Annotated in this window: 86 protein-coding genes (1 of these 86 running past the window's edge); 41 read left to right on the forward strand and 45 right to left on the reverse strand. The window is 68.0% G+C overall.

Going from position 1 to position 94,396, the window contains the following annotated elements; genetic code table 11:
- From CDO81_RS16820 to CDO81_RS16845, 6 genes are all read left to right on the forward strand, one after another.
- On the forward strand, nucleotides 1-909 hold the 3' portion of the coding sequence (locus CDO81_RS16820) for a hypothetical protein (protein WP_088484373.1). It extends 342 nt beyond the left edge of the window; the window shows 909 of its 1,251 coding nt (coding positions 343-1,251); its start codon lies off the left edge, out of view; the stop codon is at nucleotides 907-909.
- A gap of 94 nt (nucleotides 910-1,003) precedes the next feature.
- On the forward strand, nucleotides 1,004-3,967 hold the full coding sequence (locus tag CDO81_RS16825; RefSeq protein ID WP_088484374.1) for an ATP-binding protein: 2,964 nt from the start codon (nucleotides 1,004-1,006) through the stop codon (nucleotides 3,965-3,967).
- A 24-nt stretch (nucleotides 3,968-3,991) separates the two neighbouring features.
- Nucleotides 3,992-4,417, forward strand: coding sequence for a hypothetical protein (locus CDO81_RS16830; RefSeq protein WP_088484375.1), 426 nt, complete (start codon nucleotides 3,992-3,994; stop codon nucleotides 4,415-4,417).
- Nucleotides 4,418-4,514: 97 nt separating this feature from the next.
- Complete coding sequence (locus CDO81_RS16835) at nucleotides 4,515-5,636, forward strand: sensor histidine kinase (RefSeq protein ID WP_088484376.1); 1,122 nt, start codon at nucleotides 4,515-4,517, stop codon at nucleotides 5,634-5,636.
- Complete coding sequence (locus CDO81_RS16840; protein ID WP_088484377.1) at nucleotides 5,633-6,373, forward strand: LytR/AlgR family response regulator transcription factor; 741 nt, start codon at nucleotides 5,633-5,635, stop codon at nucleotides 6,371-6,373. The genes CDO81_RS16835 and CDO81_RS16840 overlap by 4 nt, the downstream gene beginning before the upstream one ends.
- A gap of 774 nt (nucleotides 6,374-7,147) precedes the next feature.
- Nucleotides 7,148-8,146, forward strand: a complete 999-nt coding sequence (locus CDO81_RS16845) for a catalase family peroxidase (RefSeq protein WP_088484378.1) — start codon at nucleotides 7,148-7,150, stop codon at nucleotides 8,144-8,146.
- A 46-nt stretch (nucleotides 8,147-8,192) separates the two neighbouring features.
- On the opposite strand, the gene CDO81_RS16850 is transcribed toward CDO81_RS16845, so the two are convergent.
- Together CDO81_RS16850 and CDO81_RS16855 are read right to left on the reverse strand one after the other, a co-directional pair.
- The gene (locus tag CDO81_RS16850) at nucleotides 8,193-8,669 is read right to left on the reverse strand and encodes a YcxB family protein (protein ID WP_158218322.1); all 477 of its coding nucleotides are present in this window, start codon (nucleotides 8,667-8,669) and stop codon (nucleotides 8,193-8,195) included.
- Between the two features lie 64 nt (nucleotides 8,670-8,733).
- A complete protein-coding gene (locus tag CDO81_RS16855) occupies nucleotides 8,734-12,264 on the reverse strand; it encodes a Dyp-type peroxidase domain-containing protein (protein ID WP_088484380.1) in 3,531 nt (1,176 codons plus the stop codon).
- A gap of 203 nt (nucleotides 12,265-12,467) precedes the next feature.
- Between CDO81_RS16855 and CDO81_RS16860 the strand changes: the two genes are divergently transcribed.
- Nucleotides 12,468-12,752, forward strand: coding sequence for a hypothetical protein (locus CDO81_RS16860; protein ID WP_088484381.1), 285 nt, complete (start codon nucleotides 12,468-12,470; stop codon nucleotides 12,750-12,752).
- On the opposite strand, the gene recQ is transcribed toward CDO81_RS16860, so the two are convergent.
- Nucleotides 12,749-14,632, reverse strand: coding sequence for a DNA helicase RecQ (gene recQ, locus CDO81_RS16865; protein WP_088484382.1), 1,884 nt, complete (start codon nucleotides 14,630-14,632; stop codon nucleotides 12,749-12,751). The two genes, CDO81_RS16860 and recQ, sit on opposite strands and share 4 nt — an antisense overlap.
- A gap of 37 nt (nucleotides 14,633-14,669) precedes the next feature.
- Between recQ and CDO81_RS16870 the strand changes: the two genes are divergently transcribed.
- Nucleotides 14,670-15,155 (forward strand): cupin domain-containing protein, encoded by a 486-nt coding sequence (locus CDO81_RS16870; protein WP_088484383.1) that lies wholly within the window; start codon nucleotides 14,670-14,672, stop codon nucleotides 15,153-15,155.
- 4 nt (nucleotides 15,156-15,159) lie between these two features.
- On the opposite strand, the gene CDO81_RS16875 is transcribed toward CDO81_RS16870, so the two are convergent.
- Genes CDO81_RS16875 through CDO81_RS16885 form a run of 3 tightly spaced genes read right to left on the reverse strand, consistent with a single transcriptional unit; the run spans nucleotide 15,160 to nucleotide 19,522 of the window.
- Nucleotides 15,160-15,381: a SlyX family protein gene (locus CDO81_RS16875; protein WP_088484384.1), complete on the reverse strand. Its 222-nt coding sequence runs from the start codon at nucleotides 15,379-15,381 to the stop codon at nucleotides 15,160-15,162.
- Nucleotides 15,382-15,419: 38 nt separating this feature from the next.
- Nucleotides 15,420-17,966 carry a YbcC family protein gene (locus CDO81_RS16880; RefSeq protein ID WP_420893095.1) on the reverse strand — a complete coding sequence of 849 codons (2,547 nt, stop codon included), beginning with the start codon at nucleotides 17,964-17,966 and terminating at the stop codon, nucleotides 15,420-15,422.
- A gap of 14 nt (nucleotides 17,967-17,980) precedes the next feature.
- Nucleotides 17,981-19,522 carry an NADH-quinone oxidoreductase subunit L gene (locus CDO81_RS16885; RefSeq protein WP_088484385.1) on the reverse strand — a complete coding sequence of 514 codons (1,542 nt, stop codon included), beginning with the start codon at nucleotides 19,520-19,522 and terminating at the stop codon, nucleotides 17,981-17,983.
- 93 nt (nucleotides 19,523-19,615) lie between these two features.
- Here CDO81_RS16885 and CDO81_RS16890 point away from each other — a divergent pair, with 93 nt between their 5' ends.
- Complete coding sequence (locus CDO81_RS16890; protein ID WP_088484386.1) at nucleotides 19,616-20,575, forward strand: LysR family transcriptional regulator; 960 nt, start codon at nucleotides 19,616-19,618, stop codon at nucleotides 20,573-20,575.
- On the opposite strand, the gene pbpC is transcribed toward CDO81_RS16890, so the two are convergent.
- Entirely contained in the window at nucleotides 20,523-22,880 is a 2,358-nt protein-coding gene (pbpC, locus tag CDO81_RS16895) for a penicillin-binding protein 1C (protein WP_088484387.1), read from the reverse strand. The two genes, CDO81_RS16890 and pbpC, sit on opposite strands and share 53 nt — an antisense overlap.
- Nucleotides 22,881-22,927: 47 nt before the next feature.
- On the opposite strand from pbpC, the gene CDO81_RS16900 reads away from it, so the two are divergent.
- Complete coding sequence (locus CDO81_RS16900) at nucleotides 22,928-23,518, forward strand: putative 2OG-Fe(II) oxygenase (RefSeq protein ID WP_088484388.1); 591 nt, start codon at nucleotides 22,928-22,930, stop codon at nucleotides 23,516-23,518.
- 15 nt (nucleotides 23,519-23,533) lie between these two features.
- Here CDO81_RS16900 and CDO81_RS16905 read toward each other — a convergent pair whose 3' ends face one another.
- The 6 genes from CDO81_RS16905 to CDO81_RS16930 are packed head-to-tail and all read right to left on the reverse strand — an operon-like array spanning nucleotide 23,534 to nucleotide 32,401.
- A complete protein-coding gene (locus CDO81_RS16905) occupies nucleotides 23,534-23,920 on the reverse strand; it encodes a YfeK family protein (RefSeq protein ID WP_088484389.1) in 387 nt (128 codons plus the stop codon).
- 55 nt (nucleotides 23,921-23,975) lie between these two features.
- A complete protein-coding gene (locus CDO81_RS16910) occupies nucleotides 23,976-24,590 on the reverse strand; it encodes an SEL1-like repeat protein (protein WP_144397285.1) in 615 nt (204 codons plus the stop codon).
- Nucleotides 24,591-24,628: 38 nt separating this feature from the next.
- Nucleotides 24,629-29,701 carry an alpha-2-macroglobulin family protein gene (locus CDO81_RS16915; protein ID WP_088484391.1) on the reverse strand — a complete coding sequence of 1,691 codons (5,073 nt, stop codon included), beginning with the start codon at nucleotides 29,699-29,701 and terminating at the stop codon, nucleotides 24,629-24,631.
- A gap of 41 nt (nucleotides 29,702-29,742) precedes the next feature.
- A complete protein-coding gene (locus tag CDO81_RS16920; protein ID WP_088484392.1) occupies nucleotides 29,743-30,549 on the reverse strand; it encodes a head GIN domain-containing protein in 807 nt (268 codons plus the stop codon).
- Nucleotides 30,546-31,295: a LytR/AlgR family response regulator transcription factor gene (locus tag CDO81_RS16925; RefSeq protein ID WP_241517039.1), complete on the reverse strand. Its 750-nt coding sequence runs from the start codon at nucleotides 31,293-31,295 to the stop codon at nucleotides 30,546-30,548. The genes CDO81_RS16920 and CDO81_RS16925 overlap by 4 nt, the downstream gene beginning before the upstream one ends.
- A 2-nt stretch (nucleotides 31,296-31,297) precedes the next feature.
- Nucleotides 31,298-32,401 carry a sensor histidine kinase gene (locus CDO81_RS16930; protein WP_088484394.1) on the reverse strand — a complete coding sequence of 368 codons (1,104 nt, stop codon included), beginning with the start codon at nucleotides 32,399-32,401 and terminating at the stop codon, nucleotides 31,298-31,300.
- Nucleotides 32,402-32,546: 145 nt separating this feature from the next.
- Between CDO81_RS16930 and ssb the strand changes: the two genes are divergently transcribed.
- The 3 genes from ssb (at nucleotide 32,547) to CDO81_RS16945 (ending at nucleotide 34,987) form a co-directional block, all read left to right on the forward strand.
- Nucleotides 32,547-33,071, forward strand: a complete 525-nt coding sequence (gene ssb / locus CDO81_RS16935; RefSeq protein ID WP_088484395.1) for a single-stranded DNA-binding protein — start codon at nucleotides 32,547-32,549, stop codon at nucleotides 33,069-33,071.
- Nucleotides 33,072-33,296: 225 nt separating this feature from the next.
- Complete coding sequence (locus CDO81_RS16940) at nucleotides 33,297-33,665, forward strand: helix-turn-helix domain-containing protein (protein WP_088484396.1); 369 nt, start codon at nucleotides 33,297-33,299, stop codon at nucleotides 33,663-33,665.
- The gene (locus tag CDO81_RS16945; RefSeq protein WP_088484397.1) at nucleotides 33,665-34,987 is read left to right on the forward strand and encodes a type II toxin-antitoxin system HipA family toxin; all 1,323 of its coding nucleotides are present in this window, start codon (nucleotides 33,665-33,667) and stop codon (nucleotides 34,985-34,987) included. Before CDO81_RS16940 ends, CDO81_RS16945 begins: the two co-directional genes overlap by 1 nt.
- A gap of 3 nt (nucleotides 34,988-34,990) precedes the next feature.
- Here the strand turns inward: CDO81_RS16945 and CDO81_RS16950 are convergent, their stop codons facing one another.
- The 6 genes from CDO81_RS16950 to CDO81_RS16975 all read right to left on the reverse strand — a co-directional run bounded on the left by CDO81_RS16950 (nucleotide 34,991) and on the right by CDO81_RS16975 (nucleotide 44,617).
- Nucleotides 34,991-35,557 carry a YdeI/OmpD-associated family protein gene (locus CDO81_RS16950; RefSeq protein WP_088484398.1) on the reverse strand — a complete coding sequence of 189 codons (567 nt, stop codon included), beginning with the start codon at nucleotides 35,555-35,557 and terminating at the stop codon, nucleotides 34,991-34,993.
- Between the two features lie 12 nt (nucleotides 35,558-35,569).
- A complete protein-coding gene (locus tag CDO81_RS16955) occupies nucleotides 35,570-36,889 on the reverse strand; it encodes a M20/M25/M40 family metallo-hydrolase (protein WP_088484399.1) in 1,320 nt (439 codons plus the stop codon).
- Between the two features lie 64 nt (nucleotides 36,890-36,953).
- On the reverse strand, nucleotides 36,954-40,046 hold the full coding sequence (locus CDO81_RS16960) for a ligand-binding sensor domain-containing diguanylate cyclase (protein ID WP_158218323.1): 3,093 nt from the start codon (nucleotides 40,044-40,046) through the stop codon (nucleotides 36,954-36,956).
- 151 nt (nucleotides 40,047-40,197) lie between these two features.
- The gene (locus CDO81_RS16965) at nucleotides 40,198-40,881 is read right to left on the reverse strand and encodes an ABC transporter ATP-binding protein (RefSeq protein WP_088484401.1); all 684 of its coding nucleotides are present in this window, start codon (nucleotides 40,879-40,881) and stop codon (nucleotides 40,198-40,200) included.
- Between the two features lie 3 nt (nucleotides 40,882-40,884).
- On the reverse strand, nucleotides 40,885-42,150 hold the full coding sequence (locus CDO81_RS16970; RefSeq protein ID WP_088484402.1) for an efflux RND transporter periplasmic adaptor subunit: 1,266 nt from the start codon (nucleotides 42,148-42,150) through the stop codon (nucleotides 40,885-40,887).
- Nucleotides 42,143-44,617, reverse strand: coding sequence for an ABC transporter permease (locus CDO81_RS16975; protein ID WP_158218324.1), 2,475 nt, complete (start codon nucleotides 44,615-44,617; stop codon nucleotides 42,143-42,145). The genes CDO81_RS16970 and CDO81_RS16975 overlap by 8 nt, the downstream gene beginning before the upstream one ends.
- Nucleotides 44,618-44,770: 153 nt before the next feature.
- Between CDO81_RS16975 and CDO81_RS16980 the strand changes: the two genes are divergently transcribed.
- From CDO81_RS16980 to CDO81_RS16990, 3 genes are all read left to right on the forward strand, one after another.
- On the forward strand, nucleotides 44,771-46,069 hold the full coding sequence (locus CDO81_RS16980) for a sigma-54-dependent transcriptional regulator (protein WP_088484404.1): 1,299 nt from the start codon (nucleotides 44,771-44,773) through the stop codon (nucleotides 46,067-46,069).
- Nucleotides 46,059-47,246 (forward strand): sensor histidine kinase, encoded by a 1,188-nt coding sequence (locus tag CDO81_RS16985; protein ID WP_088484405.1) that lies wholly within the window; start codon nucleotides 46,059-46,061, stop codon nucleotides 47,244-47,246. The genes CDO81_RS16980 and CDO81_RS16985 overlap by 11 nt, the downstream gene beginning before the upstream one ends.
- Nucleotides 47,247-47,379: 133 nt before the next feature.
- The gene (locus CDO81_RS16990) at nucleotides 47,380-48,096 is read left to right on the forward strand and encodes a response regulator (protein ID WP_158218325.1); all 717 of its coding nucleotides are present in this window, start codon (nucleotides 47,380-47,382) and stop codon (nucleotides 48,094-48,096) included.
- Between the two features lie 23 nt (nucleotides 48,097-48,119).
- On the opposite strand, the gene CDO81_RS16995 is transcribed toward CDO81_RS16990, so the two are convergent.
- Nucleotides 48,120-49,187, reverse strand: coding sequence for a hypothetical protein (locus tag CDO81_RS16995; protein WP_088484407.1), 1,068 nt, complete (start codon nucleotides 49,185-49,187; stop codon nucleotides 48,120-48,122).
- Nucleotides 49,188-49,422: 235 nt separating this feature from the next.
- Between CDO81_RS16995 and CDO81_RS17000 the strand changes: the two genes are divergently transcribed.
- Nucleotides 49,423-49,995, forward strand: a complete 573-nt coding sequence (locus CDO81_RS17000) for a GAF domain-containing protein (protein WP_158218326.1) — start codon at nucleotides 49,423-49,425, stop codon at nucleotides 49,993-49,995.
- Here CDO81_RS17000 and CDO81_RS17005 read toward each other — a convergent pair.
- A complete protein-coding gene (locus CDO81_RS17005; protein ID WP_088484409.1) occupies nucleotides 49,979-51,349 on the reverse strand; it encodes an MFS transporter in 1,371 nt (456 codons plus the stop codon). The two genes, CDO81_RS17000 and CDO81_RS17005, sit on opposite strands and share 17 nt — an antisense overlap.
- A gap of 83 nt (nucleotides 51,350-51,432) precedes the next feature.
- Here CDO81_RS17005 and CDO81_RS17010 point away from each other — a divergent pair, with 83 nt between their 5' ends.
- Together CDO81_RS17010 and queE are read left to right on the forward strand one after the other, a co-directional pair.
- Nucleotides 51,433-52,545, forward strand: coding sequence for a 6-pyruvoyl trahydropterin synthase family protein (locus CDO81_RS17010; protein ID WP_088484410.1), 1,113 nt, complete (start codon nucleotides 51,433-51,435; stop codon nucleotides 52,543-52,545).
- A gap of 51 nt (nucleotides 52,546-52,596) precedes the next feature.
- Nucleotides 52,597-53,241: a 7-carboxy-7-deazaguanine synthase gene (queE, locus tag CDO81_RS17015; RefSeq protein ID WP_088484411.1), complete on the forward strand. Its 645-nt coding sequence runs from the start codon at nucleotides 52,597-52,599 to the stop codon at nucleotides 53,239-53,241.
- 76 nt (nucleotides 53,242-53,317) lie between these two features.
- On the opposite strand, the gene CDO81_RS28495 is transcribed toward queE, so the two are convergent.
- From CDO81_RS28495 to CDO81_RS17030, 3 genes are all read right to left on the reverse strand, one after another.
- Nucleotides 53,318-53,890, reverse strand: coding sequence for a PEP-CTERM sorting domain-containing protein (locus CDO81_RS28495; RefSeq protein WP_088484412.1), 573 nt, complete (start codon nucleotides 53,888-53,890; stop codon nucleotides 53,318-53,320).
- Between the two features lie 170 nt (nucleotides 53,891-54,060).
- The gene (locus tag CDO81_RS17025) at nucleotides 54,061-54,738 is read right to left on the reverse strand and encodes an OmpW/AlkL family protein (protein ID WP_088484413.1); all 678 of its coding nucleotides are present in this window, start codon (nucleotides 54,736-54,738) and stop codon (nucleotides 54,061-54,063) included.
- A gap of 30 nt (nucleotides 54,739-54,768) precedes the next feature.
- Nucleotides 54,769-55,938: an SGNH/GDSL hydrolase family protein gene (locus CDO81_RS17030; protein WP_088484414.1), complete on the reverse strand. Its 1,170-nt coding sequence runs from the start codon at nucleotides 55,936-55,938 to the stop codon at nucleotides 54,769-54,771.
- Between the two features lie 415 nt (nucleotides 55,939-56,353).
- Here CDO81_RS17030 and CDO81_RS17035 point away from each other — a divergent pair, with 415 nt between their 5' ends.
- The 3 genes from CDO81_RS17035 to CDO81_RS17045 all read left to right on the forward strand — a co-directional run bounded on the left by CDO81_RS17035 (nucleotide 56,354) and on the right by CDO81_RS17045 (nucleotide 57,942).
- Nucleotides 56,354-56,665 carry a nucleotide pyrophosphohydrolase gene (locus CDO81_RS17035; RefSeq protein ID WP_088484415.1) on the forward strand — a complete coding sequence of 104 codons (312 nt, stop codon included), beginning with the start codon at nucleotides 56,354-56,356 and terminating at the stop codon, nucleotides 56,663-56,665.
- A gap of 2 nt (nucleotides 56,666-56,667) precedes the next feature.
- Entirely contained in the window at nucleotides 56,668-57,324 is a 657-nt protein-coding gene (locus CDO81_RS17040) for a 3'-5' exonuclease (protein ID WP_088484416.1), read from the forward strand.
- Between the two features lie 99 nt (nucleotides 57,325-57,423).
- Nucleotides 57,424-57,942 (forward strand): GNAT family N-acetyltransferase, encoded by a 519-nt coding sequence (locus CDO81_RS17045; RefSeq protein ID WP_088484471.1) that lies wholly within the window; start codon nucleotides 57,424-57,426, stop codon nucleotides 57,940-57,942.
- A 366-nt stretch (nucleotides 57,943-58,308) separates the two neighbouring features.
- On the opposite strand, the gene CDO81_RS17050 is transcribed toward CDO81_RS17045, so the two are convergent.
- Nucleotides 58,309-58,560, reverse strand: a complete 252-nt coding sequence (locus tag CDO81_RS17050) for a helix-turn-helix domain-containing protein (RefSeq protein ID WP_088484472.1) — start codon at nucleotides 58,558-58,560, stop codon at nucleotides 58,309-58,311.
- A 130-nt stretch (nucleotides 58,561-58,690) separates the two neighbouring features.
- On the opposite strand from CDO81_RS17050, the gene CDO81_RS17055 reads away from it, so the two are divergent.
- Entirely contained in the window at nucleotides 58,691-60,079 is a 1,389-nt protein-coding gene (locus CDO81_RS17055; RefSeq protein WP_158218327.1) for an SEL1-like repeat protein, read from the forward strand.
- Nucleotides 60,080-60,086: 7 nt separating this feature from the next.
- A complete protein-coding gene (locus CDO81_RS17060; RefSeq protein ID WP_088484418.1) occupies nucleotides 60,087-60,287 on the forward strand; it encodes a DUF5397 domain-containing protein in 201 nt (66 codons plus the stop codon).
- 89 nt (nucleotides 60,288-60,376) lie between these two features.
- Here the strand turns inward: CDO81_RS17060 and CDO81_RS17065 are convergent, their stop codons facing one another.
- Nucleotides 60,377-60,700: a hypothetical protein gene (locus CDO81_RS17065; protein WP_158218328.1), complete on the reverse strand. Its 324-nt coding sequence runs from the start codon at nucleotides 60,698-60,700 to the stop codon at nucleotides 60,377-60,379.
- A 282-nt stretch (nucleotides 60,701-60,982) separates the two neighbouring features.
- Between CDO81_RS17065 and CDO81_RS17070 the strand changes: the two genes are divergently transcribed.
- The 7 genes from CDO81_RS17070 (at nucleotide 60,983) to CDO81_RS17100 (ending at nucleotide 71,154) form a co-directional block, all read left to right on the forward strand.
- Nucleotides 60,983-65,278 carry an RHS repeat-associated core domain-containing protein gene (locus CDO81_RS17070; RefSeq protein WP_158218329.1) on the forward strand — a complete coding sequence of 1,432 codons (4,296 nt, stop codon included), beginning with the start codon at nucleotides 60,983-60,985 and terminating at the stop codon, nucleotides 65,276-65,278.
- 17 nt (nucleotides 65,279-65,295) lie between these two features.
- Complete coding sequence (locus CDO81_RS17075; protein WP_088484421.1) at nucleotides 65,296-65,676, forward strand: hypothetical protein; 381 nt, start codon at nucleotides 65,296-65,298, stop codon at nucleotides 65,674-65,676.
- Nucleotides 65,673-66,005, forward strand: a complete 333-nt coding sequence (locus CDO81_RS17080; RefSeq protein ID WP_088484422.1) for an ankyrin repeat domain-containing protein — start codon at nucleotides 65,673-65,675, stop codon at nucleotides 66,003-66,005. Before CDO81_RS17075 ends, CDO81_RS17080 begins: the two co-directional genes overlap by 4 nt.
- Before the next feature lie 361 nt (nucleotides 66,006-66,366).
- Nucleotides 66,367-68,187 carry an ATP-dependent nuclease gene (locus CDO81_RS17085; protein WP_088484423.1) on the forward strand — a complete coding sequence of 607 codons (1,821 nt, stop codon included), beginning with the start codon at nucleotides 66,367-66,369 and terminating at the stop codon, nucleotides 68,185-68,187.
- Nucleotides 68,188-68,191: 4 nt separating this feature from the next.
- Nucleotides 68,192-69,949: a UvrD-helicase domain-containing protein gene (locus CDO81_RS17090; RefSeq protein WP_241517041.1), complete on the forward strand. Its 1,758-nt coding sequence runs from the start codon at nucleotides 68,192-68,194 to the stop codon at nucleotides 69,947-69,949.
- Nucleotides 69,950-70,060: 111 nt separating this feature from the next.
- Entirely contained in the window at nucleotides 70,061-70,654 is a 594-nt protein-coding gene (locus tag CDO81_RS17095) for an MbcA/ParS/Xre antitoxin family protein (protein ID WP_088484424.1), read from the forward strand.
- An 8-nt stretch (nucleotides 70,655-70,662) separates the two neighbouring features.
- A complete protein-coding gene (locus CDO81_RS17100) occupies nucleotides 70,663-71,154 on the forward strand; it encodes an RES family NAD+ phosphorylase (RefSeq protein ID WP_144397286.1) in 492 nt (163 codons plus the stop codon).
- Nucleotides 71,155-71,180: 26 nt separating this feature from the next.
- Here CDO81_RS17100 and CDO81_RS17105 read toward each other — a convergent pair whose 3' ends face one another.
- Both CDO81_RS17105 and CDO81_RS17110 read right to left on the reverse strand, forming a co-directional pair.
- Nucleotides 71,181-71,579: a hypothetical protein gene (locus CDO81_RS17105; protein WP_088484426.1), complete on the reverse strand. Its 399-nt coding sequence runs from the start codon at nucleotides 71,577-71,579 to the stop codon at nucleotides 71,181-71,183.
- 2 nt (nucleotides 71,580-71,581) lie between these two features.
- A complete protein-coding gene (locus tag CDO81_RS17110; RefSeq protein ID WP_088484427.1) occupies nucleotides 71,582-71,983 on the reverse strand; it encodes a hypothetical protein in 402 nt (133 codons plus the stop codon).
- 279 nt (nucleotides 71,984-72,262) lie between these two features.
- Here CDO81_RS17110 and CDO81_RS17115 point away from each other — a divergent pair, with 279 nt between their 5' ends.
- Genes CDO81_RS17115 through CDO81_RS17140 form a run of 6 tightly spaced genes read left to right on the forward strand, consistent with a single transcriptional unit; the run spans nucleotide 72,263 to nucleotide 76,782 of the window.
- The gene (locus CDO81_RS17115) at nucleotides 72,263-72,853 is read left to right on the forward strand and encodes a LexA family protein (protein ID WP_088484428.1); all 591 of its coding nucleotides are present in this window, start codon (nucleotides 72,263-72,265) and stop codon (nucleotides 72,851-72,853) included.
- Nucleotides 72,854-72,888: 35 nt separating this feature from the next.
- Nucleotides 72,889-73,635 carry a DUF5131 family protein gene (locus tag CDO81_RS17120; RefSeq protein WP_088484429.1) on the forward strand — a complete coding sequence of 249 codons (747 nt, stop codon included), beginning with the start codon at nucleotides 72,889-72,891 and terminating at the stop codon, nucleotides 73,633-73,635.
- 8 nt (nucleotides 73,636-73,643) lie between these two features.
- Nucleotides 73,644-74,918: a three-Cys-motif partner protein TcmP gene (locus tag CDO81_RS17125; RefSeq protein ID WP_088484430.1), complete on the forward strand. Its 1,275-nt coding sequence runs from the start codon at nucleotides 73,644-73,646 to the stop codon at nucleotides 74,916-74,918.
- A gap of 31 nt (nucleotides 74,919-74,949) precedes the next feature.
- Nucleotides 74,950-76,143: a three-Cys-motif partner protein TcmP gene (gene tcmP, locus CDO81_RS17130; protein ID WP_088484431.1), complete on the forward strand. Its 1,194-nt coding sequence runs from the start codon at nucleotides 74,950-74,952 to the stop codon at nucleotides 76,141-76,143.
- Nucleotides 76,140-76,379, forward strand: coding sequence for a hypothetical protein (locus CDO81_RS17135; protein WP_088484432.1), 240 nt, complete (start codon nucleotides 76,140-76,142; stop codon nucleotides 76,377-76,379). The genes tcmP and CDO81_RS17135 overlap by 4 nt, the downstream gene beginning before the upstream one ends.
- The gene (locus CDO81_RS17140; protein ID WP_241517042.1) at nucleotides 76,324-76,782 is read left to right on the forward strand and encodes a TIGR02391 family protein; all 459 of its coding nucleotides are present in this window, start codon (nucleotides 76,324-76,326) and stop codon (nucleotides 76,780-76,782) included. Before CDO81_RS17135 ends, CDO81_RS17140 begins: the two co-directional genes overlap by 56 nt.
- Here the strand turns inward: CDO81_RS17140 and CDO81_RS17145 are convergent.
- From CDO81_RS17145 to CDO81_RS17190, 10 genes are all read right to left on the reverse strand, one after another.
- Complete coding sequence (locus CDO81_RS17145; protein WP_005797778.1) at nucleotides 76,726-77,796, reverse strand: phosphotransferase family protein; 1,071 nt, start codon at nucleotides 77,794-77,796, stop codon at nucleotides 76,726-76,728. The genes CDO81_RS17140 and CDO81_RS17145 overlap by 57 nt on opposite strands.
- Nucleotides 77,797-77,811: 15 nt before the next feature.
- Nucleotides 77,812-79,614 carry an ABC transporter ATP-binding protein gene (locus tag CDO81_RS17150; protein ID WP_026063012.1) on the reverse strand — a complete coding sequence of 601 codons (1,803 nt, stop codon included), beginning with the start codon at nucleotides 79,612-79,614 and terminating at the stop codon, nucleotides 77,812-77,814.
- Nucleotides 79,611-81,437 carry an ABC transporter ATP-binding protein gene (locus tag CDO81_RS17155; protein WP_005797782.1) on the reverse strand — a complete coding sequence of 609 codons (1,827 nt, stop codon included), beginning with the start codon at nucleotides 81,435-81,437 and terminating at the stop codon, nucleotides 79,611-79,613. The genes CDO81_RS17150 and CDO81_RS17155 overlap by 4 nt, the downstream gene beginning before the upstream one ends.
- Nucleotides 81,438-81,483: 46 nt before the next feature.
- The gene (locus CDO81_RS17160; protein ID WP_239009612.1) at nucleotides 81,484-81,906 is read right to left on the reverse strand and encodes a hypothetical protein; all 423 of its coding nucleotides are present in this window, start codon (nucleotides 81,904-81,906) and stop codon (nucleotides 81,484-81,486) included.
- Nucleotides 81,903-82,805 carry a DUF1259 domain-containing protein gene (locus tag CDO81_RS17165; protein WP_088484433.1) on the reverse strand — a complete coding sequence of 301 codons (903 nt, stop codon included), beginning with the start codon at nucleotides 82,803-82,805 and terminating at the stop codon, nucleotides 81,903-81,905. The genes CDO81_RS17160 and CDO81_RS17165 overlap by 4 nt, the downstream gene beginning before the upstream one ends.
- A 72-nt stretch (nucleotides 82,806-82,877) precedes the next feature.
- Nucleotides 82,878-83,258 carry a hypothetical protein gene (locus tag CDO81_RS17170; protein WP_013722014.1) on the reverse strand — a complete coding sequence of 127 codons (381 nt, stop codon included), beginning with the start codon at nucleotides 83,256-83,258 and terminating at the stop codon, nucleotides 82,878-82,880.
- A 24-nt stretch (nucleotides 83,259-83,282) separates the two neighbouring features.
- Nucleotides 83,283-83,741 (reverse strand): chromate resistance protein ChrB domain-containing protein, encoded by a 459-nt coding sequence (locus tag CDO81_RS17175; protein WP_005797792.1) that lies wholly within the window; start codon nucleotides 83,739-83,741, stop codon nucleotides 83,283-83,285.
- A 4-nt stretch (nucleotides 83,742-83,745) separates the two neighbouring features.
- Nucleotides 83,746-84,654, reverse strand: coding sequence for a Fe-Mn family superoxide dismutase (locus CDO81_RS17180; protein ID WP_005797796.1), 909 nt, complete (start codon nucleotides 84,652-84,654; stop codon nucleotides 83,746-83,748).
- A gap of 61 nt (nucleotides 84,655-84,715) precedes the next feature.
- Complete coding sequence (locus CDO81_RS17185) at nucleotides 84,716-85,912, reverse strand: chromate transporter (protein ID WP_088484434.1); 1,197 nt, start codon at nucleotides 85,910-85,912, stop codon at nucleotides 84,716-84,718.
- A 39-nt stretch (nucleotides 85,913-85,951) separates the two neighbouring features.
- Nucleotides 85,952-86,914: a chromate resistance protein ChrB domain-containing protein gene (locus CDO81_RS17190; RefSeq protein WP_017406218.1), complete on the reverse strand. Its 963-nt coding sequence runs from the start codon at nucleotides 86,912-86,914 to the stop codon at nucleotides 85,952-85,954.
- A gap of 1,324 nt (nucleotides 86,915-88,238) precedes the next feature.
- Between CDO81_RS17190 and CDO81_RS17195 the strand changes: the two genes are divergently transcribed.
- Entirely contained in the window at nucleotides 88,239-88,670 is a 432-nt protein-coding gene (locus CDO81_RS17195; protein WP_071038015.1) for a recombinase family protein, read from the forward strand.
- A gap of 38 nt (nucleotides 88,671-88,708) precedes the next feature.
- On the opposite strand, the gene CDO81_RS28500 is transcribed toward CDO81_RS17195, so the two are convergent.
- The 7 genes from CDO81_RS28500 to merT form a co-directional block, all read right to left on the reverse strand.
- Nucleotides 88,709-88,912: a DUF3330 domain-containing protein gene (locus CDO81_RS28500; protein WP_005413391.1), complete on the reverse strand. Its 204-nt coding sequence runs from the start codon at nucleotides 88,910-88,912 to the stop codon at nucleotides 88,709-88,711.
- A gap of 132 nt (nucleotides 88,913-89,044) precedes the next feature.
- Nucleotides 89,045-89,281: a broad-spectrum mercury transporter MerE gene (gene merE, locus CDO81_RS17205; RefSeq protein WP_005413392.1), complete on the reverse strand. Its 237-nt coding sequence runs from the start codon at nucleotides 89,279-89,281 to the stop codon at nucleotides 89,045-89,047.
- Nucleotides 89,278-89,643 (reverse strand): mercury resistance co-regulator MerD, encoded by a 366-nt coding sequence (gene merD / locus CDO81_RS17210; protein WP_005798827.1) that lies wholly within the window; start codon nucleotides 89,641-89,643, stop codon nucleotides 89,278-89,280. The genes merE and merD overlap by 4 nt, the downstream gene beginning before the upstream one ends.
- A gap of 17 nt (nucleotides 89,644-89,660) precedes the next feature.
- The gene (merA, locus tag CDO81_RS17215; protein ID WP_005798829.1) at nucleotides 89,661-91,346 is read right to left on the reverse strand and encodes a mercury(II) reductase; all 1,686 of its coding nucleotides are present in this window, start codon (nucleotides 91,344-91,346) and stop codon (nucleotides 89,661-89,663) included.
- Between the two features lie 38 nt (nucleotides 91,347-91,384).
- Nucleotides 91,385-91,810 carry an organomercurial transporter MerC gene (merC, locus tag CDO81_RS17220; RefSeq protein ID WP_000522996.1) on the reverse strand — a complete coding sequence of 142 codons (426 nt, stop codon included), beginning with the start codon at nucleotides 91,808-91,810 and terminating at the stop codon, nucleotides 91,385-91,387.
- Between the two features lie 27 nt (nucleotides 91,811-91,837).
- Nucleotides 91,838-92,113, reverse strand: a complete 276-nt coding sequence (gene merP, locus CDO81_RS17225; RefSeq protein ID WP_004178136.1) for a mercury resistance system periplasmic binding protein MerP — start codon at nucleotides 92,111-92,113, stop codon at nucleotides 91,838-91,840.
- 13 nt (nucleotides 92,114-92,126) lie between these two features.
- Complete coding sequence (gene merT, locus CDO81_RS17230) at nucleotides 92,127-92,477, reverse strand: mercuric ion transporter MerT (RefSeq protein WP_005798838.1); 351 nt, start codon at nucleotides 92,475-92,477, stop codon at nucleotides 92,127-92,129.
- A 71-nt stretch (nucleotides 92,478-92,548) separates the two neighbouring features.
- Here merT and merR point away from each other — a divergent pair, with 71 nt between their 5' ends.
- From merR to CDO81_RS17245, 3 genes are all read left to right on the forward strand, one after another.
- On the forward strand, nucleotides 92,549-92,983 hold the full coding sequence (gene merR / locus CDO81_RS17235) for an Hg(II)-responsive transcriptional regulator (RefSeq protein WP_005798840.1): 435 nt from the start codon (nucleotides 92,549-92,551) through the stop codon (nucleotides 92,981-92,983).
- 193 nt (nucleotides 92,984-93,176) lie between these two features.
- The gene (locus CDO81_RS17240) at nucleotides 93,177-93,770 is read left to right on the forward strand and encodes a recombinase family protein (RefSeq protein WP_088484436.1); all 594 of its coding nucleotides are present in this window, start codon (nucleotides 93,177-93,179) and stop codon (nucleotides 93,768-93,770) included.
- Nucleotides 93,771-93,807: 37 nt separating this feature from the next.
- Nucleotides 93,808-94,389: a type I restriction-modification system subunit M N-terminal domain-containing protein gene (locus CDO81_RS17245; RefSeq protein ID WP_088484437.1), complete on the forward strand. Its 582-nt coding sequence runs from the start codon at nucleotides 93,808-93,810 to the stop codon at nucleotides 94,387-94,389.
- Nucleotides 94,390-94,396: the final 7 nt, after the last annotated feature.

The raw sequence follows: 94,396 nt of genomic DNA on the forward strand, positions 1-94,396 counted from the left end.
CTGGACATCACGCCCGAGCTCATCAGCCTGCCGTTCTCGCCCGAGCGCGGCCTGGGCCTGCCGCTGATCGCCGCCATCGCCGCGCGCTACGGCATCCGCCTGGTGGAAGACCGCGCCGTCATCTTGTTCGACGCCGTCGGCTTCTCGCTGCTCACGCCGCTGCAACAGGTGGTGCAGCTCAACAGCCTGTCCTGTTCGGTCAACGCGGCCTACGCCAAGCTGCTGGACCGCGAGATCAACATCAATTTCGCGCGCACCACCACGGGCGACGGCTTCTACATCTGGAACCGCATGCGCGGCGTGGAGGCCAACGTCGAGCTCTACCAGCTGATGCAGTTCATCCTGGCCGACAACGCGCTGGCGCGCGAGCGCGCCACGCGGCCCGAGTCGGTGCCGCGGCTGCGCGCCTGCTTCCATGTCGGCTCGCACTACGAGTTCTATCAGTCCGAAGGCCTGAACCCGACGTCGTTCAGCTACTTGGTGGGGCAGGTGACCATCGAGCTGGCCCGCATGATCGAACGCGCCCAGCCGGGGCAGATCCTGGTGGGCAAGTTCAACACCCTGATGCACGACGAGACCACGGGCGAGGACGTGCGCATCGACAGCCTCGATTTCGTCGAGCGCACCCGTGCGCCGCTGCGCAGCCTCAATGGCCTGAAGCTCGCCGGCTCCGAGGTCGACGAGATCGCCTGCTACCTCACCGGCCGCCGGGATGCGACCGGCCTGTGGGGCATCAGCGAATACCACATGGCCGACAAGCACGGGTTGATCCACCGCGTCTACAACGCCAAGATCAACATCCACCGCCGCAACGGCGAGCCCATCTACCTGGGCCTGCGCGAGGAAGACCTGCCCGACGACGCCCCACGCACCACGGCGGACACCGATCTCAGCCCGATGCAGGCCTGACCCCGCGCGCCGCGCCCGAGCGTGCTGGAGTGCCGCCTCCAAAAGCACGCTTTTCAACACTGGCGTCAATCACAGCCGCTAGCATCCCGGCGTTGTGACCGAGTCCCCCGTCTCCTTCGCCGCCAGTCCCAACGCGGCCGGCCAGCGCCGGCTGCTGACGCTGCTGTTCGTGGACCTCAGCGGCTCCACCGCCATGGCCGAATGGATGGAGGCGGAGCACTACGCGGCCATGCTGGCCGGCCTGCGCGAGCTCTACGAACGCATCGTGCCCCACCATGGCGGCGCCATTGCACGCATCCAGGGCGACGGCATGCTGGCCGTCTTCGGCTACCCCGAGACTCGCGAAGACGATGGCCGCCGCGCCACCGAAGCCGCGCTGGAGCTGCACGCCGCCGTGCGCGGCCTGCTGCCGCCAGGGCCGCGCCCGGCCGATTTCGCCGGCCTGACCCTGCACAGCGGCATCCATGCCGGCATCGTGCTCGTCAACGAGGGCGACCAGATGCGCGGCCGCTTCGAGCTGCTGGGCAACGCCCCCAACATCGCAGCGCGCCTGTCCGAGGCCGCCAAGGCCGACGAGATCATCGCCAGCGAAGAAAGCCTCGGCCTGCAGAGCCAGTTCTTCGAGACCGGCCCGCGCTTCTCGCTGCAGCTGCGTGGCCGCGCCACGCCGCTGGCGGCCTACCGGGTACATGGGCGCGCGGCCGTGGGCCGGCGCTTCGAGGCCAGCGTGCGGCGGGGCCTGGCGCCCTTCGTGGGCCGCTGCGGCGAGCTGGCCGCCCTCGACCGCGCCCTCGGCCGCCTGCTGGCCGGCCACACGCTATGGCTGAGCATCCGGGCCGGTGCCGGCGTGGGCAAGACGCGGCTCACCGAGGAATTCCTGCGCCACGCGGCCGACCAGGCCGACCAGCCCGTGCAGATCCACCGCGGCTACTGCGAGAGCTATCTGAGCGCCGAGCCGCTGCAGCCTTTCCTGCAGATGCTGCGCGCGCTCGATGGCCTGCATGACGCACCGCCCGAGCTCTTCGCCGCGCAGCAGAGCGCACCCGCCCAGCGCGCCGACGCGCTGCTGGCGCTGCTGCTGGCCCTGGCGCGGCGCACGCCCCAGCTGGTGTGCATCGACGACCTGCAGTGGGCCGACGATGCCTCGCTGCGCCTGCTGCACCGGCTGCGCAGCAGCGCCCAGGCCCAGGGGCTGCCGCTCTTGCTGCTGACCGCCAGCCGGCCGCAGCCCAGCCTGCCCGGCGGCCATGACGGCGACGCCGAGCTCATCGAGCTGCCCCCGCTGACCGAGACCGAAGCCGCCCGTGCCGTGCAGCAGCTGCTCCCGCAGCACGACCCCTTCATCGCCTCCGAGGTGCAGCGCCACGCCGGCGGCAACCCGCTCTTCATCGAGGAGCTGTGCCACGCCGCGGCCGATGCCGGCGGCGGCCTGGGCGAAGGCCAGAGCAGTTCGGCCTGGCTGGCCGCCCTGGTGGAGTCTCGCGTGGGCCGCCTGCCGGCGGAGCAGGCCCAGCTCGTGCGGGTGGCGGCCGTCATCGGCAACGTCATCCCGGTCTGGCTGCTGGAGGCGCTGACCGGTTGCGGCGAGCGCCACCCGGCGGTGCTGGCCCTGGCCACGCAAGACTTCATCTTCCCCGACCAGCGCCCGGGCCATCTGCGCTTCAAGCACGGCATCACCCGCGATGTGGTCTACGAAGCCACCGGCCTGCATGAACGCCAAGCCCTGCACCGACGCATCAGCTTCGAGCTGGCGTCGCACGGCGGGCCCGACGGCCAGTTGCATGAGCAACTCGCCTATCACGATGCCGCCGCCAACGACTGGCCCGCTGCCGCCCACCATGCGGAGTCCGCCGGCGACCAGGCCCTGGCCGCCTCGGCCCTGGACCGCGCCAAGAAGCAGTTCCGCGCCGCACTCGCCGCGCTGGAGTTCCTGCCCGACGGCGTGGACCGCCGCCGCCGCTGGGTGCACATCGCCCAGCGCCTGGGCATGGCCTGCGTGTTCGACGCCTCGCAGGACGACCTGCGCGTGCTCAAGCACGCCGCCAGCCTCGCCCAGGCCGACGGTGACCCCGGTCTGATCGCCCGCACCGAATACTGGCTGGCCTACGTCGGCTTTGCGCTGGGCGAAACCAAAGACAGCCTCGGCCACGCCCAGGCTGCGGTGCAGACGGCCCAGCTCTGCAACGATCGCGCGCTGCTGGCCCAGTTGCCCGGCACGGTGGGCCAGCTCAAGGCGGCCGCGGCGGCCTACAACGAGGCGCTGCCCCTGCTGGACCTGGCCATCCACCTGCAGCGCGACCGCGCCAGCAAGAGCTCGGCCAACCGCATCGGCCTGGCCTACTCGCTGTGCTGCCGCGCCTATGTGCTGGCCGACCAGGGTCACTTCAGCGACGCGCACGAGATCTTTGCCGAGGCGCTGGCCCCCTTCGATGGCCGCGGCCACGCCGTCGAAGCCAGCATCCAGGGCTGGCGGGCGGCCGTGCTGCTGTGGCAGGGCCGCTGGGCCGAGGCCCGTGAGGCCGCGGCGGTCGCGCACCGCGTGGGCGCGCAGGTGCGCAGCATGTTCACCTGCGCCATGGGTCAGGCCGCGGGTGCCTATGGCGCCTGGATGCAGACCGGCGACCCCGCCGCCCGCCAGCACATCGTCGACGCCATTGCCTGGCTCGCGCCACGCGGCGGTGGCCTGTACAGCAGCTTCAACCATGGCTGGCTGGCCGACATCCTGGCCACACAGGGCGATGCCGGTGCGGCCCGCCACCAGGTCGCGCTGGCCTTGAAGCGGGGCCGCCAGCACGACTGGATCGGTGGCGCCATGGCCTACCGTGCCGCGGCGCGCCTGGCCGCCCGCGTGGGCGACACCGACCGCGCCAAGCGCTACCTCGGCCTGGCCCGCGGCGCCGGCGAACAGCGCAACTCCGCCCACGAGGCCGCCGTCACCGCCCTGGTCGAAGCCGAGCTGCGGCTGGGCGACCGCTGGCAGGCCTCGCTGGATCTGGCCCGCGCCGAGTTTGCCCGGCTGGGCATGACCGGCTTCCTGGAACGTGCCCGTTCCCTTTGACGCCACCCGGTACTGCACCCGACCATGCGCCTCCTGCCTCCCCTGCTGCTCCTGGGTGCCGCCAGCCTGGCGGCCGCCGCGCCCCAACCCTACACGGGTGCCGACTACTCCGGCCGCTACAGCTGCCAAGGGCTGGACGACCATGAAGGCCCCTACACCGGTACCGTCACGCTGGCCCTCGTGCGTGAGCAAAGCAGCGGCCGGCACGGCGCCTACCGCTTCGAGCTGGAAGTGCCCGGCTACGGTCGCTACCCTGGCCAGGCGGCCAGCGACGGCGCGCAGATGGCGATTCACTTCGCGCTGACCGACCCGTCCACCCAGGACTACGGCACCGGCATCGCCCGCTTCAGCAAGACGCGCGACGGCCGCTGGCAGTTCAGCAAGTGGTACTACCAGCCGCAGTTCAAGGGCGGCAACTTCGGCAGCGAGACCTGCACCCAGGTGAAGTAGCGCGGGCGGCCGGCGACGGTCCTCAATTCAAGCCCTGAATCCGTGGCTCCGGCGCACGAGGTGGCCGCCCGGCCCGCCGCCGCCCACAATCGGCCGCATGCCCACGGCCACCGCTCTCCCCACCGCCGCCACCGCATCTGACTGGCGCGGCTGGCTGCCCCCGCGCGACGTGCTGCGCATCTACGCGCTGGCCTGGGCGCCGGTGCTGTTGATCTACCTGATCGCGGTGGAGACCGACGGCGTCTGGTCGCGCGGCTTCAACTTGCTCAGCGCCCTCCACGGCACGGTGCGCAACATGGGCCCGCAGTTCCTGCTGCTGTTGCTGCTGTGGCCGGCCACCGGCTGGATGGAGGCGCGCCGGCTCACCGCCGTGAAGCAGGTGGCCGCGCATGCGGTGCTGTCGGTGGGCTTCGTGCTGGTCTGGTATGGGCTGCTGTGGGTGTGGATTGCGCTGGAGAACGGCATCGCCTCGGCCGAGCGGGCGCGGGCCAACTGGTTCATCTGGCAGCTGGAGTTCGGCATGCTGGCCTATGCCGCGGCAGCCGGCGGCTTCAGCGCCTACCGCGCGGTGCAGCGGGCGCGCAGCGAGGCGGCGGCGGCGGCGCAGGCGCAGATGCTGCTGGCCCGCAGCGAGCTGGCCGCGCTGCGCAACAAGCTCAACCCGCATTTCCTGTTCAACACCCTGCACAGCATCCTGGCCCTGGTGCGCAAGGACGCCCGCCGCGCCGAAGACGCCCTCTTCACCTTCAGCGAAATGCTGCGCTACCTGCTCGACACCGAACGCAGCGGCGACGACCAGGTGCTGCTGCGCGACGAGCTCACCTTCACCGAGCAATATCTGGCGCTGGAGGCCATCCGCCTGGGTGAGCGGCTGCAGGTGGACTGGCAGGTCGACGAGGCCCTGCTCGGCCGCAGCGTGCCCGCGCTGAGCCTGCAGCCGCTGGTGGAGAACAGCATCAAGCACGCCTTCAACCCGCGCAGCGAGCCCGGCCGGCTGCGCATCTGCATCGACCTGGCGGGCGAACAACTGCGCATGGCGGTGTCCGACGACGGCCCCGGCGCGCAACTGCCCGCCGACGGCGCCCTGCCGCCCGGCACCGGCCTGGGCCTGCGCACGGTGGCGCGGCGCCTGGCGCTGCGCTGGGGCGACGCCGCGCGGTTTGACGTGCGCTCACAACCCGGCCAAGGCTTCACCGTCGAAATGAGGATGCCCACATGACCATCCGCGTCGTCATCTGCGAAGACGAACCGCTCGCCCGCGAGACGCTGCGCGACTTCATCGCCGCCACGCCGGAGCTGGTGCTGGTGGGCGAGGCGGCCAATGGGCGCGAAGCCTTGCGGCTGATCCAGGCCCTGTCACCCGAGCTGGTGTTCATGGACATCCAGATGCCCGAGCTGACCGGCCTGGAGGTGGTGCGCCAGCTGCCCAGCGTGCCGCCGCTGATCTTCACCACCGCCTACGACCAGCATGCCGTGACCGCCTTCGAGCTGCATGCGCTGGACTACCTGCTCAAGCCCTTCACCCAGGCGCGCTTCCAGGCTGCCGTGCAGCGCGCGCTGCAGGCCCCGGCGCCAGCCACCGAGCGCAGCGAGGCGGCGGTGAGCGCGCTGCAGAGCCAGCCCGGCGAGGCGCTCGCCCGCATCCTGGTGCGCGACCGCGGCCGCATCTTCCCGCTGGCGCTGGGCGAGATCGAACACCTGCGCGCCGACCTCAAATACACCCAGATCACCGCCCGCGGCGCCAGCTTCCTGGTGCGCATGCCGCTGACCGACCTGGAAGCCCGGCTGGACCCCACCCGCTTCCTGCGCGTGCACCGCAACGCCATCGTCAACCTGGACTTCGTCGAGTCCATGAAAGCCGACGACCAGAGCCAGCTGCAGATCCTGATGCGCGACGGCACCGAGCTGCTGGCCAACCGGGAGGCGAGCAAGCGGTTGAGGGATTTGTCGATCTAGAGCAGGGGCACCGCGGCTTCAGGCCGGCAGCACTGCGCAAGCGTCGGCGCGGGTGAGCAGTGACCGCGCAAGCCGGAGAGCGGGCTTCAGCGCGCGCCTGCCAGAAGGGCAGCTATCGACCCTGAGCGGTCTGCCGATCCACGGAAATCGCGGCCGGAAAGCAGCCGTTAAATTGCTCGCTAAGGCGACTCGTCGGGTCGCCCCCCCTCAATGCTCCCCTGCATCGACCGGGATGGACGCGGGCAGCGGGGCGGGCCTGATGCTCCATGTCCCCCGGTCCGCTGCGCGGCCCTCCTCCTCTACTTGCGCATCAGGCCCGCCCCACTGCCCGCTTGCGCGACACCCGGCTTGTTCGTCGAAGAAAACCGACGGTGCCTGAGTGGGACGCGGGGGGACGCAATTGCGAAGGTAAAGGAGGAGGGCCGCGCAGCGGCCCGGGGGACACGTAGCAATTGCGTCCCCCGCGTCCCACGGCCATCCCGACAAGCGTGGAAGCAGACCTCCGCAGCTGACCGCTCCTGGCCGAAAAGCGCCACCGTATCACCGCCTCGCGACCCACGGCAGCGGCGGCAACGCTGAGGCGGCTTCGCCATTGCACAGGACGGCAGGGCCGGTGAACATTGGTCTGTAAGGATGCCGACCCGGCCGCCGACCACGGTCCTGGCGGCTTTGCATCCAAACCCGTACGTTGTGCGTACGCCAAGTTGCGTCATGGGGTCCGCGCCGCGGGATCTGCGTGATGTGCCGTCTCTCAACCCTTCCAAGGACATCCGCATGAACGCTCACACCTTTAGCCTGCTTCTGGCCGCCGCCGCCGTCGGCGTCGCCACCTCCGCCTGGGCCCAGGTCGACCCCACCAAGCTCGTGGACGCCCAGGAGGCCGCTGGCGGCAAGTTCGAGGGCTACCGCCGCTCGGGCGCCAAGGGCGTGTGCGCGATGGCGGAATTTGTCGGCAGCCCGCAGGGCCGGGCGCTGTCCAGCGCGTCGGCGTTCAATGGCAAGCCGGTGCCGGTGGTGGCCCGGTTCTCGATCGGTGGCGGCAACCCCAAGGCGCCGGACAACGCGCGCAGCCAGCGCAACCTGGCGCTGCAGTTCAACCTGCCCAAGGGCGAGGTCTGGCAGATGGGCAACATCTCGGCGCCGGTGTTCGGCGCGGCCACGCCCGAGCAGTTCCTGGGCCGGCTGGAGTCGCTGATGCCCGACCCCGAAACCAAGAAGCCCAACCCCGAAAAGGTCAAGGCGTTTGCCGAGGCCAACCCTGAGGTGCTGCTGCAAGGCAAGTACCTCGCGAGCCAGCCGGTGCCGGCCAGCTACGGCGCGGTCAACTACTGGGGCGTGCATGCGTTCGCCTTTGTGGATGCCAAAGGCAAGAAGCAGTTCGGCAAGTGGATCTTCGAGCCGGCGGGCGGCACCCAGAGCCTGACGGACGACGAGGCCAAGGCCAAGGGCCCGGACTTCCTGATCGACGAGCTGCGCCAGCGCGTGGCGGCCAGCACCGTGGCCTTTGACTTCAACCTGCAGCTGGCCGAAGCCGGCGACAAGCTCGACAGCGCGGTGACGCCGCTGCCAGAGGATCGCAAGAAGGTCACGCTGGGCCGGCTGACGATCAAGTCCGTCTCGCCCGACGCGACCGGCCCCTGCCTGGCCATCACCTACAACCCGATGGTGCTGCCCAAGGGAGTCGAGGCCGGCCCGGACCCGATGCTCGCCGCCCGCGCGGCGCCTTACGGCGTCTCCCTGGGCCGGCGACTGACGGAGGGCGCCAAGCAGTGAGGCTGGCGTCGGGTGGTGCGCACCGCCTGGCGGGTTGCGCCTGCGGCTAAACGGCCCTACCTGACTGCCGTATCGCGGTCAGAAAGGCATCACGCTCGGACGACGACGCGAACGCCCGGTTCGGGATGACATGCGCCAGCTGCGAGGAGATGTACACCGCCACGAATCCGGGCCGTGTGACCACCTTGGCGATGCCCGCCCATTGAACAAAAGTCCGCGTGAGTTGTGTCTCCTCAGCAAGACCGTCGAGCTGCAATTCAATGGCATGCCGCGTGATGACGTTCCCGTTCTTTCTGGACACCAGGTACAGCGCGTTGAAGGCGAACTGCACCGTCCAAATCAAAGCGTAGGCGGCAATCGCCATGAAGGCAGCATCTGCGGCAGGCGAGCCCGCGCTGGACTCCGCATGCCAGAAGAACCAGGCAGCCAGAAGATAAAGACCCTGCACGGCCGGCGAAAGGAATTGATGAAACGCCTGGAAGAGCAAGACGTCCGTGAACTTGAGGTCGTACTGGATGCGCATGACGAATTGAAGCGGACAAGCCAAGCTCTGGGGCGGCATTCTGGGCCCACGGCACAAGCATGCCCTACACCCCCAACGCCACCACCGTCGGCGACCCCGTGAACCGCATCACCCCCGCATCCAGCACTGCCGCCACGACGCCCAGCATCACGCCCATGCCCATGCCGTAGCCGGGGCAGGCGTGGGGTGGGGCGCCTTGTGGGTCGGCGCGGTCGCCGCCGAAGGCGACGTGGTGGCGCAGCGGGTCTTGCTGAGTGGCGGAGCCCAGGCCGACGATGACGGTGTCTGACGTGGTCACGTCCACCTCGCCCAGGCGGTGGTTGCTGAGCACGCGGCGCCAGATCTGGAAGGGCGTGGGGCGCAGGTTGAGCGTTGCCACCAGCGCCGGGCGCAGGCGGGCCACGGCCTCGGTGTAGCGCTGGGCGTCGGTGACCGATTCAGGCACCTCGTGCCAGACGGGCTGGAGGTCCCAGAGCTTGCGCGTCTGCACCCAGCCGGCCAGCACGGTCAGCAGGTTGCCATGCGTGGTGGGCGGGAAGCCGAGCATCACGCCGGCCAGCGTGCGGGCCGCGAGGTCGGCGGGGGCGCCCGGCACGCGCTCGGCGGCTTCGACGATCTGCCGGGTCAGGTCGGGCCAGTCGCCGCGCGGCGTGGCCTGCAGCCAGGCGGTCGTGGCCTGCAGGAAGCTTTGGCCGGCCATGCGGCCCTGGGCGCTGACGACGTCGCTCGGATGCGGGCCGAACACATGCCGCGACACCTGGAACAGCGCGCGCGGGCAGCGCGGCGGCTCGGGCTGCGTCGGCGGATGCAGCTCCGTGCCCCACACCAGGCGGCCGTCGGGCAGGCCGAACCACTGGCGGCACAGGGCCGCGAGCACGTTCTCGCTGAGGCGCTCCAGGTCCAGCGGCGTGTCGGCCGGGATGCCGTGGGGCTTCTGGCCGTCGGGGAAGGCGGCCAGCAGGCCGAGGGCCTCGGCCTTGAGCTGCTTCATGCCGCCGCTGGCGATGGCGTAGGCCCGCGTGAAGGCTTCGGCTTCGCTGATAGCCTCCAACGCGCGGTTGACCTCGGGCGCCTGTTCCTTGTGGCCGTTGTCGTCGTCCATACCGAGGAAGCCCTCGCCGATGGAGTCGCGCATGCGGTCGCCATAGCCCTTGTTGGAGTAGCGCAATTCGCGGTTGCGCAGCACGTCGCAGACGCGCTCCGGCGCGCCTACCAGCACGCCATAGGCCGTGCGAGCCACGCCGCCGGGCTGGGCGCGCACCCAGGCCCAGGCGGCGTCGCGGGTGTTGGTGTCTTCCAGCCAGCGCTGGCAGGCGGCGAAGTCCTGCAGGTCGGGCGTGCGCAGCGGGGCGGGTGTCGCCGGCGGCAGGGGCAGCGGCAGCTCAGCCAGCCCGGGCAGGGCCTTCAGCGCGGCGATCGACGGCACGAAGAAGTAGGCGCCCCACTGCAGCGTGACGAAGGGTTCGTCGCCGAGTTCGATCTCATACGGCTTGCCAGCATGCTCGAAGGGGTAGAGCCGCTTGCCCTGGCTCGGGTCCACCACGCCCAGCAGCGGGTCGCTCTGCGCGGAGTAGCCGCCGCTGGCGTTGGCGCCGGCCATCCAGCGCTGCACCACCTCGAACTGCTCGGCCAGGTGGGCGTTGTAGGCCATGAAGACCAGGCCGCGGTCTTCCTTGTCGTTGGGGTTGAGGCGGTCCGGCGGCGGGCCGTAGCTCATGCCGCGTCGCAGGATGCGCGGCATGCGCTTCGTGAGTGCGGAGTCTTCGGCCTGGTCACGCGGGTTGGCGCGGCGGATGTGCGCGTGGAAGGGGCACATCGAGCCACGCTTGTCGCGCTCGTAGTTGAAGTCGTTGCCGTCGGTGCTTTCGTCGGCCAGGGCCTTGCCGTCCAGGCGGCGGCCCATGAGCTTGGCCATCAGCAGGTCGGCCGGCAGCTGGGTGCGCTTGGCTTCGCGCTGGATGCGGTCATGCAGCCGGCCGGTGTACTGGCGCAGCTTGCGCACGACGAGGAAGCTGCCGCAGTCCAGCAGCGCATCGGCCTGCTCGGGCACGGGCCAGCCCTTGTCGCGCAGGGTCGGGAAGCCCTGCACGATCTCACCCTCGGGCACCTGGTCGTCCCAGTATTTGTGCTCCACCTTGTCGAGCGTGGGCTGGCTGATGCCGTCCTTGAAGCCGAAGTTCTCCTTGTCGCCGCCGTTGCTGCGCATGGGCTCGATGGCCATCAGCGCCAGGCCCGTGCCCTCGGTGAGGGCCTTGGCGGCGGCGTCGATGCGGGCGCGGTCATCGTCGGTGACGGCCTCGCCGCCGGCCGGGTTGTGAAAGCGCACCTGCACCAGCAGATGCGCGCCTGCGGGGTCGAAGCGGTCACGGCGGTTGACGTGCGGCGCCAGCGCCCAGTGCGTCGGGTGGTTGTGGCGCACATCGCCCAGCAGGCCGGCGCGGGCGGCCATGCCTTCCTTGAAGGCCTGCGGAAACCGCGCCAGCCGCGCCTCGGGGATGCCGAGCGCCTTCAGGCCGGCCAGCGTCAGGGCCAGCTGGCGCCACACGCCACCCGGGCCGGCCTTGCCGCCTTCGGCCTCGACCGGGGCGGTGGCCAGCCAGGCCAGCGCGCGCGCCGGCTGCTCGATGCGCATCAGCAGCAGCGCGCCGCGGTTGGTGGGCAGCTTGGTGAGCATGCCGGCCTGCAGCTGGTGGCGGTCGAGCTTCAGCCGGGCGGCGGGGGTGTCGACCGGCGGGAGCGTGCTCTCGAACCAGGCCAGCATCTCGTGGTGGCGCAGCCGCAGGCGCTCGCCCGGCGTGAGCTGCTCCGCCGGCTTGCCCGGCGCGGGGAAGGGGAACTGGGCGCGGGTGTCGAGCTGGGTGAGCTCGAACAGCACGTCCTGCGTGGCCCGCAGCAGGCAGCCGCCGTCGGGCGCGCCGGGGCGGAAGAAGCGCTGCAGCGTGAACAGCCCGGCCAGCGGCACCAGGCCGCGGGCCGCCATGGCAAAGCGCTCGGCGGGCTGGTCAGGGCCCGGCAGTGGCCGCACCTGGCCGGAGGACGGCGCGCGCAGGCGGTCGGCCTTGAGTTCGTCGGCCTGGCCGCGCTGGCTGGCTTCCAGCAGGGCGAGGTACTCCGCGTCGGCCACGGTGCGGCCGGATTCAATGAACAGGAAGTCTGCCGAGATCTCGTGCTCGCGCACCCAGCGCGAGTAGGTCTCGAAGCTGCAGCGGTTGGAGAGCTGGTAGCCCTCGGTGTGGCAGAGCATCAGGTCCAGCGTGGACCCGAGCTGGTCCCAGATGACCCGCATGTACGGCTCCCAGCCACCGTCGAAGTTGACGCACAGCAGCAGCCGGTCGGGCGCGCCGTTCTTGCCGTCCACCACGGCCCAGCGGAAGGAATGCACGATGCGCCAGCGGGCGACGATGTCGGTGTAGGGCGAGGCCGGCGCGCTGCTCTCGCGCGAACCCAGGCGCAGGCCGTTGAGCGTGCGCAGCACCTTGCGCAGGCGGTCGACATGGGTCACCACCTCCAGCGCATCCACGAAGCCGGGCTTGATGTCGGCGAGCAGCACCAGGTCCGTGATGCCGCCGAGTTGAACGTCGTTGCCGCGCGCCATGCTTTGCCCTCCCCAGAAAAGGGGAGGAGTATCCCGGCGCCGCGTGACGGTGGCGTCAGGGACGGCCCTCAAGATTGACGACGGTCCCGCTGATCGCGGCCAGCCGCAATTCATCCGGCAAAACCGGCAACCTATCGCAAACCCTTAGATCCGGACGCTCCTCTTCCAGACACTGGCGACACAGACAAAGAGAGGAAAGCACCATGAACCGCATCAGCACCACCACCGCCCGTACCGCCCGCCTGCAAGCCGTCAGCGCCGCCGCCCTGGTGGCGATGATCGCCCTGACCGGCGCCGCCTGGATGACGATCACCGTCCCGGCCGAGGCGCCCGAGGTCGTGAAGCTGGAGCGTGTCGTGGTCAGCGGTGTGCGCACGCCGGACCCGACCGTGGCCCAGTTGCCCCGCGTCGTCATCGAAGGCCGCCGCAACCAGGCCGGCGACGGCACGCAGGTGGCCAGCGCCTGCGTCGCGCCGCAGGTCTGCTAACGCCCCAGCACGCGAAGGATCTCGCGGCCATAGGCCTCGAGCTTCTTCGCCCCCACACCGCTGATCTCGCCGAGTTCGGTGAGATCGCCCGGCACCACGCGGGCCATCTCGGCCAGCGTGGTGTTCTGGAAGATCACATAGGCCGGCAGGCCATGCTCCTTGGCCACCTCGGAGCGCCAGGCCTTGAGGGCCTCGAAGCGCTCCAGGCCCTCGGCGTCCAGGCCGAGCGCCGGATCGGCCTTGGGCCGCGCGCCCCCGCGGGATGATTTGCCGCGCGGCTTTTTCTCTTCGGCCTCGCGCAGCCGCACCTCCACCTCGCCCTTGAGCACCGCCCGCGCGCTGTCCTGCAGCGCCAGCGTGCTGAACTCGCCTTCGGCCGCCACGTGGCCCAGCGCGATCAGCTGGCGCAGCACCGCACGCCACTGCTGCTCCGACAGGTCGGCCCCGACGCCCCAGGTGGACAGGCTGTCGTGGCCGTACTGCTTGGTCTTGTCGGTCACCTTGCCGCGCAGCACGTCGATCAGGTGGCCGGCGCCGAAGCGCTCGCCACGCTGGTGGAAGCGGTAGATGCAGGACAGCAGCTTGCGCGCGGCCTCGGTGGCGTCCCAGGTGGCCGGCGGGTTCAGGCAGTTGTCGCAATTTCCGCAGGGCTGGCTGGCCTCGCCGAAGTAGGCCAGCAGGCGCACCCGGCGGCAGTCGGTCGCCTCGGCCAGGGCCAGCAAGGCGTCGAGCTTGCCGCGCTGGCCCTGCTTAAAGGTCTCGCCCGCAGGGCTTTCGTCGATCATGCGGCGCTGGTTGACCACGTCGGCCAGGCCGTAGGTCATCCAGGCCTCGGCGGGGGCGCCGTCGCGGCCGGCGCGGCCGGTCTCCTGGTAGTAGGCCTCGATGTTCTTGGGCAGGTCCAGGTGGGCGACGAAGCGCACGTCGGGCTTGTCGATGCCCATGCCGAAGGCGATGGTGGCCACCATGATGAGGCCGTCCTCGCGCAGGAAGCGGTCCTGGTGGTGGCGGCGCACGTCGGCGTCCAGGCCGGCGTGATAAGGCAGGGCGTTCAGGCCCTCGGCCTGCAGGAACTCGGCCGTCTCCTCGACCTTCTTGCGGCTCTGGCAGTAGACGACGCCGGCCTCCCCTTCATGGTCGTCGCGGATGAAGCGCAGCAGCTGCTCGCGCGGCGAGCCGTTCTTCTCGACGATGAGGTAGCGGATGTTGGGCCGGTCGAAGCTGCTGATGAAGACGCGCGCGTCCTGCAGCTGCAGCCGCTCGATGATGTCGGCCCGCGTGAGGTCGTCGGCCGTGGCGGTGAGCGCGATGCGCGGCACGTCGGGGAAGCGCTCGTGCAGCAGGCTCAGCTGCAGGTACTCCGAGCGGAAGTCATGCCCCCACTGGCTGACGCAGTGCGCCTCGTCGATGGCGAACATGCTCAGCAGCCCGCGCTCGTGCAGGCTGGCGAGCTGGGCCAGGAAGCGCGGCGTGGTCAGCCGCTCGGGCGCGGCGTACAGCAGCGTGAGCCGCCCGCTCATCATCTCGCGCTCGATGCGGGTGGCTTCCTCGCCGGTCTGGCTCGAATTGAGGAAGGCCGCATGCACGCCGGCTTCCTCCAGCGCGCCGACCTGGTCGTGCATCAGCGCGATCAGCGGGCTCACCACCACCGCGACGCCCTGGCCGCGCGTGTGGCGCAGGATGGCAGGCACCTGGTAGCACAGGCTCTTGCCGCCGCCCGTGGGCATGAGCACCAGCGCGTCGCCACCGGCAGCGACCTGCTCGACGATGTCGGCCTGCTGGCCGCGGAAGGCGGTGTAGCCGAAGACTGCTGACAGGACCTGGTGCGCTGCGGATTGCAGGTCGTCGGTAGGGCTTGGAAGATGCACGGGCGGATTCATTCAACCGCCATTGTCCCAGGAGCCTCACGGAGCCCTCATGCCTTCCCCCACCGAACTGCGCCAGCGCCTGATCCGCAACTTCCACGACGCCCCGCGCGAGCCTTTCGTGCGCGCACCGCGCTACGACACCGAGGGCGCGTCACTCACCCAAGGCACCGCCGCCCAGCAGCTCGGCGCCCGCATCGACGTGGTGGCGCCGGGCCACCAGAGCTGCCCCTACCACTACCACTTCGCCGAAGAAGAGATGTTCATCGTGCTTCAGGGCGAGGGCACGCTGCGCGTGGCGGGCGAACTCGTGCCGGTGAGGGCGGGCGACGTCATCACCATCCCGGCCGGGCCCGAATACCCGCACCACCTGCTGAACACCTCCGACGCGCCGCTGCACTACCTGTCGGTCAGCACGAACAAGACGCCGGAGATCTGCGTCTACCCGGATTCGGGCAAGGTCGGCTGCTACGGCCCGGGCCTGCGCATGCTCGTGCCGCAGGACGCGGGTGTGGACTACTGGGTGGGCGAGCCCTGAACGCTCAGTAATGCGGCGGCAGCTCGTCACGGAGGCTGCGAAAGCCGCCCGGCTCAGCCGCCGCCGTGGCCTGGTTGCGCAGCTCGACCAGCTCCTTCACGAGCCGGTCGATCTGCGCCTGCTGTCGCACGACGACCTGGTTGAGCTGCTCTACCGTGTCTTCGGCGAAGCTGGCCTTGATCTCCAGGTCGGTGATGCGCTGTTCGAGGGCTTGCAGGGTGTCCATGGCCGCTATGGTGCCTGCTTCCGGGCTTGTCGGCAGCCTCAGGCGGCCACCGCCTCCCAGCGCCCCCGCACATAACGCTCGAAACCGCCGCCCTCGGCAAAGCGCCACAGGTGCAGCCAGTCGTGCTGCAGCAGCTGGGCGACCACCGCATGCGCCGCGATCACCCGCTCGATGGCCTCGGCGGGCGCGTCGATGACGGTGGTGAGCCGCAGCGGCTCGTGGCGCCAATGCTCGCCGTCATGCAGGGACTGGCGGGCCAGGCCGATGCGAAGGTCGCCGCCATTGCCCTCGAACACGCCGATGCGCCCGCCCACCACGTTGTGCAGCAGCTTGTTGCCGCTGCCCAGACGCTGCGGATCGCAGGTGGAGGCGTGGTATTGCCAGTTGATCCAGTGCGTGACCAGCATCGGCGCGGTCATCAGCAGCTCCAGCACACTGCCGTCGGCGTCGTTGGCGGCGTCGTAGTCGTGCAGGAAGACGCGGCCGTCGAGCACCGCGCCCTGGCTGCGCGCGCGCGGCGCGATCAGGAAGGCGGCATTGCCGGTCAGGCCCCACTCGGGGCGGGTCTGGGCGCCGTCATTGGCGCGGCGGCGCAGCTGGTCGAGCAGGCTCGCATGCGGTGTGCGCGGGTCCAGGCCCAACGTGGGCGCGCGTTCGCGGCGCACCTGGTCGCCGGCTTGCGCCCAGGCGGTGGCCAGGCGCGCCCAGCGGGCCTGGCCCCAGGCGGGCAGCAGGTCGAGGTCGAAGGCCTCGATCTCGTCGGTGGTGGTGTTGTGCAGGGCCGCGACGAAAGCCACGTCACCCGGCAGCGCCAGGCCGCGGGCGCGCAGGCCGGCCTGCACCTCGGCTTCGTTCAGCAGCCGCGCCAGCGCGCGGGCATTCACCTCGCCGGTCTGGCCGCAGCAGGCGCCGCAGTCCAGCGCGGCGGCCTGCGCGTTGTTGGCGCTCTGGCTGCCGTGGCCCACCAGCACCACCAGCGGCGCCAGGCCCCGGTCCACGCCCATGGCGTGCAGCACGCGGGCGGCCAGGTCGACCTTGGCGTTGGTGTCCAGGCCGGCGAGCACCGGCCGGCAGACCGGGCGGTAGCGGGGCGACAGGCCTTCGCCATCGAGCGAGCGACGCGCCGCGGCCGAAGGACGCAGCCACTGGCCCAGGCGGCCGAGGTAGCCGGCTCCCACCGCCTCGACCGACGAGAAGGCCGCGTTCGGCCAGCGGCTGCCGGCGCCCCAGCGCTCGGTGCGGGCGAACTGCGCCAGCCGCTGCTGGCGGGCTGGCGCCTGCAGCCGTGCGCCGGCGGCGCCGAAGTCGGCCACGGTGGGGGCGATCTGCTCGGTCACCTCCAGCGCCGGAGCCAGCAGCCCGGGCAGCTGCGGCCGGCGCGCCTCGGTGGCCAGCGGCGTGTAGGCCACCGGCAGGCCGAAGAAGCCGGCGAAGCCCACCGTCTGCACACCCGGCCACGCGGCCTCCAGCGCGCGGCGCAGCGGCTCGCTGCGCACGTCGATGCAGAAGGCGGCCTGCACTTCCACGGGGGCCGCCGGGTCGGCCGGCAGCGGCGCCACGGCCTGCAGGCGCCGCGCCAGGTCGCGCTGGTAGCCGACCTCGTAGGCGGTCTGCCAGAGCTCATCCACCTGCAGGGCCGCCTCGGCCTGCTGCAGGCGCTCGGCAGCGCACTCCCACTCGACCTGCAGGGCCGCGAAGGCGCGCTGGGCGGCCTGGTCGTCGCGGCACTCCAGCAGCAACGCGCCCCAGGCCAGGCGAATGGCCAGCAGGTCACGCAGATGGGCGTCGCCGCGGCCCTGCTGGCGCGCCTCCCAGCCGAGGTAGGCACACCACGACGCCCAGCCGTTGACGGTGAGCAGCACCGCCTCCAGGTAGTCGGCCCAGGCCTCGGCCGGCAGGCCCAGGCGGCGCAGCACCCAGCGCTCCGCGTCTTCCCGGGTGGCGGGCAGGGCGGCCAGGCCGCGCCCCAGGTCAGGCAGGCCCATCAGCACGCCGACGCCATGGTCGTGCGCCACGGTGTCGCGCCAGAAGGCGTAGAGGCTGCCGGCACGCTCGGGCTGCCAGTCGGCCTGGTGGTGGTCGAAGTAGGCGGCGCAGACCTGGCTCACCTGGTGCGTGACGGCCTGGCGCCACGACAGCCGCGCGCGGCCTTCGGGGTCGTCGTCGAGCACGTCGATCAGCAGCGGCAGGCTCGGCACGGCCAGGGGCTGGTGCAGCGCCGCGATGACCTCGGGGGCGCCGAGCCCGCTCGACTGGCGCGTCAGCGCCTCCTGCAGGTCCGCCGGCTGGATGCGGCCGCCGGCCCAGGCCTGCTGCAGGTGCTGGCGCGACGGGAACACCGCGATGCCACCCAGCACCGCCATGCGCGCCGCCACTTCGCGCACCGGGCGGCCGATGCGCTCCCAGTGCGGATTGACGGCGATGGCGCGGTCCAGCGGCCAGGCGGGCGCGATGGCGCGGCAGGCCTGGGCACAGGCGCCTTCGACGCGGGCGTTGAAGTCGGCCTGGGTCTCCAGCACAGGGCCGTGGGAACGCGGCGTGGTGGCCTGCGCGGCGCGGGTGTGGGTCAGCGTGTGCATGGGCATCTCCTTGGTTCAGGTCATTGCGCGGCGGCGGGGGTCCAGCGCGCTGGCCACAGGCGCAGGGCGGCCCGGGTCACGAACTCGTCGACGTAGAAGCCCGCGTAGCTCCAGCGGCGCCAGCCCGAGAGCAGGTCGGGGCGCGTCTGCATCAACGTGAGGCTGAGGTAGAGCAGGGCCATGCCGGCGAGCGCGACCCAGCCGGCGGCGGCCAGCGGGGCATCGCTCACGCCAAAGGGCAGCGCATGGCCCACGCAGGCCGCCAGCACCAGGCCGGCCACCATGGCCGCCCCGGTCAGCGCGCCGCGCCAAGCCGGCGGGGCATCGGGATGGCGCTGTGCCGGCTGCCACAGCAGCGGCGCCCAGGCCAGGGCCAGCAGCGCCGTCCACCAGCCGGGCCAGCCGGCGCCGGGCAGCACCAGCGCCACGGCGCTCAGCACCGCCCACAGCACCGCGCCCACGACCAGCGGCGCCACGACGACGCTGGCCAGCGACGGCGCCACGCTGCCGCGCATCAGGCGCAGCCGGGTGTCTTCCACCGCGCCGGAGGCCGCCAGGAAGGCATGGGCCTTGTAGAGCGAATGGCCCAGCAGGTGCAGCAGCGCCAGGGTGTACAGGCCCAGGCCGCACTCCATCACCATGAAACCCATCTGCGCCACGGTCGACCAGGCCAGCCGCACCTTGATGCTGATGCGCGTGAGCATCACCAGCCCGGCCAGCACGGCCGTCAGCAGGCCGGCCACCACCAGCAGCCAGCGGGCCACCGGCGCGGCTTCCAGCAGCGGCGCGAAACGGATGAGCACGAAGCCGCCCAGGTTGATGACGCCCGCATGCAGCAGGGCCGACACCGGCGTGGGCGCCTCCATCACCTGGATGAGCCAGCCATGCACCGGCAGCAGCGCGGTGCGCAGCACCACGGCCAGCGCCAGGCAGACGGCGCTCAGCTGCAGCGGCCAGGCGGCCGGGCCGGTCGCCAGCGTCTGCCACAGGGCGGACAACGAACCCGAGCCCACCTGATGCCAGGCCAGGGCCGCGGCGGCCACCAGCAGCAGGTCAGCCAGCCGGTCGGCGACGCGCTTCTTGTGCGCGGCCAGCAGGGCGAAGGGGCGATCGGTATAGAAGCACAGCAGATGCTGCAGGGCCAGGCCCACGGCCGCCCAGGCGGCGATCAGCACCAGCCAGTGGTCGGCCAGCAGCAGCAGGTGCACCGCGGCCAGCACGCCGCCCAGGGCGGCCACGTAGCGCGGCTGGCCGGGCTCGCCCTCCAGATAGCGCGAGGAGAAGGCCGCGATGGTGGTGCCCAGCAGCTGCACCAGCACCGCGATCCAGGCGCCGGCCAGCGTCACACCCAGGCCGGCCGGCATGGCGGCCGCAACCGCCCCGGGGGCCACGAACTGCGCCCCCAGGCTGGCCAGGGCGCCGGCCAGCGCCAGCCAGGCCAGCGCCCGGAAGCGCCGCCAGGCCGGCGCTGCCAGCCCGCTGCGGCGATGCGGCACCGCCGCCAGCATCAAGGCGGCGGGCAACAGGCTGCAGGCCAGGGTCAACAGGGCGGGCGGATTCATCGGCGCACTCCAATTCGCAATGGGCGGCATGGTGCGCAAGTCCGAGCGTTCCGTAAAATTCAATGTTCGGAACGAATCGATCTATTAAACAGAATGCTTCAGATCGAACAGCTCAATTTCCACCACCTCTTCTACTTTTGGCGGGTGGCCAAGACGGGGCACCTGACGCAGGCGGCCACCGAGCTCCATGTGTCGCAATCGGCGCTGTCCAGCCAGATCCGCCAGCTGGAGGAGCGCATCGGCGAGCCGCTGTTCGAGCGCAGCGGGCGGCGCCTGCTGCTGACCGACACCGGGCAGCTGGTGCTGTCGTATGCCGAGAACATCTTCGGGCTGGGGCGGGAGATGCTCGGCCGGCTGCAGGGCCGCGGCGAGGGCCTGACGCGGGTGCGCGTGGGCAGCGTGGCCACGCTGTCGCGCAACTACCTGGAGAACTGGATCCGGCCGCTGCTGGCCGACCCGAACGTGACGCTGTCGCTGGAGTCGGGCCTGTTGGACGACCTGCTGCGCCGGCTGTTCGAGCACCAGCTGGACGTGGTGCTGGCCAACGAGGCCGCGCCCGCCCGACCCGACCGGCCGCTGCACTGCCGCTTCCTGGGCAGCCAGGCGATCTCGCTGGTGGGCCCGGCCGCCACCTGGCGCGGCCGCAGCCTGCGCCTGCCGGAAGACCTCGAAGGCCGGGAGCTCGCCCTGCCCGGCCCGCGCCATGCGCTGCGCGGCGAGTTCGACGCCCTCTGTGTGGCCGCGGGCGTCACGCCACGCCTGCGCGCCGAGGTCGACGACATGGCCATGCTGCGCCTGGTGGCCCGCGACAGCGGCTGGCTGACCGTGCTGCCCGAGGTGGTGGTGCAGGACGAACTGCGCACCGGCGTGCTGGTGCGGGTGGGCCGCTCCACGCAGCTTCGCGAGAACTTCTACGCCATCACCACGCTGCACCGGCACCGGCTGGAGCGACTGGAGCAGCTGCTGGCCCACACGCCGCTGGCGGTGGACGACGACACGCTCACGGCTGCAACTGGAACTCCACCCGCGCCCAGCGCCCTAGGCCGTCCATGACGGTCAGGCGGTGGGCGCCGGGGCGGCTCACCTGAAGCACCTGGGCGGCCGAGGCCACGTCGCTCGCGGCCATCCACTGGCCGTCGAGCAGCCAGGTCGTGCCCTGCTGCGCGCCGATGGCCTGCAGCCGCAGGGTGACCTCGCGCTGGCCCGGCGTAGGCCGCAGCACGGTGCCGGGCTCCAGGCCCACCACGCGCAGGCGGTGGGCCACCGGCTCGCGCGGGGCGCAGTCGGCACGCCAGGGCAGGCGCTCCAGCGGGTGGCGCTGTTCGGCGTCCAGAAACGGCCCGAGCAAGGCGGGCCAGCGCACCGCCTCGAAGCGCTCAGCGTCCGCCGCACAGCCCGGCTGCACCCGCTGGCCGGCCAGCACCCACACGGGCTCCACCAGCGGGCCGGAGCGCAGGCGGTCGGGCAGGGTGGGCGGCACCGCGCCGTCCAGCGTCCAGGCGGTGCGGTGCTGCAGGCACAGCCCGGGCTCGGTGGCCGATTCGGCCAGCCCCTGCGGCCAGCAGATGGGCACGGCCGCGACGCTGGCGGGCTGGCGGCGCGGGCCGAGCTGCTGGCGTGAGTCGCCGGGGCCGAGCGCGGCGGCCAGGTCGCGCAGCAGCGGCGCGGCGGAGTTGGCGCCGAAATGGCCGGGGTTGGGCGTGCCGTCGGGCCGGCCGATCCACACGCCGAAGGTGTAGCGGTCGGTCACGCCCAGCGCCCAGGCGTCGCGAAAGCCGAAGCTCGTGCCCGTCTTCCAGGCCACGCGCTGGCCGCTCTCGCGAAACGGGTTGCCGGGCCGGCCGCCGTTCTCCAGGATCTCGCGCACGATGAAAGCGGCGCCTTCGCTCATCAGCCGCGTCTCCTGCAATGCGGCGCCCGGCGTGAGGTGGGGGCGCGCCGCCACGCCACCGCGCGCCAGCGCCGTGTAGGCGCCCACCAGCTCCTCCAGCGTGGTGCTGCCGCCGCCGAGGATGAGGCTCAGGTTGGGCGCCGCGTTGGCGGGCATGCGCAACTTCACGCCCGCATTGCGCAGCCGGCCGGCGAAGCGCTCGGGGCCGATGCGGTCGAGCAGGTCCACCGCCGGCACGTTGAGCGAGCGCTGCAGCGCCTCGCTCACGCTAACCGGGCCGGAGAAGTCCGCCTGGAAGTTGCCGGGCGCATAGCCGCCGAAGTTCTGCGGCGCGTCGATCAGCAGGCTCTCGGAATGGATGAGGCCGTCATCCAGCGCCATCGCGTACAGAAACGGCTTGAGCGTGGAGCCCGGCGAGCGGCGGGCGCGCACCATGTCGACATGCGCGCCGCGGCGGGCATCGGTGAAGTCGGCCGACCCCACATAACCACGCACTTCCAGTGTGCGGTTGTCCACCACCAACGCCGCCATGGAGACGGCATCGGGCAGGCTGTTCAAGCGGTCGGTCAGCAGCTGCTCCAGACGCGCCTGCAGGCCGGCGTCGAGCGTGCTCTGGATGACCGCCGGCGTGTGGCCCTGGCGGCGGGCCTCCTGGCGCAGGCGCTCGGCCGCCAGCGGCGCCAGCCAGCGGGCGCGCAGCGGCGGGGCGAAGACGCGCTCCAGCTTGGCGTCGGCGACGTCGGCGGCCGTCCACACACCCAGGGTCCGCATTCGCGTGAGCACCTTGTCGCGCGCGGCCTGGGCCGAGGCCACCGCGCGGTCGGGCCGCAGCCGCGTGGGGGACTGCGGCAGCGCCACCAGCAGCGCGGCCTCGGCCTTGGAGAGGTCACCGGCCGACTTGCCCAGGTAGGCGCGGCTGGCCGTCTCCACACCCTCCAGCGGCCCGCCCATGGGCGCCAGGTTGAGGTAGAGCGTCAGGATCTCGTGCTTGCTGCAATGCAGCTCCAGTTGCAGCGCCCGGGCGATCTGGCGCAGCTTGGCCGGCACGCTGCGGCCGGCGGCTTTGTCGTCGACGAGGCGGGCCACCTGCATGGTCAGGGTGGACCCGCCCGACACGATGCGCCCGTGCCGCGCCCACTGCCATGCGGCCCGCACCAGGGCCACAGGGTTGACACCGGGGTGCCAGTCAAACCAGCGGTCTTCGTAATGCAGAAGCGCCTGCAGGTAGTAGGGCGAAACGGCTTCGGGCGTGGTCGGGTGGCGCTGCGCGCCGTCGTCCCCGGGCCAGGCGCGCAGCGGCGTGCCGTCGGCAGCCAGCACGGTCAGCGTGGGCGAGTCGCTCGCGGGGGTGGGCAGCGGGAAAGCGAAGTCGAGCGCGAGGACGAGCAGCAGGATGGCGGCGAGCGTGAGCTCGAAGCGGCGCAGGCGGCTCACGCGCGACCCTCTCGCAGTGCGCGGCTGCGGCATGCATCGCCGCCTGCAAAATCCTCGCGACGACGCCCGCCACCATTCCCATGCAGAAGCAAGCCTGGAAGCTCTTCCCCACCCTCGTGCACCGCTACACCGAGGTGCTCACCGCCGATCAGCTCGACACCATCCTGGCTCATTGCCTGCAGTCGGAAGCCGGCCGGCACGGCGCCCTGCTCGGCGACGCGCAATCGACCTTCGACAAGGATGCGCACTTCATCGAATCCCTTGAAGCAGCCCACGCCCATCTCCAGGGCCTCACGCAAGGCCTCGCGCAGCTGATGGACGCCTACGCCCGCGAACTGGGGCTGGACGGCGCCCGGCTGTCCAACTCGTGGTTCAACATTCAGCGCCCGGGCAGTGTGCTGCGGCATCACACCCACCCCGACTCGCGCGTGTCGGCGGCCCTGTGCATCGCCAGCGACGATGCCAGCAGCAAGCTGCACTTCGAGAACCCGAATCCGCTGATCGGCTTCATCGAGGCGGCGCAGCCCACCGAGTTCAACATGGAGATGGCCAAGTTCAAGCTCGCTCCAGGCGACCTGCTGCTGTTTCCGTCCTGGCTCAAGCACGGCTCCGGCTTCGAGGCCAACCAGTCGGCGCTGCGGGTCATGATCAGCCTGAACGCGGGAGCGTGACGCGGGCCATCGCGCTCAACGAGGCGCGGACGCCGCCCGCGCCGCCCTCACCTGCTGCAGCTCCGCCTTCAGCCACACCGCGCTCTGCACCGGCGCCTTGCCCGCACAGCGCACCAGATAGGGCTTGCCACTCATGCTGCTGGCCGACGCGCCGCGTTCGATGAACTGCTCGGCCGTGCTGACCATGTCCTTGCCTTCGAGGTAGTCGAGCTTCTTCAGCAGGTGCGCCTTCGCCTCGGCGCCGGCGTACCACGTGCCGTTGCGGTTGAACTCGCAGCCGGAGGTTTGCAGGCGGGTGAGGAGCGCGTCGACTTCGGCGCGGGCGGTCGGCAGCAGGGGCGCGGCGGAGGCCACGAGAGCTGCACCACAGGCGATCAGCAGCATGAACCAGGGGCGAATCATGGAAGGACTCAACGGTTGATTGGAAGCGGCAGGTGCTGCGGGCTGCTCAGCAGGGCTACTCCGTCGGGGAAGCGGCATCGTTCACGATGGTCGCCTTCAGTCGTTGCCCGTAGGTGCATGCTGGGTCTTCCGGTCCGTACTTGCACGACTTCTCCAAGACCTTCAGCGCCTGCTGGCGATCCTGCCTCACGCCGAGACCGCGGCTGAGGTGCAGGGCTTGCATCGTGCATGCCCACGGGTCATCGGCCTGACAGGCCTTGTCGTAGGTCCGGGCCGCACAAGCCTGCACTTCCACATCGTCTCGCCGTTCTTCAAACAGCCCCGCTGCCCGGTTCGTACAACCTGACGCGATGCCGAGTTGGCACGCTCGCTGAAACAGGACTACGCTGGCGTGGGACGCGACGTGCGCCTCCTGCAGCGCTTCCGCAAGCCAGTAGCACGCGCCGGCATCGTTCTGCGCACATTCGGCAAGGCAGGATTGCATCTGGCCCGGTTCGCACTGCTTGCGGCCCAGATAGACGAGTGATTGAACCTGCGGCATCAAGGAAGCAGGACAGCGCAGGGCCAGCGCCCGCCAGTCCCCACGATCCAAGACCTGCCCTGAAACAGCCAGGGCCTCCTTCGACGGCGGCTGAGCCGTTGCCAAGCCTGCCAGCGACAGCAGGGTCACGACGGCACCGAGACGCCGCCAAGCGCATCCGCTGCGGGTCATCGTTTGTCCACCACCGTGATCTCCCCTTCCGCCTTGCCGATGCCTCGCACCTCCGGCCGGTACATGTCCTCGGCAAAGGTGGCAGGCACCACGTAGCGGCCTGGCGTGACGGCACGCACCAGGTAGAAGACGTCCAGCGTCTGGCCCAGGGCCGCCGCGGCCACGAAGCGGTCGTCGCGGTACTCCATGTGGGCGATGCGTTCGTTCGCGTTGGCCTGGGCGATGTTGACGCCGTCCACCGTGAACTCGCCGGCCTTGGGGCCCTGGCTGAGGTTGAGGTTCTCGATCTCGAAGCCGGCCGGGATGCGGTCCACCACCAGGCCGTCCTTGATGCTCTGGCTGGCCTTGACCCGCAGGCGCACGATGAACATCTCGCCGGTGGCGAACTGGCGCGCGGTGACGGGCTTGCCGTCGGTCGAGAACATCGCGCGCTCCACCGAGATGCGGTCGCTCGTGGGCGGCAGCGGCTTGACCGGATAACCCTGGGCCGACACCTCCACGTACAGCGGCGCGCCGCCTTCGTTCTTCAGTGACACGCCGGACTTGAGCTGCGCGAGCGTGAGGCTCTGCTGGCCCACGGCCGTGCCGGTCCAGGCGTCGGCCTTGGTGCCGACGGTGAGGGCGGTGGTCCAGGCCGCGTCCTTGGCGGTGCCGTTGGTGGCGGCCTGTACCGCCAGGAACAGCGCCAGGCGTTCCTGCGTGGAGTAGTAGTTGCGGCGGCTGAAGTCGTCCGACAGGTCGAACAGCAGGTTCTCGCGGCGCTCATGCGCGACCTTGTGCCGCAGCAGCAGCGCATAGGCCAGCGCGCGGTCGCGCACCTTGCTGCCGTAGTCGCCCAGCCACTGGCTCCAGTAGTTGCCGGGGTCATCGGGCTGGTAGCCGTAGCCGCGGTTCATGGCGTCGTCGAAGGCCTGCTTGGCGCGGGCTTCGTCGCCCATCAGCTTGAGCGCCAGGCCCAGATGCACCAGCGGCAGCGGCGACAGCGCATGGCTGCGGTACTGCTCGTGCAGGGTGCGCAGCGTGGCCAGCGGTGCCTTCTGCTCGCGGGCCAGGATGTAGCCGGCATGCGCCGCCTCGGCAAAGCGCTGGTGGGCCAGGCGCAGGGTCTCGGCATCGCGCCAGTCGGCGATGCGGCCCTTGTCGTCGCGCTTGGGGTCCTTCGCGGGCGTGGTCTGCTGCGAGGGCGCGCGCTGGAACTGTTCCAGCAGCCCGTCCATCGAGCGCTTGAGCTGCGCCTCGGGCACCGCAAAGCCTGAGTCGCGCGCATCCTGCAGGAAGCCGGTGACATAGGCGCTCAGCCAGCCTTCATACGGGCTGCTCGCCGCCCACAGGCCGTAGCCGCCCTTGGGCTGCTGCATGCTGGCCAGGCGGGCGAACGCACCCTCCAGCCGTTTCGCGCGTTCTTCCCGAGGGACGGGCTTCAGGCCCCAGCGCTTGGCCGCCTCGTCATCGATGAACACGAGCGGGTAGGCGCTGGAGGTCGTCTGCTCCAGGCAGCCGTAGGGGTACATCAGCAGGCCCTGCACCTGCTCCTTGATGTCGATGGGCGGCGTGTTGGACACACTCAGCGTGACCCCGGCCGAGCCCGCCCAGAAGGCGTCGAGCAGGGTCTTGTCCAGCGTCTGCGTAGCGCCGGGCTCCAGCCGCACGCGGCGGCCCTCACGCACCAGTGGCGTGACGGGTTGCACCTGCAGCGCCGCCTCGCGCGTCAGGCTCAGCGGCCCGGCGCTGACCTTGACCTGGATCGGCGCCAGGCCCCAGGCATCCAGCGCCTCGGCCTGGAAGCGCAGGATCTGCCGCTGCTTGTCGTTCAACTTGATCGGCTCCGCGCTGCCGGTGATCTTGACCGGGCCGGTCGACGTGACGGCCACGCTGACCGTCTGCGGCGCGCCGCTCAGGTTGGTCACGTCCAACGCGATGGTGGCCTTGTCGCCGGGCGACACGAAGCGCGGCATGTTCAGCTCCGCCACCAGCGGCGCGGCCACGACCGTCTCGGCTTGCGCCGAGCCGTAGCTGTCGGCGCTGCTGACCACCGCCATCACGCGCAGCGTGCCGTTGAAGTCGGGCAGCTTGAGGTTGATGGTGGCTTCGCCCTTGGCGTCGAGCTGCACCGGCCCGCTGAAGAGGTCCACCAGCAGCACCTTGCGCGGCATGCTTTGTGAGTCGCGCTTGCCGGCGTCGCCGCCGAAGCGCTGCTTGGCCATGTTGCCGTCCATCTTCTCGATGAGGCGGCCGTAGAGGTCGAGCATGTCGGCGCCGTAGCGGTGCTTGCCGAAGAAGAAGTCCTGCGGGTCAGGCGTCTTGTAGTTGGTGATGTTCAGGATGCCCACGTCCACCGCACTGACCGTGACGATGGCCGGCTTGCCGGCGAGCGAGGGCGCCTTGACGGTGATGGGCAGCGGCACCGACGGCTGGGTCTTGGCCGGCACGGTGAGCGCCACCTTGGCCTTGCGGTCCTCGCGGTAGAGCGGCAGGTGCACCAGGCCCAGCGCGCGCGCCGGTGTGACCTTGTCGCCCTGGCTGCCGGGGCGGAAGGCGGCGACGGTGATGTAGAGGTCGTGGCGCGCCCAGGCGGCATCGACCGGGATGTCGAGGTCGGTGCCGCTGGCCTTCACGCCGATGCGCTTCGTCCACAGCACGCGGTCGCCTTCCACCGTGACGATGGCCTCGCCGTCATGCGGCGGCTTGATGGCCAGCTTGGCCACGTCGCCCGGCTTGAAGGGCGCGCCTTGCAGCTTGAGCTGCACGCGGTCGGGGCGGTTGCCGATGTCGTCGGCGTCCTGCGCGCCGTAGCCGGCATAGAAGCCATAGCGCAGGGCCAGGCCGGTGTCGGGGTCGGTCACCTCCAGGCGGTAGCGGCCCCAGCGCACCGGCAGGGCAACCTTGGTGCGCTCCTTCAGGGCCAGCGTGCGAGCTTCCACCAGCTCCTCGGTGGTGTTGAAGCCCGAATGCCAGCCGCGGCCGTCGTCATAACGCCAATACCACTGGCGCTCTTCGTAGATGAGCTTGAGCTGCAGCTCCTTGGCGGGCTTGAAGTTGCCGGCCGCATCCACGCGGGCCAGTTCGAACTCGGCCAGGCCCCCTTCTGGTGCCACGTTGCGGTCGAACAGCGGGCGGGCGCCCACCAGCACCGGCGCGGGCCACCAGGTGCGCTCCAGCGTGCGCACCACCGGCCGGCCGCCGCTCTCCAGCAGGCTGAAGGCCGCGCGGATGCGCATGGGGCTCTTGCGCTCGCCAAAGGCCGTCTTGATGTCCATGCCGGCCTTGCCGTCGGCGTCGAGCTCCTGCTCTTCCAGGTCCTGGCGGTTCTTGGCCTTGTCGTCAGCCAGGTCGCCGAAGATGAAGCCCGGCAGCTTGGCCGGCAGCGGCATCAGCAGCCGCTCGGAATAGGCGCTGCCCTGCAGGCGGTTGCCCGCGGCCGGCGCCCCGTAGAGGTAGTCGCCCTGGGCCTGCACGGTCAGGCCGCCTTCGCCGGTGAGCACGCCCTCGGGCGCGGTGAGCGCGAGCTTCATGCGCTCGGGCAGGAACTCTTCGACCTTGAAGGCCCACTGTGCGTCGGGCTGCTTGGCGGCCGGGTCGATGCGCGCCTGGACCGTCCAGCCGCCCGTGGGCGCATCCGCCGGCAGGGTGACCGTCTGCTGGTAGTAGGCAGTGCCGGTCTTGCCCGGCTGCACCAGTTGCTCGACGAGCTTGCTGCCGTCCGGCTTCTTGACGGTCAAGGTGACCGGCAGAGGCTTGGGGAAGGGCTTGCCGTCGGCATCGCGGGCCAGCACCGACAGCGGGAAGCTCTCGCCCGGCCGGTACAGGTCGCGGCCGGCGTAGACGAAGAGCTTGTTGCTGCGCGAGGGATGGCCGGTGGCGTCGAACTCGGAGAGGTCCAGCGCCGCGTCGCGCAGGCTCAGGATCGACATCTCCTGGTTGCCGCGGCGGGCCAGCACGGCGCGCGCCTTGTCCAGCTTGCCGGTGAACACGGCATGCCCGTCACCGTCAGTCTCGGCCTGGCCCACGGCCTTGCCGGCTTCATCCACCAGGCTCAGCTCGATGCCCTTGAGCGCGCCGCCGCTCTTGAGCGAGGTGGCGAAGACGTCGATCTGCGCGGCATGCCGGCGCAGGTGCAGGCCGATGTCGGTGACGTAGTAGTGCGTGACCTGGTAGTCCCAGCCGAAGCGGCCGGGCTGGTTCATGATGGCCACGTAGATGCCGGGCTCCTGCAGCTCCTTGACGTTCTCCACCGGCAGGAAGCTCACGTTGCGGCGGTTGGGCCGCGCGTCGGTCGTGAAGCGGCCCAGGTACACGCTCTGGCTCATGGCGCGCAGTTCGTCCAGCACCCAGCCGCCCACCGTGCCCTTGAGGCGGCGCTGGTTGTCGCTGTAGCCGTCGTAGTAGTAGCCGCCCTCGCCATCCTCCTCGCCGCTGTTGACCTGGCGCTCGCGCCGGCCACCCACCTGCTCCAGGAAGGCGGGCAGCGACTCCGGCTTCACGCGCAGGAACTGCACGTCCACCTCAGGCGTGTTGACGGTGACCACCGGCAGGCCGCCGTTCTGGCCGGCCGGCAGCACGAGGCCGCGGCTGGCGAAGTAGTAGCTGTCAGGCATGGCCTCGCTGACCGCGTCGCAGGTCTGGGCCGTGGCCAGCTTGCCGCCTGAACGCGCCGCCAGCTCGGGCTTGAAGGCGAACTTGAAGCTGCGGTCGGGCGTCACGAAGGGCAGGTAGAGCACCCGCGGGTTGTCGCCCACCACCCAGCGGGCGGCCACGGGCTTGTAGCTGGCGTCGGCCGCGGGCACCTTCTTGCCGTCGGTCTCGGTGGGTGCGCCGCCTTCCTGGGCGGTGACGAGGGCACCGAAGTCCTGCTTGCCGTCCAGCGGCTGCGTGAAGCTGATGGCGATGGCCGGTGCGCCGTCAAACAGGCGCGGCTTGCAGTCCAGCAACGCAAACGCCGCCTGCTCGCCGCCCACCTCGGCGCTGCTGGGCAGGCCGGGCGAAGCCAGCTTCTGCGTGGCCCACCAGCCGCCCGCCACCACGGCGACTGCACCAACTACGCCGAGGACGACCTTCTGCCACGCCACCATGAATGCTCTCCCCACAAGTTGCGGGGGAGTTTAGGCAGGGCTCAGCGGCTGTCCACGGAAGGTTTCTTCTCGCCGCGGGCGGTGATATTCCCCATGCCCGACACCGAACGCTGCACGGCCGGGTTGCCGAAGTAGTCCACCGACCCGATGCCGGAGATGTGGGCGTTGAGGTCCTCGGTCACCCACAGCACCACGTTGCCCAGGCCGCTGACGCCGACGCGCGCCCGCTGGGTCTGCAGCCGGTCGGCGATGACCTTGCCCTTGCCCGAGATCTGCAAGGCCAGCTCGTCCACCCGGCCGCCGAGCTGGCCGTCGCCCGCTCCGGAGATGGAGAACACCAGCTGGCGCGCCTGCAGCTGGTCAAGCTTCACATTGCCTGCGCCGCTGATGCTGAGCTTGAGCTGGTCGGCGCGCAGCAAGCCCGGCGCCTGCACATCGCTTGCGCCGGACACCGACAGCTGGCGCAGCTGCCGCATCTCGACTTGCACATAGACCTTGGCCGAATGCCAGAACTTCCAGCCACCGCTGGGGCGGATGATGAGCAAGCGGTCCGACAGGTCGACATCCACCGACTTCTGCACGTCGGCGTCCCCCGCCACGAAGACCTGGTCACGGTCGCCCTGCGTCAGCACCACCCGCGCGGCGCCGGCCAGCTCCAGGCGGTCGAAGGCGCCGGGCGCGTAGACGCGCCCCACCTCGGTCGGCGGGGCGATCGGGGCCACCGGTGCTGGAGGCGCTGGCGGTGACGCTGGCGCAGGCTGGGCCGGCGGCACCGTCGGCCCGGGTCCCATCTGGGCTTGGGCCAGACCGGCCACCAGCAGCCCAGGCAGAGCGCGCCACAGGTTCACAGCGACTGCTCCCGCAGCATCTTGGACACCTCGCGGTTGGCCGTGATGCGCGTGCCGTCGCGCAGCTGCACCACCAGCTGGGAGTTCTCGTCCGGCGTCATGCTGTCGACGAAATCGAGGTTGACGATGCAGCCCCGCTGCACGCGCAGGAAGCGGCTTGCATCCAGCCGCGCCTCGAAATCGGCAATGGGCAGCCGCACCAGGAAGCTGCGGCCCTTGCTGGTGATGGCCGTGTACTTGTTGTCGGAGCGCAGGCACTCGATGTCGGCCACCTGGAGCGGAAAGATCTTGCCCTGGTCGCGCACCAGCAAGCGCGTGAGCGGCGCATCGGCCGGCGCGCCCAGCGCCTGGGCGACTTCGGCCGGGCTGGGCGCCGCATCGCGCAGCGCATGCCGCACCGCCTCTTCGAAGCGCTCGCGCGAGAAGGGCTTGAGCAGGTAGTCCACCGCATGCAGCTCGAAAGCGGTCAGCGCATGCTGGTCGTAGGCGGTCGTGAAGATGATGCGCGGCTGATGGCCTGATCCCCAATCATGGCCCTGCAGCGCCTGCACCACTTGCAGCCCCGTGAGGCCAGGCATCTGGATGTCGGTCAACACCAGGGCGGGCTTGAGTGCGCGGATCTGGGCGAGTGCGTCCTCGCCGTCTTCGCAGACGGCCACGAGTTGCAGCCCCGGCGTGGCCTTGACCCAGTCGGCCAGGGCCTCGGCGGCGAGGTGTTCGTCTTCGGCGATCAGAACGGTGGTCATGCTCATACCTGAGGAATGAAGAGGTCGACGCGGAAACCCGCGCCCGGAGCCGTGTGGATGCGCAGCCGCGCCTGGCCGTCGTAGTCCAGCGCAAAGCGCTTCTTGAGGGCCGCGAGACCCACCCCGCGGCGCTGGCCCGGTTGGGGCTCGAGCGCGGCGGGGTCGCAGCCGGGGCCGTCGTCGGCCACGGCCAGGTCCAGGCCGTGGTTCAGGCCGTTGCGGCGCGCGGAGATGGTCACCGTGCCGCCGCCCTTGCGCCCGGCCACGGCATGCAGGATGGCGTTCTCCACCAGCGGCTGCAGGGTCAGCGGCGGCAGCTCGTCGGCCAGCACGCGCTCCTCCAGGTCCCAGTCCACCCGCAGGCGCGGGCCCAGGCGCAGGGCTTCGAGGGCCAGATAGTCGCGCAGGAAATCGATCTCGTCGGACAGCATCACGCGGTCCTCGGCGCCACGCTTGGTGTCCAGCACATAGCGCAGCATGGACGAGAACTTCAGCAAGGCCGCCTCGGCCTGGGCCGCGTCCTTGCGCGTCAGCGCGATCAGCGAATTCAGCGTGTTGAACAGAAAATGCGGGTTCAGCTTGCCGCTGATGGCCGACAACTCCGCCTTGGCCAGGGCGCTCTCGGCCTGCGCGGCATGCACCGCAGCCGCCCGTGCGGCGCGCGCCTGCAGCACGGCGGTGAAGGCGGTGGCGATGGCCGCGTAGACCACCAGGCCCCACACCGAACGCCACAGCAGCCCGGCCACCAGCACGGCGCCGGCGTGGTCGGTGCCGAACAGCACCGCATTGACCGCGAACTCGCCGGCCTGCCAGAGCGCACTGAAGCTGAAGGCGGCCATGCCGTGCGCCAGCGCGGTGGCGGCGGTGCCGTTGTCGGCCGCATGCAGCCGGCGGGCCACGGGCCACACCGCCACGCCCAGCAGCATCGGCGCCCACAGCGTGGTCGTGGCCTGGTAGACGGCCAGCCAGAACGGGTCCAGCCCGCGGTCGAACTCGCTGCCGGCCAACACGTACAAGCACCAGGCCAGCGCACAACAGCCGGCATAGGCCAGCCACAGCCGGCGGTTCGACCGGCGGTGGGGTAGGCGGGGGTCCAGGCTGTCCATGGGCTCATCTTAGGGAGGCGGGCCGCGCGGCCGGGCCGGCCGGAGACGAAGTGCGGGCCCCGGGGTGCGGGATGCGGGACGGCAGGCATGGCGCCTGGGTCGCCCGGCATAATTCGCCCCCTTCCCCACCGAATTCGGACGAGCCATGGCCAGCGTCAACAAAGTCATCCTCATCGGCAACCTCGGCCGCGACCCCGAGGTCCGCTACAACCCCAATGGCGGTGCCTGGTGCACCATCAGCCTGGCCACGACCCGCAACTGGAAGAACCGCGAGACCGGCGAACGCCAGGAAGAGACCGAATGGCACCGCGTCGTCTTCAACGATCGCCTGGCCGAGATCGCCGGCGAATACCTGAAGAAGGGCCGCCCCGTCTACGTGGAAGGCCGCCTGAAGACCCGCAAGTGGCAGGACAAGGAAGGCCGCGACACCTACACCACCGAGATCATTGCCGACCAGATGCAACTGCTCGGCGGCCGTGAAGGCGGCGGCGGTGGCGACGACATGGGCGGTGGCGGTGGCTACAGCCGTGGCGGCGACGACATGGGCGGCGGCGCCCCCCGCGCCGCGGCCCGCCCGGCCGCCCCCCGCCCGGCGCCCCAGCGCGCCCCGGCGCCGGCGCCCAAGGCGTCGACCGGGTTCGACGACATGGACGACGACATTCCGTTCTGAGAAACGCCTCCCGAGGCGTTGCCCACCTCAGGCCCGCAGCCCGACAGCTGCGGGCCTTTTGCTTTCTTGCGGGTCGATGCACGTCGTCGCCGACCCTGAACGACGCCAAGGGATGCTCGGCCCCGTGCTGGCCTCTCAGACGGCCACGGCCGAGTCGTTGGACAACCTCGGCAGATGTACAAATAGATTTGCCCGCCAATAGCTATTTAGCTATATTTTATTTGTATGCCCAAGCCTGCCCGCGCCATCCAGCAGCTACCGCCCTCCACGATCGCCGCGCTCGACAAGCTTGGTGCGGATCTGGCCGTGGCCCGGCTGCGTCGGAAGGAGTCGCTGAAGACCTGGGCCAAGCGCATGGGCGTGACCGTGCCGACGCTGCTGCGCCTGGAGTCGGGCGACCCGACCGTCAGCCTGGGCATCGTCGCGTCGGCGCTCTGGCTGCTCCAACGCGACGGCGAACTGGCGAATCTGGCAGCGCCAGAATTCGACCGGGGCGCGATCGAGATGGACATCAGGGCCGCGATCGATCTGGGCAAGGCCCGCGCCCAGGCATCGGCTGATGCTCGCCTGCGCAAGCAGGGCAAGGCCGCCTGATGCGCTACGACACGCTCTACCTCTGGTACCTCGCTGATCCAGCCGCGCCGCGATACGTCGGTGTCTTGCAGCTGGTCGCCGCCGGGAAGGGCGTTTCCTTGCGCTACGGCCAGGAATGGCTCGAGACGGGATTCCCGCTCAGCGAGGACCTGCCGCTCATCGACACCGAACACATGCCTCCCGGCCGCCTGGCGGGGGACGCGCGGGCCGTCGGCGCGGTCGATGACGCGCGCCCGGATCGCTGGGGCGAGAAAGTCATCCGCTTCGTGGACAAGCCGAAGCGCGCCTCGCTGATGGAGTACCTGTACTACGCCGGTGATGAGCGCTTCGGCGCTCTGGGGGTGTCCACCTCCGAGACGGCCTACAGCCCGCGTCCCGGCGGCCCGTTGCCGCGTCTGGCCGATGCCCAGGTGCTCAGCGAGGTCGTGGCCAAGATCGAGGCGGCCGAACCACTGTCCGCGCTCGAGGCCCGGATCATTGCCGGCGGCGGCAGCCCGCTGGGTGGTGCCAAACCCAAGGCCCTCATCGAGATCGAGGGCCAGGAATGGGTCATCAAGTTCTTCAACAACGAACCCGTCGACACGCCGCTGATTGAGCACGCGTCAATGACCTTGGCCCGAAAGGCGGGCATCAACACCGCGGAGACCCAGGTCGTGAGGCTCCAGGAGGGCAACGCCCTGGCGGTGCGCCGCTTCGACCGCACCCCCGGCGCCAGAACGCACAGCATCTCCGCCGGCACGGCGATTCGTGCGGCGACGGCAAGCGGTGCCGAGCCGGAGATGGGTTACCCGGCCCTCGCGCGCATCCTTCGCCGCACGGGCGTCTCGACAAACGACGCCCACTTGCGAGACGCGCGCGAGCTTTTCCGGCGCATGGTGTTCAACATCCTCATCGACAACACCGACGACCACGAGAAGAACCATGCCCTCCTGGTGGTGAGCCCTCGCGACAACGGCCGCCTGAAGCTGGCGCCGGCCTATGACGTGCTGCCGACGAACTCCGGCCAGGGCTTCCAGGAGTTCATCTGCGGCGCCGAGGGGCAGGCCTCGACGCTCACGAACGCGATGTCGCAGTGCGACGCCTTCGGCTTGCTCGCCACCGAAGCGGCCCAAGAGGTCGCTTCTGTCATCCAGGTGGTCAACGGCTGGCGCGAGCACTTCGCAGCGGTTGGCGTCACCGAGCGTGACATCGCCAGTTTGGCTGAGCGAATCGATGCGGGCGAATTGCGTCTGCAGCGAGACCGCTTCGACGCGTCTGCCTACCCAGCCGCTGCGGCCAAGCCCAGGCGGGTCCGTCCATTCTTCAAGTCGGATCCGCGCTGACTCCTAGCCCCACAGCCGCTCACCCCGCCCGCAAGCCTCGATCAACTGCGCCAGGCGCCGGGCGCGGGTGTCAGCGCGCTTGGCGCTGATGACGAGCCAGATCACCTTGCGCTGGTAGCCCGGCGGTGTGGCGCTGAAGAAGCGCCAGGCGGCGCGGTGGGCCTTGAAGGTGCGCAGGTCTTCCGGCGGCAGCGCGACGGTCTCCTGCTCGTAGGAGGCGCGGCGTGAGCGGGCTTCGGTGCGGGCCTCGAAGGCGGCCAGGCCTGCGGGGGTCATGCGGCCTTCAGCCTGAAGTTCAGGCACGCGCTTGATGTTGACCGCGCTCCAGTGCGAGCCGGGCTTGCGGGGCGTGAAGCGGATCTTGTAGTGCTCGTCGTCCAGGCGATGCCGGATGCCGTCGATCCAGCCCACGCACAGCGCTTCGTCGACCGACTGCGGCCAGGTGAGGCCGGCGCGGCCGGTGGCGCGCTTCACGAAGCCGACGATCAGCTCCGTTGACGACGCCGCGTGCTGTGTGAACCAGTCACGCAGCGCCTCGGGGCTGTCGAAGAAGTGCGGCGCGGTGGCCATGGCGGGGCGGGCTCAGCGGGTGAGGCGGTAGATCAGCAACGCGGCGCGGATGGCGCCGCGCTCGATGGAGGCGATCTCCAGCCATTCATCCGGCGTGTGGGCGCCGCCGCCCGCAGCACCCAGGCCATCGAGGCTGTCGATGAGGGGCGCCACGAACTGCACGTCGCCCGCACCGCGCTGGCCGGGCGGAAACGCCACCACCGGGCCGAGGCCGGCGTCGGCGCTGGCGCGCGAATAAGCCTCCAGCACCTTGAGGTTGCCCGGCGTCGGGGCCATGGGCGGATAGGCCTCATGGAAGCTGATGCGCGAGCGCGTGCCCGGCAGCGACTGCTCGACGATGGCCTGCATGCGCTCACGCGCCCGGGCACCCTGCTCGGCGGTCAGGTAGCGCAGGTCGCCCCGCACCTGTGCATCGCGCGGGATCACGTTGCTCTTGCCGAACGCCTTGCCCTGGCTTTCGGCGTCGTCCCACTGGGCGCTGGTGCCGGCCACGAGGGTGGCGGCATTGAAGGTGAGGTCGGGCTCGATCAACTGCTCGCGAAAGGCATTGACCACCCGCGCCGCCTCATACACCGCACCGAAACCGTCGCGGCCGAACACGCCGGCCGAATGGCCGGTGCGGGCGGTGACGCTCAGGTGCCAGCCGCCCGAGGCTCGGCGGCCGATGGTGGCGGCGTCGCGGCCCTGGTCGTCCTTGGTGGCGCCTTCGAAGGCGAGGGCCACGTCGCTCTGCCGTGCGGCGTCGATGAGCGCGGCCCGCGCCACCTCGCTCGGGCTGCCCACGCGCTCCTCGTCGCCGGTGAACACCGCCCGCACCGTGCGGCCCTGCAGCGCACCGATGTCGTTCAGCGCGCGCAGCGCCAGCAGCACGATGACGTCGCCACCCTTCATGTCGGACACGCCCTGACCGCGCACGCGCCGGCCGTCGCTCTGCCAGGGCGGCACGGGGCTGTCCTTCTCGAACACGGTGTCCAGGTGGCCGATGAGCAGCACGCGCTTGCCCTGGTCGCCGGTGCGCTCCGCCACCAGGTGGCCCGCGCGCCGCATCTCGGCCGGCATGTCGACCCAGCGGGTCTTGAAGCCCAGGGCGTCGAACTCGCGCGCGAACAGGCTGCCCACCTCGCGCACCCCAGGCGGGTTCAGGGTGCCGCTGTTGATCAGCACGCTGCGCTCCAGCAACTGCAGGGCGGCCGGCGTGTGCTGGCGCACGAGCGCGACCAGGCGCGCCTCCTCCGGGCTCAGGCTCTGGGCGGCGGCGGTGCCCGAGGCGGTCGCCGCCCCGAGGATGAACAGCGCGGCCAGGCCGCGGCGCAGGCGGGAATGGGTTTTCATGGCGTCAGTGTCCAGCGCTCTCACGGCCGCGCCCATCGGGCCGGACCCCGGGGACAGCGGCGCGTCAGCCGCCCGAGCTCGGCAGCGGCCGACTGCTGGCGATCTGCAGGCGTTTCTCGGCCGACCACGCCGCCGGATCGGTCGGGGCCTCGCGAGGCGACAGGCCGCTGGCGCGCACCGCGCCGACGAAGCCGTCCCGCCCCTGGGCCTTGGCCACGTACAGCGCCGAGTCCGCCAGGCCCAGGCAGGCACGCCAGTCCCACAGGCGCGGATGGCGCGGGTCCAGCGGGAACGCGCAGAAGCCGATGGACACCGTCACCTGCACGGTTTCGCCCGGGCCGATGTCGAAGGGCTTGTCTCGCACCGCCGCGCACACCCGGGCGGCGAGGTCGGCCGCGTCCTGCCGATCGGTCTCGCGCACCAGGACCAGCACCTCCTCGCCTCCCCAACGCACCAGGGAGTCGGTCTCGCGGAACACCTGGCGCAGCCGCTGGGCGAGCTGCACCAGCACGGCATCCCCCGCGGCATGGCCGTGCAGGTCGTTGACGCGCTTGAAGTGGTCCAGGTCGAGCAGCATCAGCACCAGGTCGGCGGCGGGGCCAAACCGAGGCTCTAGCTCGCTTTCGCTGGCACCCTCGAAGCGCCGCAGGCACAGCCGCAGGTCGTCGTCCAGCCGCAGCTCCAGGTAGCGGCGGTTGCGCAGCCCGGTGAGGGCGTCGGTCAGGCTGAGCTCGCGCAACTCGGCGGTCCGCTCGTCGACGAGCGCCTGCAGTTCGGCCTCGCGGCGGCGCAGCGAGCGGGTGCGCCAGCGCATCCAGCCCCACAGGCCCGCCATCACGACCAGGCCCGCGCCCACCCGCGCCGCATCGGTTTCCCACCAGGCCGGTTGCAGCTCGATGGGCAGGTCCAACTGCTCCGTACCCCACAGGCTGTGGTGGGCCGTGGCACGGACCTGAAGCACGTAGTGGCCCGGGTGCAGAGGGCCGAAGCTCGGGTTGCGGCCGCTGGCGTCCACCCGGGTCCACTGGCTGTCCAGGCCCTCCAGCCGGTATTCGTAGCGCAGCCGGCTCGGGTCGGCATAGTCCAGCGCCGCAAACTCGACCGACAGCGTGCGCTTGCCGGGCGCCAGGTGAATGCCGTCACGCCAGGCGTGGGGCTGATCGTGCGGTTGGCCGTTCACGCGCAGCGCACTGACCACCAGCGGCGGATCGGACGGCAAGGCCCGCCAGGCGTCCGGCTGCACACGCAGCAAGCCGCGGCTGCCGCCGAACAGCAGCGCGCCGCCGGGCAGCTCGGTGCTCGCGAAGAACCAGAAGCTGCCAAAGCTCGCACCCTCGGCGCTGCCGAAGCTGTCCAGCCGGTCGGCGGCAGGGTCGTAGACGTAGAGCTGGCTCCAGATGCGCCCCTGGCTGTCTTCATGCAGGTTCCCGCCGAACACACCCTCGGCGCCCAGGCGCTCGCTGATGCGCTCGAAACGGGCGCGGCCGGCGCCGTCCCAGCCCTTGAGGCGGTGCAGGCCGCTGACCGGCGTGTCCACCCACAGCCGGCCATCACGCCCCCATAGCAAGCCCATCACGATGGGGCTGGCCAGGGCTTCGTCGGGGGCCTGCGGCACCGGTGCGAGCAGGCCACTGCCCGGCGCCTGCTCGCGCAGCAGGCCGGGCTGGCCGCCCACCCAGAGCCGGCCGTCGGGTGCGGTCTTGAGCACGTAGATGCCGCCATGCAGGGCCGCGCCGCCGTCGGCACCGACGCGCACGAGGGCGGGTGCGGTGCTGCTGGCCAGCCGGTACAGGCCCTCCTGCATGCCGACCCAGACGCTGCCGTCCGACCGCAGCAGCAACTGCTGGGCACGGCCGCCGTCCAGTGGCCAGTCCCGCAACAGCCGGCCTTGGGGCGAGCGATGCTCCAGCCGGCCAGCCGCCGCCATCCACAGGCTGCCGTCCTGGGCCTCGGCCAGGATCTCGACCACGGTGCGGCGCTCGCGCGGCCACACGCCGAGCGTGGCCAGGTCTCGGCCCGGCCGGCCGTCCAGGCGCACGACCTGGCCGGTCTGCGTGGGGGCCAGCACCTCGCCGTTCTTCAGGGCCAGCACCGCCCGCACATCGGGTTCGGCCAGCGGGCTGGCGGGGTCGGCGTCCGGCCCGCGCACGGCGAGCGCCGGGTGGCTGAGGTGGCGCTGCACGCCCAGGCCATAGCCGCTCACCCACATCGCGCCGCTCTGGTCGCGCAGCACGCCGCTGATGTCGTTGCCGGCCAGGCCCATCGCCCGGCGCGGGTCGCGGCGCAAGGTGGCCTCGATCTCGCCGCTGGCCGGATTGACCCAGAACAGGCCCACCTTCGCACCCACCCACAGGCGGCCATCGGGCGCCTCGGCGACCGCGTTGATGGGCATGTGCAACGACTGCACCCAGCGCACCTCGGCCTGCTCGATCACGCCCAGCCGGCCGTCCTGCGTGCCCAGCCACAGCCGCCCCGTGCGGTCTTCCGCCAGGGCCTGCACCGGCACGCCGTCAGGCACGCCGGGCAGCGGCACGTCCTGCCAGCCGGCCTGGGTGCGCCGTGCCAGCCCACGCCAGTGCCCGGCCCAGACGGTACCGTCACGCCCGACGCGCAGGGCCAGCACGCGGGTCTCGTCCTGGTCGTGCCAGCGCAGTGCCTGCGGCTGGTACTGGCGGCTTGCCGGGTCGTAGCGGTACAGGCCGCTGCCCAGCGTGCCCACCCAGACCGCGCCATCCGGCCCCTCGGCCAGCGCACGGATGCCGGGGTGCGGCCCGCGGCTGCCCTGGGCGCTGCCGTGCTGCTCGACCCGGTCATGCGCCGGGTCGTAGGCCACCAGGCCCTGAAACTCGGTGCCGATCCACAGGCGCCCATCGGCCCCCGGCGCCATCGCCCGCACCCAGCCCAGGCTGCGGCGGGCCGCGGTATCGCCGGGCAGCTCGATCGGGCGCAGCCGGTAGCCGTCGTAGCGGGTGACACCCTTGTTGGTGGCAATCCACAGGAAGCCGGCCTTGTCCTGCGCGATGGCCGGCACGGAGTTCTGCGGCACCGTCACGCTGCGGAACTGCACTTCCATCGGGCCGAGGCCCGCCGTCGCACGGGCCGCGCCCGCGCCGAACAGCCATGGCAGGCACAACAAGCCCAGGATCAGGAAGCGCATGCCGCGCATCCTAAAGGTGACGGTTGACGACTTGCCCGGGTGGGCGTTAGGCGCGCGAAGGCTTGCGCGAACAACGCACGATCAACGCCCGAACGCCACAAGAACAGCCGCCGAAGCCGCGTCCCTCATCGGCGTCGTTCATCGGCGTCGTTCAGCCCCCGGCGGCCAGCGCGTCCACGACCACGCGGCCGTCATGCAGGCGCAGGGTGCGCGAGGCCTGCGCCGCGTGTTCCAGCGAGTGGGTCACCATGACCAGCGTGGTGCCCTCGGCGTTGAGTTCGCGCAGCAGCCGCATGACCTCGGCGCCATGGGCGCTGTCCAGGTTGCCGGTGGGCTCGTCGGCCAGCAGCAGGGCCGGTCGCGCGGCGATGGCGCGGGCAATCGCGACCCGCTGCTGCTGGCCGCCGCTGAGCTGGCTGGGACGGTGTGCGGCGCGGTGCGCCAGGCCAAGGCGCGCCATCACCTCGGCCACCCGCTCGCGCCGCGCGCGGCCGCCCAGCTCGCCGTATTCCAGCGCCAGCCCGATGTTCTCGGCCACGCTCAGGTCGTCGATCAGGTTGAAGCTCTGGAACACGAAGCCGATGCGGCCGCGGCGCAGCGTGTTGAGCTGCCGCTCGCCCCAGCCCGCCACGTTCTGGCCGTCGAACCAATACTCCCCGGCCGACGGCGCATCCAGCAGGCCCAGGATGCCCAGCAGCGTCGACTTGCCGCAGCCTGAGGGCCCGGTGATGGCCAGGTACTCGCCGGCCTCGATGTCGAGGTCGATGCGGTCCAGCGCCGTGGTCTCGATGTCGCCGGTGCGGTAGGTCTTGGTCAGGTGGCGGAGTGTGAACATGGCTCAGCGGAGTTGAAGGGTGGTGGCGCCGGCAAAGGCGCGGTAGGGAGAGACGATGACCTGATCGCCCGGCTGCAAGCCGCCAAGCACCTCGATGACCCCATCGGCGCGCCGGCCGAGCTGCACGGGGCGGCGGTGTGCCCGCTGGCCGTCGGGGTCCAGCACGAAGACCCAGGCGCCGCCGGTATCTGCGAAGAAGCCGGCGTCGGGCAGCAGCAGCGCCGGTGTGGCGTCGCCGAGCGTCAGCCGCAGGTCCAGGCCCTGGCCCACCTGCAGCGGCGGGGGTTCGGCCTCGAACACGAGCTCCAGCGCGAACCGGCCGTCCTTGACCTGGGGATCGATGCGGCTCACGTGCAGCGCATGGCGCCGGCCTTCGAGGGGCAGTTCGGCGCGCAGGCCTTCGCGCACCCGGGCCAGGTGGAACTCGTCCAGGCTCATCAGCAGCTTGAAGCGGCCCAGGCTGTCGATGCGGGCCAGCCGGCTGCCGGTACGCACGCTCTCGCCCACCTGCAGCGCCATGCCGGTGAGCCGCCCGGCGACCGGGGCGCGCACCGACAAACCGTCGCTGGCCGCACGCATCGAGGCCAGCCGCCGGTCCAGGTCGGCCACGGCCCGCTGCATGGCGTCGACCGATTGCTCGCGGGTGCGCAGCTCCTCGCGGCCATCCGCCTGCAACTGGGCCAGCAGCCGCTCGGCCAGGACCAGACGGTCGGCCGACTCCTCCAGTGCGGCAGGCGACAAGAAGCCCGTGGCCGCGAGCGTGCGGTTGCGCTCATGCGCACGGCGGCTGCGCTCGACCTCGAAGCCGGCCTGCGTCACCTCCCGTCGCAACACGGCCTGCGCCTGGGCCAAGCCGCCGCGGAAGGTGGCGAGATTGGCCAGCTGCTGCGCGGCTTCGCTGGAACGCGCCATCAGCTCCTGCGCGCGCTGGCTGCTCGTCAGCACCACAAGCAGCTGCCCGGCCTCGACGCGCTCGCCGTCCTTCACCAGCACCTGCTCCACGCGGCCGTCCTCGCTGGCGTCCAGCAGCACCGATTGCAGCGGCTGCACGGTCGCGCGGCCCACCACGACGTCGCGGAAGGGGCCGTGGCGCAGGGTTGCGATCTCGATGTCCGCCCGCGCGACCGGTACGCCCCGCGGCCAGGCCCGGGCCAGCACCCCCAGGCCCATCAGCAGCGCAGCAACACCCAGCAGCAGCCGCCAGCCCCGCCGCGGCGCGGGCACGCGGCGGTCCATGCCGGCGCCGGAGAGCGCCGCGGTGTCAGTCATGCAGGGCCTTCAAGGGCCGCAGCGCCAGCGCTGCACGCAAGTGGCGCGCCACGGCGAGCAGGGTGACCACGCCGAGCAAGGCCACCGTCGCCAGCAGCACCCACAGCGACAACGGCCCCACGGGCGCACGTTCGACGAAGTCGGCCAGGTAGCGCTGGCTCAGCCAGGCAGCCAGGGGCAGCGCACCCAGGCAGGCGACGCCCAGCACGCCGGCAAACTCGCGCGCCAGCAGGCCGGCCACGGCCCCGGGCCCGGCCCCATGCAGCTTGCGCAGCACGATCTCCCGCTCGCGCCGGCGCAGCGTGTAGGCGGCCAGTGCGTAGATGCCGACGGCCGCCAGGCCCAGCGCCATCAGGCCGGCAACACCGATGATCCGCCCCAGGCGCGTGTCGTCGGCCACCGTTTGCAGCAGCATGTCGCGCAGGGGCAGGGCCTCCAGGGTCACGTCTGGGAAGGTCGTCTTGACGAGGGCCGTCAGCTGGCGCCGCGTGGCCTGCGGGTCGCGGCTGTGGACGCCGAGGGCGCCGGACTCCCGCTCGGCCAGCGGCGTGATGGCGTGCGGCTGCGGCGGGCTGCGCGGGCCTTCGAGCCGGATGTCGTCGATGACGGCCACGACGGTGACCGGCTTGCCGTCGCGGAAGTTGGGCGCCACCCCCAGCACCTGGCCGAGGGCCGCCTCGGGGCTGGCAAAGCCCAGCACGCGCACGGCACTGCGGTCCAGCACGATGGCGGGCAAGGCAGCCTCGGCCACATGGTCGGCCGACAGCTGCCCGGCGACGACACGCATGCCGTAGGCCTGCAGATAGCCGGGCGTGAAGTCCACGCCCGTGCGCAGGTTGACGGGGGTGCCGCCAGGGCCGCGGAACTCGGCATACCAGCTGGCGGCATCACGCCCCGGCACATCATCCGCAGCGCCGGCCGCGATGACCTCGGGCCAGCTGCGCACCCGCGCCAGCAGCGACGTCACCTGCGCCGGCTGCGTCCACCAGGGCAGGTCGATGGCCACGCGGTCCTCCAGGTCGAAGCCGCGCGGCATCTCGCCCGCATGACGCGCCTGCCACAGCACCGTCAGCGCCAGCGACGCAAACAGCGCGGCGGCCCCGAACTGCAGCGTCGTCATCACGCGGCGCAGCCAGCGGCTCGCTGCACCTTCGCTGTGACTGCGCCCCGCCAGCGATTCGGCCGGCCGCACGCGCAGCGCGATGCTCGTCAGCGGCAATGCACTGAGCGCCGCGATGGCGGTGCACAGCAGGCCGGTCAGCAGCACCCCGGCCGGGCTGAGCACCGGCGCATGGAACTGGCGCTGCATGAGCACCTCGGCGGCGGGCGTGGCCCACCAGGCCAGCAGCAGGCCGAAAGCGCCGGCCAGACCCGCCACGAGCAGGGCCTCGGCAAAGAACTGCCACGCCAGCTGCCCCGCGCCGGCGCCCAGCGACTTGCGCAGGCCGATCTCGCGCTGACGGCGCAAGGTACGCACGCTCCACAGGTTGATGAAGTTGATGACGGCCAGCGCCAGCACGCCGGCCGCGGCAGCGGCCAGGCTGCCCAGCTGCAAGCGGCGCTGCGGGCTGCCCGCGCCATGCAGGCCGAGGTCTTTCACCGGCATGGCGCGCAGATAGGCGGCCTTGCCGCCGCCGCGCAGGAAGTCGGCCGGCAAGCCGGGGGGCAGCGGCTGCTGGTCCAGCAGGCGCTGACCCAGCACGCCCAGCTGCTCGGCGGTGGCGCCCGGCATCAGGCGGGCGAAGAGGCGGCCTCCCCCTTGGTACCAGGTGTCCGACAGCTTCAGGTAGGCCTTGGCTGCGGGCGCATGGAAGCCCGCCAGCGCATCGAAGACCAAGGTGCCGTTCTGGTTGGGCGTGGGCAGCACGGCCTTGACGGTCAGCGGGAACTGGCCGCCCGGCGAGCCGTCAGGCATGGGGGGCAGGGAGATCTTGAACGAGCGGCCCAGCGCCTGCTGTGTGCCGAACAGCTGCTCGGCCGATTGCGCCGTCAGCGCGACCCCCTCGGGCGTGGAGAGCGCCTCGCGCAGGTCCCCGGCCAGCGGCTGCAGGCCGAACAGGGCCTGCACGTCAGCATCCGCCAGCGCAATCTGCAGGCGCATGCTGCGCTGAACGCCCGGCGCCTCGCCGGCGTGGGCCGGCAGTTGGGTGTAGAGCACGCGGCTCATCGCCTCCACAGGCGCGCCGCTGTCGCGCAGCGCGGCATGCAGGGGCACGGCAGGCACGCGATCAAACCAGGCCGTGGTGATGCCGCCCGGGCCGCGCACCCGCCACTCGAAGGTGACCAGGCGGTCCTGCTCGGGCAGATCGCCGTCGGGCCACAAGGTGTCCTGCAGCACGCTGGCCGTCAGCAACGTGAGCGCCAGACCCAGCGCCAGGCCGGCGATGACGAGGGCGGCCGGGCCGGGTTCGGCACGCAACTGGCGCCAGGCACTGCGCCAGGTGATGGAGGTGGGGAGCGCGATCATGGCGGTCGTTCTGCAAGACATGGGCCAGGGCGTGTGCCCAGGAAAAGGGTCGTGGCCGGCGGCCCAAGCGTTCGCGATCGGACACCTGCACTGTCCGCTTCCGGACACCCGCTTGCCGCGGCCAGCAGGCGGCGCTTAGAGTCGCGCCCGCCCATGACCCTGCTGATCCTCGACGACGACCCCGACGTGGCCCTGGCCGCGCGGCTGGCCCTGCGCCGCCTGGGCCCGGTGGCGGTACGGCATGCGCCGGCCGAACTGCCCGCCGCCCTCGACACGCTGTCGCCCCAGGTGTTGCTGCTGGACATGAACTTCACGCCGGGCGCGAGTGACGGCGCCGCGGGCCTCGCCCTGCTGCGCGACGTGATGGCGCGGCCGCAGCCGCCCGCCGTCATCGTGATGACGGCCTATGCCGAGGTCGAGCTGGCGGTGCAGGCCCTGAAGGCCGGCGCGGTGGACTTCATCACCAAGCCCTGGGCGAATGAACGGCTGCTGGCCAGCGTGGAGGCCGCGCTGGCGCGGCAGGCGCCCGTGCCGGGCGATGCCGATGGGCTGCTGGGCGAGTCGGCCACGATGCAGTCGCTTCGCGCGCAGATCGCCCAGGTGGGCGCGAGCGAGGCCAGCGTGCTGATCCTGGGTGAGAACGGCGTGGGCAAGGAGCTGGTGGCGCGCGCACTCCACCGCGCCTCGCCGCGCGCCGCCGGCCCGCTGCTGGCCGTGGACATGGGCAGCCTGCCGGAGACCCTGGTGGAGAGCGAGCTGTTCGGCCACCGGCGCGGCAGCTTCACCGATGCGCGCGAATCCCGACCCGGGCGCTTCGTCGCGGCAGCCGGTGGCACGCTGTTCCTGGACGAGATCGGCAACCTGCCCCTGGCCCAGCAGGCCAAGCTGCTGGCGGCGCTGGAGCGCCGCGAGGTGACGCCCCTGGGCAGCGACCGGCCGGTGCCGGTGGATGTGCGCGTGCTGGCCGCCACCAACGTGGCGGAGGCGGCGCTGTTCGATGCGCAGCGCTTCCGGCCCGACCTGCTCTACCGGCTCAACACCGTGGTGCTGCGGGTGCCACCGCTGCGCGAGCGTGGCGCGGCCGACATCGCGCTGCTGCTGCGGCATTACCTGGCGCACTTCGCCAAACGCCCGCTGGACCTGGGTGTCGAGGCGCTGGCCCGGCTGGTGGCCTACCCCTGGCCGGGCAATGTGCGCGAGTTGCGCCAGGCCTGCGAGCGCGCAGCACTGCTCGCGCGCGGCCCCGTGCTGAGCTGGGCTGACTTCGGCCGGCCAGACCACCCGACCGCCGCTGATACACCGCCCGACACCGGCCTGGACCTGGCCCAGCGGGAACGCGAAGCGGTGCAGGCCGCGCTCGCCCAGGTGGGCGGCAACATCAGCCAGGCCGCCAAGCTGCTGGGCGTGAGCCGCGCGGCGCTCTACCGCAAGCTCGACAAGCATGGCCTCTGACCCGGGGCGCGACCGGCTGCAGGCCGCAACAGCCGCCCTGGCCCTGGCGGTGGCCGGTGTCGGCCTCGGCGCCTCGCTGGACGCCCCGCGGCTGCTGGTGGCCTGGGCGATGGCGGCAGGCCTGGCCGCTGCCTTCGGCTGGGCGGCGCTGGCTCGGCTGGCCCGGCTCGCCGCCCGCACGACGGCCCCGCTGCCCCCCGAACCCCTGCCCCGGCCGCCCCCCGAGCTCGACATCGCGCTGGAGCACGCACCGCTGGCGCTGTGGCGCCTGAGCCCGGGCCGCCCGCCGCTGGCCCTGAACGCCGCCGCCCGCCGCCTCGGCGCGCCAGGCCGCGCGGCCGAGCCCGAGGCCTTGCAGGCCTTGCTGAACCAAGCGGCCCCGGGCCGGCAGGTGGTGAGCCTGCCCACGGAGCACGGCGAGGAGCGGGCGGTGCTGGCCGTGTCAGCCCTGACGGTGCAGGGCGAAGCCTGGCGACTGGCGGCCGTGGCGCCGATCGAGTCGGAGCTGGCCACCGAGGCGCTCACCGCGTGGCGCCAGCTGGTGCAAGTGCTGACGCACGAGATCATGAATTCGCTGACGCCTATCGCTTCGCTGGCGGCCAGCGCGCCCGCCTTGCTGGAGGCTGGTGAGCACGAGGAATTGCAGGCCGCCCTTGCGGCGCTGGCCCGGCGGGCGTCGCACTTGCAGGCGTTCGTGGCCCGCTACCGCAGCGTCAGCCAGCCGCCGCCCCCACAGCTGGCGGACACCCCGTTGCTGCCTCTGCTGCAAGGCGTGCAGGACCTGCTGACCCCCGCATGGGCGCAGGCCGGCGGCGGGGTCGACCTGCGCGTGGAGCCGCCGTCGCTGGCACTGCGCACCGATGCGGCGCAGCTGGAGCAGGTGCTCATCAACCTCGCCCAGAACGCGCTGCAGGCCTGCGCCGGCCAGCCCGCGCCCCAGCTCAGCCTGGAGGCCCGCCTGAGCCGCGGCGGGCGGCTGCGGCTGACCGTGGCCGACAACGGGCCGGGCGTGCCGCCGGGGCTGGAGACGCAGATCTTCACGCCCTTCTTCAGCACCCGCGAAGGCGGCAGCGGCGTGGGCCTGGCGGTGGTGCGACAGCTGGTGCACGGGCTCGGCGGCACCGTGCGTCATGCCCGCCGGCCGGGGGGCGGCGCCTGCTTCGTGCTGACGTTCTGACGCCACAGACAGCCTCGTGACGGGGTAAGCAGGTGCAACGACACCGCACCGCGTGACGGGATGCCGGCTTTTCTCCATAGTCCCAAGAAGCAGGGGGTGTTAGGCTGCCCGTTGTTACACGTTGGGGATGGAGATGTTTCACGATTTGCAGGAATTGCTGGGCGCGTACCTGATGCCGGTGTTGATCGCAATACCGCTGGCCATCATCGTGCTCATCGCGGCCTTCAAGCGTGACGACTACCGGCCGACACGCGAGTACACGCCGCCGCCGCGGCCGCCGGGTGCCACGCCACGCGCCACCGCGCCGGTGGTGCTGCCCCCGCTGCCGGGCTCCGGCAGCACGGGCCCGTCCATGGCCAGCGCCTTTGTCACCGCGCCGACCCCGATGCAGCCGCCCGCCGCCGCACCTGTGGTGCCGGAGGGCCCGCCGACCGTGCTGGTGGCCGATGACTCGGCCGTGGTGCGCACCAAGCTCAAGCGCCTGCTCGAAGGCGCGGGCTTTACCGTCGTCCACGTGAACGACGGCAACGAAGCCCTGGCCCAGCTCGAAGAAAAGCCCGAGATCGCCGTGCTGATCACCGACCTGGAAATGCCCAACAAGGACGGTTTCGAGTTGATCGCCGATGTGCACGGCAGCCTGGTCACCGAAGACCTGCCCGTGATCGCCATCACCGGCCACGATGAACTGCACGGCCGCGTGGGCCAGATCGAAGGCGTCTACGGCATCTTCAAGAAGCCGTGGAACGACCGCGAACTGCTCAAGCGCGTGGAGTCGCTGGCGCACCTGCGGCGCTCGGCATCGCGCCGCGGCCGGCGTGCCAGCGACCTGCGCGCTGGGCCGGTCGCCTGACGGTCAAGGCCGAGCCGGCCCTCTCAAGCCGGCTTGAAGCGCCAGCTCATGCGGATCTCGGCCTGACCGGTGCCCGCCGGCAGCACGGCCTGGTCCTGCCCTGAGGCGCTCAAGCGCAGCAGGCGCCCGGCGACCCAGTCGCTGGCTTCCCACCAACGCAGCTCGATGAGGCCCTCGCGGCGCTGGCCTGGGCGGTTGCTTTCCTCGCGGGTCGTCAGGCCCATCACGGCGCGCGGCACCAGGTTCAGCGACGCCCAGACGCGGCCATTGCGGGTGTCCAGCACGGCCATCAGCGACGGGCACCATTGGTCGTCGCGCCGGCTGTCCTGGCCGACGGCGGTCTCGCGGGTCTGCACGACGGCGTAGGTGTCGTTGTAGCTGCCCTTCACCCGCTCGTCGATGCGGCCGGCCAGCTGCAGATCGCAGACCGGCATGCCGTTGAAGACGAGATAGGGCGTGGGCAGCGAAGGGTCTGCCGGGCCGTCGTCACCACCCCCGGCGCGGCGGCGGGCATCCGCCTGGCAGGCCTCGCGTGCCCGGCCCGCAGGCTGGCGCTCGCACGCGGCGGCAGCCTCGCCGTAGGACTTGAGGCGGGCCTGCGTGGCCGGATCGATCGGGCGCCGGTTGCTGCCTGCGCCGCCTGCCATGCCGGCCGTGGCGAGGGCTGAGGCTTCACGCATCAGGCAGGCGCTGTCCTGCCCACAGCGGGCCTGCAAGGCTTGGGCTTGGGCCTGCATGGCCGCCACGTCCGGCATGGCGGCTGGCGTCGCGCCGCGAGCAGCAGCGGTCTGGCGCTGGGCGTCGGCAAGCTGGCGGCGGGCGTCGTCCGGGTCCAGCGGGTTGTAGGGCACAGGCGAGCCGTTGCTCTCCATCAGGGCGCTGAACTGCCAGCGCTGGCTGAGGCTCTGCTCGCCGCGCTCGATGCCATGCTGCACCGGCCCCTGGCGCTTGAGCTCGATGTCGAGCACCAGGCGGCGTTGCTGCGGCTTGTCCGTCTGGGCCTGGGTCAGGTCGGTGAGCAGGCTGCAGGCGACGAGGGCGCCGACGACCGTGAGGCCGTGACGCAAGAAGAGGGCGGGGCGGTGGGACATGACAACACAGACCGGTGGGAGCAAGGCCGTCATGGTCCTCCTGCGACCCTGTTGGCGCATCGCCCAGTGGAGCCATGGTCCTTCGCGCCCAGCCGTGGCTCCCCGCGGCCTGACATGGCTCTGGCCAGCATGCAAGCCGGCGCAAGCATGCACCCGCGTCACCCTCGGTTACTGGACCGGCCGGGGCCGCCGCGCCGATGATCGCTATCCGACAGATCACGTGGAGCTTGACCGCATGGCGCACCTGGAACCGCTGGACCCGCAATCGCTGGAGGTGAAGATTTCGGAGCTGCTCGTGGCCACCGCCGACGGGCATGACCCGGACCTGGACCGGGCCATCAGCGAGGTGCTGCAGCTGCTGCGGCGGCAGTTGCGCATGGACGTGGTGTTCGTGTCGGAATTCGTCGAGGGTGAGCGCGTGTTCCGCTTCATGCGGGGCGGCGAGGTGCTGGGTCTGCACGAGGGTGACTCGGCACCGCTGGAGAGCAGCTATTGCCATCAGGTCGTCACCGGCCGCATGCCGGAGCTGGTGACCAACGCGGCCGATCTCGTGGCGCGCGGCGAGCTGCCCGACACGGGCCTGCCGATCGGGGCTCACCTGAGCACGCCGGTGGTGCTGCCGGACGGGCGGGTCTATGGCACCGTGTGCTGTTTCAGCACGGCGGCCAAGCCTGAACTTCAGCTCAGCGACCTGGCCTGCCTGCGCCAGTGTGCGCGGCTGGTGGCCCGCAAGGTGGAGGTGGCGGCCCATGCCGGCTTCGCCCCGACCGAGCCGGCGCCCTTCCCGGAGATCACCGGCCAGGGCTGACGCCCCAGGCGCGCGGGCTGATCACGGCCGCCGCCAGCGCCAGGCTGAAGGACATCAACAGCACCGGCAGCACCTGACGGGTGGTGGGGTCGAACAGCAGCCCGGCCAGGCCGAGCGCGGCGCTGCTGGTCAGGGCATCGCTGAGCTGAAGGGCCGAGGTGTTGGCGCCCTGCTCGTAGGGCGGCGAGAGCTTGAGCAGCAGCACCGACAGCATCGGAAAGGACAGCCCGATGCCCAGGCCCACGCCGATCCAGCCGCACAGCGCCGTCCACGAGGGCAGGGCCGGCAACCACAGTGGCAGCATCACGCCCGCCAGGCCGGCCGCAGCCAGCGCGAAGCCACTGGGCAACAGCCGCCGCCGGGTGGTTTCAGCCTGCACGCGGGCCTGCACCGCGCTGCCGAGGCTCCAGGTGACGGCGCCAGCACTTAGCGCGATGCCGGCATGGGCCAGGGACCATTGGAAATGGCCGGTCAGCAGCAGCGGCAAGAAGGCCTCGGCACTGGCAAACGCCGCGGCGATGAGGCCGCGCAGCAGCACCACCGACGGCAGGCCACGGGCCGCCGCCAGCGTGCCCGCGGGCAGCAGGCGTCGCGCGGCCACCGCCACCATCACCAGCCCCGCGGCGAACAGGCCCGCGGCCCGCAGGCCGGGCTGCTGGCTGGCCGCATGCAGGGCGAGCGCACCCATGCTGGCCAGCAGCGCCCACCGCATCGCGCCCCAGCGCAGCGCCTCACCGGTGCCGTCGCCCGCGCGGCGCAGCGCCGGCAGCATCAGCGCCGCCGCCACGGGCACCGCTGCAGCCACGGCCAGGAACACCGACCGCCAGCCGAGCCAGGTCACCAGGCCCGAGGCCAGTGCCGGGCCGAGCAGCCCCGGCAGCACCCAGGCCCCGGCGAAGAGGGCGAAGAGGCGCGGGTGCAGAGGAGCCGGCACGACCTTGGCCACCCCCACATAAAGCGCCACGCTCAGCACCCCGCCGCCCAGGCCCTGAAGCGCCCGGCCCAGGACGAGCCATCCCATCGACGGCGCGAACCCCGCCAGCAGCAATCCGGCCAGAAAGGCCAGCAGGCCGGCCAACGAGGCCTGGTAGGGCCCCCGCTTGTCGCAGAGCTGCCCGGCCGCGGTCATGCCGAGCACGGCGGTGGCCAGCGTGGCGCCGAAGGCCAGGGCATACAGCGACAAGCCGTCCAGCGCGGCTGCGACGGCCGGCATCGCGGTAGCGACTGCAATGGCCTCGAAGGCCAGCATCGAGATCAGGGCCACCGCACCCAGGCAGGCGGCGCGTCGGCCGGGTGCGAAGAGGGCGTCGTTGGCGGGCGAGGAGGCGGGTTCGGCAGCGTTGGCGATGGGCATGGAACGTAGCGTAGAAGTTCAAGCCGGCTTCAAGTCAAGCCCGTCACGCGGGCAAGTGCAGGCGGGCGCGCGACAATTGCGGCATGTCCCTGAGCATCCTGCATTGCGCGTCAGCCGGCTTCGAATCGGCCTGCCGCATCCCTGCCCTGCCCGCCCACCACCGCAGCCATGGGCTGCATGGGCACAGCTACTTCGCCACGGTGCGCTCGGCGTTGCCGAGCGGCTGGGCGGCGTCCGTCGGCAGTTTCGCAGGGGGCGAGGTGGCAGCGCTGCGCGAGCGCATGGGCCGCACCGTCGCGCCGCTGGACCATGCCCTGCTGAACGACCACCTCAGCGAGCCCACCGATGAAAACCTCGCCCGCTGGGTGCGCCGGCATCTGGCGGCCGATGTGCCGGGCATCGTGCAGGTGGGTGTGCAGAGCACCACGCACAGCGGTGTGGACCTGGACGGCGCCGGCCAGGCCCATGTGTGGCGGCGCTACCGCTTCCAGGCGGCGCACCAGCTGCCCAACGTGCCCGCCGGCCACCAGTGCGGTCGCATGCATGGTCATGGCTTCGAGGTCATCCTGCATGCCAATGCCGATCTGGGCGAGCGTGATCTCGCCATCGACTACGACCATCTCGACGAGGTCTGGGCGCCGCTGCATTTCGAGCTGAACTACCGCTGCCTGAACGACATCCCGGGCCTGGCCAACCCCACCAGCGAGAACATCTCCGCCTGGCTGTGGCAGCGCCTGAAGCCGGTGCTGCCCGAGCTGAGCTGGGTGACGGTCTATGAAACCGGCTCCAGCGGCGCCAACTTCAACGGCCAAAGCTATCGCATCTGGAAGGAGATGACGCTGGACAGCGCCGTTCGCATGCAGCAGGCGCCGGCCGGGCATGCGCTGGCCGGCATCCACGGCCACACCTTCACGCTGCGCCTTCACCTGGCGGCGCCGCTCGACCAGGTCATGGGCTGGACCGTGGACTTCGGCGATGTGAAGCAGCTGTTCAACCCGATCTTCAAGCGGTTGGACCACCACCCGCTCTACGAGATCGCCGACCTGCCCGATGGCGATGCCGCCAGCGTCGCGGCCTGGGTGCTGCGCGAGGGCGGCGCGGTGCTGCCGCAGATCGACCGCGTGGACCTGTACGAAACCCGCGGCTGCGGCGCCATCGTGAGCCGCGCCGATTCCGAGGAGCTGATTCCGGTATGACACGCCAAGTGAACCCGCCCCCGGCTCACCAGACGGCCGACAGGTGCACGGATGTATAGCGTCAAGGAACTCTTCTTCACGCTGCAGGGCGAAGGCGCCCAGGCGGGCCGCGCGGCCGTGTTCTGCCGCTTTGCCGGCTGCAACCTCTGGAGCGGCCGGGAGCAGGACCGGGCGACGGCCGTCTGTACCTTCTGCGACACGGATTTCGTCGGCACCGATGGCCAGGGCGGTGGCAAGTTCGCAACCGCCGAGGCCTTGGCCGACACGATCGCCCAGGCTTGGCCGCACGCCGCCGACGGCAGCCTGCCCGGCAAACCTTATGTGGTGTGCACGGGCGGCGAGCCGCTGCTGCAGCTGGATGCACCGCTGATCGACGCGCTGCATGCGCGCGGCTTCGAGGTCGCGGTCGAGACCAACGGCACGCAGCCGGCGCCACCCGGGCTGGACTGGATCTGCGTCAGCCCCAAGGCCGACGCGCCGCTGGTGCTGACGGCCGGCCATGAGCTCAAGCTCGTGTACCCGCAGCCCCTGGCACAGCCAGAACGGTTTGCCGGCCTGGACTTCCAGCATTTCTTCCTGCAGCCGATGGACTCGGTGCTGCAGCGCGAGCACACCCGCGCCGCGGTGGACTACTGCATGAAGCATCCGCAGTGGCGGCTGTCGGTGCAGATGCACAAGGTCGTGGGCATCGACTAAGGCATCGACTGAGCGGCTGAAAAGACAAAAGGGCTGGTGAGACCCAGCCCTTTCGCCCTGCGAGTGTTGGAGGGTGTCAGCCGCGGCGACGGCGCGCCACGAAACCCACCAGGCCCAGGCCAGCGGCCATGAAGGCCAGCGTGCTCGGCTCAGGCACGGGCGCTGCAATGCCGCCGAAGCTCACCTCGCCGATGGCGTTCTGGCCGTCGCCTGCGATGGCCTGCACGCGGATGTAGGTGTAGGCCAGTGCCGAGGGCGCGAAGCTGATCGGCATGGTGACCTGGCCGAAGCTCACGTTGGCCGATGACGGCTGGTCGACCAGGCCGGTCACGGTGAACAACTGCGTGAACGTGACGCCATCGGTCGACGCCGAGAAGCGGTAGACGTCGTTCCAGTCTGCCGTGATGACGGCCGAGGACAGGAAATAGGCCTGATCCAGCTTGAAGGTGAGGGTCTCGGTGTTGCCCGTCCACCAGGCCGACGTGGTCTGCCAGGGCGTGCCGTTGGCGGGCACCACGCCGTCGGCCGCGGCGGCAGCGTTCGTGACGCCTGCCGTGCTGCTTTGGACCGACACGATGGGCACGGCGTGGGCCGCCGCCATCAGGCCGACCAGGGTCGTGGTGGCGAACGTCTTGGACAGGATCGACATCGGAACTACCTCAGGCAGGGCTCAGGGTGCGGATATTGCGATGTTTCCTGGGACAGCACGGTGACACACCCCGCAAATGAGGGGGTGGGAGAGCCGCAACCGATGGCCACGAGAGATGGCCACGAAAAAGGAGGCCGAAGCCTCCTTGTCGTGGGTTGCGGTGACCGCGCTCAGAAGCGGTAACCGACGCCGAACTTGATGGACACCGGGTCCAGCGTGGTTTCGATGGTCTGGCCGGTGGACAGGCTGCCGGTGGTCTTGATGAAGGTCTTGGTGACCGACAGGCTGGCAGACCAGTCCTTGGTGACGTTGAACGCGCCGCCGAGTTCCAGCGTGGTGCCGAAGCGGCTCTTCATCGACAGGGTGGTCGGGTTGCTGGGCGTGCCGCCGGTGATGCCCGACAACGTCGCGGTCGCCTTGGGGCGGTAGAAGTAGCCGTAGGTGACGCCGGCACCGACGAAGGGACGGAAGGTGCTGTCGGCCTGGCCGAAACGGTATTGGGCCAGCAGCGTGGCCGGCAGCGACTTGACCGTGCCCAGCTTGCCGACGCCGTCAATCGCACCCGCACCGATGATGTCGTGCTTGAACGGCGCAGAAATCGGCAGATCGATGCTGATGTTGTCGGTCCAGTAGTAGGTGATGCCACCGACGAAGGACGTGGCCTTCTTCACATCGATCTTGGTGCCGGCCAGGCTGGGCGCCGTCAGGTCACCGCTCTCGACGTGCGGGCTGATCTGGGCCGCGCCGCCGTAGACGACGATGCTGCCGGCGGACTGGGCCAGGGCGCTGCCGCTGGCGAAAATGGCGGCACAGGTGGCAACGGCCCCGAGGAGGAACTTGGATTTCATGGGTTGTCTCCGAGAGATGCGGGCCGCGGCTTACAGCCAACCCTTGGTGGCCAGGGACTTGGCGATCAGCTGCTGGGTGAGCTGGTGGCCGTAGGGCGTCGGGTGGAAGCTGTCGGCAAAGCCGTAGCTCTTCCACCAGTCGGCGCCGCCGCTCACGCCGGTCGGCGGCGCGGCGGACAGGGCCGTGGCCGTGCAGGTCGGGAAGGTGTAGGTCGGCAGGCCATCGCTGCCCACGCCGGTGATCGGGCAGGCCGGGGTCTTGACGTTGGTCAGGCCGAACTGGGCCGGCGTGGCGACCTGGTCCTGGAAGCCCTTGTAGAAGTCCACGACCACGACGCCGTCATTGCCACTGAACTTGGACGCGAGCTGGGTATTGAACGCCGTGATCCAGCCCTGGAACAGCGCCTGCGACTGCGCACGGGCCGTGGCACCGGCCGTGCCGCCGCCGCTGGCTGCGGCCACGCTGTCCAGCACGGTCTGGAAGCGGGGCGTGAAGGTGATGTCGGGCATGTTCAGGACCACGACGCGCGTGGCGCCTTTGTCCAGCACGCTGGCCTTGATGGAGGCGGCGAACTTGTCGGCCAGGGCCGACATATAGGTCGCGCCAATCTGGGCGGTGGTGGACGCGCCGCCTTGCAGCGCGGTGCCGATCTGGGTGGGCGTCAGCAGCGTGCCGAGCAGGGCCGAGTAGGCCTTGGCGCTGTCGCGCGGGATGGTCAGGTAGGCGCCGACCAGGTCGGCGGCGTCATTGCCACCACCGTCAATGATGACCAAGTCGCTGGAGGTGTAGGCGCCGACCGAGGCGTAGGTCGCCATCTGCACGCCGATGTTCAGCGGGTTGGCCGCGCTGGCGCCAGCGCCGGTGTAGGTGATGCGACCGCCGCCGATGGCGAAGTTGGTGCAGCCCGTCTTGGCGGTGTTGGGCGCGAAGGTCGTGCCGGTGAAGGTGAAGAAGTTGCACAGCGTCTGGCCGTAGTTGGCCGCGATGCGCTCGACGTAGATCAGGCTGTCCGTGCCTTGCACGGTGAACTTGTAGCCGAAGGTGCCGCTGTCCTGGAGGCTGTCGCCGAAGACCTTGACGGACGTGATCTTGACGGCCGGCGTCGTGTCGGCCGTGGCGCCACCACCGCAACCGGCCACCAGCAGGCTGCCCAACAGCGCCACCGACGCAGCGGCGATCCGGGTGAGGAAGGGTTTCATCGTTGTCTCCTAGGCGACGGAACAACTCGGTCGCATCAATTTCAGGGAGCGCAACTCTAGCCGCTGCGTTTTCGAACGGTCGTTCGTTTTTCCCCTGATTCAACGTAAAGAAACAACGCTGAAAGCCACCGGAAGGTGTCGCCAACCTGTGCGCGCACGGCCTTGGGGCAGGCCCGCACAAGCCTGTGGATGAATCTGGGACAACCACCGAGATATCCACAGGGTTCGGCCCTCTGGCGGAGTTGTGCCCAATCGCGGCGTCAACCGTCCCGGGGGTGGCGCACAGGCTTCTTCTGCAATCAAGCCTTTGATACGACAGCATTTTTTCGGCTTGTCCACAGCGCGAGCGGCCCTCTACTACGACCACCACCTTTAAATCTTCAACTCTGTTTGGAATACGTTGGACACTTTCCACATGGATATCTCTGCGCTGCAGCGCCGCTTGCGCCAGTTCGCCGCCGACCGCGACTGGCAGCCTTACCAGACGCCCAAGAACCTCGCCATGGCCATGACGGTGGAAGCCGCCGAGCTGCTGGAGATCTTTCAGTGGCTCACGCCCGAGGAGTCGCAACAGCTGAGCGATGCCCAGCGCCTGCATCTCGGCGAAGAGCTGTCGGATGTGCTGCTGTATCTGCTGCAGATCGCCGACCACACCGGCGTAGACCTTGAAACGGCGGTGGAGCGCAAGCTCCAGCTCAACGCCGTCAAGCACCCGCCCAGGTCTTGACGATGGAAACCATTGCGGTCGTCGACTTCGAGACCACCGGCCTCGGGCCCACGAGTGGTGGTCGTGCCACGGAGATCGCCGCGGTGCTGGTGCGTGGTGGCGAAGTGGTCGATGCCTGGAGCAGCCTGATGAACAGCGGCGCGTGGGTGCCGCCGCAGATCCAGGCCTTGACGGGCATCACCAACGCCATGCTCGCCGAGGCGCCCGATGCGGCCGAGGTCATGCGGGAACTTGCGCGTTTCACCGCAGGTTGTCCGCTCGTGGCCCATAACGCGGCTTTTGATCGGGGCTTCTGGCAGGCCGAGATGGCACGCGCCGGTCTGGCACCCGACCCGGCCCACCAGTTCGCCTGCACCGTGCTGCTGTCTCGCCGCCTGTGGCCCGAGGCACCGAGCCACGGGCTGGGGGCGATGACCCGCTTTCATGGCTTGCAGTTGACCGGGCGTGCCCACCGGGCGATGGCCGATGCCCGCGTGACAGCCCAGCTGCTGTTGAAGGTGCAACAAGAGGTGGCCGCGCGCTTCGCGATGGATCTGGGTGACTTCAGCGTGGACCACGCGCTGCTGGCCGAGCTGCAGCGCACGCCGCTGCGGTGGCTGCGCCGTGGCCTGGTGGACCATGTGAAGGCGCGCCAGGCGGGTCAACCGATTTGCTGTTGATCAGCGGACAGCAGAAAAATTTCTGTCAAGACCCGGCGTCGTCGCAATGGGCAAGGACAATCGCGCGCTTTCGTGTTTGCGCCATTGCCCAAGAGTTCCATGTCCGTGATCCAGGTTCGCCCCGCCACCCTGCGCGATGCCAAGGCCATCGCCGAGATCCACGTCGCTGCCAGCCAGGATGCCTACAAGTCCCTGCTGCCGGCCGCCGCGCTGGATGCGATGTCGGTGCAGAAGCGCCAGGCCTTCTGGCGTGAGGCCATCGACCTGTGCGAGCCGCAGGTCATCGTTGCCCACCTCGACAACAAGATCATGGGCTTTGCTGGCTTCGACCGTTCGCGCGACAAGGGCACGCCCGCCACGACCGGCGAGGTCTGGGCCCTGTTTGCCGACCCTGTGCACTGGGACAAGGGCGTGGGCCTGGCGCTGTGGGATGCCACGCGCGACGGCCTGCAGGAAGAAGGCTGCACCAAGGCGACGCTGTGGTGCTACCTGCGCAATGAACGCGCGCTGCGCTTCTTCGAGCTCGCCGGCTTCAAACGTGAACTGGGCAGCGCCCGCACGACCGAGGTCGGCGGCGCCCGCATCGAAGAGATCCGCCTGCACCGCTCGCTGGTCTGACGCTCTCCCGCCCAACCGGATCTCTTCAGTATTGGTCGAACAAAGGTGCAGTATTGCTCTGTGACCCTGTGACCGGGCAGAGGAACCTTGAAGCCGAGCGAGGTTGCTCAGGTGGTCCATGAGAGGCATTGTTGCCTTCTCATTGCCCAAGAATCAAGGGTGGTGGGTGCCTGTGGAGCTTGTGGGCTAGGCTGGAGTCCTGTGGGCAACCCGCAGGGTTGTCCATAGGAAGCAGCCGGTCTCCGTAGCGAAGCGAAGGAGAAGTCCACAAATCCATAGGCTGGCTGTTCGGCTGCCTTCCCGGCCTCTTCCCCTTGGTTGTAGAGGCGTCTGGTGTGGCCTCGTTCCCCCAGAACGAGGCGCGCCTCAATCGCTTCGAGGCTTCAACAGTTCGAATGGCTGCACGCCGAGGGCCAGCGCGAGCCGTTCGATGTTGTCCAGCGAGATGTTCCGCGACAACCGCTCGACGTGGGCGACGAAGGTTCGATGCAAGCCGCACTCGAACGCCAACGCCTCCTGAGACCAGCCCCGTTCGTGCCTCAAGGCGACGATGTTCGCCGCCAGCGCCTCTCGTGCGCTGACGTGCTTCTTCGGCTGGTTCGCGGCTCCTGGAGACATCGAGTTTCAGTCTCCCGGCGCGCTGCTTTTGAGTCAGCCGCGTTTAAGTCACAATCCTGGAGCCGATGGCGCGCGCCGACCGTGCCGCGCCCTCAGAGCGCCCCGCTCGTCGATCCAGGAGGAAGCACGCATGTCGAGGAACAAGCTGCTGTTCGTCGCGGTTCTGGCCGCGTCCGTCTACACGTGGCCAGGCGTCGCAGCCGCCGATCTGGCCTCTGGGCTTTCTGCCTACCGGAGTGGTGACTACGCCACAGCGCTGAAGGAGCTGAAGCCGCTGGTCGACACGGGCGATATCGGTGCGACCAATACGCTAGCCGTCATGTACGCCCACGGACGCGGCGTGCCAAAGGACCCGGCGAGGGCTGTCAGCCTCTATCGGATCGCTGCCGAAGCCGGCAACGTGGACGCGCAGTTCAACCTGGCGACCATGTATTCGAGCGGCACCGGCGTCGCCAAGAGCCTGGAGACAGCCGCGATCTGGTTCCGCAAGGCAGCCGACGGCGGCGACGCCACGTCACAGCGCATGCTCGGCGTCATGCACTTCGACGGCCTCGGCGTCGCCAAGGATCGCGCGATCGCCGCCACGTGGTTTCGCAAGGGCGCTGATGGTGGCGATACGGCGGCGCAGCGGCGCCTGGGCGAGATGTACGCCTACGGACAGGGCATCGCGAAGGACGAGGGTGCGGGCGCCATCCAGCTCGGCAAGGCCGCTGCCGGCGGCGACGCCATCGCCCAGTTCGAGTACGGCTGGATGCTGGCCAACGGAATCGGTGTCCCGAAGGACCAGGCGGCTTCGACCGGCTGGTGGCGGAAGTCAGCCGACCAGGGGAACGCTGGCGCCCAGTTCGGCATGGGAACCCTCTACGAGTACGGCACTGGGGTCGGGAAGGACGCGAAGGAGGCCGCACAGTGGTACCGCCTCGCTGCCGATCAGGGGCATGCAACAGCCCAGAACAACCTCGGCACGCTCTACGAGCGAGGACTTGGCGTGCGACAGGACCCGCTGGAAGCTGCCCGTCTCTACGAGCTGTCGGCCCGCCAGGGCGACGGCGACGCGCAGCGCAATCTCGCCCGCCTGTACCGGGATGGCGTCGGCGTGCGAGCGGATGCCGTCGTCGGCTACGCTTGGCTGAACCTCGCGGCGTCGGCAGACGAGCCCAACTCGAACGCATTGGCTGAACGCGAGCAGCTCGCGGCACGCCTCAGCCGGGAACAGATCGTCGAGGGGCAGCGACTCTCGCGCGAGTGGAAGCCGGGCCAGGCACTGGGCAAATCGAGGCTGAAGCCCGTGCCAGTCGCCGAGCTGGCCCCTACCTCTGTGCAGATGACCCAGGCCTCATTCACCGGCCGCTACCCTGCTCGACCCGAGGCTCAGCCCGGGGTCACCGCCTGCAACACCCGGTGCGAGAACAGCACGTGCTACCGCACCTACGACAGCGGCCGGCAGGTCGAGTACCAGGCTCGGCAGAAGTGGAACCCGATCACCAACCGGTTCGACTGGGACGCCGGCACCTGCTGATGTCAGGATGTCAGCAGTCGCCGTACAGCAGACCGTTCCGGTCGGGAAGATCAAGTGCTTCGGACCCTTCGGCCCCAAGTACGAGGTGGGGCCCGCCCTTCGCCAACTGGACGATGGCGACTGGATGGTTGAAATCACGATGGTCGATTCGGGCGAGAAGTCCGAGTACCGCCTGTCGCGGCTCACCAATGATCCGGAGGCATGCTGAGGAACGCGGTGGAGCAGCTACGCCGGGCACCCAACCTCACACCACACCCGCCACCACACCGCACCTTTGGTGAGGTGCTCGACACGCCATCAGCGCTCGGCGAAGCCTTCCGCCGTCCGCATGACCTGCCGGAGTCGCCCTTGCCTCAGCGCTTCCAGTGGCGTGAGGCCACCAAGCGACCCTTTGCCCGAGATGAAGAACCGCCATTTGGTGAAGTTGTCCCAGTCCCCGAGGAGCTTCACGACGGCGATCAGGTCGCGGTGCTCCACCGCGTTGTCAGCGAGGAAGCTGGGGTAGAGCCGCCGGCCGTCCTTGGTCACGAAGAACTGCCCGAGAACGCCACGCAAGCCAGCACGGCTTGCCCTGAACTCGTCCTCGCTCATCAGGCGTTCTGCGGTCTCGTCGCGCGACATGCGCGACATCATGAAGCATGCAGACGCCGATGTCAGCACGGGGTTGCTGTTCTCAATAATGTCAAGCAAATCGGCACCGACCGCGATCAACTGAAAAACGGAAACAGGGATCGCATTTTTCGTTTCGCCGTAACGCCGCAGCCCATCAGCGATCTTCCGTAGCGATCGAAATTCTCCCGGCGTTATAGCTGGGCAGCCTGTCCAATTCCGTCTGTGACCAGCGCCGGTTGGCGCTGAATGACGCAGGGAGTTGATGTGCGAGTCGGACTTGTTCTTCGGTACATGTGGTTCTGGGCGCTGCTGACGGCGGCGGCCATCGGCGGAACTCCGTCATCCGCGCAGGCCCAGGCGGTCAGCACCAGCGAGCGCTATTTCGATTCGGCAGCGGACGCGCAAAACGCTTGCACTGCAGAGCCCGTCAAGTATTACTGCGGCCCTGATGGAAAGCTCTACCAGAGCGCATGCAACACGATCGCAGGTCCACACGGCGCCGGCTTGTCGACGGTCACACGCGTCGAGATGCAAAAGCCGGCGGGCATGGGCGCTTGCTACTACTCGGCCGGGTCGAGCCTCAAGTACACGTACTACGTGTGGAAGGACAGCGGATGCCCTGCGGGGACAACGTTCGTAGGTCCGGGCCCGGACGACTGCCTCAACAGCACGTTCGCCGCGCATTCATCCGACAACCAGAAGGGTTGCGGCGGAGGCGGCGGCAATGGTGACGACGGGACGTGTTCTGCCGAAGGCGGAGAGGCGAGAAAGAGCGAGCACGTCGGCTTCCCGATCAACTCGACGAACGGCAACAAGACTCTGCCGGAGGTCGACATCGTCGGCGGCAATGGAGTGCCGGGACTCACCCGCACCTACAACAGCTTCGAGACTCGGAACCTCGCGAACCTTGGCATCGGCTGGGTACACAACTGGTCGATGCGCCTTGAGCGCACGGGCGACCAGATCGTCGCCCTGCGGCCCGACGGTGCCAAGCAGAAGTTCAACGGCTCTGGGGGCATTGGCTTCTGGACGGCTGAAGCTGACAGCAAGCTGAGACTGGAAGAGAAGGAAACGAGCTACGAACTGGCACTGCAGAGCGGCACCGTCGAGGTCTACGACAAGTTCGGCCTGCTGACAGCCGTACGCGATGCCAGGGGCCTGGTCACCACGGTTGATCAGTCCGTGGGCATCCTGACTCAGGTCGTCGGGCCGTTCGGGCACAAACTGACTTTCACGTACTCCGGCAACACGGTGTCGGTGACGGATGCCGCCGGCCAGACGGTTACCTTCACTGTCACCTACTCGAACCTGCGCTCTGCTGCCTATCCGGATGGGTCGAGCCGTCAGTACCTGTACGAAGACTTCTACTTCCTGCACGGGCTCACGGGCATTGTGGATGGCACTGGAACGCGAGTCGCGACCTATACGTACGACATCGCAAACCTCGTTGCCATCGGCACCACCAGGGCCGGCGGCATGGGCGCCACGACCCTGTCGTTCAGCATGGGTGGCCTCGTCGCGCAGATCACGGATTCCTTCGGCCGAATCGTCACCAAGGTGCGCGAACGCCTCTTCGGCCTGAACAAGACCACCTCGATCACCAACAACGTGGACGGCAAGACCGTCGGGAAGTCCTACGATAGTGCAGGCAACCTCGCCAGCGTGACGAACGAGGAAGGCCAGACGACGACCTACGTTTACGACGCGGCGAACCGCCTCGTTTCCGTGACAAGGGCGACCGGGACGGCCATCGCGCAGACGACCGCCACCTCCTACGCCGACACCTTCTTCTCGATTCGCCAGGCGATCGCGGAACCAAGCGTGTATCCCGGCCAGACGAAGACGACAATCTACGGCTACGCCGACACGCGGTACCCACTGCTCCCGACGAGCATCACGGTCAGCGGCTTCACGCCGGCAGGCGTCGCGGTCGGCCGAAGGGTCTCCATGACCTACGACGCCACCGGACAGCTCGCCGGCCTCGACGGCCCACGAACCGACGTGGCGGATACCGTGAGCTTCGAGCGCTGGCAGTGCACGACCGGTGGTGCTTGCGGCCAGTTGCGCAGGATCACGAACGCGGTCGGGCAGATCACGACCTTCGACAACTATGACGGTGCCGGACGGCTGACGCAGAAGATGGCGGCCGATGGCGTCGTCACCATCTACAGCTACTCGCCCCGGGGCAACCTCGCCAGCGTCACAGAAACCGGCGGCGGATTGAGTCGCACCACCAGTTTCACGTACGACCTCGCGAACCGGCTTGCTACGGCGAGCATGCCCAGCGGCCAAGTCCTGACCTATGCCTACGACGGTGCTGACCAGTTGCTCAGCGTCACGGACCAGTCGGGCAACCAAGTCTTCTTCACCTATGACACGCGCCGCAATCGAACCTCGCAGACGGTCAAGGACGGCTCCGGCGCCGTAGCTTCTGCGGTAACGATGGTCTACAACGAGCGCAGCTATTTGGCCTCCATCACTTCTGCAGGCTCGACGACCAGCCTCGGGACGGACGCGCTCGGCAACGTGCTGCAAGTTCAGGACGGACGCGGGAACACGACGACGAACCAATTCGACGCCCTCAATAGGCTTTGGCGGACGGTCAACGCGGCCAATGGCAGCACGACTGCGGGTTTCACGCCAGCCGGTGACATCGCACAACTGCTCACGCCCAACGGCGCGGCCTTCGGGTTCGAGATCGACGATCTCGGCAACGCACTGAAGGAACACAGTCCCGACCGAGGCACCGTGGCCATGGGGTATGACGGGGCCGGCAATTTGACGAGTCGGACCGATGCGCGGGGAGTGTTGACAAGCTACGCATACGATGCTCTCAACCGGGTCACCGGCATCTCCTACCCATCCGGCGCCGAGAACGCCTCCTACGCGTACGACTCCTGCGGCGCCGGCCGCCTTTGCCAGGTGTCGGATGCAAGCGGCACCAGAAGCTTCACCTACGATGGTCTCGGCCGCGTAAGCAGCGAGACTTGGCTCGCCTCGGCGGCGCTGGGGGGCCACAGCTTCACGACCAGCTACACGTGGACCCCGTTCGATCGCCCGGCAACGGTCACGGCACCATCGGGCCGGCAAGTGGCCTACAGCTACGACGCCAACGGCCGGGTCACCAGCGTGTCGTCGGGTGGCCAGAACATCGTCTCGGGCCGTTCCTATCGGGCCGACGGCCTCCCGACGAGCCAGACCTTTGGGAACGGTGTGGTCGAAAGCCGGGCCTACGACACTGCGGGCCACTTGCTCACATGGACCATTGGCTCGATCGAGACGCGGACGTACACCTACGACGGCGCAGGCAATGTCGCGACGATCAGCCACGGCGGCACGACGCGGAACTACGGGTATGACGCCCTTGATCGCCTCGTCAGCGAGCCAGGCCAGGCCTTCGGCTGGGACGGCAATGGCAATCGGCTGAGCGACGCCTCAGGGAGCTACAACTACCTGGCCAACAGCAATCGGATGTCGGCGAGCCCGGCCGGCACGATCGTGCTCGATGCCGCCGGCAACACGACGACGATCGGCAATCGGTCGTTCTCGTACAGCGAAGCGGGGAAGTTGGTTCAGGCTTCGGTGGGTAGTACGCATGTGGGGTCGTACATCTTTCGCTCGGACGCCCTGAGGGCGGCGAAGACAACAACCGCTGGAACGACACTGTTCCACTGGACGTTGGACGGACGACTTCTGGAGGAGAGCACTACTGGAGGGATGCCACTACAGAGCTACGTCTGGGCCGACAGTGCGCCAGTTGCTCGGTGGTCAGGTGGCGGCCCGGTCGTACCGGTCTACCTGCACAGCGACCATCTTGCGACTCCCCGGATTGCAACCGCGTCTGGCGGGGTTCCCGTTTGGGTGTGGGACGGAAACTCTTTCGGATCAGGGCTTCCGACCGGTTCAACGGTCGTCAATCTTCGCTTCCCCGGGCAGTATTACGACGAAGAAACCGGTCTCTTTCAAAACTGGCACCGAACATTCGACCCTCACTCCGGGAACTACATACAAAGTGATCAGACAGGTCTGGATGGCGGCATCAACACTTACGGCTACGCCCTTTCCAACCCACTGAAGTTCGTGGACCCTGCCGGACTGAGGCCATGGGATTGGAACGGAAAGGGCGACACGAGCATCTGCGTCTACTACGACCGCCGAGCTTGCCAGACCACTGGTGATTTGAGTAACTACTACAGATCAGCTGCCCAAATTTGCAGAGGAGAACGAACGGACGTTAATTCCGTAATGGCAACTGGCATTGCCAACGCGTGGCTTTGGGGCAGAACGTCGGCCTCTGAGGCGGATGTGTACAACCAGGTTCGACTAGGGCTGATCTCAGGCGATCAAGTGGCAACGGCCGGATTCGGTTCTAACGGCGTGACCGGGAACATGATTGATGCATATCACGACCGAGTATTCAATAGCGTCGGAGTCGGCGCAGGTTTCTATGGAGGGAACTTGTGGCCGCAGGGCATTGCCCCGAACCCTGTGCCGTTCGATGCATCAGGGAAATCACGCTTTGATCTACGCCGCTTCTTGCCACAAGCAGACTCCAGCCAAGCGTGCGGCTGCGCCAGCCAGCAATAGTTAGGAGAAAGTAGCGTATGCAACGTCCGTTCCTTAGCACCTATTTGAAGCTTGCATTTTCAGTGCCGCCAATACTGGTCTACATACTTCTTGTTTATATAGCGTCCCACTCGACCGACGATGCGACAGCCATTGGCATTGTCAGGCACATTGTTCTTGCGGCGGGGTTGGTTCCCCTCTGCGCGTGGCTCGTTGCAATTCATCTGGCAAAGAAGGCGACCGTCGCAAAGCTCCTCGCAGGCGCGATCGGAATAACCGTCTTGCACTGGGCTGTTCTGGCGGTATCCTCGCACCACGATGGATTGCTGTACTGGAGCTTCCAGGCCATCGAGATTGGCGCGCTATTTCAATTGATCCGTGTTTCCTCGCGTCAACCTAGGTGCAGTGAGCCTACGTGAAACTCTCGCCCTCTGAGATCGCAGAGATTCAGCAGCGATATTCGTACTTGACCAACTATGACGAAGATCGCGCCCCAGATTCTCCGATCGACCCACTGACGTACGTCGACTCGAACCGCGATTCGTTGCTGCACATCGCCGTGCAGAACAACGACTTGCGAACTGTCGCGCTATTGCTCCGCGCTGAAGCGCCGGTCAATGAACCCGGCGACCTTGGAAACACGCCGCTCCACTACGCGTCATCAAAGGAAATGGTCGATCTCTTGATTGGCGCCGGTGCTGCGACTGATGTCAAGAACGAGTTCGGAAAGCTGTCACTCGACCGATAGGCTGACCTGCCGGGAAGCCCGATGACCGAGGCGGTGCTCTGGGGCTAGTAGCGCTCCTGCTCGGGATGCAAGTTGGCAGTCAGTATGCACGTCAAGAAGAACGCCTCGCGCGGCAGGTGATGCCACGCGAGGCGCGTGAAGGCTGCGGCGTCGCTCAGGGAGGAAAAGCATCCGCCGTTGATGCAGCGCTCGCGATTATGCGGCCGTGCGCCAGGCCCAACTTCTGACGGGCCCTCGTGGCGCCTGGTCAGTTGTCCCTCTTGGGCATTTGATTGCTCGCATGTCCGTCGCCGGTTGATCTCTGGTGGATTTCGGTACGACCCTTCGCGCCACAATGTGCGCGAAGGGGAGACGAAGAACCATGAAGGTCGTCCAGCTCAGCATCACGAACTTCCGCAGCATCAAGTCTGCGGACCTCCAGTTCGACGGCCACACGCTTCTCGTGGGTCCGAACAACGTCGGCAAGAGCACGATCTGCGAGGCGCTCGACCTCGTGCTCGGACCCGACCGAGTCTCGCGGTTCCCACCGGTCGAGGAGTTCGACTTCCACAACGCCAACTACCTTCAGCCACCGGCTGAGGAAGGTGGCGAGCCGACTCCGATCCCGATCCGGATCGCTGTCGTCCTGGTCGACATCAACGCCGAGGTCGAGAACCGTTGCGGCCAGCACCTGGAGTTCTGGAACACCGTTGAACGCCGCGTGCTCGGGCCTGGCGAGGTGGCAGAGGCCAATCCTCCGCTTGTCGTCAGCTGTCTTCGCCTTGAGACCCAGGCCAAGTACAACCCGGAGGAGGACGAGTTCGAGGCGCAAACCTACTTCACCCACAGCCCGAACGCCGAGCCCGATGAACTGGATCGGGTTGGCAAGGACATCAAGCGCCTGTTCGGCTTCCTCTACCTCCGCGCCGTTCGCACCGGGTCTCGGGCCCTCAGTCTGGAGCGAGGCTCCTTGCTGGATGTCATCTTGCGGCTCAGGGGCACCCGAGCCGGGCTGTGGGAGAAGGCCATCGAGCGACTGCGCGGTCTGGACATCGAACAGGACGCCACCCACCTCCAGCCAGTCCTGCAGTCGATCGAGGCCAGGCTCGGCAAGTACATCGCTACCGACGTTCCCGGGCGGACGACGAAGCTGCACGTCTCGCAGCTAACCCGTGAGCACCTGCGCAAGACCATGGCCTTCTTCCTGGCCATCTCGCAGGACCAGCAGCCCGTTCCCTTCCAGCAGGTCGGCACCGGTACCCTGAACGTCCTGGTGCTAGCCTTGCTGTCGTTCATCGCCGAGCTGAAGCCATCCTCGGTCATCTTTGCGATGGAGGAGCCGGAGATCGCTCTTCCGCCGCACACGCAGCGGCGCATCGCCGACTACCTGTTGCACAAGACGACACAGGCATTTGCCACCTCGCACTCCCCGTTCGTCATCGAGCGGTTCGAGCCCGAGCAGACGGTGCTTCTCTCGCGCGGGCAGGACTCCAGCGTGATCGGCAAGCGCGTCTCGGATTCCTCCGGCCTCAAGGGCAACGACTTCCGCAGGTACGCCCGCCGAGGCCTGACCGAGTGCATGCTCGGCAAAGGCGCCATCGTCGTCGAGGGGCTGACCGAGTTCAACGCATTGCCCGTCGTCGCGCGGAAGATGGAAGAAGCCAATGAGGACCTGCAGCCACTGGACATCGCAGGCGTCGCCTTCTTCGATGCCGAGTCCGAGGGTCAGATGCCCAAGTTCGGCAACTTCTTCAAGAGCCTGGGCCTGAAGACCTTCGGCTTCTACGATCTCGCTGCGCGATCGGCGCAGAAGAAGCAGGAACTGATCGACGCGTACGACATCGATTGCGAGCATCAGTACGCAGGATTCGAGGCACTCGTCGCGGCCGAGGTGCCTGTTGATCGACAGTGGGCGTTCCTCGACGATCTGCGCCAGACCGGAGACTGCGGCAACTTCCTCATCCCGGGGGTGCGGCCGGCTGACGATGTGGTGCGCGGATTGGTGATGACTGCGCTCAAGGGTCACAAGGGCGCAGGGTGGGCGGCCAGACTGCTCGATGGATGCGAGGTCCACGAACTGCCCGCCACGGTGATCGGGTTCCTGGCGCCGATCTACGCGGCCTTCCCGAAGCCCGTCGAGGTGGCGGCGATAGCCGAACCTGCCGAGGCTGTGCCTCCAGCTGAGCCCGGTGCCCCAGCCTGAAGGGGTGATCGCTGTGGAAATCTGCGAGCTGCGGCAAAGCCTGCTCGACTGCCAAGGGCACGCCCTGGTGCTCGGCGGTCCGGGCAGCGGCAAGACGACGATCGCGCTGAAGAAGGCCGTGGTCCGGATCAACGCCGGCCTCGACCCCGGGCAGTCCGTGCTGTTTCTCAGCTTCTCAAGGGCGGCCGTCGCGAGGCTGGGCGAAGCGATGAAGCAGGAGGTTCCCAGGGCCCAGCGCAACCAGCTGAGCATGCAGACCTTTCACTCGTTCTTCTGGACGCTGCTGTCGGCCCATGCCTACCTGCTGGGCGCCCCACGGAAGCTGCGTATCTTGCTTCCCCAAGATGAGCAGGTGCAGTGCGGGTCTATCAGGCCGCGCGAGCGGAACGAGCAGAACGCGGACTGGCGAGCGTGGTTGGCCAGGCGCGAGGAGATGTTCCGGCAGGACGGGCGCATCGCCTTCGATTTGTTCGCTCGAAATGCCGAAGCGCTGCTGACCCAGAGCCAACACGTCCGACGGCTCATCACGCAACGCCACCCGCTGATCATCGTCGACGAGGCACAAGACACGGACTCTCATGCCTGGCGGTGTATCGATCTGCTGTCCACCACTGCGCAGATCGTCTGCCTGGCCGATCTCGATCAGCAAATCTTCGACTACCTGCCTGGCATCGGACCGGAGCGTGTAGAAGCCATCCGACAGACTCTCGCGCCGCTGGAAATCGACCTCGGCGGACAGAACCATCGCAGCGGCGGCACCGAGATCGCGACCTTCGGGCAAGACCTCCTCTCAGGGAGGGCCCGAGGCGCACCCTATGCAGGCGTCTCCGCGTTCGGGTACGACCCACGGCGCCGGCCGCAGAAGACGGCATTGAGAATGGCACTTGGCATCCTGCAGCGTGCCATCAGGACTGCCACCGGTCGCTACGGCCGCAATGTCGCGATCCTGACGCACTCGGGTGCATCGGCGGCGAAGATTTCTGCGGCACTCAACACTGAACCCAAGCCCGTGCGACACAAGCTCGCGTTCGACGAGGCCGAGGCGATGCTCACAGCGAGGTTCGCGGCGTTCCTGCTGGAGCCGAAATCCGAGGCCGCGCGTCGTGAAGACATCGCCCTCGGACTTGAACTCCTCGCAACTTCGAAGGCGGCGGCCGGCCTTGCGGCGGCGGCACAGTGGCGGCTGTGGGCCATGCGTGTTCGCGAAGGACGCGAGCCACGCGCCGGGTTCGTTCAGGCGGTGACCAGCGTGATCGATGCGGTGCGCGAGACCCAGTTCACCGGCGACCCCGCGAAGGACTGGTCGTTTGTGAAGCGTCTGCTTCGAGACTCGGGGGATCAGGAACTGCTCGCTGCCGCCAAGAGCCTGGACTACCTGGTCGCCTTCAACCGTGGCCGGCGAATCAGCGCCGGGCTCGGGGCGATCTGGGTACGTGATGGCCGGTACACAGGAGCACGCGAAGCCCTCGACATCGCCTTGGCGCAAGACCAGATACTCGGCGGCGTCGACGACCCACCCGGCGTGCAGGTCATGACCATCCACAAGTCAAAGGGCAAGCAGTTCGACGGCGTGATCGTCATCCGTGAGGGCCGGCACAACGGCCAGCGCCAGGTTTCGTCGTTCGTCTGGTGGGACGACCAGCCGCCGTACTGGCGCAGCAGGAAGATTCTGCGAGTCGGTGTCACCAGGGCCAGGGTTCACACGCTGATCCTGGAGCACGTCTTCCCGGCCTGCCCGATCTTGGCCGGGCACAGCCTGTAGCGACAAAGGAGCAGTCGCGCTCCGGCCCTACTGTCGGCGTGCGGGGAAGGCGGAACCGTGCACCTCGGATCGAGTTATGGCATACTCCAACTTGGTTGTTGGAGAACTCCAATGCTGACTGCAGACACTGCTTCGACCCGAGCCTCTCACGGTCCTCGCACCGAGGATGCCGCCCACGACATCGATCGTGCTGCAATCGACGCCAGGGTGATCGCTCTGTTCGACAACGCGTCTCTGCGCAGCCATGTTCGCAAGCTCGACAAGGTCGAATTGGCCAGCGTCTGGCGATTGACGCTGCAGGTTCTGTCTCGCAAGACCGCGAGCGTGGCGGAGCCGCTCAGTCCCATCGAGGTCCACAAGCGCCTGCTGGAAGGCCTGGCAGGCGAAACGCTGCTGGTCTCGTCGGCCATGTTCTTGAGCAACCTGGCCGACGCTGAGAAGTTCTTCGGCCTGAGCTTCAAAACCATCAAGTCACGCTTGGGCGGATCGCTGGATACTGCAGCAAGCGAGAGGGCGATGCGAGCCGCTCGTGCGACGATGACGGCGGCAGAGGTGCTCGGAAGCTACGACGCGGCCCGCGCTTACATGCACACCCGGAACTTCGCTCTCGGCGGCGCTACGCCGGCAGAGCTGGTCAAGACCTCCGATGGCGAACGCATCGTGCTCAACGAGCTTCATGCGCAGTCCGAGGGCGGGCCGCTCTGAGGTTGCCGATGCTGGTGTTTCGAGCCAGTCGGCGTCCGCGTGCCGCATTTGATCCCCTCGATTCGAGCGCGTCGGTCGCCCGTGATGGGTGGCGCTTCAACGACAAGCGCAGCGAGATTCTCTACACCGCCGAGGTGCAGTCGCTTTCGATTCTCGAAGTCGCGGCTCGCCCCGGCTGGGACACCGTCTCGGAGTTGACCATTGCTGCGATCGAGGTTCCCGACGGGAGCGTCGTCGACCTGTCCGATCTGGGAATCGTCCTGCCGTCGAATTGGAACCTGCGGCCAGCCGGTCCGAACGCTCAGAGCATCGGCGGCGAGTTCCTCGCGGCCGTTGATCGTGAGGCTGCGGCGGGCCGTCGAGTTTGCGGGGTTCGGGTGCCGTCCGTGATCAGCACGACGGATCACAACATCCTGCTGGACCCGAGGCAGAAGGCCAGCTATTCCGTCGCATCCTGGGCGCGTATTCCGTTCAACTGGTTGGTTGGCACGGCCACATAGGCGCCCGGCGATGATTCGCCTGCGGCTCAGCTGGCTGCGAGCCGTACACCTTCCGGCAAGACAAACATCAGTTCACCGGCGACGACGACGACATCAGTGGCCTCTGCTGCTTCGTCCGCGATGGGCATGCCTCGCGCCGCCGTGAACTTGAGATACGGGCGAGCGCTGCCATTGCCGATGAGTTTGTAGCCGCCGACGGCAACCTTGCGAGCACGGATCGCCATGTCGTCGCGGTCGATCATCAACTCGATCCTGTCTACTCCCGGTGTCCAGCCGGCACGCTCGACAAGGTCGTCAGAAAAGCGGAACACGGTCTGCGGTCGCTGCCGCTCGCTGAACTCCGACTTCACAATCACGCGAGCAGCCTTCATCGCCGTTCGCTTCAAGCCGACGCGAGCCAGATCGTCGAACGATTCGAAGGCCATGATCAGGCTCCTTCTTTCTGCAGCCGGACCATGCGTCGAGAACCGTCGGCGTCCGGTTCCTCCAACGCGAAGCCGAGGTCGTTCAGCCGCTTCTCGTACCCCAGCGGGCCAAGGCCGACCTCCGTGAGTTTGGCGTCGAACTTGTTGAGCATCTCTTGGAGCGCTTCGGTGAGGGCCTCCTGCTTGGACATTCCGAGCGCGTCCAAAGTGCTTTCGAACCGAGCCTGCAGCAGCGGGCTCACTCGGAAGCACATGTTCTTCATCCCGAAGGCCTCCGCCTTCTCGTCGTCACGTTCGACGATGTGCGCCACGAGGGCACCGTTGCCCCGGCCGCTGATGCTGGACTTGAACTCCAGCGCTTTCATCGTCAGCAGTTCATCAAACGTCATGTAGATGTCGTTCATGTGATTCAGCTCCAGACTCATGCAAGTTGATGTTGTTTGCATGATATCGGCGCTGAACCAGAATTGCAAGCAGGACGGCCGCCGGTGCATGCAATTTGCCGATGATCCCATGACAAGCTGGGCTGAAGGCCAGATTCCCACAGTCATTTGAATTCGGCACGTAATCAAGTTGACCTATTCGGCTTCCCGCCTTTGCCCAAACAACCACCACGAAGGGCCGGGCTAAACCGGTTGGCTGTGAGAGACGCCGCGTGCTACTCTTGATTTCGTCACAAAATCATGCGCACCGAGCCGACCAAGCCCCGCCACGGCGGCACTCGACAGGGTGCTGGCCGCAAGGCTGCCTATGGAGAGCCCACCAAGACGGTCCGGGTACCGCAGAGCCTCGTTCCCGTGGTGGTCAGGTACTTGGGCGAGCTGAGGCGTTCGCCGCAGCCGCCAGGCGAGGCCTCCAGCTTGAGGCCGATCGCCGAGCTACGCGCCGCGACCGCTGTGCCAGCACTCGGCCGGCGCGTGCGAGCCGGCAAACCCACTTCAGGCGACGACTACCAAGAGGACGCGGTCGACCTCGGCAAGCACCTCGTACGCGATCCGAACAGCACCTTCGTCATGCAGGTATCAGGCTGGTCCATGCGCGACGCCGGTATCTCTGATGGCGATGAACTGGTCATCGACACCGGCCTGGCTGCTGACGACGGCCGCATCGTGGTCGCCGACATCGACGGCGAACTGACCGTCAAACGCCTGAAGCGCACTGACACCGGGTGGTTGCTGCAGGCCAGTAACCCCGATTTCGCCGACATCCCGATCGGCGACAAGAGCGAACTACGCATCTGGGGCGTCGTCACGCGCGTGCTGCACGCCGTCTAAACGCCCGCACTACTTCGAAGAAACAGGAGAACCTCATGTCTCAAGCCAGCCGGATCGAATGGACGGAGGCCACGTGGAATCCGACCGTGGGTTGCACCAAGATTTCTCCTGGGTGCAAGCACTGCTACGCGGAGACCATGGCCAAGCGGCTGCAGGCGATGGGTACGCCCGGCTACGAGAACGGCTTCAAGCTCACGATCCTTCCCGAGCGCCTGGCCGAACCTCTCGCGCGCAAGAAGCCGACGGTGTACTTCGTCAACTCGATGTCCGACCTCTTCCACAAAGGTGTGGATGACGCCTACATCGCCCAGGTCTTCGACGTGATCCGTCGTTGCCCACAGCACACCTTCCAGGTGCTGACCAAGCGCGCGGAGCGTATGGCCTCCTTCTTCCGAAACCGCGAGGTGCCGGACAACGCCTGGCTCGGAGTGTCTGTTGAGGATCGTCGCTATGGTGTTCCGCGCATCGCCGCGTTGCGCCAGGTCGATGCCCGCATCCGCTTCTTGTCGGTCGAGCCGTTGCTAGCCGACGTTGGCGCCTTGGACCTAACCGGCATTCATTGGGTAATCGTCGGAGGAGAATCGGGGCCGAAGGCCCGGCCGATGCAGCTCGAATGGGTTGAGAATGTTCGCCAACAATGTGAGGACCAGGGAGCGCAGTTCTTCTTCAAGCAGTGGGGCGGCTGGGGTGCCGACGGCAAGCGCCGCTCCAAGAAGGCCAACGGCCGCCTGCTTCAAGGGCGCACCTGGGACGACATGCCTGCACTGTCTGCCCACGCCTGAAGGAACGCATGACGCTGAAGCAATACAACTGGAAGGATGGCCCCGACTTCATCCAGCAGCACAGCGTCGCCAAGCACCGAATCCTTCAGGCCTACCTCGCCGCCTACTTCCGTACCCTCGTCAGCTCGCCGAATCAGGATGTGCTGCGGCTGACCCTCGTCGATGGCTTTGCCGGCGGCGGTCTGTACGTCCACAACGACACACGCGAGACGGTCAAGGGCTCGCCGTTCATCTTCCTGGAAGCAACGCGCGAAGCCGACTTCCTGATCAACAAGGATCGGCGCAAGCCGGTCCAGCTTCAGGTCGACTACTTCTTCACCGAGGCCGACCGCCACGCCTACATGCACCTCGACAAGGTGCTGCGTGAAGCTGGTTACGGCGACCGCATCGGCAACGGCATCTACATCGACCACGCTCGATTTCAGGACAAGGCCGACGCGATCATCGAGTTCATCAAGAAGAAGAGCCCGAAGAACGGCCGATCAATTTTCGCTCTCGATCAGTACGGCTACAAGGATGTACCCACCCAGTTGATGCGCAAGATTTTCGAGGCGCTGCCAAGGGCGGAGATCATCCTGACGTTCGCCGTCGACTCGCTCATGAATTTCGCCAACGATGGCGAGCAGTTGAAGGACCTGCTGGGGAATCTCGGCATCCCGGACATCTTCGGCGGCAGGCCGGTCGATGAGATCAAAAAGTCCGACCGCGACTGGCGCCTCTTGCTTCAGAGCACCGTGTATCGCCGCCTCGTCGAGAACTGCGGCGCCAGGCACTTCACGCCATTCTTCATCCGCAATCGTGGTGGCCACGGCGACTACTGGCTGATCCACATGTCGCAGCATCACCGTGCTCGCGACGTGATGACCCAGGTGCACTGGGCCAACAACAACTACTTCATCCACTACGGCGGCGCCGGCCTCGACATGTTCCACATGGTCGGCTACGACCCTGCGCACGATTCCGCGTACCTCGGCCAGTCAGCTCTCGGCTTTGAGTTCGACGACGTTGCTCGCCGCGCGAGCATCGCAGCTCTCAACGAGCACATTCCGCGCCGTGTCTACGCTGACGATGTCGGCATCACATTCGGCGAACTCTTCGCCACCACATGCAACAGTTCACCGGCGTCGGCGCAAATCTACCGAGAGTCGGTGGGCAAGCTGCTCGACGAGAAGGTTGTGGAGATCGTCGGAGCCGACGGCACCAGGCGACGGTCTTCCGCGCAGATCAAGGACACCGACCAGATCATGCCGCCCCCGCAGCGTGCGCTGTTCCTGGTCGGGTAAAGCACAGATATTCAGATCGGAAGACCTGAGCGTGACCTCGTCGATCATTCCGGAGACCTACGAAGGCCGCGAGCAAGCCATGGTGAAGCATGCGCTGCTCAAGAGCTATCTTGAAAAGCTCGTGCTGATCATCGGCATGAGCGCCAGGAAGGCACGCCGAGCGGAAATCTGCTTCGTCGACTGCTTCGCCGGGCCATGGGGGGCAGCGAGCGACGACTTGGACGGCACGTCAATTTCGCTGTCGCTCAAGACGCTGGCCGCGTGCAAAGAGAAGCTCGCAACGCTCGGGGTCGACGCCACGATGCGTGCCCTGTACATCGAGAAGGACAAGACCGCGTTCGATCGGTTGTCCGCCTTCCTCTCAACGAAGGCGCCGCCCACAGTTGCCCATGCATGCCTGCGCGGTGATTTCGTGGACCTTCGAGACGACATCCTGCGTTGGTGTGGAAGCACTGCGTTCACATTCTTCTTCGTCGATCCGAAGGGGTGGAAGGACATCGGCATCGACATCATGCGGCCCCTGCTCGCGCGTCCTCGATCGGAGTTCCTGATCAACTTCGCCTACAACTTCATCAATCGCACGGCCTCCATGCCAGCATGGCAAGACGCGATGCTGAAGTTACTTGGCGCATCGGTGAACTTGGATGGGCTCCAGTCCGCCGAGCGCGAAGAGGCCTTGGTCAACGCTTATCGATCGAGTCTCAAAGCTTGCGTTCCGAGTGGCCGGCCTGAGTATCGAGCACGCTCCGCATACGTCACCGTGCTCGACCCGTTGCACCAGCGAACCAAGTACCACCTCGTGTACCTGACGAGTCATCCGCTGGGCATCGTCGAGTTCATGGACATGTCGGAGCGGGCTGACCTGGTGCAGCGGCGAGTTCGTGCCGCCAAACAGATCGACGTTCGCCAGCAGAGAACCGGCGTCCCGGACATGTTTGGCGTCGACCAGCAGGTCGAGCCCACGGACGGCCGTTGCAGCCCAGATGAGGTTGATTCATTCTGGCGAAAGCACCTTGCGGACGGTGAGCGCCGCATAGGCGCGGCCGAGTTCGCCGACATCCTGGAAGCCACGAATTGGCTACCTGGCGAACTACAGGGATCGCTTGTCCGCCTCGTGAAGGCCGGCGTGGTACGAAATCTGGACGCCGACGCCACCAAGCGGCGCTCAAAGCCACTGCACTTCGACAAGGCTGAGCGCCTCCAACTCATCAGCACCCCCAAATGAACTCTGGCGCCCGTCTTCATCGCATCTACGACAAACTCGCAGCGCAGGTCACAGACCAGGTGATGGTCCAGACCTGGGCGGAGGTCTTCGATCTCGACAAGTCACTTCCACATCTGGAAGACGAAGTCGCCAACCTCGTGATGGCACTTCGGGCCGAGATCAAGTTCGCTCGCGAGCGCCTTGACGACATTGGACGCCGCGCGCTCGCGCGCCTGCCGGCTGAAGTCGGCACTTGAAAGCCGCAAAGTCCATGCTGAAGTACTCAACTACTGTCGCGCCGAACTGCTGGATGAAAACTATTTCCATGCCGTCTTCGAGTCGACCAAAGGTGTCGCCGAGCGCATCCGTTCCATGTCTGGCCTGACCATGGATGGCGCCGAGTTAGTGAGCCGGACGTTTTCGACGCAAAACCCGATCCTGGTTTTCGGTTCGCTCGCCACCGAATCTGAGAAGAGCGAGCAAAAAGGCTTCGCCCATCTGCTGGTGGGCCTCTTCGGCGCCGTGCGCAACCCACTCGCCCATGCCCCCAAGACAAACTGGCCGATGTCCGAACAAGATGCCCTGGACATCCTGACACTGGTATCACTCATTCACCGCAAGCTGGATCGCACGCTGAAAGCGAATACCGCGGCGTTGTAGCGGCTCCCCGTGTCTCCAGAGGATGGGGGTACTACCCTTTCGCGGGTGATCGGTCGGCGCCAAGACAGCCATCACGTAAGCCGTAAGCGCAACCGCTCGACAAGTTCTTCCAACTCGACGAGCCCTGCAGTGCGGCATTCCGGACTCTGTGCGATGGCGAGCATGTCGGTGAGCACACAGGCCACGCGCCATGTCTGGTTGAACCTCTCGCTCGTTTTCTCCTCGCTGCAGTACCCGGCGTGAACCGCGGCCCCGATCGATGGGCCGAGGCCATCGGCGCAGATCGAGCGCCGGGTGGCTGAAATACGCATCGCCGAAGTCGATGAGGCCAGTCAACTGCCTAGTCTGCGGATCGACGAAGACGTGTTCGGGGCCGGGGTTGCTGTGCAAGGCCACCCAGGCGTCTGCGTCCGGCAAGGCGCGCATCGCGAGGCGCGCCAACTGCAACGGGTCGAGCGCGAACGGCCAGGGCTGGGCCGCCCGCGCCACGGCTGTGACGGCGTCGTCGAAGAGGCCGCCGAACCGTGTGCGAACGTCGGCCGCCGTGTGGTCGCCGGGGATCAGGCGCGCCTCGAACAGGGGTTGCTGAGGGATTGCGTGAATGCGACGCAGCATGCGCCCCAGGTCAACCAGCGTACGCCGGCGGAGGTCACCGTCGAACCTTGCCGAGTGCATCGGCACGCCGGGCATGCGCGTCATCAAGGTGTACTCGATCCCGGGTTCGGCGACGCCCCCACCAAGGACTCGTGGAACGCGTACGCCCTCCAGGCCTGCCAGCTGCTCCAACAGGAAACGCTCCTTGTCCAGGCTCGTTCGCGCGCGCAGCTGTTGTGGTCTCTGAACCTTCAGGATCAGGCCGTCGTCGATCGCATAGGTGCGCGCCTCGCCGCCGCTCTCGTCGACGGCCCTGACGGCCTTCGCGCCCGCCGCATGCAGGCGCACGATCGCGAGCACCGCGTCGGGATCGAGCACCGGGTCGGCCGCGTCGGGTTGTATGTAGAAGTCCTTGCCCATGTCTGTCCTCCAACGTCAACGTTGATGCCAATCCCAGCCTGCCGTCTCCATGGCCAGCAGCGCGGCGAAGCGACCCCGGCACCGAATCAACTCGTCCGGCGCGCCTTGTTCGAGGATGCGACCGTCCTCGATCACGATGATGCGATCGGCCTCCAGCGCCGTTGACAGCCGATGCGCCACGATCAGAACGGCACGGCTCGAGTCGTGCGCGTCGCGGCGAAGAGCGGCGCGGAACGCAGCGTCGCTGGCGTGGTCGATCGCGGCTGTCGCTTCGTCGAGCAGCAGCACGCGAGGCTGGCGCACCAGCGCGCGCGTGAGCGCGAGCAATTGCCGTTGGCCCGCGGACAACGCGGCGCCGGCCTCACCCGCGTCCAGGGGCGTGTCGTAGCCCTGCGGCAGTGCCCGGATGAACGCATGCGCGCCCGTTGCCTTGGCCGCGGCTTCGCAAGCAGTCCGGGTCACGAGGACGTCGCCCATCGTGAGGTTGTCGAGCACGCTGCCGCTGAACAGTTGCAGCGTCTGCGGCACGACGCCCAGGCGCTGACGGCGTTCCTCGTCCGTCATGGCGCGTGGATCCGCGCCCGCCACGTGAATGTCACCGGACCAGGGCGCATACAGGCCACCGGCGAGGTGCATCAGGCTGCTCTTGCCAGCGCCGGTGCGTCCGACCAGCGCGACGTGCTCGCCTGCGCGAACGCTCAAGGAGACGCCTTTCAGCACGAGGCGATCGGCGACGTAGCCGAAGATCACATCCTTCAACTGGATCAACGGCTCGGGTTCGCTCCTGGCCTGTTGCACGGAATGGGCGGCCGGTGTTTCCTCGACCGGCAGCGCCAAGACCTGGAACACGCGCTCAGCCCCGGACAGCGCGCTCTGCACGGTCTGCCATTCCTCGCCCAGCGTCGTTATCGGCGCGAAGAAACGGCGAAACAGCAGCACGAAGGCCGTGAGCGTGCCGATAGAAACACCCCAGCCCGCCAGCGCGCCCTCGGCGCCTGCCCACAGCAGGCCGCAGACGATCAGCGACGCCAGGATGGCCATCAGCGGCGTGTAGATCGTTGAATAGCGTGTGGCCGCGAGATAGGCGTGTTGCGTGGCCTGCAGAGCGCCACGAAAGCGGTGCTCGAAGAACCCCGTTCGTCCGAAAGCACGAATGACCTCCGCGCCACCGAGGGTCTCCACGAGTGCCGTGTTGACGCTTCCCACGGCCTCCCGGCTGGCCCGTTCAGCGGCCAATACCCGCAGCTGGAACCAGCGCGTGAACCACAGCAGGGGCGGCACGGCCAGTCCGCAGAGCAGCGTCAGCGAGGGACTGAGCACGAGCATCGTCACCGTGATCGTGACCAGTCGCACGAGGTCGGCGACAAGGCTCGCGATGCCCGACGAGAACAGGCGGTCGATGGTGTCGATGTCTGCGGTGCAGCGACTGACGGTGTCACCCAACGGGGTCGTGTCGAAGTAGCGCGCAGGCAGCCGTTGCAGATGGCCAAACAGGCGCGCGCGCAGGTCGCGCAACGCCCGTTGGGCTGCGATCGCGGTGCCGTACGCAGACGCGAAGCCCAACGCCTGCTGCCCGGCCACGACCAGCAGGTAGAGCACGCCCAGCAGCATCAGGCCGTCGCCACGGCCCACGGCCAAGTGGGCGTCCACGGCCTGCCGCACGAGGAGCGGCGGCAGCACCTCCAGCGCCGCACCGGCAAGCACGCAGGCTGCGATGGCCACGAGCAGGCGTCTCTGCGGCGCCAGTAGCGAGCCCACCTGGGCGGTCGTGAGTCCTCGGCGTGTTGTCGGTGCCGGCTGTGACTGTGTTGCGGTCATGCGTCCTCCGGCTGTGCCATCGCGACCTGCGCCGCGTAGATCCGTGCATACAGGCCGCCCGCCAGCATCAGCTGTTCATGAGAGCCTCGTTCGACTATGCGTCCTCCATCCAACACGACGACGAGATCCGCCTGCGGGAAGGCCGCCAGCCGGTGCGAGCACAGGACGATGGTGGCCTGTCGCGCGGCCGGCGCCCCGCGGCCGAACTCCGCGCGCAGGCTGGCAATGATCTGAGCCTCCGTCGCGACGTCGACCGCCGAGAACGGATCGTCCAGCACCAGCAGCCGAGGTCCCGCCGCCGCCGCGCGTGCCAGTGCGACGCGCTGCCGCTGACCGCCGGAAATGCGAATGCCGCGCTCGCCGATCTCGGCATCGACGCCGTGCTCGAAGCCCGAAACGTCCTTCGCAAGCGCGGCGATTTCCAGGGCGCTCATCGTGGCGAGGTCGGCCTGCTCACGTCCCATGGTGATGTTCTCGCGCACCGTACCCGAGAACAGGAAGGGCTCCTGCGGCAGGTAACCGATGTCACCGCGATGTCGTGCGGGCGTGTCGCCGTCCAGGGAAACGGTACCGCCGGCGAGCGGGTACAGGCCCAGCAGAGCCTTCGCCAGCGCACTCTTGCCCGAGCCGACCGGCCCGGTCACTGCTACGAACGCGCCTGCCGAAATCTCGAGCGAGACCTGGTTCAGCGCCGTGACGGCGGCGTCGGCGTTGCCGTGAGAGAAGCTCACGTTGTGCAGGGATACGGCGAGCCCGCGTTCAACTCGTGACGCCGGCTCGGTGAGAGTCGAGCGCGGAGTCGTTCCGGCCAGGTAGCCGGCGCGAAACGAAGCGAACCGATGCTCGCCGCGAGCAGGCAGGGCCGCAGCGAGCAAGGGGGCGAGCCGCGCGTAGGCTGCGCCGCCTGCTTGCACCGAGTTCACGAGCTGCGGCACCCGAAATCCGCGCCCGGTGAAGCGCAGAAAAAGGTCCAGATAGGTCACGAACGCCCCCAGCGTCCACGCGCCTGCGATGACCTTTTCGCCGCCTTGCCACAGCACCAGAACGATGCCGGCCGCCATCAGCGTGGTGTAGACCGCGGGCAGGCCGGCGCGGGGCCGCGCCGCCGCGAGATTGGTGTGCGCCTGTGCATCTGCGAGCCACTCGATCCGCGCCTGTGCGGCCTGCTTCATCCCCAGTAGTCTCGCGACGCGGATGCCGGACAGTTGCTCCTGCAGTCCCGCAGTCAACGCGCCGTTGGCTTGTCGAGCCGCCGTCGTGCGTTGGTGGATAAAGCGTCCGGCGGCCCAGGCCAGCACCATCGCGAAGGGCACGGGAATCAGCGCCCGCAGGGTCAATGACCAGTCCAGCACCAGCATGGCGACGAAGAACGACACCAAGAACAGGAGCGTGTCCCAGGTCTCGACGATCACCTCGCGGATACCGACGCCCAGCACTTCGACGTCACCGATGACGCGCGCCATGGTGTCGCCAACAGGCGTGGCAGTCAGCTTTGCCATCGGCCAGGCGAGCACCCCGCGCAGCGCATCCGCGCGCAGATTGGCGCGGATGCGCGCGTTGGCCGTCATCAACCACCAGCGCTTGCCCAGTCGCGGCAGTTCTGTGGCCAGGGTTGCGGCGGCGAACAGCGCGACGGCCTGCAGTAGCGTCGCGCGCGTCGCCTGGCCCTGCGCGAAGTGCGTCGCGGCGTCGATCGCGCGCCCGAGGCACACGGCGGGCAGGACCACGGCCGTGTTCATGACGACGCCTGCCAGGGAGCCGAGGACAAGCTGCCCGGCGGTCTGCCGGTAGTAGGGACGCAGTTTCCAGAGGTAGTGCGCCATGTCAGTCGCCTGCGTGCATGCAATCCTTAGCCATTCGCGCCCCCGTTCACGGCTCTCGTTTGGGCATGGGCCGCACCAGCCCCCGATACACAACGAACTGCGCATCGTCCTTGTATTGCAGCTTCTGTCCGTCGCGCAGGACTTGGTAGCAGATCGGTTCGTCCTTGCTGATTTCCGGCTGCAGCAGGCATAGCTGATTGCCTTTGACGGACCAGCGCGCAGACCGCTGGCGGCCGTTCTCTAACCGTTCGACGCGCCCGTCCGCGAAATACTTGTGCCCCCAATGGTGTTCATCAGTCACGTACTTGCCGCTGATGGCGGCACGGATCTGCGGGCCAGTCAGCGGCACCTCCTTGGCAGTCGCGGCAAGTGCGCAGAACACGGCTCCGGCGGCGGTGAGGCGCGCGAGGTGCCGGGTGGGGCTGCTTGGGAGGCGCTGCGGCACCGAGCTGAAGGTTTTCTTCGTCATTTCGCAGCCTTCTGCGCGTCCAATGCCTTCTTTACCGCCAGGGCCAGATCCACGGCTTTGCCCTTGCCCCAGTAATGCAGAAAGACGTAGCGCGGTTCCTCGTGGGTCATGTGCTGGTGGATTGCCACGATGTTGATGCTCTGGCCACGCATGGTTTTCAGGACCGTCTGCAGTTCGTTTTCATGCATGGCGAAGTCGCCATCGACTACCGCATGCTCATCGTCGCCAGCAAAGGCCGCCCAGGTATTGATGCCCATTTCATTGCCGACGGTGGTTCCATGCATCTTGGCTGTGCGGCCAAGGGTTACTTTCACCATGCCATCCTTGACCTGCGCCTTGCTGCCCAGAATCTCCTCGATGGGCGCAGCAGTGACATGGCTTGGCGATGCGATGTCGCCCGCGAAGCTGCTGGCCGGCGTGCCTTGGGCGGCGCGCACCTGCGCGATGCGGTCGTACACCGCCTTCACGCCTGTGGCGAGCTTGCGTGCATCCCCCATGCCGCCGATGTGCATGAAGAAGACCTTGGGTTGGTCGAAGAAGAAGTGGTTGTGCAGCGCAGTCACTTCCAGGCCGTTGTCCAGCGCGACGCTCATCGCCGGGTTGACTTCATCCTCGAACAGCACCGTATCGCCCATCATCATGGTGGACGAGCCCATTGGCGTGAACGCGGCCCAGGAGGTGAGCCCCATGAACGGTGGCATGGTCCAGCGATCGACATTGATCTTCACGTCGTCGCGTGGCTTGCTGACCTTGAAGACGTTTTCCGCCTGGTTGTAGCTGCCCTTGAGGCCGGTGGCCGTTTCGATGGCAGCGGTGTCGATGGCCTGGGCCATGGCCGGGGCGCCTGTAGTGAGCAGGCCCGCGGCCAGGGCCAGTGTGGAGAGGGTTAGACGCAGCATGGAGTTTCCTTGGTAGTTGGCGGGATGCAGCTCCGGGGGCTGGCCGGAGCGGGTAATCGAGGCAGGTGCCGGTCAATCGAACGGGTATTTCGACGACAGAGGTTCCGGAGTGACCTCGTAGAGGTCTTGGCCGTGGGCGCGCAGCAGATAGGCCTTGCCTTTGCGCAGTACCGTCCAGCATTCGGGCTCTACACCCGTGCTGATGCTTACGCACAATTCCTTGCCCACGATCTTCCAATGCCCCTGGTGCGGCCGCCCCAGTTCAATGGACTTCGTGCGTCCATCGGGAAGGAGGTAAGCGGACCAGTGCGCGCCTTCGGATATGACATTGCCGACGAAGACTGTCTTGATCTGCGCGCCGGTGAGTTCGCTGGGGCCGGGCGCTGCCGATGCCGCCACCAGGCTCAGGGACTGAATGAGTGTGGCGAAGGCAAGACGGGGGATTGCGGACATTTGGTGCATTTTCAGTTGGGCGGATCAGGCTGGCATGACCGGCGGCCAGTTGTGTGTCTCGGCCTGGCATGCGCGGCACCACGCATAGAGGGCGTCGTACATCACCATGCCGTGCTGGAGCATTTCGTGGTCGTCGCTAAAGTTGTGCGACAGCCCGAGCGAGAGCGCATAGAGCCCTGCTGATTGCGGCGTCAGGTCGAGCCGGGAGGTGTCGGCGCCGCGCACGATCTCGGCCAACTGGCGCAGCGCTGGGTCGTCCAGGTGGTACTTCGACAGGAAGGAATCGAAACTGCACAGCTCGCCCACATGGCTTAGTTCGACATTCGGGATGTCGTAGGGGATGGCGCCGGTAGCGTTGGCGGTTTTCAGCACCTCGCTGGCCGGCACATAGAGAAATTCCGCCTGCTGGTCGATGAAGCGCGCAACCAGCCAGGGACAGGCGATGCGGTCGATCTTGGGGCGTTCGCGTGTAATCCACTTCATGGTGCTACTCCTTTGCTTCAAATGTCACGCCAGCAGCGCGACAGGCTTCGATGCCTCCGGCCACGAAGCGTGCGTCGAGGCCATGCGCTCGTAGCGCGAGCGCCACCGACTGGCTGACTTCATGGCCGTGCACGCAATACACAAGGACGGGTTTAGAGGTATCGATTTCACGGCTCCAATTTGCCAACTGCACGGGATCGCGCCGAATGGCCCCGGCGATGCGATCAGGCGCTTGTGCGTAGCCTGCCGTGCGTCGCACGTCGATCAGTTGGAGGTCACCGCCGACTTCCTCTGGTGCGGCCGACCAGGGCAGTGCATCAGCCTCGACGGCGGCAGCGTAGCGCTGCATCACGGCATTCCAGCGGATGTTTTGCATGAAGGCGTCAACATACGCGGCCGCCTTGGCACCGAAATCCATGTGGTAGGCGTGCTCGTACATGTCCAGTGCCAGCAGCGGTGTGGCGCCGGCCAGCAGGTTCGTATGGTCTGCCGCCCAATGGTTGATCAGCCGCGCCTCGCGTGTGGACCATGACAGCAGCGCCCACCCCGAGCCGCCGCCCATGGCCTTGGCCAGTGCGGAGAATTCCGTGCGCCAGCGGTCAACGCTGCCAAAGTCGCGGGCCAAGGCAACTGCCAGGCCGGAGTCCGGCAATGCACCGTCGCCTCCCAGCGTGTCGAAGTACAGCTCGTGGAGCCAAGCGGAATTGGCGGCGATCAGCTCTTCGCGCTTCAGGCCATTGATCATGAAGACCGGAGCGGTCGGCCAATCCAGGTGCGCCAGTTGCTGGCGAATAGCATCCAGGCGCTTGACTGCGCCGGTGTAGTTATTCGCGTGATGGCTGAGGATGAGTTTCTCGGACAGCCCGTTGAGGGCAGCGAGGTTGATGGTAAGGGGGCGTAGTTGTAAATCCATTGGAGTGTTCCTAGAAATGTGGCAAGTCATGGGTTAAGGCGTGGACTCCTCTCGCTTCTATTCAGCTGTGGGTCACCAGCGGGTAGACGACCAGCCCAATCAGTGCCGCGGCAGCGACAACGATCGGCTCCGGCAACTTCTTGAATTTCCAAAGCAAGGCAGCAGTCCCCAGGGCGAGTAGCGCCGTGGGAACGTCCTTGATCGAGCGCACCCCGATAACTACCACGGCTCCGGCCAACGATCCGATGGCGGCTGCCGTCACGCCATCGACGAATGCCACGATTCCCGGTTTCTTTCCGTATTTCTTGAAGTACGGGGCTGGCAGGACTGTGAAGAGATAGCACGGCAGGAAGGTTGCCAGCGCCGCAGCAACCGCGCCCCAGAAGTCCGCGACCAGAAAGCCGATGAACCCGGTAGTGATGACGACAGGACCGGGAGTGATCATGGCGACTGCGACAGCGTCTAGGAACTGGTGATCGGTCAACCATCCGTACTCTTTGACTACTCCGCTATACAGAAACGGGACGATAGCTAGGCCGCTACCAAAAACAAAACTGCCCGCGTAGAAGAAATACTTGGTGATCTGCCACAGCTTGGTCCAGTCGACGTTGGACAAGCCAAGCAAGGCCAGCAAAGGAATAGCACTGCTGTGCAGCGTGCTGGACGGCTTAATAAATTTCGGCGGCGCGCGCAACAACCACACGAGAACGCCTGCGCCCAGGAACAGCCACAGTTCCTCGGATTGGGTGATGATCGTCACCGCCGCCGCTACTGCAAAGATGGCCCATTGCAGTTTGTCTTTGCCGATGTTCTTGGTAGAGAGCTTCCAGGTGCTGACAGCAATGATCCCAATGACAGCGGAACTCACGCCATAAAACACGGCCTGCATCCAACCCAGACCGCCGAAATGCGTATAGGCCCAACCCAGTCCGATCACCATCAGAAACGAGGGCAGCACAAAAGCGAGGCCCACCAGGGTGGCCCCTAGGAAGCTGTAGTGAACAAAGCCCAGGTAGATGGCCAACTGCGCGGCTAACGGTCCTGGCGCGAGCTGCGCCAAGGCCAGCCCTTCCTTGTAGTCTGCCTCGGTGAACCATTGGCGCCGCTCCACCAAGTCGCGGTCCATGTGGCCAGCCAGGGCCACGGGTCCGCCGAAGCCCAGTGCTCCGAGCCGTAGGAAATAGGCAACCAATTGCCACAGCGTATAGCTGCGAGGCGCCCCACTGCTGATGGCTGCGGCTGGAATGGTTTCATTCATGACGATTCTTTCTACAAAAAAGTGATCTGAGGTGAGCCGTCAAGTTTTGCGGCTGCTGGAGAAGTGGGCGTGGAGCGAATCCAGTACCCCGCCGATGTCGGCCAGTAGTGCGTCGTCGTCTGGCCAGCGTCGGCGTGCGCCGGCCAGAACGGCCTCGAAGCCGCTGGCCTCCGGCGTGGCCGTCCCGCCCACATCGAGCGCATGCACCATCGCGCTCAGGCGCGAGAGGCCGCGATCGTTCTCCAGGCCGAAGCTCGCCAGCAGTACCTCGAACGTCACCCGCTCGCCCACGTGCGAGAAGGTCGCACCGTCGAAGTCGAACCCCAGTGCATCGGCTGGGCTGTCGGCCGGGGCGTCCAGCCACAGAAAGCGCGCATGCGGGTCGATAAAGCGCTGGATCAGCCAGGCGCTCGCCACGCGGTCCACCCAGAGATGGCGGCGCGTGGCCCAGACTCGTCCCTGGTACTGCATGCGATCACGCCGAGCAATGTTGCCCGCTGTTGGCTGCGGCTCACCGGGTGACTGCATGGCTTCGAGGGCGTTGGCGAAATCGCGCCACTGGGCGTCGGCGCGGATCGACGTCTCACCGGGAAAGAAGTCGATTTTGCGGATGACCTCATAGGCACGCGCATGCTTGCGCTGTGTACGCTGGAGTTCGGCTGCGCTCAGGGCGGAGAGCGTCTGGCGTGCTTGCGCCAGTTCCTCTAGCCAGGGGGTGTAATCGGCCGCCCGGTCGAACAACGCCTGAAAGGTGGCCTGTTCGGTCATGTTCCGGGCTTGCACCTGCAGCAGCCAGGCTTGCCCGCCTTCCTGCAGCGCCTCGTCGGCCAATACCTGCAGTTGCGCAGCCTGTTCGGCTTGGGCGGGCAGTAGATAGGCGCCGTCGCGCAAGGCGGCACAGCCGAGCGTCTTGACCGCGCGCCAAATCCGCATGCGTGCCGTGGCGCTCGCGGAGGGGAGGCTGACGATGAGGGTCAGCCAAGAGTCGGAGGTGAGAGTCATGGCAACAGCTTAAATCCATGTCACGGTCGTTGCAATGATGTAGCGATCTCTACAAAACAGTAACTACTGGGTTCAGAAGATTTGCACCCCGCCCTGGGGCGTGTCGGCGCGCGGCGCCGTCAGGCTCTCGGGCGTTGCCCCGTGCTTCGTGCCGAATCACGGCCATGCGGCGTCGATCCTTCACGCAACTGCGGCCCTGATCGCAGATCCGGGCCTGCGCGCTGCGCTTGCTAATACCGGCTGTGCCTGGGTGGCGCGGTGTGGCGGCTTGTTGCTTCTCCATCGTGCCACGGCGTTCTCGCCGTGCAAGGGCGGCGCGTGCTCGCACTCTTGCGGCCTGCGGCCGTCGTTGACCCTTGACTGCTTGCGCTGCGCAGTGCCCCGAAAGGGTCGGGCAATTCCGCCCGGCAACCTTTCAGGAGCTCACCATGAACAACGCACTCATCACTGACGAGCAGCGCATCGTGCTGCTGTCGGAATCCAGCCTGCGCTCTGACGACTCGGCGTGATGCCTTCGCGCCCCTAACGGGGCGTTGCGCGCTTTGCTTGTCTCCAGGGGAAAGCCCTGCGGGCTATCCCCGCCGCGCGAGCTTGGCGCCCCTCAAAGGCCGCCGAGCCGGCTTCCCGATGCCTGGAGCATGAGCTTGTGCATCGAGCCTTGAAGTCCGGGCGTCCCCGGCCAGGAAACATGGCCGGTCGCGCTGTCGTGCTGCGCATCGAACCCCCTGCGGGGTTTCGCCCCTGTCGGGCTTCCATCATTCCCTCGCGCTGATCGGCTGACGCCTCCGGCCCGGCTTCCAGCTTCGGGCCTGCGCGCTTCGCTTGCCGTGCGGTCGGCGCATGGGGAAGGCCGTTGCCTTGTCCAGCCGTCTCCCCTGACTTCATCACCTTGTCCGCGACTGTAGCCCGCTCCCGTGCGCCGTCAAGGCGCGCAGGGCCGTGTCCTCGCTGCGCTGCGGGCCGCACCAACCCTGCGCTTGCCTCCTTGACGGCCCCCGTCCGCGCGCTCCTGACCGTCGCGGGCGATGAACTCAGGAAAGACGGTGGCAACAGGGCCAACCAGGTTCCTCGTGCCGACCGCACCGAACAGCCGAAAGGCTGGGCTCCGAATCTAGGAATCCGGTGTGCGGTTTTCTTCAACAACCAAGTCAGGAGAAAGACATGCTTGCATCCCGTTTTGCTTCCCATTCCCCGGCGCTGCGTTCCGATTACCCCTTGTCGGATGACCAAATCCGGCGCGTGGCCCCGTCCATCTTTGCGGATGCCCCGCATGAGAGCCGTTCCGAGCGGTACAGCTACATCGGCACTACGGCCAGGCGACACGTTGGTCGTTTGGAAACTGGATCGGCTCGGGCGCGACCTGCGCCATCTGATCAATACCGTCCATGACCTGACCGGACGCGGCATCGGCCTCAAGGTGCTGACCGGGCACGGCGCGGCCATTGACACCACGACCGCCGCCGGCAAGCTGGTCTTCGGTATCTTCGCCGCGCTGGCCGAGTTCGAGCGCGAGTTGATCGCCGAGCGCACCGTGGCGGGCCTGGCCTCAGCACGGGCACGCGGCCGGAAAGGCGGCCGGCCGTTCAAGATGACCGCCGCCAAGCTGCGGCTGGCGATGGCGGCAATGGGGCAGTCAGAGACCAAGGTCGGCGACCTGTGCCAGGAACTTGGCATCACGCGGCAGACCCTGTATCGGCATATTTCACCCAAGGGCGAGCTACGTCCAGATGGCGAGAAGCTACTCAGCCGAATTTGATGCCGACATGAGGCGACGTAGCGAAAGCGTGGTTTGTCTCAATTTGACGGCGGCGAACCGCAAGCGTTCGGTTCGCCGCTCGTTTCGGTCGCAGTGCTGGCCCGCGCCTGGAAACGTTGATAACACTCCAGCCCGCAGAAGTGCTCGACGTACTCCGCGCCTTCCGGTGTGAAGGCGGCATCGAGCGGAATTTCCTTGCAGCACACGCAGCAACTGGTGGCGGTCGGATCATTTGCATTCATGGTGGCACCCCTCCATTGACTGACGAAGACGGCGAATGCCGCCGCCGGCATCGGCTTTGCGAACAGAAAGCCTTGCCCGCGCTCGAACGCTTGGGCCCTCCGCCGTAGTCCATCCATCCGGCCGGGAAGCGCTCATGATCTTTCCCTGAATGCCCGCAACGCCCGCGCCAGTGACAGAAGAAACAGGCCGGTCAAACCGAGCGCCGTGATGACCCAATACTCGACAAGGAATGCACCGGCGGTTGTGCCGGCCAGCACGGCAGCGAGGATGGACAGGTGGCAGGGGCAAGTCAGCACGGCCAGCGTGCCCCACAGGTAGCCGGTGAACGGTTTGTGCGTCTCGGCCGGCATGCGCTCGGGGCTGTTCATGGCAAACTCTCCGCATGCTGTGCCGGCGCGGTCGGCATGGCGGCCAACTGCACTTCCAGATTGGCCAACGCTTCGCGCCGGCGTTCGACGAACTGACGCAGCACAGCAAGCTGCGCGGCAGTTTCATCGCAGTTCGCCGCATCCAGCGCCCGGCACAGCCGCGCCAATGCGCCGAGGCCGATGCCCGCCTCGAAGGCGGCCCGCACGAAGCACAGTCGCTGCAAGGCGGCGTCATCGAACAGGCCGTAGCCACCCGTGGTGCAGGCGACTGGCCGCAGCAATCCACGCAGCAGGTAATCGCGCACGATATGCACACTCACCCCGGCATCAAAGGCCAACCGGGACACCGTGTAGGCGTTCATCGAACACCTCCTTTTCCTCATCCGGCACAACACGAAAGCTGCTTCACGTCCTTGCTGAAGGTCTGCGCCGCGAGCTTCAACCCCTCGACCATCGTCAGGTAGGGGAACAACTGGTCGGCCAGTTCCTGCACCGTCATGCGGTTGCGAATGGCGAGAACAGCCGTCTGGATCAATTCGCCGGCTTCCGGGGCGACGACCTGCACGCCGATGAGCCGTCCGCTACCTTCCTCGATGACCAGCTTGATAAAGCCGCGTGTGTCGAAGTTGGCAAGCGCACGCGGCACGTTGTCGAGCGTGAGCGTGCGACTGTCGGTTTCGATCCCGTCGTGATGCGCTTCCGCTTCGCTGTAGCCCACGGTTGCTACTTGCGGATCGGTGAACACCACGGCCGGCATCGCGGTTAGATTGATGGCAGCATCCCCTCCGGTCATGTTGATCGCGGCACGGGTGCCGGCCGCTGCCGCCACATAGACGAATTGTGGCTGGTCCGTGCAGTCGCCGGCCGCGTAAATGTGTGGCGTGCTGGTGCGCATGCCCTTGTCGATGACGATGGCACCCTGCGCATTGACGGTGACTCCCGCCGCGTCGAGTGCCAGGCTGCGCGTGTTCGGTGTCCGTCCGGTAGCGACCAGCAGCTTGTCGGCACGTACTTCACCGTGTCCCGTGGTCAGCACGAATTCGCCGTTCACATGCGCGACCTGGCTGGCTTGCGTGTGTTCCAGTACCTTGATCCCTTCGGCACGGAAGGCCGCTGTGACGGCCTCGCCGATGGACGGGTCGTCGCGGAAGAACAGCGTGTTGCGAGCTAGGATCGTGACCTGGCTGCCCAGCCGGGCGAAGGCTTGCGCCAGTTCCAGCGCGACCACCGACGAGCCGATCACGGCTAGGCGTTCGGGAAGGGTGTCGCTGACCAGGGCCTCGGTCGAAGTCCAGTAGGGTGACTCTTTCAGGCCCGGAATCGGCGGCACGGCCGGGCTGGCACCCGTGGCGACTAAGCAGCGGTCGAAAGCTACCACGCGCTCGCCACCATCGTTTAAACGGACGACCAGGCTCTGCTCATCCTTGAAACGCGCCTCACCATGTACAACGGTGATGGCCGGGTTGCCGTCCAGAATGCCTTCGTACTTGGCATGGCGCAGTTCTTCGACGCGCGCCTGCTGCTGGGCCAGTAGTTTGCTGCGGTCAATCGCAGGCACAGTCGCCGCGATACCGCCGTCGAACGGACTTTCCCGACGTAAATGGGCGATGTGGGCGGCGCGAATCATGATCTTGGACGGCACGCAGCCGACGTTGACGCAGGTGCCGCCGATGGTGCCGCGCTCGATCAGCGAGACGTGCGCGCCTTGCTCGACGGCCTTCAGTGCTGCCGCCATTGCCGCGCCACCGCTACCAATGACGACGACCTGCAACGGGCGTTCGTTGCCACTGGGCTTATCAGCGGCCCCTATCCAGCCGCGCATCTTGTCGAGCAGGCCGGCGCGGTTGTCCGTCGGTGGCGCATCGGCAAGCGTTGCCTCGTAGCCCAGTCCGGCCACGGCGGTAGTCAGCGCATCCGATGACGTGCCCGCCTCAATGGCGAGTTGCGCTGTGCCCTTCGGATAGGACACCAGCGCCGATTGCACGCCGGGCACTTTCTCCAAGGCTTCCTTGACGTGAGCCGCGCACGAGTCGCAGGTCATCCCGGTGATTTTCAGGGTGGTCATGTATTTTTCCTTTTCTGTGGTGGCTACGGCTGTTGCCGTCAGCCACGTTGTTCTGGCAATTCACAGCTGTCCGGCCCGCAGCGGCGATGTGCTGGCGAGATGAAATCCCAGACCGACACCCCAACCATCAAGGCCAGGCCGACATAGAGCAGTCCACCGCTCTGCCAGCCGTAAGCCCGCATTAAAAACACCGCTGCCAGCACCAAGATCGGGCCTATCGTGCCGAGCGCCGTGCGTCGCCACTGTCGATGATTGAGCCAAGCGATAGCATTGGCGAGTAACGCGATGCCGGCGAACATCGGCAGCAGGATGCCAATGAATAGCCCCTCGTACTGGCTCAAGAAGCCCAGTCCGATGGCCGCGCCAAAGCTGGCGATGGCAGGAAAACAGGCGGCGCAGCCCATCGCGGAAACGACGCTGCCGAGCGCGCCGGTTTTGCCAGCGATGCGCGTGATGAGTCCCATGTGTCGCTCCCGAGTTCGGTTAACGGATCAGCGTTTGAGGCTGGACGGATAGCCCGCGTCCTCGGTCGCCTTGGTCAACTTCTGGACGTTGGTCTTGGCATCGTCGAAGGTGACGACGGCCTGGCGCTTGTCGAAACTTACGTCGGTCTTGCTCACGCCCTCAACCTTGGAAAGCGCGTGCTTGACAGTGATCGGGCAAGAGGCGCAGGTCATGCCAGGCACGGACAGCGTGACGGTCTGAGTGGCGGCGAACACGGGGGCAACGAAAGCGGCGAGAGCGAGGGAGGCAAACAGCTTTTTCATGATGAACTCCTGATTAGTAGAAAAATGGCATGACGTAGGGAAAACCAAGCGCGACCAAGACCAACACGGCGACGAACCAGAAAATGAGCTTGTAGGTGGTGCGCACTTGCGGAATCGCGCACACCTCGCCCGGCTTGCAGGCTGCGGTCGGTCGGACGATGCGCCGCCAGGCAAAGAACAGTGCAACCAGCGCCGCGCCGATGAAGATCGGCCGATACGGCTCCAATACCGTCAGGTTGCCGATCCAAGCGCCGCTGAACCCCAAGGTGACCAGAACCAGCGGCCCCAGGCAGCAGGCCGAGGCGAGGATGGCAGCCAGCCCGCCGGCGAAGAGCGCCCCGCGCCCGTTTTGTGGTTCAGACATGCGCGTGTCCTTTCGAATTTAAATTGGATAGCGTAACCTTACTTCCGTAGTCATGTACGGAGTCAAGCAATATGGAAAACAATTTGGAAAATCTGACCATCGGCGTTTTCGCCAAGGCGGCCGGGGTCAACGTAGAGACCATCCGGTTCTATCAGCGCAAGGGCTTGTTGCCGGAGCCGGACAAGCCTTACGGCAGCATCCGCCGCTATGGCGAGGCGGATGTAACGCGGGTGCGGTTCGTGAAATCAGCCCAGCGGCTGGGCTTCAGTCTGGATGAAATAGCCGAACTGCTGCGGCTGGAGGATGGCACCCATTGCGAGGAAGCCAGTAGTCTGGCCGAGCACAAGCTCAAGGACGTGCGCGAAAAAATGACTGACTTGGCGCGTATGGAGTCGGTGCTTTCCGAACTTGTGTGTGCCTGCCACCTGCGGCAGGGGAATGTTTCTTGCCCGCTGATTGCTTCACTGCAAGGGAAGAAAGAACCGCGCAGTACCGACGCGGTGTAGCCAAGGGAACTACGCCTAAGCGTGCTTTATTTTCCGTTTTCTGAGGTGACGTCAACCGTCAGAAAAAACCGTGCGGCCGACTTTTGATAATTCGTGCTATCGCCTTCTGAAAATGACACCGCCGGCAGCGAAAACCATTGCTCAGCGCGGAAGGAAACCGTAAAGTAATCAACGTACAGCCAAGGTACGTTTGATGATCATCGGCTACGCCCGGGTCAGCACCCAGGACCAGAACCCTCAACTGCAGCTCGACGCGCTGGCCGGCGCGACGTGCGAGCAAGTCTTTCACGAGACCGCCACCGGTGCCTTCCGCGATCGGCCGGAACTCACGGCGTGCCTGCGCACCCTCCGCAAGGGCGACACCCTGGTGGTCTGGAAGCTGGATCGCCTGGCTCGATCCCTGAAGGACCTCGTCGAGATCGTGCATGACCTCAACCACCGTGGCGTCGGCTTTCGCTCGCTGACCGAGTCCATCGACACCACCAGTTCAGGCGGCCGGCTCGTCTTCCACATCTTCGGCGCCCTGGCCGAGTTCGAGCACAGCCTGATCAAAGAACGGACCATCGCCGGCCTCGCCGCCGCCCGTGCGCGTGGGCGCAAGGGTGGGCGCAAGCCGGCGCTCTCACCCACCGACGTACGCAAAGCCGCCGCCATGCTGTCGGACCCCAAGATCACCAAGGCCGAAGTCGCCAAGCACTTCAGCGTGAGCCGCGTGACGCTGAATGCGGCGCTCGCCCGCGCCGGCATTCCGGACCCCCAGGTGGCCGCCACGAAGGCGCCTGCATGACCATTTCTAAGAAACGCACCACACCCTTCCAGCGCCCATGACCAACGAAGAACTCAAGAAGACCCTGTGGGATGCGGCGAACAAGCTGCGCGGTTCCGTCTCAGCGGCCGAGTACAAGTACCCCGTTCTCGGGCTCGTCTTCCTCAAGTACGTCTCCGACCTGTTCGACGCGCACGCGGAGGTGATCCGACAGCGCCTCGCCGATCCGGCCTCGGACATCTACATCGAAGACAAGGCAACGCGCCAAGAGGCCGAAGCCAGCTTCGTCACCGACAAGACCTTCTACGACCAGGACAACGTGTTCTGGGTGCCGCCGGGCTCTCACTTCGGCGTGCTGCTGAAGCAAGGCACAGACCCTGAGTTGCCGCAGCTCCTCGACGCTGCGATGGGCGACATCGAGGCTGAGAATCCAAGTCTGAAGGGCGTGCTGTATCGCGAGTTCTCGCGCTTGGCGCTCGGCCCTGGCAAGTTGAACGACCTGATGGTTGTCGTCGCACGGCTCAAGTTCGATCCGAAGCAGCACGGCAGTCGTGAATCGCCCCGGGTTTCGAGGAGGCTCAACACTCTGAGAGGATTGAGCCATGAGCAAGTCGAACAAGTTCTCGCCCGAGGTGCGTGAGCGCGCA

Origin of the sequence: Roseateles puraquae (assembly GCF_002205845.1) — a bacterium.
In the GTDB taxonomy this organism is placed as follows: Bacteria; Pseudomonadota; Gammaproteobacteria; order Burkholderiales; family Burkholderiaceae_C; genus Pelomonas; species Pelomonas puraquae.

Excerpts from the sequence above, each read along its gene's own strand:
- CDO81_RS16830 (WP_088484375.1), top strand. The coding sequence starts at position 3,992 with ATGCGCCTCCTGCCTCCCCTGCTGCTCCTGGGTGCCGCCAGCCTGGCG.
- CDO81_RS16835 (WP_088484376.1), top strand. The coding sequence starts at position 4,515 with ATGCCCACGGCCACCGCTCTCCCCACCGCCGCCACCGCATCTGACTGG.
- CDO81_RS16840 (WP_088484377.1), top strand. The coding sequence starts at position 5,633 with ATGACCATCCGCGTCGTCATCTGCGAAGACGAACCGCTCGCCCGCGAG.
- CDO81_RS16845 (WP_088484378.1), top strand. The coding sequence starts at position 7,148 with ATGAACGCTCACACCTTTAGCCTGCTTCTGGCCGCCGCCGCCGTCGGC.
- CDO81_RS16850 (WP_158218322.1), bottom strand. The coding sequence starts at position 8,669 with ATGCGCATCCAGTACGACCTCAAGTTCACGGACGTCTTGCTCTTCCAG.
- CDO81_RS16855 (WP_088484380.1), bottom strand. The coding sequence starts at position 12,264 with ATGGCGCGCGGCAACGACGTTCAACTCGGCGGCATCACGGACCTGGTG.
- CDO81_RS16860 (WP_088484381.1), top strand. The coding sequence starts at position 12,468 with ATGAACCGCATCAGCACCACCACCGCCCGTACCGCCCGCCTGCAAGCC.
- recQ (WP_088484382.1), bottom strand. The coding sequence starts at position 14,632 with ATGAATCCGCCCGTGCATCTTCCAAGCCCTACCGACGACCTGCAATCC.
- CDO81_RS16870 (WP_088484383.1), top strand. The coding sequence starts at position 14,670 with ATGCCTTCCCCCACCGAACTGCGCCAGCGCCTGATCCGCAACTTCCAC.
- CDO81_RS16875 (WP_088484384.1), bottom strand. The coding sequence starts at position 15,381 with ATGGACACCCTGCAAGCCCTCGAACAGCGCATCACCGACCTGGAGATC.
- CDO81_RS16880 (WP_420893095.1), bottom strand. The coding sequence starts at position 17,966 with ATGCCCATGCACACGCTGACCCACACCCGCGCCGCGCAGGCCACCACG.
- CDO81_RS16885 (WP_088484385.1), bottom strand. The coding sequence starts at position 19,522 with ATGAATCCGCCCGCCCTGTTGACCCTGGCCTGCAGCCTGTTGCCCGCC.
- CDO81_RS16890 (WP_088484386.1), top strand. The coding sequence starts at position 19,616 with ATGCTTCAGATCGAACAGCTCAATTTCCACCACCTCTTCTACTTTTGG.
- pbpC (WP_088484387.1), bottom strand. The coding sequence starts at position 22,880 with ATGCCGCAGCCGCGCACTGCGAGAGGGTCGCGCGTGAGCCGCCTGCGC.
- CDO81_RS16900 (WP_088484388.1), top strand. The coding sequence starts at position 22,928 with ATGCAGAAGCAAGCCTGGAAGCTCTTCCCCACCCTCGTGCACCGCTAC.
- CDO81_RS16905 (WP_088484389.1), bottom strand. The coding sequence starts at position 23,920 with ATGATTCGCCCCTGGTTCATGCTGCTGATCGCCTGTGGTGCAGCTCTC.
- CDO81_RS16915 (WP_088484391.1), bottom strand. The coding sequence starts at position 29,701 with ATGGTGGCGTGGCAGAAGGTCGTCCTCGGCGTAGTTGGTGCAGTCGCC.
- CDO81_RS16925 (WP_241517039.1), bottom strand. The coding sequence starts at position 31,295 with ATGACCACCGTTCTGATCGCCGAAGACGAACACCTCGCCGCCGAGGCC.
- CDO81_RS16930 (WP_088484394.1), bottom strand. The coding sequence starts at position 32,401 with ATGGACAGCCTGGACCCCCGCCTACCCCACCGCCGGTCGAACCGCCGG.
- ssb (WP_088484395.1), top strand. The coding sequence starts at position 32,547 with ATGGCCAGCGTCAACAAAGTCATCCTCATCGGCAACCTCGGCCGCGAC.
- CDO81_RS16940 (WP_088484396.1), top strand. The coding sequence starts at position 33,297 with ATGCCCAAGCCTGCCCGCGCCATCCAGCAGCTACCGCCCTCCACGATC.
- CDO81_RS16945 (WP_088484397.1), top strand. The coding sequence starts at position 33,665 with ATGCGCTACGACACGCTCTACCTCTGGTACCTCGCTGATCCAGCCGCG.
- CDO81_RS16950 (WP_088484398.1), bottom strand. The coding sequence starts at position 35,557 with ATGGCCACCGCGCCGCACTTCTTCGACAGCCCCGAGGCGCTGCGTGAC.
- CDO81_RS16955 (WP_088484399.1), bottom strand. The coding sequence starts at position 36,889 with ATGAAAACCCATTCCCGCCTGCGCCGCGGCCTGGCCGCGCTGTTCATC.
- CDO81_RS16960 (WP_158218323.1), bottom strand. The coding sequence starts at position 40,046 with ATGCGCTTCCTGATCCTGGGCTTGTTGTGCCTGCCATGGCTGTTCGGC.
- CDO81_RS16965 (WP_088484401.1), bottom strand. The coding sequence starts at position 40,881 with ATGTTCACACTCCGCCACCTGACCAAGACCTACCGCACCGGCGACATC.
- CDO81_RS16970 (WP_088484402.1), bottom strand. The coding sequence starts at position 42,150 with ATGACTGACACCGCGGCGCTCTCCGGCGCCGGCATGGACCGCCGCGTG.
- CDO81_RS16975 (WP_158218324.1), bottom strand. The coding sequence starts at position 44,617 with ATGATCGCGCTCCCCACCTCCATCACCTGGCGCAGTGCCTGGCGCCAG.
- CDO81_RS16980 (WP_088484404.1), top strand. The coding sequence starts at position 44,771 with ATGACCCTGCTGATCCTCGACGACGACCCCGACGTGGCCCTGGCCGCG.
- CDO81_RS16985 (WP_088484405.1), top strand. The coding sequence starts at position 46,059 with ATGGCCTCTGACCCGGGGCGCGACCGGCTGCAGGCCGCAACAGCCGCC.
- CDO81_RS16990 (WP_158218325.1), top strand. The coding sequence starts at position 47,380 with ATGTTTCACGATTTGCAGGAATTGCTGGGCGCGTACCTGATGCCGGTG.
- CDO81_RS16995 (WP_088484407.1), bottom strand. The coding sequence starts at position 49,187 with ATGTCCCACCGCCCCGCCCTCTTCTTGCGTCACGGCCTCACGGTCGTC.
- CDO81_RS17000 (WP_158218326.1), top strand. The coding sequence starts at position 49,423 with ATGGCGCACCTGGAACCGCTGGACCCGCAATCGCTGGAGGTGAAGATT.
- CDO81_RS17005 (WP_088484409.1), bottom strand. The coding sequence starts at position 51,349 with ATGCCCATCGCCAACGCTGCCGAACCCGCCTCCTCGCCCGCCAACGAC.
- CDO81_RS17010 (WP_088484410.1), top strand. The coding sequence starts at position 51,433 with ATGTCCCTGAGCATCCTGCATTGCGCGTCAGCCGGCTTCGAATCGGCC.
- queE (WP_088484411.1), top strand. The coding sequence starts at position 52,597 with ATGTATAGCGTCAAGGAACTCTTCTTCACGCTGCAGGGCGAAGGCGCC.
- CDO81_RS28495 (WP_088484412.1), bottom strand. The coding sequence starts at position 53,890 with ATGTCGATCCTGTCCAAGACGTTCGCCACCACGACCCTGGTCGGCCTG.
- CDO81_RS17025 (WP_088484413.1), bottom strand. The coding sequence starts at position 54,738 with ATGAAATCCAAGTTCCTCCTCGGGGCCGTTGCCACCTGTGCCGCCATT.
- CDO81_RS17030 (WP_088484414.1), bottom strand. The coding sequence starts at position 55,938 with ATGAAACCCTTCCTCACCCGGATCGCCGCTGCGTCGGTGGCGCTGTTG.
- CDO81_RS17035 (WP_088484415.1), top strand. The coding sequence starts at position 56,354 with ATGGATATCTCTGCGCTGCAGCGCCGCTTGCGCCAGTTCGCCGCCGAC.
- CDO81_RS17040 (WP_088484416.1), top strand. The coding sequence starts at position 56,668 with ATGGAAACCATTGCGGTCGTCGACTTCGAGACCACCGGCCTCGGGCCC.
- CDO81_RS17045 (WP_088484471.1), top strand. The coding sequence starts at position 57,424 with ATGTCCGTGATCCAGGTTCGCCCCGCCACCCTGCGCGATGCCAAGGCC.
- CDO81_RS17050 (WP_088484472.1), bottom strand. The coding sequence starts at position 58,560 with ATGTCTCCAGGAGCCGCGAACCAGCCGAAGAAGCACGTCAGCGCACGA.
- CDO81_RS17055 (WP_158218327.1), top strand. The coding sequence starts at position 58,691 with ATGTCGAGGAACAAGCTGCTGTTCGTCGCGGTTCTGGCCGCGTCCGTC.
- CDO81_RS17060 (WP_088484418.1), top strand. The coding sequence starts at position 60,087 with ATGTCAGCAGTCGCCGTACAGCAGACCGTTCCGGTCGGGAAGATCAAG.
- CDO81_RS17065 (WP_158218328.1), bottom strand. The coding sequence starts at position 60,700 with ATGTCGCGCGACGAGACCGCAGAACGCCTGATGAGCGAGGACGAGTTC.
- CDO81_RS17070 (WP_158218329.1), top strand. The coding sequence starts at position 60,983 with ATGTGGTTCTGGGCGCTGCTGACGGCGGCGGCCATCGGCGGAACTCCG.
- CDO81_RS17075 (WP_088484421.1), top strand. The coding sequence starts at position 65,296 with ATGCAACGTCCGTTCCTTAGCACCTATTTGAAGCTTGCATTTTCAGTG.
- CDO81_RS17085 (WP_088484423.1), top strand. The coding sequence starts at position 66,367 with ATGAAGGTCGTCCAGCTCAGCATCACGAACTTCCGCAGCATCAAGTCT.
- CDO81_RS17095 (WP_088484424.1), top strand. The coding sequence starts at position 70,061 with ATGCTGACTGCAGACACTGCTTCGACCCGAGCCTCTCACGGTCCTCGC.
- CDO81_RS17100 (WP_144397286.1), top strand. The coding sequence starts at position 70,663 with ATGCTGGTGTTTCGAGCCAGTCGGCGTCCGCGTGCCGCATTTGATCCC.
- CDO81_RS17105 (WP_088484426.1), bottom strand. The coding sequence starts at position 71,579 with ATGGCCTTCGAATCGTTCGACGATCTGGCTCGCGTCGGCTTGAAGCGA.
- CDO81_RS17110 (WP_088484427.1), bottom strand. The coding sequence starts at position 71,983 with ATGAACGACATCTACATGACGTTTGATGAACTGCTGACGATGAAAGCG.
- CDO81_RS17115 (WP_088484428.1), top strand. The coding sequence starts at position 72,263 with ATGCGCACCGAGCCGACCAAGCCCCGCCACGGCGGCACTCGACAGGGT.
- CDO81_RS17120 (WP_088484429.1), top strand. The coding sequence starts at position 72,889 with ATGTCTCAAGCCAGCCGGATCGAATGGACGGAGGCCACGTGGAATCCG.
- CDO81_RS17125 (WP_088484430.1), top strand. The coding sequence starts at position 73,644 with ATGACGCTGAAGCAATACAACTGGAAGGATGGCCCCGACTTCATCCAG.
- CDO81_RS17135 (WP_088484432.1), top strand. The coding sequence starts at position 76,140 with ATGAACTCTGGCGCCCGTCTTCATCGCATCTACGACAAACTCGCAGCG.
- CDO81_RS17145 (WP_005797778.1), bottom strand. The coding sequence starts at position 77,796 with ATGGGCAAGGACTTCTACATACAACCCGACGCGGCCGACCCGGTGCTC.
- CDO81_RS17150 (WP_026063012.1), bottom strand. The coding sequence starts at position 79,614 with ATGACCGCAACACAGTCACAGCCGGCACCGACAACACGCCGAGGACTC.
- CDO81_RS17155 (WP_005797782.1), bottom strand. The coding sequence starts at position 81,437 with ATGGCGCACTACCTCTGGAAACTGCGTCCCTACTACCGGCAGACCGCC.
- CDO81_RS17160 (WP_239009612.1), bottom strand. The coding sequence starts at position 81,906 with ATGACGAAGAAAACCTTCAGCTCGGTGCCGCAGCGCCTCCCAAGCAGC.
- CDO81_RS17165 (WP_088484433.1), bottom strand. The coding sequence starts at position 82,805 with ATGCTGCGTCTAACCCTCTCCACACTGGCCCTGGCCGCGGGCCTGCTC.
- CDO81_RS17170 (WP_013722014.1), bottom strand. The coding sequence starts at position 83,258 with ATGTCCGCAATCCCCCGTCTTGCCTTCGCCACACTCATTCAGTCCCTG.
- CDO81_RS17175 (WP_005797792.1), bottom strand. The coding sequence starts at position 83,741 with ATGAAGTGGATTACACGCGAACGCCCCAAGATCGACCGCATCGCCTGT.
- CDO81_RS17180 (WP_005797796.1), bottom strand. The coding sequence starts at position 84,654 with ATGGATTTACAACTACGCCCCCTTACCATCAACCTCGCTGCCCTCAAC.
- CDO81_RS17185 (WP_088484434.1), bottom strand. The coding sequence starts at position 85,912 with ATGAATGAAACCATTCCAGCCGCAGCCATCAGCAGTGGGGCGCCTCGC.
- CDO81_RS17190 (WP_017406218.1), bottom strand. The coding sequence starts at position 86,914 with ATGACTCTCACCTCCGACTCTTGGCTGACCCTCATCGTCAGCCTCCCC.
- CDO81_RS28500 (WP_005413391.1), bottom strand. The coding sequence starts at position 88,912 with ATGAATGCAAATGATCCGACCGCCACCAGTTGCTGCGTGTGCTGCAAG.
- merE (WP_005413392.1), bottom strand. The coding sequence starts at position 89,281 with ATGAACAGCCCCGAGCGCATGCCGGCCGAGACGCACAAACCGTTCACC.
- merD (WP_005798827.1), bottom strand. The coding sequence starts at position 89,643 with ATGAACGCCTACACGGTGTCCCGGTTGGCCTTTGATGCCGGGGTGAGT.
- merA (WP_005798829.1), bottom strand. The coding sequence starts at position 91,346 with ATGACCACCCTGAAAATCACCGGGATGACCTGCGACTCGTGCGCGGCT.
- merC (WP_000522996.1), bottom strand. The coding sequence starts at position 91,810 with ATGGGACTCATCACGCGCATCGCTGGCAAAACCGGCGCGCTCGGCAGC.
- merP (WP_004178136.1), bottom strand. The coding sequence starts at position 92,113 with ATGAAAAAGCTGTTTGCCTCCCTCGCTCTCGCCGCTTTCGTTGCCCCC.
- merT (WP_005798838.1), bottom strand. The coding sequence starts at position 92,477 with ATGTCTGAACCACAAAACGGGCGCGGGGCGCTCTTCGCCGGCGGGCTG.
- merR (WP_005798840.1), top strand. The coding sequence starts at position 92,549 with ATGGAAAACAATTTGGAAAATCTGACCATCGGCGTTTTCGCCAAGGCG.
- CDO81_RS17240 (WP_088484436.1), top strand. The coding sequence starts at position 93,177 with ATGATCATCGGCTACGCCCGGGTCAGCACCCAGGACCAGAACCCTCAA.
- CDO81_RS17245 (WP_088484437.1), top strand. The coding sequence starts at position 93,808 with ATGACCAACGAAGAACTCAAGAAGACCCTGTGGGATGCGGCGAACAAG.